The sequence below is a fragment of the Arthrobacter sp. STN4 genome, from assembly GCF_024539665.1.
GTDB lineage: Bacteria > Actinomycetota > Actinomycetes > Actinomycetales > Micrococcaceae > Specibacter.
This window is the reverse complement of the sequence record NZ_JAKZGX010000012.1, coordinates 1-110,471: the sequence shown is the minus strand read 5'-3', so window position 1 is coordinate 110,471 and position 110,471 is coordinate 1. Positions and strand designations below refer to the sequence as shown.

Below are 110,471 nucleotides of genomic sequence, written 5' to 3'. Positions count from 1 at the left end.
CGCCTATCGACTCCCGGTGACAACACCCCCCGGATCATTGATGACTGGGGGCTTCAATCATGCCGGGACCGACAGGCCAACAACCCCAATTCTTACTCGTTTAAGGGGCTACTAAAAAGGTAACGGGGATCGTCCGGGTCAGGATGTCTTCGCGCAAACGGCTGTACACGGATTACTTCAACACGGCTGTGAACCACCACCGGCCATGCGGGTATCGACAGACCTGGATAGTCCAAACATGACGATCTCTCCGACTTTTTGTTGAGGGACGCATTGCACCCGTATGTGCCTGGTGCCGAACCAACGATCCAGCAGCGAATATCTGTATACAGGTGTATTTTATCCTGTGTGCACGCTTTTGGCCGCCCGGTGAACTGACACAGGTTGGGGCAGAGTGCCGGTCCTTCGATCTTCCGGGGCACGGTGCTGACGGGACCCCGCGCGGAACGGTCACCGCAGCCACCTACATACGCGCCGTCGTCGAACAGCTTGAGCGGCTCCGTTCACCGGTGGTCCTGGTAGGCCACAGCATGGCGGGATATCCGATATCGATGGCCGCGCAGCAGCGCCCGGAGCAGGTCCGGCATCTGGTCTACTTCAGCGCCCAGGCCCGTCCCGCGGGACAGACCTGGGCGCAAACGTTGGACCCGGAGACCCGCTCGACTTATGAAGCCCTCGCCGCCGCCAGCGGCGACGGCAGCTCCACAGTGCCAGAGGGGATAGTGAACTCCCGATGGCTGTCATCCCTGCATCCGGAAAGCAGGCTGGCACAATCGATTCGCTCCCGGCTGACGCCCCAGCCCCTCGCTCCCCTCTTTGAGCCGGCTGCGCCTTCCGGAGACCTCTCGCATATCCCCACCACTTACGTGTGGCCCACCGGGGACAGACAAAACACGGAACTGCGTATGCGCTCGTCATTGTCCAACCTGCCCCAGGGAACAAGGCTGGTGAAGATCAGCGGGGACCATTGCGCCATGCTCACAAATCCGAAAGAGTCCGCGCTGGCTCTTCAGGAAATCATGGACCAATGACGGCCCCTGCCAGACCATTGTCAGCAGGACTTCCATTCGGGGGCGTGCCTCAGGCGATGGCTCCGGCCCTTCTGCCGAAGACAGCACCCGCCGCCAGCCCGCTTCCCCCGGGGTAATTGCCGCTGAACAGGCCGCCGAGGGCCTCGCCGCAGGCAAAAAGCCCAGGCAACGGGGCCCCGTCTTCACCAAGGACACGGCCATGGGTATCGGTCTTCAATCCGCCGAACGTAAAGGTCACGCCACAGGTGACGGGGAACGCGTAATACGGTCCCGACTCGATGGCGAGGGCCCAGTTGCTCTTCGGCGGAGTGACATCCGAAAGCCGCTGGTCCTTAATGTTCGGGTCAAAAACCTTCGATTCATCGATTGCCGCATTGAATTCCTTGACGGTTTTCTCCAACGCCTCCGGCTCAATTCCGGTCTGGATGGCCAGCTCGGAAATGGTGTCCGCGGACACCACCGAAACGCCCGGCATGTCGTATTCCTCGCTCCGCAGCATGGGACGGGTTGAGGAGTCAAAGATCTGGAACGCCACGGATCCCGGCTGTTGCAGGATGTCCCGGCCGTACCGCGCATAGGTGTAGTTACGGAAGTCGGCACCCTCATCGACGAAGCGCTCGCCCAACCGGTTGACGACGATTCCCAACGGATACCCGCCACGGGTCAGCTGATTCGTCAGCTCAAAGTTGCTTTCATTTTCCGGATGGCCGGCGTCCCAGGCAACGCTGTGGCATGTCGCCCAGTCTCCACCCTTGGTTGCACCGGTTTCCAGCGCGGACACGATCATTTCTCCTGTATTGCCCTGGGTTCCCCGCACCTTCGCGTTCTGCCACCCTTCCCCGAGATGCCGACGGCGCATCTCGGCGTTGGCTTCAAAGCCTCCCGAGGCGATAATGACCGATTCGGCGCGCATGGTTCCAGATTGGCCGTCGGCGGTCTCGAAGCTTACGCCCTCGATGCGGTCTGCGTTGGTGACAAGGCCTGTTACCGCATGGCCATACAGTACCGTCACGCCGGCCCGTTCGGCTGCCGCCCGATGGTCGGCCATCAGTCCCTTGCCGCCTCCAACGTTTCCGACATGCAGCCCGCCCCAGAAGAGGTAGGAACCGTCAGGCTGGGTGTACGCCTGGCGTTCATACATGAGCCGGTACTTCAGGCCATGCCCGTGAAGCCATCGCAGCGCAGCCTGGCTCTCTTCCACCAGGACCTGTGACAGTTCAGCGTCGTTTCGGCCTTCTGAGACCTTTTCCAGGTCTGAGAGGTAATCGCCGGGCGCGTACGGAGGAACGACGGTGACCGCGTGCCGCTCATCGGGTTCGATAACATCCAGGAGGTCATCCAGGCCATCGTGGGGAATCCGGGTGGCCCCCGCAGTGTAATAGCTGTTGCCCCCCGAAAGGTCTTCCTCGGCCTTCTCAAGCAGCACCACCGACCTGCCCCGCTCCGCGGCGGCCAGGGCGGCCGCGAAACCGGCATTCCCTCCTCCAACAACAACAACTTGCGCAACGTCCTGCATTTTTGGCTCCATTCATCATGGCGGATTCTGCTATATACAACTGTATACAATCGTCGACAGACTTGTCCATAGAGTTGCGACGCGTTTCACTCGCGCCGGGCCGGCGCCCCATTCAGGGACCGCCGGCCGTAACCGCCCTTCCCAGGCCAGCGCGGTCGGATGCCGGGAGCTCCTGTTGGAGGCTCCGGCCTTTACGGCCCGGGAACCCGGCAAATCCGGCGCGGCAGCGGGAGGCTAATCGGTCTTGACGATGTAGACATCGCAGGGAGAGTTGTGCGCAACGTTGTTGGCAACGCTGCCCAGGACGCGGGCCAGCCCCTGCATCCGACGGTTGCCGACCACAATCATGGCCGCGCCGAGGCGTTCAGCTTCGTTGAGCAGGACCTCGTGCGGCTTACCCAGTGCAGCCGTGTATGTGGCCCGCACCCCCTTGGCACTTAACTGCCCGGCCACCCGCTGCGCCACTTTCTTCGCTTCCGCAGCGTTGGAGATGGTCCATTCCTCCCCCGCAATTTCAACGATCTCGCTTTTGTCGTTCCCGTAGGCTGTCACAACGGTCAGCGTTGCCCCTGTACCCGCGGCCAAGTCCGCGGCAGTGCGCGCGGCCTTTAACGCCGTCTCGCTTCCGTCCACTCCGACGATGATAATCCCGGACATGTGCACTCTCCTTTTGGTGTTTGATCCTGCAATGGTGCCCTGGCTGCTGCCGGCAGCCCCATGCCACGGCATGGTGGCTCTACGGCATTGTCTTCAGGGATGGTTGGCTGGCTGCAGCCCAGCCAGCGGGGCGGCCACGTGGCGTAGTCGGTGGTCCCAGTGACCACCATTCAAACCGCCCCGCCGCTGGCGTCGTTCACACCCCTGCCGTCGGCAGGGGTGTGAAATGCTCTTCGCGCGTCTTGGCGAAGCATTAGGACGGAGCTATCTCCTGGGCATCGATGTACATCTCGATGCGAATGTTTTTCGCCTCTTCCATGTGGACACTGGCGATCTTTCCTGCACTCTCTGCGTCGCGGTCCCGGATCGCGGAAACAAGTTCCTCATGTTCCTTCAGGACCTGGCTCCACCGCTCCGGCGTCGAGAGGGTGGTTCCCGGATAGCGGATGAAGTGCACCAGAATCCGGTCCAGGAGGTCCACAAGTGCCGCACTGTGGCTGGCGGCCCATACCCGCTCATGGAATGTCCGGTTGGCGGCGGCCATCTGCGCCGCACTCGCTTCCTCAAACTTGATATCCAGCATGCTCTGGTGGGCACGTTCAATAAGCATCAGATCCATGTCGGTATGGCGCAATGCCGCCGTTTTCGCAGCCGCCTCCTCCAGGAAGGATCGCACTTCATACAGATCCAGCATTTCTTCGGGCCTGTACTCGCGAACCTGCATACGGGAACCGTAGCGTTCCACCAGCCCCTCCGTCTCCAGTCGGCGCAGGGCCTCACGGATCGGGGTGCGGGACACATTGTATTTTTTAGCCAAGGCATTCTCCACCAGTTGCGCACGGGGCGGAAACTCCTGGGCAATGATCGCATTACGGATCATCAGATACGGGCTCATCAACGCCGGTGACGACACGGAGTCCTCCAAATAAGGGTCTACGACAGGCAGCGGACAACGATGGCGGCGACAGCCGCCGCCATACCTTCTGCCTACATTCTACCACCTGTATACATTTTGGGGCTACTGTCTGCAATCGGCAATCCGGCCGGAACAGCGCGGGAGGAACCGTCCCGTCCGATGTCCGGCTCCCCCAAATCCGCCACTTTGGATAGTGATTGTTGTCACGGCAGTGATTTCGGTATACATTTTATCCAGATCACATACAACAACTCCCAGTCTGCACTTTTTTGAAGTACTTGATCGACTAGAAAGACTGGGCGGTACGCCAACCGATTGAATGGCATATAGGAGAATCAACGGTGCTTCACGCAGGACTCGACCCCGACCCGGATGTCCATCGGATGCCGCACTCCATATCGGCTGTCCCGGCCACGCTGGTCCGCGGAGGTACCAGCAAGTGCTGGATCTTCCGTGAAAGCGACCTCCCCCAGGACACCGGGGAAGTGGAACGGCTGCTCATCCGCATGTTCGGTTCGCCGGATGTCAGGCAGATTGACGGCGTGGGAGGTGCATCGTCCACCACGAGCAAGGCGATCGTCGTCGACGACCGTGGCATGAACGTCGGGGCGGTTAAATACCGGTTCGCCCAAGTTGCCATTGACCGGCCGGCGGTCGAATGGGACAGCAACTGCGGGAACTGCGCCACGGGGTTGGGCCTGTACGCCTTGCACGCCGGACTTGTTGAGCCCGGCGAAGGCACAACACGGATTCCCATTACGAACACCATTACCGGGCTCAACCTCACGTGTGAGGTTCCTACGCCTGGTGGGCTCGTGCCCGCCTATGGTGACCGCCGGCTGGACGGCCAATATTATCCCGGCGTCCCGGTGGACATCATTTTCGAACAGGGCAGCTGGTCGACCTTCGGTGTTGAATTCCCGACCGGGAACCCGGTTGATGAGATCACCGTGGGCGGCGCCACCTACCGCGTGACGCTGATAGATGCGGGGGCCCCCGCCGCACTTTTCGATGCCGCTGACTTCGGTGTTTCCGGACAGGAAGGCGCCGGCCAGCTACAGGGCCTGGTTGAACTCGCGCCTGAGCTTCGAGCGGCGGCGGCGAAACTGATGAGTATCCCCAATGACCTCACCTCGATCCCCAAGGTCGGTATCGTCGGCTCACCGCCACCTGGTGAAGAAGGCGTGTCGGCCAGGATGATCTCCATGGGCGCCTTGCACCCGGCCATCGGCCTGACCAGTGCCGTGGCAGTGGCCGTGGCCGCCGGCAGGGAAGGCACGGTCGTCAACCGTTACACCGTAAAATCTGCGGAGACGGCGGCCGGAACGCCAATGACGATCCATATGCTTAAGGGCGCCACCGGATTCTCGCTCGACGCCTCCATGCCGACGCAGATCACTTTTCAAAGGTCAGCCCGTGTTATCAGCGAAGGGACCGTCCTTGTCCCGGGGGACTGAATGGACCGGTCGTCTCAATCCTAAGGAACTGTTATGAAAATAAGCATCCAGAATCTTCAACTAAAGTATGGCGATTTCACTGCCATAGAAAATCTCAACCTCGACGTCGGGGATGGTGAAGCACTGGTGCTGCTCGGCCAGTCCGGCTGCGGCAAGACGAGCACCATGCGCTGCCTGGCAGGGCTGGAAGAGCCGAGCGCGGGACGAATCATTATCGACGACGTGGTGGTATTCGACTCCGAAAAGGGCATCAACCTGCCGCCCAACAAGCGCAATGTGGGAATGGTGTTCCAGTCCTATGCGGTGTGGCCCCACATGACCGTCTTCCAAAACGTTGCATATTCGCTCCGGATGCAAAAGATCTCGAAAAAGGAGATTCAGGACCGGGTCATGGAAGTGCTGACGATGGTCGGGCTGGAGAAATTTGCACCCCGCGGTGCAAGCCTGCTCAGCGGCGGGCAGATGCAGCGCGTTGCCCTGGCCCGCAGCCTGGTCATGCGCCCCAGTGTCTTGATGCTCGATGAGCCGTTGTCCAACCTTGATGCCCGCCTCCGCGATCGTCTCCGGGTGGAACTGCGCGAAATCCAGCTCCGGCTCGGCCTCACCTGTGTCTACGTCACCCATGACCAGCACGAGGCCTTCGCTCTCGCGGACCGCATTGCCCTCCTCCAGAGCGGGCGAATCGTGCAGATCGGCGCGCCCCGGGAGATGTATGAAACCCCGGCCAGCGCATCCATCGCCCACTTTCTCGGAGTATCGAACGTGATGGACTGCGACAAGGTGGAGGTGGAAGACAGCTTGGCTGCAGCGAACATCGCAGGGCACAACGTCAAGGTCCGGTCCTCCCAGTCTGTGCCGTCCAACGTGGCTGACATGAGGCTGTGCATCCGCGCCGAAGATCTCCAGGTCACGGCCCGCCCCCAGGAATCATTGAATTCATGGAAGGGAACGGTTCGCGTTGCCGGCTTCCAGGGAAACGACATCCGCTACGCCGTGGAACTGGAGGGCGGCCTGGAACTGGATGCCCTCGGCACCATCAAGCGCGGCGAACAGCACGACGTCGGAGACACAGTCTGGGTGACTGTCGATCCCAACGAGGTTCAGCTCCTCCCGGCTGAGGTGTACGCATGAGCCTCAAAGCCCCCTCCCCCGTTGACACCGGCTTCACCAGGGACCTGCGTGTTCCGGTGAGGAAGCCGTTCCCTCGCCGGATCCGTACGCTGGCAAGCTTCAGGAAGAGTTGGCCCACAACGCTGATCATTGTCATCCTGGCGATACTGGTGGTGCTCCCGTTGGCCCTTGTCCTGCTGGCCGCCTTCTCCAGCTCGGTGCCCCGGCCCGGGAATATCTCCCTGGGCAACCTCACCTTGGACAACCTGGCATTCCTTGGCAGTCCCGAGGCCCTCGGTGCACTTGGCAACTCGCTCATCGTGGGCGCCGGCTCGGCGGTTATCGCCCTGGTCATCGGGGCGTTCCTTGCCTTCATCTGCGCCCGCTCCGATGCCCCCATGCGCCGGTTCATCTTCTTTATCGGCATGGCTCCAATGTTCATCCCGGCACTCGTCGGCGCGCTGGCCTGGTCCCTCCTGTCGTCCCCAAGCGCCGGATATATAAACATCCTGCTCAGGGATTTGGGCCTGGATTTCGTCATCAATATCTACAGCCTGCCGGGACTCATTTTTGTGCTGGGAATCTTTTACGCGCCCTACGCCTTCCTGCTCATGCACAGTTCGCTATCCATGATGAACGCCGACCTTGAAGAAGCAGCAACCGTCCACGGCGCACCGATGCGGACCATGCTCCGCACCGTCACGCTGCCGCTGGCGCTCCCGGCGCTGCTGGGATCCGCAGTCCTGGTGTTCGCCCTGACCATGGAAAACTTCCCCGTGGCACAGGTCATTGGAAACCCCGGCGGCGTCGACACGCTTCCGACGTATATTTACCGGCTGATGAGCGCCACCCCCGCCAAGAGCAACCAGGCCGCCAGCATCGCCGTCGTCCTCACCGTCGCCCTGCTGGTGATCACCGTGGTACAGCAACGAATCATCAACAAGCGCAAATTCACGACCGTGACGGGCAAGGGAAACCGGCCCCGGCAGGTACCTTTGCGGAGCCTGCGCTGGCCCTTTACGATTCTCGCGCTGGCCTACTTCGCCGTCTCCGTGGTCTTGCCGATGCTGGCACTGCTGGCAGCGTCAATGCAGTCAAGTCCCTTCGTCGCATCGATCTCACAGCTCTTCGATTCAGGAGCCCTGACCTTTTCGAAGCTTGGGGAAGTCTTTACGTCCCACGATTTCCAGCTTGCGCTGCGCAACAGCGTCCTCGTGGCCCTCATCGCAGCTGCAGCCGGCACAACGTTGAGCTTCGTTGCTTCCTACATTCGGTACCGCACCAAGGCCAAGGGCGGGGCGGCCATTGAAATGATTGCGATGACCCCGCTTGCGGTCCCAGCCATCGTGATGGGCATCGGCCTGCTGTGGACGTGGCTGTTGCTGCCCCTTCCCGTCTATGGCACCCTGGCCATTTTGGCCATCGCCTGTGTGGCGGTCTTCCTGCCGCAGGGCTACCGCGGCATCTCGGCATCGATGCTTCAGATGGACCAGGATCTGGAGGACAGCGCCGTGATGTTGGGGGCGCGTCGTGCACGGGCCATTGTCTCGGTCACCCTGCCCCTGATGAGGGTCGGCATCACGTCGTCATTCCTGCTTTTCCTCATGCTCTCGATGCGCGAATTGAGTGCCTCCATCTTTTTGTTCACGTCCAATACGCGCATCCTGTCAATCCTTGTCTTCGATGACTTTGACAACGGGCAGAGCCAGGCTGCTGCGGCAGTCAGCGTGCTCTACTGCATCGTTATCGCCGTACTAGCCATCGCCGCCCAGCTCGTTGGCGCGGAACGCAAATCCAAAAAACGCTCACTCAAATCCGAAGTCCACACCAAGAATTGAAGGGATCAAAACCATGAAGCTATCCTCCAAAATCCCCGTAATCGGAACCGGTCTACTACTGGTCATGGGCATGGCCGCCTGCGGCAGTGCCGACGCCAGTTCCAGCGTCGTGACAGGCGCAGCATCCGTCAACACGACCAATGGGCTGGTCATTAACGGTGAAACCATCGCGGACAAGGCCACCTACGACAAGGCCAAGACCGAGACGCTTTCCCTCTACTCCGGTTATACGGAGTCGTCGGAGGCTGCCCTGGTTGCCGCGTTCACCAAGGACACCGGCATCAAGGTCAATGTCGTGCGCCTCACCCCGAACAAACTCAGTGAGCGCGTGCTGTCCGAAAAGGGGGCCGGCAAACTCGGCGCCGACGTCATTCGCACCTCCGATTACCGGATCGCGAAGTCCATGGAAGACGCCGGGGTATGGCAGAACTACGACGTCCCTGGGGCGTCAAAGTTCAAGGACGTCTCCATTGACGGTGGAAAGTTCACCCGCATGTTCGACTCCGTCTACACGCTTGGTTACAACACCCAGCTTGTTAAGGAAGCGGATGCCCCCACGTCCTGGGCTGATGCCGTCAGCGGCAAATGGCAGGGAAAGATCGGCATCGTCCAAGGCGGCTCCGGCGGCAGCACGGCTGCCCTGAACAGGTTCATGGATTCGAAACTCGGACCGGACTATTTCAAGTCCTATGCCGCACAGAAGCCGACCATCTACGACTCGCTGGGCGCAGAGGCAACAGCTCTGGCCCGCGGTGAAGTCGCCGTCGGAACCGTCACCATCAGCGGAACGAACCTCTCTGCGGTGCAAGACAAGGCGCCCGTCAAATTTATCGTTCCCAAGGAGGGCCTGGTCGCCTATGACTATTTCCTGGGCATGACCAGTTCAGCGAAAAACACTGACGCAGCCAAGGTGTTCATGAACTACAACCTCTCCAAGCAGGGACAGAAAGTCTTTGGGCAGCTTGGCGAATACCCCGTCCGCACCGATGTGGCGCCTCCCACCATCATGGGTGTTCAGCTCCCTGCCATTGACTCGGGCAAGGTCTACCGGATGACCAACGCGGATGCCATCAACTTTGGCAAAAGCGATCTTGCCAAGTGGAACCAGGTCTTCGGCTACACCAAATAATTAGACCCCTATCAGCGTTACCGTTGGCCTTCGGCAACCTCCCCGCGAGGCCGAAGGCCAACGGACGTTTAATGGGCCCCATCAGAACCCGGAAGCGGCCGACCGGGGCTGCCTACATGGCCACTTCCCTGACGCCGGCACAAGGGGTTCCGGAGTTCACAAGGTCCCTGCTTCGCGTCCATCGGGGCCTGGGGAACGGCCTGCATTGGCGTTGGGGGCCTGTCCTCGCGGGAGGAATGTCCCCAGCTACGACTGCGCCACGCGTGAGGGCCTCCTCGGCAACATGGCCAAGGCTACGCGCGGCGCACGCGGCGCCCTCAATACAGCCGGTCCCGCTACCCGCTGAACAACTTTGTAGACGGCATGGTGCGTTCCACAGCGAGCGCGGACGACGTCCTTTAGGCCTACAGACAGGACGGCCGCCCGTCCATTGGTCAGTCCAAAAGCTCCCGTCCCGGCCACCTTGCCACCGCTCGGGCCTGTGCAGTGAACTCCTCAAAGGAAAGCCCCGCGACGGCCCCGGCCCACATCTTTTGGGCCAGCACCCCGAAGGCCGGCTTCACCAGGTCGTGGACGGCGCGCTCGTTGTAGGCGAGCAGGACCAGGTCGTTCCAGACGGCCGAGGCCGCGCCCAGCAGCTGTGGGTGCCGCGGTTCCAGGTCCAGGCCGTCGCCAAAGACGTGCGGCTCCCAACTGTCAAACAATGCCCGGGCGTCCAGCCCGTGGCCGTGGTAGTAGTCCGCAAACGGCACAATGTACAGGAGCGCGTCGTCGGTGTTGATGACGCGGTAGCCGTCCGCCACGGCCGCCCGGCCGCTGTACCAGTCCTTGTTCCAGGCGCACACCACCACGTCGCGGCTGTAGCCGTCCGGGCCCGGTGCGCCGGCGCCACCGGACATCACGGTCAGGCTGCCCCACGCCATCGGGTCCTTCCCGAGTGCCCGGACATGGGCGCTGATGGCGTTGAAAAACGTCCGGTATTCCTCCGAGTGTCCGCGGGCGTATTCGTCGGCCCCGAAGTGGACGGCGGGGCCGCGGAACCACGGCACAAACTCGCTGAACACGTCCTTGACCAGCTCGGTGGCCGCCGGCCTGCCCAGGTCCAGCATGTCCGAGTCGCCGCCGTCGAGCCCCATCTCCGGACGCCACCGGGTGAAACTCCTTGCATGCGCCGGCACGTCGATCTCCGGCACCAGCCGCACCTGCCGCAGCGCCGCCTCGTCCTCGAAGGAGTCCCAGTCGGCGCGGCTGTAGGAGCCGTCCTCCGCGGCAAGTCCCGCCAGCCACGGCGAATCCGAGGCCAGCCGGAACGCCTGCTGCGCCGCGGTCCACGGCCGTTGGGTGTTCAAGGTGATCTCATTGTCATTGAGGTGGACCAGGAAAGTGTTCAGCTTGTACCAGCTCATGAACCGGAGCCAGTCCCGCAGCGCCGCCGGATCGGCAAAGCGGCGGCCCACGTCCAGCATGAAGCCGCGCACCGGGTAGTTCGGCCAGTCGACGGCGGTCCCGCCCGGCAGAGTGGTGGAGGCCGAGAGCATCTGCAACAGGCTGCGCGTGCCCCAGTAGACGCCGGCCGCCGTCCGGGCACTGACGCGCACGCCGCCGTCGACCTCCAGCACATACCCTTCGGCAGCTGCAGTGGCATTGTCCGCGGGGAACTCCAGCGCGGGGTCCAGCGCCAGCACGATGGTGCCGGCGCCCGCACCGTCCCCGGCGCTGCCGGAGAGCCCGGCCAGCTCCGCCATGTCCGCCAGCAGTGTGGCGGCCACCTCCGCCAGCTCGGGCGGATGCACGACGACGAATCCCTCCCCGAGGCGGGCGGTCCCCTCCCCCGGGGTCCAATGCTGGAGGGAGGGGATGACCGTCGGGGCAGCGGCCAGGTGGGCGTCGGCACCGGGCACGGGGAGGTGCATGGGGGAACCTTTCCAGGATGGCTGCGGTTGAAGTGAGACTACCGGCTTCGCCGCCGGCGACTACCCATGGGCTTTCCCGTCGTCAAATTCCAGGTGGGCCTGCAGGCAGCCGTTGCCGTCGACCCACCCCTTTGACGTGGCGTAGTCAACCATGGAAGCCAGTTCCGCCTCCCACGCCGGCGTCGCCGCGTCCCCTGCCAGCCCACGCAGGCCGGCCGGCCGAAGGAAGGCGTGGCCGCCGTCGACAGTGCCAAGCTGGGCAGCCTGCAGGGCTTGCGCGAGCTGTCCCCCGTCCAGTCCGCCGGTAACCTCAACATGGAGGCGCTTGGTGTCATCCGGGTTGAGCAGCCTGACTCCGGCCGGCGTCACTTCAACAATCATTTCTTCCTTCTTTCAGGGCTGCAGGGCGGGCGCGGAAATTTCCGGGGACACGCCCAGCAATTCCGTGCTGGTGACCACGGTACACAGGGGCGCCAGCAGTTGCAGCAGCGCCAGCGTCTGGGCCTGCGCCTCATCGCTGACCGCCGCGCAGGCGTCGGAGACCACCGTAACGAACCGTCCGGCGTCGACGGCGCCCAGGGCCGTTGAGAGGATGCAGCAGTCCGTGGCCACACCTGTCAGGATCATTTCCGAACCTACGGGGATGAGCTCTTCAAGCTCGGGTCCCCACTTGGAAAATGTCCCCTTCGAAACAATGGCGGCGCCGGCCGGCGGGGCCATTGTGATGTCCCAGAGGCTGTGCGCGCCGGGCAGGCGCATCTCATGCCAGCGGTCGTAGTAGCTGCTCCAGGCGCCGGGCTCCCGGGGGTCGGCCACGAACATCGTGAAAACCGCCGGCCCCTCCAGACATTTGTCCAGCGCCTCGATGACCGGCACGATCTCGTCATACCGCGGCACGTACCACTGGCTGCCTTTGTCACGGAAGCAGTGCTGCATGTCGACCGCGACGAGCGTCCTGCGGCGGACAGGGACCCCGGCGCTCACCGCCCCGCCCGCTGGGCCGCAGGAGCTGGCTGCGCGGCCATGACATCGGCAACTGGATGCCGGAGCCCGGACAGGGGGCGCAGCCTGTAGGTGGCAAAGTACACGACCGCCGCAACGGCCGCGGCCACGAACATGCTCAGGTCCCCCGCATCGGGGATGGCTGCGGCCACCGGCCCCGTGAACAGGGAGGAGACCCAGAAGGGAACCGAGCCAAGCACGCCGGCGGCCCAGGCCACGAAGCCCCACTCAAACTTGCGCGACTTGTCGAACAGCTCGGCCATGCCCTGCTTCGACTGGCGGCCGCCGAGGTAGTAGTCGCAGATCAGGACGGTTGCGAACGGTGCAATGAAGTAGGCCGTCAGGTTGAGGAAGACGGAGAAGCCCTCGTAGATTCCGTTTTGGCCCCACAGGGCAACCAGGTAGGAGGCCACGCAGATGAACACGACGCCGGTGGTCCGTTTGACTGGCACCCCCATGGTCTGGATTGATATGGCGCCGCCGTAGACGTTAAGGAAGTTCTGCGAGAAGGAGGAAAGTGCAATGGCCAGCAGTCCCGGAACAGCCCAAGGTCCCATGAGCTGGTTCAGCGCCGTGATCGGGTCGGTGGTGGTTGCGGTGCCGGCCAGCACGACGCCGACGATCCCCATCCAGGCGATGGTCACGAAGTTCCCGAGCATGGTGAAGATGCCGGTGCCGCGGCGCACGGACCCCGTGTCCGGCAGGTAGCGGGAGTAGTCCGAGGCGAATGGCAGCCAGGCCACCAGGAATGCCAGGAAGTAGCCAAAGAAGGTGACCCAGCTGCCGGCGCCGATGAATCCTTCAGCGTGCGGGTTGCCTGTCAAGGTGACGCCGCCGCGGGAAACCGTGACGATGGTGATCAGCAGGAAGCCGAAGAACAGCACGATCGCCAGGATCCGCTGCAGGAAGTGGATGAGGTTGTAGCCGATGACGGCAACGAGGAGCTGCAGCAGCATCAGGCCCAAGGCGGCGAGCCAGAACGGCAAATGCGTCAGCTCGTGCAGCGCCTTGCCGCCGAGAATGACGGTGACCGCCGCCCAGCCGACGCCGGCAAAGACGTTGACGTAGGCCACGGGGAACAGGTTGCCGATGAAGCCAAGAGGTCCGCGGGCCTGCATCTGCTGGGGAACGCCGAGCCGGACGCCCATGCGGGACATCAGGCCCATGATGGTGGAACCAATAAGGGCGCCGGCGAGGATTGCCACGACCGCTTGCGCCATGGACAGGCCAAAGTAGGCCGCACTGAAGCCCAGGACGATGATGGGGAAGTTCATGCCGGCGGCAAACCAGATGAAGAACTGGGAGCTGGGCTTGCCGTGCCGTTCCACGTCGGGGATGTGTTCCACGCCGTAGGGTTCAATCTTGGTCAGGCTGTCCCGGTAACCCCGGTCAGCGGCAACACTTGACTCACTGTTTTGCGACATGTCTGCCGTCCTATCGGTCAATTCTTGCGAAAGTGGGTGCGGTCCAGCGCCACGGCACCCGCATTGGTGCCGCGTTCTGAAATCGCTCGGTTGTGGGGTGGGGTGGGCCTCGCTGGGCCGGCCCTGGGCTAGCCGGCGGCTAGTTTCTGTCTTGGCGTGAAACGGAGTCCATCATGACTTCGCGGGAGGAGGCCCACACGTGGTCCTTCATGGCCAGCTCCGCGCCGACGCTGTCCTTGGCGGTGATTAGTTCCAGGACCTGGCGGTGTTCCGCCGTGGACCTGGAAAGCCGCCCGGGATGCTGAACGGAGGTGAGGACCAGGTGGTGGTATGCAAGCTGGTTCATGAGCGTTCGGTAGTGTTGGGCAAGTTTGAGGTTGTCTGACCCGGTGATGAGGGTTTCGTGAAATTCGTGCACCAGGTTGGCGTAAGCGGCGCTGTCATTGCGCAGCACCGCCAGTTCGGAAGCCTCCACATTTGTCCGGAGGGTGTCCAGCTCGGGAATCTGCCCGCGCCGGGCCATCAGGCGTGCTGCGAGGCCCTCCAGCGTTTCCTTCACTTCAAACATTTCAAGAATCTCGCGTCGGGTGATTTCCCGAACAAAGGTGCCCACCTTGGGTCGGATTTCCACGAGTCCCTCGATTTGCAGCTGCTTGAGGGCTTCACGCACGGGCGTCCGGCTGACTGCATAGTACTCAGCCAGCCGCACCTCCGAGAGTGCGGTTCCAGGCTTGTAGTCCCCGCCCAGAATGAGCTCACGAATCCTGTCAAGCAACGTGGTCTCGCCCAGCGAATCATCCACTGCTGTGTCCTGGCTCACAATACCTTCTTGCATGGTAGAAATCCTATTTTGAAGCTTGCATGCATGTCAATAGATGTTCACCAATTCGGCGAACTCACTTCCATGGAGGGAAAACGTGGCAAATCAGGCCGTCTTGGCTTTTTGCCGAGCCATGACGGGCAGCCTATCTACCATGCAACATTACCCGGAACTGGCGTCCAGTTCCGTGAGGGTGACGTCGCCCGTGGCCCAGTGGTCCCGGGGCACCTCGCGAACGATGACGCGGATGTGCTCCGGACGCGCGGCGGTGGTGCGTTCCACCGCCGCATGGACCTCGTGGATCATGGACCGCACCTGAGCGGCTGTCCGGCCGGCCGACAGGGTCACTTCAATGAGCGGCATGGTCAGCCTCTCATGATAAACGGGTCGTCCACGGGAGCGTCGTTGGTGTTGATCCACACACTCTTGAGGCGGGTGTACTCGCGGATGGTCTCCGTGCCGTGCTCCACACCCACACCGCTGCTCTTGAACCCCTGCCGGGGCGACATGGGAGACATGGCACGGTAGGTGTTGACCCAGATGGTGCCCGCGTCCAGCCGTCCGGCCAGGCGGTGGGCACGGGAGAGGTTCTGCGTCCACAGCCCGGCCGCCAGGCCGTACTGGGTGTCATTGGCCAGGCGGACCACCTCGTCCTCCGTTTCGAAGGGCATGATCGCGGCCACCGGGCCAAAAATCTCCTCGCGGACAACGCGCATGCTGTTGTCCACCCCCGTCAGGACCGTGGGCTCGAAGAAGTAGCCGCCCAGACCCCCGTCGATGGACCGCCCGCCGGTGAGGACCTTGGCACCCTCGCTGACGCCCAGGTCCACGTAGCCGGCCACCTTGTCTCGTTGCGTGGCAAAGGCCAGGGGGCCCAGCTCTGTCGCGTCCTCCAGCGGATCGCCGATCACGATCGACGCCGCCCGCGCGGACACCCGTTCCAGAAGTTCGTCGTAGACGGACTTGTGGGCAAAAACGCGGCTTCCGGCAATGCAGGTTTGCCCGGCGGCCGCGAAGATGCCGGCCACCACGCCCATTGCGGCGTTGGCGACGTTGGCGTCTTCGAAGACGATGTTGGGCGACTTGCCGCCAAGTTCCAGGGTGGCACCGATGAACCGCGACGCGGCACTTGAGGCGATCCGCGAGCCTGTCTGCGTACTGCCGGTAAAGGAGATCTTGGCCAGCTTCGGATGGTCCACCAGTGAGGCCCCGGCCTCGCCACCAAACCCCGTCACCACATTGACCACACCCGGCGGGAATCCGGCTTCGATGACCAGCTCGGCCAGACGCAACACTGTGGCCGAGGTATATTCGCTGGGTTTGACCACCATGGTGTTTCCAGCTGCCAGGGCCGGCGCCAGCTTGCTGGTAGTCAGGGTCAGCGGCGAGTTCCAGGGCGTGATGGCACCCACCACGCCCACCGGTTCCCGCATGGTGTAGTTCAGCACCGTCTTGTCCGAGGTCGGGATGACGTCGCCCTGGATCTTGTCCGCCAGACCGGCGTAGTAATAGTAGTACTCGGGCAGGGAGGCCATCTGCCCGCGCATTTCACGCAGCAATTTGCCATTGTCCAGGGTTTCCATCCGGGCGAGTTCCTCGGCATGTTCGCCAATGACGTCCCCCAGCCGGCGCAGCAGGTGCCCACGGCGGGTCTGGCTCAAGTCCCTCCAGCGCGGGTCCTCAAAGGCACGCTGTGCCGAGTCAACGGCCTTCGAGATGTCTTCCGAATTGCCGCGGGCAGCAGAATACAAGACCTCCAGCGTGGCCGGATTGGTGCTTTCGAAATATTCGCCACTGGCAGGCGCCACCCACTCGCCGCCGATGAAGTGGCCGTAGCTACGGATAGTTGACATTGATTTTCTCTCCAATAAACGACGTGAGGGCGGTGGCCAGGGCTTCTGGGTCTTGGACCGGCAGCATGTGCCGGGCATGGGGAACAACGACGGCGGTGCAGTCCGGCATGGCCCCCGCCAGCCGGTGCGTCATCTCCGGGGTCGAGCCGGGATCGTCCGCACCGGTGACGGCCAGGGCAGGAACAGCTATTTTGGGCAGTTCCAGGGACAGCCCTTCATCCGCGGTGGCAAAGACGCGGTAGCAGTTCAGGTACGACTGGACGTCGTTGCCCAGGAGGACCCGCCGGGTCTGCGCAACGACGGAATTTGGTGCCTCCGTCGCATCTGGGAACCAGCGCTCCAGGGATGCTTCGACACTGGCCGGAAAGTCCCCGGCTGCCAGGGCCAGCCGCGCCAGGACAGCCGAGCGCTCCTCTGGGGTGCGCCGGCACACGGAGCTGACCGAGGTCAGGCTCGCCAGCAGCCCTGGCCGGTGGCTGGCCAGATGCTGGCCCACCAGGGCGCCGAGGGAAAAGCCCACGAGGTGCGTCCCCGGTTCCAGCATCCCGGCAATGTCGTCCGCGAGATCGGACAAGGTGACGTCCGCCGGCGCGGGCGGCCGCGTCCCGTGACCCAGGAGGTCCAGGGCACGGACGTCAAATTGCGTCCCCAGCCGCCCAGCCAACTGATGCCACATGGTGTGGTCCAGGCCCACGCCGTGCAACAGGACCAGGGTTGCCTTGGCCATCGCCGGCTACTGTTCCGTGGACAGCGCGGCCAGGCGCTGCTGTGGACGGCCCTGGGATGCGGCCGCGAGTGCAACGATGATTTCATCCGCGTGCGGGGCATCGTCAATGCGCACTTCCACACTTTGGTGGTGCGAGCGGATGGTGGCGTCGGTGATGTGCTTGAGGGGAATGTCGAAAATTGTGCCGGCCGTGGCGCGCTTCTCCACCGCCGGCAGCAGCGTCGTGGCGTTGGCGGCCTTGCGGAAGTGGTCACCAAACTTCAGGGTGTGGATGAGGGCCGATCCGTGCTCCACTTCGCCGTTCAGCCCGACGATCGCAGCCTTGCCGTAGGCTTCTGCAGGTGTCCCCAGCGCCGCAAGTACGGCGGGGGCCAGCAACGCGCCAAGATCGGATGCCGTGGCGTCAATGCCGGCCGAGAGGTCTTCCACGAATCCCTGGCCGGCCCACGGGTTCTCAATCACGGCGGCCACAATTGCCACGCGCGCCGCCGGCGAGACGGCCCGGCCGCCCTCCTGCGAGATTTCTTCAATGACAGTGACTACCTTGCGAATTTTCATGCGAATACGTGCTCCAATTTCTCTGCTGTGACAACTTGGTCGGTTTTCCGGTCACCGATGCGTGCGTGCGGCCGCGGCCCGGTGGAGGCCGCCGCGATGACAACAATCTCGTCGGGGCGGGGCCCGTCGGAGACCCGGGCGGCAATGGTTTGGTAGTGGCTGCGGGTGGCCGGTGCGTGCTTGTGCCACATCGGGACAATGAGTGCCTGCCCGGCATCCGATCTGCTGTCGGCAAAGCAGATGATGGACTCGCCCTCCAGGAATTCCCGGAAGAGGTTCCCGAAGTAAGGGGTGTGGATCAACGCTCCGCCGTGCTCAATTTCGCCGGCCGTGCCGACAATGGCTGCCTTGCCGAACGCCTCAATCTCCTCCGCCCCGCCAAGGGCCGCCTTGAGGCGGTCCGAAAGGGCACGCGCCAGGTGCGGCGCAACGGCCTCGGCCTGCCCGGCCAGGACCTCGCCCGGACCAGTGCCCAGCCATGGATTGCGGATCACGGCCGCCACGGTGGCCCGAACGGCAGGGACCGCTGGAGGCGCGCCGTGTTCATCCTTGACGTCCTCCTGGTAAAGGACAATCTTGCGCAGCCAGTCTGACAACTTTGTCGCAGTGGCCGCCATCCTAGTTGCTGCCCGTGAATTGCGGCATGACGTGCTCCGAGAAGAGCTCCAGGCTTCGCATGGACTTCTTGTGGTCCAGCCCGGGGTGGGTGGTCCAGAGCATCATGTGTTCCAGGCCGACCTCCCGCTTGAGCTCGGCGATCTTCTCGGCAACGAACTCGGGTGTGCCAACCAACATGTTGCGGTCCATCAGGAAGTCAAAGTCGAGCTTGTGCGCATCCGTCAGTTCTTCGCCGTCCTCCATCATGTTGGAAAGCCCGCGCCAGTGGGTGATCCACTTGTATGTGTTCATGACGGCCTGCTCAAACTCCTCGCGGGCCTGTTCCATGGTGTCAGCCACATAGACGTCGCGCACCAGGGCAATCCCCTCGCCCAGCGGCACGTCGCGGCCCTGGGCCTTGGAAGCTTCCTCGCGGTACAGCTCAAAGCGCGGCTTGAGGGCAGAGACCGGAGGCAGCCAGAAGATGCCTTGGATGCCGTCCCGGCCGGCACTGGCAATGGAGCGCGGGGTGTCGATGACCTGCCAGAGCGGCAGCTCCTCCTGGAACGGCTTGGGAACCACCGACATCTTGGTGATGATGCCATCTTCGGTGAAGTCGCTGGTGGCCGGCGAAAGCGGGTGGCTCCATTTGACCCCGGGCTTGGGGAATTCGTAAAAACGGCCCTTGTGGCTGAAGAAGTCCTGCGTCCATGCCTTGCGCATGACTTCCAATGTTTCCGCGAACAGGGCGCGGTTTTGTTCCTGGTCGCGGGGATCCGCCAGCTCATTCAGGTTCAGGGCCTCCCGCCCATAGAGGCCGCGTCCCACGCCCACCTCCACGCGACCGTCGGAGAACTGGTCCAGCAGTGCCAGGTCCTCGGCGAGGCGCAGCGGGTGCCAGAAGGTGGCGATGGCGGCTGCCTGGCCGATGCGGATGGTGGAGGTCCGCGCCGCAATGTCAGTGCCCATCATGACGGGGTTCGGCGTCAGCTCCTGGCCCTCGTGGCCAAAGTGGTGCTCGGTGTACCAGGTAGACCAAAACCCGTAGCGTTCGGCCGCCTGCGCGTACTCTCGGGCATCTTTCATGTGCTGGTTGTAATTTTTCAAGTCACCGGGAGCACCCAGCGCATGGAAGATGGAGAAGCGCATTGGTATAGCCTTTCGCTCCGCTGCAGCGTTGCAGCGAGTTTGTCAATGGTGTGGTGCATTGTCCGTCGACTTCAACGTCAACACATCTTGCATGGTAGCGACTATATGCATCGACGTTCATTGAAGTCAACGACTTGCCTCACCGGCATAGTCATGGAGTAAAAAAATCCCATAAATAACGGTAATTTTGGTCTAAACTACGGAAATCCACATCACAAACGGCCAGCACCTTTGACTTGGCATTGTGAGCTGCATTACCGTTGGTGCCATACATCAGAACGTTTTGAGGAGGAGTTTTCACCCATGTCCAAGGAATCGGAGCTGAAGGCGCACGTCCGCCGGGTATGGCACTCAGTGTGGGACGAAGGCGACGTTGACGCGCTCGATGCGCTGCTGGCCGACGGTTTCACCCGCGTCACGGAGGGTTCGTCGTCACCCCTCGATGCGGCGGCATACAAGGGCGCGGTCAGGACAACCCGCGCCGCATTTCCTGACCTTAAGACCACTGTCGAGGACCTCGTCGAGGAGGACGGCCACCTGGCCATCTTTTGGAGCAGCACCGGCACCCACAGCAACGAACTGTTTGGGGTTCCGGCCACGGGCAGGACAGTACAAACGTTCGGGGTGAACTTCTGCACCTTCACCGACGGCAGGCTCTTCCACGAGCGCGTGACCTGGGATCCGCGCCAACTGCTCAACGCCCTTGGCATTACTTCACTAGGAGAAGATTGATGACTGAAACCGTGGTCCCCGGCATCGCAGACCGGGACGTGGATGAACCCGATCCGCTCATGGTCCGGGGATTCAACAAGCAATTCATTACGGGCGTCACGGTTGTCACCACGCGCGAGGGCGACAAGCCACGCGGCCTGGCGGTGAACGCCTACGCTTCCATCTCCTTCGATCCCCCGCTGATCATGGTGTGCATCCAGCGCACCTCCTCGACGTATCCGGCGCTTCACGCAGCCACCCACCTGGGCGTCAACATCCTCAGCAACCGCCAACGCGAGGTGGTGAATGTATTTTCGTCCAAGTCCGACGACAAGTTCGCTGAATTTGACTGGCACGGCGGGCCCCACTGTTCACCGCTGATCGACGGTTCCGCGGCCATGCTCGAGGCGGAAATCCGGGAGCGCTTCCAGGCGAAAACCCATACGGTATTCATCTGCCGCGTCCGCCATGCCGAAGTCAACGACGTGGCACCAATGGCGTACAAGGCCGGCAAGATTCTCGACGGCGGCGGGCTGACCGAGATTCCAGAGCGCTAGTGGCCCGGTGCCCGCTCCGGCATGGACGGGCCGCACCGCCTGTAACCTTACCCGCCGAGGTCGTGCATGACGCGCTGGGTGCGATGAAATAGCGCTGCCAGCGGCGCATATGCTGTAGAGGAACCTTCCGCGCACACCAAGGAGCTTCCATGACCGAGACCCTCACCTACCGCCACCTGTTCGGGCCGGGACCGAGCAATTGCTACCCGGAGGCAGTCTCGGCCATCGCGGCCCCGATCCTGGGCCACCTGGACCCCCTCTTCATCGAAATGCTCGACGACACCTGCGAGGGCCTGCGCGAGGTCTGGGGCACCACGAACGCCCGAACCCTTCCGCTCAGCGGCACGGGCTCGCTCGGCATGGAGGCCGCGTTCGTCAACACCATCGAAAAGGGCGACGTGGCCGTCGTCGCGGTCAACGGCCTCTTCGGCGAGCGCATGTGCGAGGTGGCCCGCCGCGCCGGCGCCGAGGTGGTGCGCGTGGACCACGAGTGGGGGCGGCCGATCGACCCCGAGCGCGTCGCCTCCGCCCACCCCGCCCCCAAGGTGATCGCCGCCGTCCACGCCGAAACCTCCACCGGCGTCCGCTCCGACATCGCCGCGCTGGGCAAGCTGAAGGGTGATGCGCTGCTCATCACCGATGCCGTCACCTCCATTGGCGGCCTGGAGCTGAAGGCCGACGACTGGGGCATCGACGTCGGCTATGCCGGCACGCAGAAATGCCTCGGCGTCTCCCCCGGCCTGGCCCCCTTCACCATTTCCGACGCCGCCTTCGAGCGCCGCGTCAAGGACCCGCGGTCCTGGTACCTGGACATCGGCCTGCTCGGCGGGTACGTCGGAGCGGCCAGCGGCAGCAAGCGCACGTACCACCACACGGCCCCGGTGGCCATGATTGCCAGCCTGCAGGCAGGCCTCGGCCGCATCCGCAATGAAGGGCTCGACGCGGTCCAGGCACGCCACGCCGCCGCCGGCCTTGCCCTCCAGGACGGCCTGCAGGACATGGGCCTGGAACTGTTTGCCGACGAAGGGTCCCGCCTGCCCAGCCTGACCACCGTCCGCGTGCCCGACGGCGTCCATTCCGCCGTGGTGCGGTCCTACCTGCTGGAGAACTTCAGCCTGGAAATCGGGGCCGGCGCCGGCAAGTTCGCGGACACCGTGTGGCGGATCGGCATGATGGGGCCCAACGCGAACCCGGCCTCCGTGGTGCTGGTGCTCGGCGCGCTGAAGGAAGCACTCGCGAAGGCATAGGGCAGGCCCCGGCGTCTGCCAGCGGGAAGCCGCCCGGGCATGCGCCCATCCGCCAAAAATCCAAACCTCGGCAACGTGTCCCCAACCAAGCACATCAGCTTTGCGGGAGCACGCTTGAGATCGATTCACCGGAGCGGATGCGCGCCAAGATCGCAGGCTCAGCCAGGTCCGAGGCGAGTGCCCTGTCGACAATTGCGGCAGCGTCTTCAGGTCTCAGGACAAGCACTCCGTTATCGTCTGCCATGACGATGTCGCCCGGGTTTACCATCACCCCGCCGCACAGCACGGGAACGTTGACGGCACTGCCGGCGTCAGCCAGCCGCTTGGTAGTGAGCACGCTGGTGCCGCGCGCAAAAACGGGCAGGCCCGCTTCACGCAACTCAACGATGTCCGTTACGACGCCGTCCACGACGATGCCTGCGGCGCCGGCGGTCTGGGCGGCGCACCCGGTCACGGCACCTACGGGGGCGTGCCGCACATCGCCACCGGTTTCGATGACCAGGACGTCTCCGGGCTCCAACAACGCCAGGCCCTGATTTGTAGCGAATGCGTCGGCGCCGGCAACCCGAACTGTCACGGCACGCCCCACAACGTGGATATCGGCCACGAGGGCCCGGATGCCCGTATCAAGGAAGCCGTCCTCCAGAAAGTGCCCAATGGTCGGGAAGCTGACGGACTGCAGCCGCTGGATAAGGCCCTCGTTAACGGCAACACTCACGCTTCACCGCTCCCTTCCGCAACTGCAATGCACTGGATCTCAAAAGTGAAGTCCCAAATTCCGACGCATACGGATGTTGTTGCGGGAAGGTGCGGGCCAAACACCTCGGCATAAATGCGCTCATATTCCTCCCTTTGGTCAGGGCTGGTCAGGTACGTCGTGACGTTGACCACGGAATCCAAGCTGGAGCCGGCTCCTTCCAGGACCGTTTTCACGTTCGTCAGCACCTGCCGCACGCTGCCCGCAAAATCCCGGGGCCGGTGGTCCACGCTCGTTATCAGCGGGATCTGGCCGGTGGTGAAGATCAGACGGTTGGCCTGGACAGCCTGGGAGAACGGGCCAACGGAATCGGCCAGTCCCGGGAATGTGGCGAAGCGTTGGATGGCTCCGTCCTCCGGGGACGTTCCGGCCACGGCCGCAATGCACTCGATTTCCAGCGCAATGTCCCAAATGTCAACGCAACATGATGTGCGGGCGGGCAATCCGGCCCCGATGGCACCGGCGTATATCCCGTTATATTCAACCAGCTGGTCCGGGTCCGTCAGATAGCTGGTCACCTTCGCCATGTGCTCCATGCTTGAGCCCGCCGCCGTCAGCACCGTGTCCAGGTTCGCCATGACTTGGCGTACTTTTCCACCGAAGCTTTCCGGCTGGTCGGCCATGCTGGTGACCGCCGGAGTCTGCCCCGACGTGAACACCAGGCCGTTGGCAACAACAGCCTGCGAATACGGGCCCAGCAGCGGCGCCATGCCGGGCACGTTGGCAATCCGCCGGATGTCGGTTGATTCCCCGGCAACGGCGATGCACTGGATTTCAATGGAGTGGTCGCTGTCCGCGACCATGACGGTCGTTCTCGCCGGCAGGTTGGAGCCAAACGCCTCGGCGTAGATCACGTTGTACTCGGCCAGCCGGCGATCGTTGAGAAAGGTGGTCACCTTGACCACGCGGTCCATGCCGGAACCTGCATCCGACAACGTTCGGGCGAGGTTCGCCAGGGCCTGCCGCACCTCGCGCTCAAAGTCGGCTGGGCCATCAGCATGGTTTGCCGGCCCCGGCACCTGCCCGGACACGAACACGAATCCATTCGCGATCACGGCTTCCGAGGATGCCCCGGTCAGCAGTGCACCGGCGCTCCTGTCCAGTCGGCGGATCATACAGTGACCCCGCTTCCGTCGACCGGTGTGCCGGCGTTCAGTCTGGAGGACTGGTGGTCAACAGCATCAATGTTTGATCGCAGCGTCTCAGTGAGCAGGAGCAGAGCGACCAGCGATACGACGGCCGAGCCGATGAGGAACCAGGCAACCGACGATCCCTGCCCGGTGGCATTGAGCAGGGCCGTGGTGACGACGGGCGTGATGGCACTGCCCAGCAGGCCGGCGAGCATGTAGGCGACCGACAGCCCTGAATACCTGACCCTTGGGCCGAACAACTCCGCAAGGAAAGTGGCAATGGGCCCGTAGTTTGCGCAGAATGCCGTCATCATGAGGACGTATCCGAGGATGAGGCCGGCCACGGTGCGAGTATCCATGAGCCAAAACATGGGGAAAGACAAGACAATCTCGGCAACCAATCCGCCGATGATGACCGGCTTCCGGCCGAATTTGTCCGACATTTTGCCAAACACCGGGAGCATGACCAGGCCGACCACACATGCGCTCAGCACAGCCAGCAGCATCGTGTCCGTGGAGAACTTCAACTCAGTCTTGCCGTAGGTCAGGCCAAATGCCACCAGGACGTTGAAAGCCGTTCCGGTCGAGACCGTGGCCAACGCGCCGAGGATGACTTGCTTCCAGTATTTGCGCAGCAAATCGAAGAGCGGGATCTTGGCTTTTGCCCCCGCATCCTTGACGGCCTGGAAAGAAGGGGTCTCCTCAAGCGAGAGGCGGATGTAGAGCCCAATGGCAACCAACAGCACGCTGACGAGGAAGGGGATGCGCCATCCCCAGGAAAGCAGTGCCTGTTCAGGCATGATCCCGGCAACCAGCAGGAACACCAGGTTTGCGATCAGGGTCCCGCCAGGGACGCCAACTTGGACAAGCGAGCCATAAAATCCCCGCTTGGCCTTGGGCGAGTGTTCAACAACCATCAACACGGCGCCGCCCCATTCCCCGCCCAGGGCCAGACCCTGAATGATCCGCAGGGTGAGCAGCAAAATGGGCGCGGCAACTCCGATAGTCCCGTAGTCCGGCAGGAGGCCGATGGCGAAGGTTGCCGCTCCCATGGTCAGGAGGGAGGTAAGGAGCATCGACTTCCGGCCCATGCGGTCACCGAAGTGGCCGAACAGCGCGGCGCCGATGATCCGGGCAACGTAGGCCGCTGCGAAGGTACCGAAGGCCAGCATCGTCCCGACGAGGGGGTCGAAGCTCGGGAAGAAGATCTTGTTGAACACCAGGGCTGACGCCGTGGCAAAAAGGAAGAGGTCGTACCATTCGACCGTGGTGCCGATGACGCTGGCGACGGCGATCTTCCGCATCTTAAGGATCGGACCGGGCAACGCTGCACCGCCGGCATCTGAAGTATTGGGCATGGTGGTCTCCAACAAGGGGCTAGTTGATGAAATCTGCGGTGGATGCACCGCTTGACTTAAACTCTGATGTGCTGTCGGTCACAATTCAATGGCATTTCCCACCCGCTTTATCCGTCAAGAATGGGCCTTTGCCCAATCTTTCCCTTCAAGCCCAGGCAGTCTGTGGGCATACCGCTAAGTCGGCCACGCAATCGCGATACTGGCGGCATGCTCCGGAACCATCAGGTCAAATCCCGTCACATCCTTAAACCTGGCCAAACGGTTCAGGATGGTGTTCCGGTGGCAAAACAGCTCCGAGGCGGTTTTTGTGACACTTCCAGAGCGCATGAACGCGCGAATGGTCTCCTCCATCCGCTGGCGTTCCCCCTCCCGGCATTGCGCCAGCTTCAAGCCCAGCTCACGCTCCAGGTCCAGGCCGCTCTCCCTGAGCTTTTCGCGCGCGAGCCGTCGCCAGCCGGTCTCGATCGTCAACGGGCCGGCATCCTCTTCGGTCGAGATTTGCGCCAACGCCGCTGCCGTTCCGGCTGCGGCTACGAGCGACCTCAGGCCCGGAACATTCTGGACCAATCCACAGGGGATGGTCGGCGTGGTCGATGCCGGCTCTCCCCGGGCGACCCGCGAGCGGGGGCGGCTGAAGGGCTGCCAAAACATGAAGGTGACGTTACCGCTCTGGTACAGAAACGGTCCCTTGACGCGGAAAGTGGAGACTTGTTTCTGGAGTTCCCTCGCCGCCGGACCGATGGCCGCGGCTATGCCAAATTCACCCTCGGGATCAACTTCGAGGGCCGCTGCGGCCTGGCTGATCACGTCGACCGTCCGGCCCGCCGGACCGAAGAGCTTGACGATGAACTCCTGTCGGTAATTCGATTCTTCCTGGGCCATGCGGACCCGCTCCGCAAGATAGCTGATGTGCGTCTGAGTCGCGTACTCGTCGACCACGCGCCACACGTGCTCCACCCGGCCGGCGAGCATCACTGCATCGGAGGGAGCACAGTGTTCCAGCAGATCAGTCCATACAACACTGAAATCCAGCCTGATCGCCGTGATCAACGACTCCGGGGGAATCCCCTGCCTGGCCCTCTTTTCGCCCAGCGCCGCTGCATAGTGGAGCAAATCGCCACCCGCCCTACCTTCCGCCAGGCTCTCGGCCAACAGCCGCAGGGACTCCGTGGCCGTTGTCCTGACGTCGCCGACATCAACCATTTCCGTGGAATAGCTGGGGACATGGGAAACCCGGGCCAGGAACCGCTCCACCAGCTCGTCAATGCGCCCGCCCAACTCCCCGACTATCGAGCTCCATCGCTCATTGTCTCCGGCATCCATAAAGTTGTGCATCCGCCCACCATATCCGGTGGCGGCACAGTGCAGCACTTGTCAGGGCATGTGCTGCCACAAGACCGGGAAGGAGGATCAACCGCCGGCACAAAATCGACATTCTTGTGCAATCCCACAAGTATGGCCGACATTTGCGCTGTGCTCACCTAGTTCATTTGGGTGAATCTCCTGACAAAATGGGTGCAGGACGGCGGTGACCCCAATCACAGGATTCGGTCGCCGGCCCGGCTTAACCGCACGTTTAGATTCCATTGGAGCAATTGATCATGGCAACAAAGGCCAGCACGCACCAGCCTTCTGCACCACCCCCCGTCAGCGAAAGCGTCACCCGCAAGGTGGCACTCGCCGCCCTCGTGGGAACGGCCCTGGAGTGGTACGACTTCTTCCTTTTCACCACGGCCGCGGCCCTCGTGTTCAACGCACAGTTTTTCGTCTCGCACGACCCGTTCATTGCGGCCATGGGATCGTTCGCAACTCTGGCGGTCGGCTTCGTTGCCCGCCCCATCGGCGGTTTCATCTTCGGCGCCCTGGGTGACAAGGTGGGCCGCAAGAAGATCCTCATGGTGACGATCATGGGCATCGGCGTGGTCACCGGGCTGATCGGACTGCTGCCAAACTACATGACGATCGGCTTGGCAGCACCCGTGCTGCTGGTGGTCCTGCGCATTGTCCAGGGGCTGGCCGTCGGCGGGGAATGGAGCGGAGCTGTCATCATTGCCGTCGAGAACGCACCGATCGAGAAGCGCACCCGCTACGCCGCCCTGCCGCAGATCGGGTCCCCAATCGGCACCATCCTTTCCTCCGGCGGCTTCTTCGGGATGCTGTACCTGGTGGGGCAGGGGAACTTCGATGCCTGGGGCTGGCGCATTCCATTCATCGCGGCCATCCCCCTGCTTGCCATTTCCCTGTGGATCCGGGGCAAGCTCAGCGAGTCGCCCGAATTCGCCGCGCTGATGGAATCCGGGGAAACCGAGCATGCCCCCATCCGGGGAGTGCTCAAGAACAGCTGGCGCCAGATCCTGGTCGGCATGTGCTCGGCCCTGCTCGGCATTGGCGGCTTCTACCTCATCACCAGCTTCGTGGTCTTCTACGGCACCAAGGTGCTGCACCTGCCGTATGGCCTGCTGCTCATGGGCACCTTGCTGGCCGCAGTCCTTGAGATCGGCGCGCTCGTGTGGGCCGGCCGAATGGGCGAAAAGTTCGGTGCCAGCAAGGTCATCCTCTGGGGCGGCATCGCCTCGGCCCTGGTGGCGGTCCCCGTCTTCCTGGCCATCGAAAGCCGGAACCCGCTGCTCGTGGTCGCCGGCATGATGGTCGGGGTTGCGGTCCTCTCCGTACCGTACGCCGTGTCCGGAGCGGCACTGACCTCCCTGTTTGCCACCAAGGTCCGCTACACCGGCGTCGCCATCACCTCAAACACCGCCGGCGTCATTTCAGGCTTCGTGCCGCTGATCGCCACCGCATTGGTCGCCGCCAGCAGCTCGTTCTGGCCCGGCGCCGCCATCCTCGTCGTCATCTCCGTCCTCACAGCTCTGTCCGGCATCTTCCTGCCCGCGCTGAGCATCAAGCAAGAAGGAATGAAGCTTTGAGCACAACAACCGCAGGCCACCTGATCGTCGACCAGTTGGAACGCGCCGGGATCAAGCGCGTCTACGGCGTTCCGGGCGAAAGCTACCTGGACGTCCTGGACGGCCTCCACGACTCCGCCATTGAAACCGTCGTAACCCGCCAGGAGGGCGGCGCGGGATTCATGGCCCTGGCCGAAGGCCGGCTCACCGCGCTGCCGGGCGTCGCCATGGTGACCCGCGGGCCGGGAGCCGCCAACGCCTTCATCGCCGTCCATACCGCGTATCAGGACGCCACGCCCCTGGTGCTGTTTGTGGGCCTGATTCCCGTGGCCGACCGTGGGCGCGAATCGTTCCAGGAATTCGACATCAACGCCTGGTTTGGCAGCACCGCCAAAAAGGTGGTCACGCTCGACGACGCGGCCTCCGCCGCGCGGGTGGTGGACGATGCCATCTTCACCGCCCTGAGCGGGCGTCCCGGCCCCGTGGTGGTGGGCCTGCCCGAAGACGTGCTGGTCCATGCCATCGAGGCCGGCACCGTGGAGCCCCGCCCGGTCTCGCGCCCGGCACCGACGGGTCCCGCACTGGACGAACTCCAGTCCCGCCTCGCCGCGGCTTCCAAGCCGTTGATTGTGGTGGGCGGCGAAGGCTGGACGCAGGAATCCAGCGACGCGCTCGCCGGCTGGGCCGCAACCCGCGGCGTGCCCATCGTGGCCGATTTCCGTGCCTACGACGCCGTTCCGCACAGCTCCGACGCCTACGCCGGGTACCTCGGCTATGGCCGCAGCGACGCCAACGCCGCCCGGCTCGACGCGGCGGACCTGATCCTGTTCATCGGCTGCGTCCGCAGCGACGTCCTCTCCGACGGCTACACCCTGGGGCTCGGTGCGGAAACCATCGTGGTCAATGCCGATGCAGACCTCCTGGGCCACTTTGGCAGCCTGGACCAGCAGGTCGTTGCAGACGTGAGCGCGTTCTCGCTGGCCCTGGCAGCCACGGAGCCTGCCGTGGAAAGTGCTGCCGGGTGGTTCTCCGGAGCCCGTGCGGACCAGCTGAAATTCTCCACGGCCCATCCCGACGGCGGGACCGGCGTCGACCTCGGCGTCGTCATGGAAATCCTCAAGCAGGAGATGGACGACGACGCCATTCTCACCTTTGGCGCCGGCAACCACACCCTCTGGCCTGCCCGCTACCTGCAGCACACCAGTGCCAATTCGCTGGCGGCACCGCGCAACGGCGCCATGGGCATGGGGATCCCGGCCGCCGTGGCCGCCTCACTCACGTACCCCGGCCGGCAGGTCATCTCGGTGGCCGGCGACGGCTGCTTCATGATGAACGGCCAGGAAATGGCCACGGCCATGGCCTACGGCGCTCCTTTCATCGCCCTCGTGGTGGACAACGGCATCTTCGCCACCATCCGTGAACACCAGGAAAACCACTACCCCGGCCGGCCGTCCGGAACCCACATGACCAACCCCGATTTCGCAGCACTGGCCCGCTCCTACGGCGGCTACGGCGAGCGCGTGGACACGGCAGACGGTTTTGCCGCTGCCTTCCGCCGGGCCAGCGATTCCGGCCTGCCCGCCGTGCTGCACCTGCCGCAGGACCCCGCCACCCGTTCCCCCAAGAGCAACTGACTGGAGCCCCTCATGATCACGCTGAGCAACATCATCAACGGCCAGGCCATGGAGGCTGCCGAAACCCTGCCGTTCTTTGACCCCGCCACGGGGGAACAGATCGGCACGGCACCGGACAGCGACGCGGCCGCCGTCGACCTCGCCTTCCAGGCCGCAGCCCGCGCCTTCACCAGTTACAGGCGCACGACGCCGGCCGGGCGACAGGCGCTTCTCCTGCGTTTCGCGGACCTCATCGAGGCCAACGTGGACCGGCTCGTGGATGCCGAGGTGGCCTGCACCGGCAAACCCCGTGCCGCCACCCGCGAACTGGAGATTTTGCGCGGCGCCGACCAGCTGCGGTTCTTCGCCGGCGCCTGCCGCGTGGTCTCCGGCACCGCCTCCACCGAGTACGTCCAGGGATTCACGTCCACCATCCGGCGCGAGCCGCTCGGTGTGGTCGCCCAGATCACGCCCTGGAACTACCCTTTCATGATGGCCATCTGGAAGATCGCACCCGCCCTGGCCGCCGGCAACACACTGGTCCTCAAGCCGGCGGACACCACGCCCTGGTCAACGCTCATCCTGGGCGAGCTGGCGCAGGAAGTGTTCCCGCCCGGCGTCGTGAACATCGTTTGTGGCGGCCGGGACACCGGCGCCGCCATGGTGGACCACGAAATTCCCGAAATGGTCTCCATCACTGGCTCCACCCGCGCCGGCGCCCAGGTCATGTCCGCCGCGTCCGCTACGCTCAAGGACGTCCACCTGGAGCTTGGCGGGAAGGCCCCGGCCATCGTCTTCGCCGACGTCGACATTGAGCGCACCGCAGCCGAGATCGCGCTGGCAGGGTTCTTCAATGCCGGCCAGGACTGCACGGCCGTCACCCGCGTGCTGGTGGCCGAGCCCATCCACGCGGAATTCGCCGCCGCCCTTGCCGCGGCCGCCGACGCCCTCACGGTGGGCGGCGACGGAGCCGACCTCGGCCCGCTCAACAGTGCAGCGCAGCTGGAACGCGTCGAAGGCTTCATGTCCCGGCTGCCGGGGAACGCGCGGGTCCTGGCCGGCGGCAAGCGCACCGGCACCGGCTACCATTTCGCCCCCACGGTGATTGACGGCGTCGTCCAAGGTGACGAGGTGGTGTCCGAGGAAATCTTCGGCCCCGTGGTCACCGTGCAGCCCTTCACCACGGAGGACGAGGCAGTGGCCCTGGCGAACGGCACCAAGTACGCGCTGGCCTCCAGCGTCTGGTCGGAGAACCACGGGGTGGTCACCCGTGTCTCCAACGAGCTCGACTTTGGCTCCGTCTGGATCAACTGCCACCAGGTGATCCCGGCCGAGGCCCCCCACGGCGGCTTCAAGCACTCCGGCACCGGCAAGGACCTCTCCGTGTTCGGGCTCGAGGACTACACCCGCATCAAATCCGTCACCACCTCACACCGCTAGGCAGTCCCGTGAAACTCGATCTCCTGTTGCGCAACGCGAACATCATCACCATGGACGGCGAACGCCCCTTCGCCGGCTCCCTCGGCATCTGGCAGGGCATGGTCGTGGGCCTGGACGAGGACGTTGCCGGCATGGACGCCGCCACGGTCCTGGACCTGGAGGGCGCCACCGTCACCCCGGGCTTCATTGACGCCCACTGCCACACCATGTGGTTCGGCCTGGGGCTGGCCGAGCTCGATGTGTCCGGCGCCCATGGCCTTGCGGAACTGTATGCGCTGTTGGAAGGTGCCTCGTCCGGATCCACGCACTCGGATCCGGACGCCCCGGCAAACTGGCTCCTGGCCACCGGCTTTAGCCATCAGCAGCACTCCGGGGCATTTCCGGACATCCGGGAACTGGACCGCATCACAGGAGACCGGCCCTTGTTCATGCGGCACAACTCCGGCCACATGGCCGTGGTCAACACCGCCGCTCTCCGCCTGGCGGGTGCGCACGCGCCCTCGTACCGTGATCCCGACGGCGGCGTCATAGTCCGCGACGCCTCCGGCTGGCCCACGGGCCTGGTCCAGGAAACCGCCCAGACCCTGATTCAGGCACTGATCCTGCCGTACTCCATCGAGAACATGGAAGCCGCCCTTGACCGGGCGACACGCCACTACGCGTTCGAAGGCATCACCAGTTTCACGGAAGCAGGGGCGGGCGGCGGCTGGATTGGCCACAGCCCCGCCGAACTTGCGGCGTACCAGCGGGCCTCAGCCGCCGGCCGGCTGCACGCCCGCGCGCAGGTCATGCCGGTCCTCGACGTGCTCCACAGCCTGGACGGGCATCCCGACGACGGGGGGCAGTCCCTGCCGATGGGGCTCGACCTGGGCATCGCCAGCGGTTTCGGCGACAGCATGCTCTCGCTGGGCCCCGCCAAGGTATTTTTGGACGGATCGCTGATGGGCGAGACCGCCGCGGTCAGCGCGGAGTACTGCAGCCATGGTCACAGGGACAACGCGGGAAACGTCGGATATTTCCAGGCAAGTCCGGAGCAGCTGAAGGCGAAGATTGAGTCCGTGTACGCGGCGGGCTGGTCCATCGCGGCCCACGCCATTGGCGACAGGGCCGTGGACCTGGCCATTGACATCATCGGCACCTGCGATCTCAAGTACGGCCGGCACGCCATGCCGAACCGCATCGAGCATGCTTCCCTGACGCGACCCGACCAGTTGGGACGGATGGCGGCGGCCGGCATCGCGGTCACGCCCCAGGCCAGCTTCTTCCACGACGGCGGGGACGGCATGACCGACTCCCTCGGACCCGAGCGCCTGCCCTGGGCCTACCGCGCGACATCGTTCCTGGCCGCGGGCGTCACCCTCGCCGGCAGCTCGGACCGTCCTGTAGCCAACGGAAATGTCCTGCGCGGCATGCAGGCCTTCGTTGACAGGAAAACCGCCTCCGGAGCAGTATTCGGCAACCCCGACGAACGGCTGACGCCCCATCAGGCGCTGGCCGCGTATACGACGGGTGCCGCGCGGGCGACCGGCACGGAGTCCGTCAAGGGTTCCCTTTCAGCCGGGAAGCTTGCGGACTTCACGGTGCTTTCCGGTTCCCCGCTCACGGCAGGGGACATCGGGGAATTGCGCGTGCTGGCCACCGCCGTCGGCGGCCGGTTCAGCCACAACACCCTCCCGGCGCGCAGCCCCGTGCCGGCAATTGCCGCCCTCCCCTAACGTTGCCACCACCACCCCAAGGGACAATCATGACTTCACAAACAAGCTTCTCCGGCCAGGACACCGCCTTTGTCGAGGACTTCCGCACCATGAGCACTTTCGGTGCGACGGCGAATGGCGGCGTGGACCGCCAGGCCGCCAGCACTGCCGACGGCGAACAGCGCCGCTGGCTCACCGGATTGCTCCAGGAACACGGGTTCACGGTCAAATTCGACCGGGCCGGCAACCAGTGGGGGCTCCACGAGGCCGTGCCCGGCGCACCGTACGTCGTGGTGGGCTCGCACATGGACTCCCAGCCGACCGCCGGCCGCTATGACGGCGCGTATGGCGTCCTTGCCGCGGCGCACGCCGCGTTCCGCCTCAAGGCCGGGTGGAGCGATGCCGGTGCGGTGGCACCCAAGTACAACATCGCCGTCGTCAATTGGTTCAATGAGGAAGGTTCCCGCTTCAAGCCCTCCATGATGGGCTCGTCAGTCTATACGGGCAAGCTGGAGCTTGACACGGCACTTTCGACGACGGACGCCGCCGGGATTTCCGTCCGCGAGGCCCTGGACGCGATTGGCTGCCGCGGCGACTTTGCCGGCCCGGAGGCCGCCTGTTGCGCCGAGATCCACATCGAGCAGGGCCGCAGCATGGAGCGTGACGGCGTCACGATTGGGCTGGTGTCCTCCAACTGGGCCGCGAACAAATACGAGTTCGTGGTCCATGGCGAGCAGGCGCACACCGGCTCCACGGTGATCGAGGACCGCAAGGATGCACTGCTCGGGGCGTCCATGCTGGTCGTGGCGGCCCGCGAGCTGGCCAACCGCTTCCCCGGCGTGCTGCACACCTCCGTGGGACAGCTGAACGTCTACCCGAACTCGCCCGTGGTGGTGCCCTCCCGCGTGAACCTGCTGCTGGACCTGCGCAGCGCCGACGAGTCCGTCCTGGCCGAAGCCGACACGCTGCTGCACCGGCGCATTGCGGAGATCGAGTCCCTGGCGAACGTTTCCGTTGAACAACACCATGCGCATTCCTGGCCCGTGACCCCTTACCCGCGCGAAGGCGTGGAACTCGCGGCCAAGGTCGCCGCGGACTTGGGCCTGTCCAACAAGTCCGTCATGACCGTCGCCGGCCACGACTCAACGAACATGAAGGACCTGGTGCCCACCGTGATGCTCTTTGTTCCCAGCGTCGAAGGGATCTCCCACAACGAGCACGAATACACCACGGATGAAGACATCGTGGCCGGGCTGGCCATGCTCACCGAGGTCGCCAACAGCCTCTGCCAGGGCGCCCTCGAACCGGCCGGCACACGGTAAGGGGGGCCATGATGTCATCCCCGGTCGTGGGCACAGCGACATATGCCGGCGCGGCGATGGGCCACACAAGTTTCCTGGCCGACTGCGCCACCGGCACTCTGTCCACGGACGTTGCGGAAATATTTGCGGCAGCCGCCCGGCCCGGCGTGATCTCCCTTGCCGGCGGCAATCCGGATCTCACTTCCTTGCCCCTGACAGCTTTGGGGAAGTCCGCCCAAGCCATCATTGCCCAAACAGGGCAGAGCGCACTGCAATATGGTGCAGGGCAAGGGACCGAAGAACTGCGGACCCAGATCTGCGCGCTCATGGCCATGGAAGGAATCATTGATGCTTCTCCCGACAACGTCGCTGTCACCATCGGTTCCCAGTCCGCACTCGACACCATCACCAAAATTCTGTGCAACCCCGGAGACACCATCTTGACGGACGAGGCGACCTACATGGGGGCGCTCGGCACCTTTTCCGGTTACCAGACTGATGTCCAACCGGTCAGGACCGATGGCGACGGGCTGATCCCGGAGGAACTCGAACTGCGTATCCGCGCCTTGCAGGACGCCGGCAAACGCATCAAATTTCTCTACATCATTCCCAACTTCAACAACCCGACGGGCATTACCCTGGCCGCCCGACGGCGTGACCGCGTTGCGCAGATCTGCCGGGCAGCCAACATATTCGTCGTGGAAGACAACCCTTACGGCTTGCTCCGCTTTGGCGGGGAAAGGCTGCCGGCGCTCCGCGCGACGAACCGGAGGGGTGTCATCTATCTTGGTTCGTTCTCGAAGATTTTCTCTCCAGGGCTCAGAATAGGGTGGGCCCTGCTACCCCCGCCACTGGTGCAGAAGTTCCTGATCCTTGGCGGATCCAGCACCTTGTGCCCGCCCGCGCTCAACCAGATGCTGGTCTCAGCCTATCTGCGCGACTTCGACTGGCAGGCCCACCTCGCGGCCGCCGTCGCCACCTACCAGCTGCGGCGGGATGCCATGCTTGCCGCCCTGGATAGGTGCATGCCGGCGGAGGTCACCTGGACCAAGCCCGAAGGGGGCTTCTTCATCTGGCTTACCCTGCCCAAGTCAATCGACACCCATGCCCTCGTCCACCGGGCCCTCGATGACAATGTTGCCTTCTTCCACGGCGCCGCCTTCTTGCCGGTCCCCCAGCGGTCGAACCAGCTGCGCCTGGCCTTCAGCGCCATACCGGCCGAGACGATCGCGGTCGGCGTCCAAAGGCTGTCACGGGTAATTTGCGACGCCATCGGCATGGCGGGTGGGAACGCCGCGCAGCCGGCCCGGGACGCGGGGACCGATCCGGACGAGCCGTAGCACCCGCCCTGGCCGGCCCGCACCGCGAAGCAACCCGGCGGAGGCCGGGCAGGCATCAGGCCCGGTGCGGGATGCACCGGGCCTGCACACCACCGCTCGTATCAGTGTGCGGAGGTCTGGATCTGCTGCTGGCGCTGCTTGTTCACATTCTGCTGCACTTCCTGCAGGCTGTGGGCCACCTTGGTCAGCTGCGTCTTGTACGTCGGCCAGTCCGTGTGCTTGAAACGGTCAGCATCCGGACCCTGCCACTGCACGGAATTCGCCTTGCCATCCAGCGAACTGGTCAGCTGCTGGATCTGGTCCACCGCATGCCCCAGCTTGCCCGCCAGGTCCGCCATGTCCTCCGGGTTGTTACCAATCAAACCAGCCACAATGCACTTCCTCTTCTTTCAGTGTTCTTCGGTTCAGCTCCCCGTGCGTCGGTGGAGCCGTTGCTAAAAAACTATCGCGGCCCGTCCGCCGGCGTCGATGGGGCCCGCTCCCCATGCAGGACTCCCCATGCACAAGTACCCATGGCACCGCACGAACGGCGCCCGGAAACCCGAACGGAACGGACGGTGCCGAACACCGGGGCTGCACCCGGCGCCACCGGGGTTACGCCCGGCATGGCAGCCGCGTAGGGTGAATGAATCAAGGTTGCCGACGCACCTGATAACGGGCTCTGATGCGGCAGCCTCCCGTCAGGAAGGACCTGTAGTCATGGACCAGAACAGCACTTCATCGATTCCGGACCCCGAACCGTCCAGGCCAGGCGAACCCGGGCCCTGGGTGCCTCCCATGCCACCCGACCCGACGATGCCACCTGACCCGACGCAGCCCCCGGACCCCACCCGGCCGCCGGACCCCACCCGGCCACCGGACCCTGCCGAGCCCCCTCCCCCGCCGTTCCCGCCGGACCCTCTGGACCCGCCCCATCCGGATGCGCCCAGGCCTCCCCTGCCGCCGGCCCCGCCGTTCGGCACGCCGGGAAGGGTCGTTTAAGGTCCTGGCAGGGATCACGGTCACCGCGGCAACGCGCCCCACCGCTGCCACGGAGCCGCACCACGGTAATGTGGCTGACACGGCGGCGAGGCCGGTGGACTGCGGCGAAGGGAGGCGACATGCCTGCACGGAAAAAGCAGCGCAGGCATGGCCCGGCCACCGTCCCCGAAACACCCGCCAGCCGCGCACCCGTCCACCACCTGCCCGGCGCCGCCGTGGCCGAACTGCTGGCCAGTCCAACACGGACCAGGCCCGCCGTCGTCGTCAGTTTCACAGCCGGCACCGGCAGCCACCGGATCAACGCCGCCGCCCTGGCAGCACTCCTGGACGGCGAGGCTGACGTGTTCGAGTTGGAAAACGGCAGTGAAACGCGCCGGCTGCAGGACGGACTGCCCCCGGGCCTGGAGATTTACGGTTCCGGTGCACGGGCCTACCCGGCGGGGCCCGACTGGCCGGAAGCAACGCCTGAACCGCGGCTGGTCCACCGCCTCACCAACTTGTCACGGCTGATGGAGGCCCTGGCCGCGGACGTCCGTACGGGCGCCCGGCGCACCCAATCCGCGGCACCCCCGCCTCCGAAACCCGCACCAACCACGGCCACCGGCACGGTGGGCGGGTTCACCGGCGAAGACAACAGCCGCGCGCTGGTCAGGCTGGTCACCACGGGCCGGCAGGTCACCATCCGTGCCGAGGACCTGCTGCCCGGCGTGCCGTTGGACTGGCTGCTCACGCGGGGCCAGCAGGTCACCGGGTTCCTCGATGCGGAGGCCCGCACGCTGGACATCCACGCCCTGCTGCAGCGGCCGGCCTCTCCCGTCACGGTGTACCGCCCCGGCGACGTTGCCCTGGCCCGGGTCAAGGCGGCCTACGCCGGGCACGCCGTGGTGACCCTGTGGCCCGACGCCGACTTCCGGATCGGCATCGCCCGGATCTCCTCCAACGAGCTCGACGCCGCGGAGGACCTGCTCACCGAAGGGGAAGTGGTGCGCGTCCGGGTGCTCTACGAAAACGGCGCCGTGGTGCTGTCCATGCTGGACGTGGACGACGACGACCCCCACGTCCCGGCCCCATCCCTCGTTGCGGGCGGGCCGCCCTGGCTCGACCCGGACCGGCCGTACACCAGTATTTTTGCCCCTCCCGGCGCTGCCGCGGCCGCCGGAACGCATGCCGGGGCACCCGGCGGGGCCGGCGAAACGGGAGACGGGCACGCACGCCCGGCGGCCGGCGTCGGCCCTCCCGGGAAGGGGCCCGCACTTACGGCCTCGGAGCGGCGCACGGCCCTGAAATCGACACAGATGGAGCTGGAGGCCGCACGGCACACCATCGCCGAGCTCTCTGCGGATGCCACGAAGAGGGGCGCGACGGACAAGCTCGCCAGGATGTGGCAGGACCGCTATGACGACGAACGCCGCCGGGCCGACCACGAGGCCCGGCTCCGCAGCGACGTCATCCGGCAGCTCGAGTCCCTGAAAGCCGAGCTGGCCAAGACGAAGACCCAGCTGGTGGGGGCGAAGAAGTTGCGGAGGTCGGCCTCCTCCAAGTCGGAACCCGAGCCGCCGGACCTGTTCGGCGAACCCGTGGAGCAGTTCCGCTTTGACCTCTACACCGAATGGGCGCGGACGGTTCCCGCCGTGGACAAGGACCGTGAGCCGCTGGGCGCGTACTCCGTGGGACCCTACTTTTTGGAGTCGCTTGCGGCATTGCCGGCGCCGCAGCGGACCAAGGCCCTGCGGGCGGTGGTGGACCTGGTGGCCAACCGCGAGGGGCCGCTGCGCAACCGGAAGCCGCATGTCCTGCGCGAAAACGAGGGCGCCCATGCACCGGCCCGCATGCGCGGGGAGGATGTGTGCTGGCGGCTGTACGTGGAGCAGGGCACGGCCGCTGCGCTGCGGCTGCACTACTGGAAGCTGAAGTCCGGCGGCTTCGAGCTCCACGAAGTTGTGCCGCACGACGCCGTGAAGCCTTAATGCCTGTCCGTGCCTATCCGGTTTGTTGAGGGTTCGGACCGGAATCGTTGCCGGCACGGGGTGGCCGGTGGCCTCTGCGGCCACAGGGGAATTCGATGGTTCAGCAAATGCGGGTTGGCGGCCCCACAGCACGCTTTATCTGCACCGCCGAATTTTGAAATCGGTCCCGGGGGACATCGTCGCTGAAAGCAGCCGCCCCGGACCGGCGTGCAGGGTGCCCCACCCCGCCGGCAAGCCATAAGCTGGTGGGACACCGTCGGAAAGGACGCCCTGCCATGTCTCCACCCCTTGAACTGGTCCGGCTGCTGGACGACGACGGCTCCGAGATCGGCACGGCGGACAAGTCGCTGGTGCACGGCGACAACACCCCGCTGCACTTGGCCTTCTCCTGCCACCTGATGGACGGCACCGGGCGGACCCTGCTCACCCGCCGGGCGCTCTCGAAGCTGACCTGGCCCGGGGTCTGGACGAACTCGTTTTGCGGGCACCCGGCCCCTGGCGAAACGCTGGAGGACGCTGTGCGGCGGCGGGCCGGCGTCGAACTCAACCTTGAGGTCACCGACATCCGCCTGGCCCTGCCGCACTTCCGCTACCGGGCCGTGGATGCCTCGGGCATTGTGGAAAACGAGATCTGCCCCGTCTTTACCGCCGTCTACACAGGCGACGGCGGGCTCTCACCCAATCGCGATGAGGTGTGCGACTGGTCGTGGGCGGACGTCGGGGATGTGGCGGAGGCGGTGGAGGCCGTGCCGTTCGTGTTCAGCCCGTGGCTGGTGCGCCAGCTCGCGGACGGGATCTACGACGGCGTTCTGCCCGGCTGAGCTGTTGCCGCCAGCCCAGCTTCCGGGACAGCGCGGCGGTCAGCCGGCCACCATCGCAGCGCTTTGCTCCCACAGGCCCAGGGCCAGGTCCGCGCGGTAGGCCAGCGGGTTGGCCCGGGCCACCTTGCGCCGGGAGAAGAACTCGCCGGGCGTCCAGTCCTCGCCCGGGACGGAGGTGGCCAGCCAGACCAGCGTGTCCGCTCCCTGCGCGGGCGAGAGCATGAAGCGCCGGGCCAGGCTGCCATACGCCAGCTTGACCACACCGTTCGATTCCGCCGAGAATCCGCTCGCCACCACGCCTGGGTGGAAGGCCGCGGCGGAAATGCCATGGTCGCCGTAGCGGCGCTGCAGTTCACGGGTGAAGAGGATGTTGGCCAGTTTGGCGTTGCCGTAGGCGGCGTTCGCCGAGTATTTTTTCGCCGCGTCAAGGTCGTTGATGTCAAACTTCGCCATGAACCGGTTGGCCATGCTGGAGGTGTTGATGACGGTGGCCCTGCTCGCGACAAGCTGCTCGACCAGCAGCGTGGTCAGCAGGAAGGGGGCCAGGTGGTTGACCTGGAACGTCTTCTCGTGTCCGTCCTTGGTCACCTCGCGGCCGGCCATGATGCCCCCGGCGTTGTTGGCCAGCACGTCGATGCGCGGGTACTTTTCTGCCAGCCCGGCCGCCAGTTCCCGCACCTGGCCCAAATCGGTGAAGTCCGTGATGAAGCTGTCCGCCTCCAGCTCGTCGGCAATGGCCTTCGTCTTGTGCGGCGACCGGCCCACCACCACCAGCTGGTCCCCTGGATACGCCAGCATCTTCGCGGCGGCCGCACCAATGCCGTCGCTTGCCCCGGTGATTACGATTGTGCGTGCCATGGCCCGTCCTTAGAAAGTTGCTTCAGCATACCGCCGGGGAGTCAGTTGGAGCGGTTGATCATGCGGGCCACTTTTTGTTCGAGCGCCGCCAGCGTCACGTCCGGCAGCACGATGATCCCGTCCAGTTCCTTGCGGGCCCGCTTAAAGGCCGACTGCCGCTCGGCCGGGCTGGCAGCCTCATTCTCGGCAAGGTTCACGAGCTTGCGCGCCGTGCCCAGGCGTTGGCGCTCCGGCTCGCTGTACGCGGTGTCCTTGATGCGCCGGGCTTCCTTTTCCGCCACGTCGAAAGCCACATCGTAGGCGTTGACGGCGTTGCGGTAGTCGTCCCACCGGGTCTTGGCGGTGACCTCGGCCGCGGCCACGGGGCGGAGCGCATCGGCGTCGCGCTTGGCCCGCAGGAACGCCACGGTGAGGGGTTCGCGGACGTCGGTCATCATGGGGAAGTCGATCAGCTTGCCCACATCGAGCTCGTAGTCGAGCCAGCGGCGGTTGACGGCGTCGTGGGCGTCCATGACCTTGGCGACGTCGGCCTCGGTGAAGGCCTCCGGGTCCTTGGCGAGCGTGACCTGCGGAAGCGGTGGCAGCGCGGCGGCCTCGGGGTGTTTGAGCCTGTACATTTCCATGCGCCGCTCGTGGCGTCGGTCGGAAGCCTTCGACACGGCCCGGCCCCAGCCGCCCACGATGCCTGCCAGGGGGAACGCCAGCCACCAGAAGTTGCCCACGAAGTGCCAAAAATCCTGCATGCCCCCATCGTCCCACCCGCCACAGCTGCGGGCTAATCCCCCACGAGGAAATGCCAGCCCAGCCACCACACGAACAGCAGCAGCGTGATGCGCGCGGCCCGTGTCGCAAACACCCGTCCCAGCAGCTCCCCCAGGCCGGCGAGCGCCGCCGGCCGCACGCGCGAGACCACCACCAGCGTGATCCCCGCCAGCGGCACCAGCGCGTACCCCGCCACCACCAGCACGTAAATCATGGCCGCCGCCCCACCCGCACCAGCGCGCCGCACGCCACCAGCCACAGCCCGGTCATGAACCAGCGGCTGGAATCGCCGTCGAACAACGGTTGCAGCAGGTCCGTCAGGGGCGGAAACACGGCCGTGTCCGCCGGGGCAAACCGGTCGATGAAGTAGGTGCCCATTTCCCACACACACAGCAGAAGTACGACGGCGCCCCACCAGCAGGCGGCCCGCCTCACCCGGGGTGCGGGGTGCCCGGGCGCCGCGGGATTTCCAGGCGCAGCCCCGGGGGTCCGGGGCGGGTCGGGCCAGGCCACAAGAAGCATGGCGGCCCCGACGAGCCCCACAACCGCGGGTATGCCCGTGCTGTTTTCCGGGGCTAGGACCACCACGGCCAGTGACAGCGCCCCGACGGCAGCGGCCACCGCTGGCCAGAACCATCGCGGCAGCAGCCGTACTGCGGGCTCCCCCGCCGGGTGCTGCCGGCCGTGCGGGGTGTGCCGGCCGTGCCGGGTGATCCTGGAGTGCCGCATGGATGTGTCGACCGCCAGGGCAACCCCTGCGGCGAGGAAGATCGCTGCGTCGACGGGCACCCCGCGGTACAGGTGGAACGCGCCGGTGATGAACAGGATGGCCACCCAGGGCAGCGACAGCCACGGCGACGGACGGGCCGCCGTGCCGGGCACGGGTTGCGCCGCGCCGGCCGGGCCCACACCGTCCGGGCGCCCGGCACCTGCGGACCTGCCCTTGTGCACGCTTCCAGCCATGTTCCCAGTCCACCACCAGCGCGCTCCCAGCGCCAGCGAAAGGCGGGATGGTGGCGGGGCCGGGCACCCGGCGTGGTACGCCCCGGCACAGCTCCCGCTACACGCCGCGGACCGGGCGGCGGACCGTGGACGCCGCAGCCATCGCAGGCTTAGGGTGGGACCGGCAGCTTCAGTCAAGCCTCGAAGGAGTACCAACATGAGCTACAAAGTGGGAGTTTTTGTCGGCAGCCTGGCCTCGGAGTCCATAAACCGCAAGCTGGCACGTGCCCTGCTCAAGCTTGCACCGCCCGAGCTTGAACTGGTGGAGATCCCCATCGGCGACCTCCCCTTGTACAACCGCGACTACGACGCCGACTATCCCCCGGCCGGGCGAGCGTTCAAGGAAGCGGTGGCTGCCGTCGACGCCCTGATCTTTGTGACACCGGAATACAACCGCAGTGTGCCCGGCGTGCTCAAGAACGCCATCGACTGGGGTTCGCGGCCCTGGGGCACCAATTCCTTCGCGAAGAAGCCCTCCGCCGTGACCGGCACCTCGCCGGGCCTGATCAGCACGGCCGTGGCCCAGCAGCACCTGCGCAGCATCCTCTCCTTCGTCAACTCACCCGAGCTGGCCAACCCGGAGTGCTACATCCACTTCACCGAGGGGCTCATCGACAGCGACGGCAACGTCTCGGAACCGTCCACGGAGGAGTTCCTGCGCACCTGGATGCAGGAATTCCACCTGTTCATCGCCAAGGTGGTGGGTGCGCAGAACATCACGATTTAGGTGCCTGCAGGACATAGCCCTTCAGATCATCCAAGGTCTGCACCATGTGATTGTCCATGGCCACGCGGGCCGGTTCCGGCCGGCCCGCGGTAAGCGCCGCGAGGATGGCCGCGTGCATGGCAATCGCGTTTGCCTGGATCTCCGGGACCCGCGACGTTTCAGCACGGCGGTTTTCCAGGATGCGGTGCAGCGGCTCGAAAAGCACCGACACGAAGATGTTGCCCGAGGCGTGCAGGATGATGTCGTGAAAGGCCAGGTCCGATTCCACAAAGGCGGGCACGTCGTTGGCCGCGTGGGCCGTCCGCATCCGTTCCAGCTCGCCGGCCAGCCGTTTGAGGTCGTCCCCGGAGATGCGGGTGGCCGCCAGTTCACAGGCGCCCGTCTCCAGCATGCGCCGCAGTTCGATGAGCTGGATGGCCACGGCGGCGTCATCCCTGCCTTCGGAGACGGCCCGGAGCACGGCATGCAATGACCCCCAGGTGCCCAGGGGGTTGACGAACGTCCCCCGGCCCCGTTCCACCCGGAGAATGCGCTGGGCCTCGAGCGTCTTCATTGCCTCCCGCACGGTCATCCGGCTCACCTCGTGCTGCGCACCCAGTTCCAGCTCGCCCGGCACCAGCGAGCCGGGCGGGAATTCACCGGCCACAATCCGGTCCAGCAAATCATCCGCCACCACCTCGGTCAGCGACTTGCGCGCCATGCCATCCCCTTCCCCGGGTCCTTCAGGCTTTAGTTTAAGGTCCGGCACCACTGCCGCCGGGGCCCGCTTGCACATCCGCTGTGCCCCGTGCCACAATAACACTCGAATGTTAGATGTCAGACATCTTACAAAACGCAGACCACAAAGAGGTGTGAAGAAATGGTCCTTGAATCCGAGCTGCTGGGCGCGTACCCCGCCGAGGTCAGCGTCCCGGCCGGCCTGGTGGCTGCCGGGGCCGCCGCGTCCAACCGGGTGCTGATCGTGCTCGACGACGACCCCACCGGAACACAGTCCGTGGCCGGGCTGCCGGTGCTGACGCGCTGGGACGTGGCGGACTTTGACTGGGTGTTCAGGCACCTGATCGACGGCGCCGCCGCCAAAGCCGTCTACGTCCTGACCAACACCCGCAGCCTGGACCCCGCCGAGGCCCGCGAGCGGAACCGGCAGGTCGTGGTCAATGCGCTGGCCGCAGCCCGCACGGCCGGAGTGTCCGTGGGATTCACCAGCCGCAGCGATTCCACCCTTCGCGGGCACTTCCCCCTGGAACCGGACACGATTGCCGAAACCCTCGCCGCGGAAGGCGGCGGCGAGGTGGACGGGGTGGTCATTGTCCCGGCGTTCCCCGACGCCGGCCGCATCACGGTGGGGGGCGTCCACTACACCCGCGGCCAGGCGGGGACACTGGTCCCGGTGGCCGAGACCGAATTCGCCCGGGACGCCACCTTCGGCTTCACCCATTCCGCCCTGGCGGACTATGTGGAGGAGAAATCCGGCGGCCGCATCCCCGCCTCCCGCGTCACCACCGTGGACCTCACGCTGATCCGGCGCGGCACCCCGGAAGCAGGCGCCACCGCGATCGCCGATGCCCTGGACGCCGCCACCGGCGCCACACCCATCGTGGTGGACGCCGTCACCGAAAACGACCTGCGCGTCCTGGCCCTGGGCCTGGAGGAATCCGAACGCCGCGGCAAGTCGCTGGTGTACCGCGTGGGCCCGCCGTTCGTGCGCGCCCGGATCGGCCAGGAAATACGCGAACCCCTGTCCACTGCCGAGATCTTCCCTGCCGGCGGCGCCCCCGGCTCCGCACGCGGCGGGCTGATCGTGGTCGGCTCCCACGTCGGCGTCACCACCCGCCAGCTCAAGGCCCTGACGGATGCCCACCGTGCGGCATGCACCGTTGAGATCGATGTGGAAAGGCTGCTGGCCGACGGCGGCGGCACCCACGTCGCCGCCGTCGTCCGGGACGTTGTGGCCGCCCTGGCGACGGGCGACGTCATCGTGCACACCAGCCGCCTGCTCATCACGGCCGACGACCCCGCGGCGAGCCTGCAGATTGCGCGCACCGTCTCGGCCGCCGTCGTCGAGGTGGTCAACCGCACGCTGCAGGCCACGCCCCCGCGCTTCGTCATCGCCAAGGGCGGCATCACGTCCTCGGACGTGGCGGCGCACGGGCTTCAAATCCGCCATGCCATTGTGCGCGGCCCCATGCTGCCGGGCATCGTGTCCCTGTGGGAACCGGTGGACGGGCCGGCCAAGGGCATCCCGTACATAGTGTTTGCCGGCAATGTGGGCGACGACCAGTCCCTGGCCGACGTCACGCGCAAGCTCAGCGCCACGTTCTGAATCCAGTCCCTGAAGGAGACCACCATGAATGCCAACTACACCGTCGCCGTCCTGGGCCTGGGTGCCATGGGCCTGCCCATGGCCACGCGCCTGGCCTCGCGGCTGTCCGTCCACGGCTATGACATTGCCGAACCGCGGCTCAAGCTCGCCTCCGCGGCTGGGATTGCGACCTTTGGTTCCGCCCGGGCCGCCGCGCAGGGCGCTGATGCGCTCCTGCTGGCCGTGCGCAACGGCGAGCAGCTCAACGAGGTCCTCTTTGGCGATGCCGGCGTGGCGCCCGTCCTGGCCCGCGGATCGGTCGTCATCCTCACCAGCACCGTCGGCACCGAGGCCATCCCGGCCACGGTGGAGCGGCTGGCCGAAAACGGCGTGGAACTGGTGGATGCACCGCTGTCCGGCGGGCCAGTCCGCGCCGGCGACGGCGATCTGCTGATCGTGGTGGGCGCCACGCCTTCGGCCCGGGAACAGGCGGCCCCGGTCCTGGACCTGCTGGCCTCCACGCTCTCGATCGTGGGCGACAACCCCGGCGACGGACAGGCCCTGAAAACCGTCAACCAGCTGTTGTGCGGCGTCCACATTGCCGCAGCTGCCGAAGCCCTGGCCCTGGCCGACGCCCTGGGGCTCGATGCGGCCAAGACACTCTCCGCGCTCGAGGCCGGGGCGGCGGGCTCCTTCATGCTCTCCAACCGCGGCCCGCGCATCCTTCAGGCCTACGCCGACGGCGGCGCGGACGTGCTCAGCCGCCTGGACATCTTCGTCAAGGACATGGGAATTGTTGGCAAGGCGGCGCGTGCGGCCGGCCTCGCGGCGCCCGTGGCCGCCGCAGCCGAGCAGCTCTACCTGCTGGGCCAGGCCCAGGGCCTGGCCGCTGCGGACGATTCCGCCGTGATCAAGGTTGTTGCCCCGGCCCGGCGCCACGCCGGCTAACCCTGGCAACAATTCTGCGCCGGACCCGCCGCGGGTTTGGCGCATAAGCCGGGGCCGCTTTCCTTATGCGCCGGACCCGCCGCGGGTTTCGCGCCAGTGGACAAGATGCGCCAAACCCGGGCCCGGTTCCGCGCATAAAGGAATTCGGGCGACCCTATGCGCAAAACCGGTGCGCGAATTTGGCGCATAAAGGCACCGCCCGACAGCCGTGTGCCGGGCCGCCGCTTACGCTGTGTGCCGGCAAGCCGCCTCGCCGCCTACGCCGGGCCGGCCTCCGCCAGCGCCTCGTCCAGCACGCGCCCCAGGTTGGCGGCATCGTGCGCGAACCGGCCCAGGAACAGGCCCGAGACGCCGTCCAGCTGCGGCAGCAGGCCCGGCTTGGCCGATCCCCCGTAAATGATGGGCAGCTCCCCCGCACCATGCGGTTCCAGCCGCTGCCTGATGCCACGGACGACGGCGGTGACGTAGCCGGCATCTGCGGGCTCGGCCGCGCCGATGGCCCAGACCGGTTCGTAGGCCACCACAGTGGCACCCGCGTTGTCCCAGGACCCGCCGTCCGGCGGGCCGGCGAGGGCCGCCTCCAGCTGGCGGACCACAAAGTCCGCCGCCTCTGCGGGCGTGCCCCGGCGCTGCTCCCCCACGCACAGCAGCGGGGTGATCCCCGCGGACCTGGCCTGGCGCACCTTGGCCGCCACGACGGCGTCGTCCTCGCCAAAGTGGCGGCGTCGCTCGGCATGGCCCAGCTCCACCATCCCCACGCCCAGCTCCGCGAGCATGGAGGCGGAAACCTCGCCGGTCCAGGGGCCTTCGGCCGGGCTGCAGTTCTGGGCGCCCAGCACCGCCGTGGTTCCGGCCAGGATGTCCGCAGCTGCCGGCAGCACCGGGAAGGACGGGATCACAAACGGGAGCACCCGCCCGGCAGCAAGTGCCGGGCGAGCGTCCAGTTCGGCACGCACCTGCTCCAACCAGCGCAGGCTGGCCTGGTACCCCATGTACATCTTGGTGCTGACGCCGATGTATAGCTGCGGGGTGGTTCCGGTGTGTGTCATGTGGTGCAGTGTTCCGTTCAGTTGTCCAGCAGTTGGTCGGCCTTGTTCTTGAACCGGCGGGTGCCCCACATCATGAGGGCGGCAACGAACGGCAGCACGCCCAGTGCGTAGATGCCCATGGCACCGGACGCCGAGGAGAACGTTTCGTTGATGCTGGTGCGCAGGATCGGGGCGACGAATCCGCCGAGGTTTCCGAGGGAGTTGATCAGGCCGATGCCTGCGGCAGCAGCGGTGCCGGTGAGGAACGCCGTCGGGTAGGACCAGGCGATGGGGCCGATCGACAGGAAGCTGCAGACGGCCAGCGTGATGAAGATGATGCCCAGTGCCGGGAGCCCGTTGGCGCCGGCCCATGCCGAGCCGAAGATGCACAGGCCGGTGGAGACGAACAGCCACGTGCCCAGGACACGGCGGCGGATGACCGTGTGGGCGTACTTGCCGATGAAATAGCAGGCAAAGATGCCGAAGAACCACGGCACGGCGGCCAGCAGGCCCACTGCAAGGCCCACCTTCTGCCCTGTCAGCTGCGCCACCTGCTGCGGCAGGTAGAACGTGACGCCGTAGACGGCGATCTGCAGGCAGAAGTAGATGATGGTGAAGTACCAGACCTTGCCGTTGGCCATCGCCGCGAGGACGCCGGACGGGCCGGATTCCTTGCGGAGCACGTCCTCCTGGGCCATGGCCGCCGTCAGGGCGTCCTTCTCTTCCTGCGAGAGGAACTTGGCCTTGGCGGGGCCGTTGATGAGCAGGAAGAACGCAACAACGCCGGCGGCCACGGCAAGCATGCCCTCGATGAAGAACATGACCTGCCAGCCGTGCACGCCGGGAACCTTCTCACCGATGTTGAGCAGCCCGCCGGACAGCGGGGAACCGATGAGCTGGGAGAACGGCTGGGCCAGGTAGAAGATGGCGAACATCTTCACGCGGTGCTTGTTGGGGAACCATTCGGCCAGGTACATGATGATGCCGGGGAAGAGGCCGGCCTCGGTGACGCCGAGCAGGAAGCGCAGCGCGACGAAGGAGTTTTCGCCCTGGACGAAGGCAAAACAGGCGGAAACGATGCCCCAGGTGATGGCGATGCGGGCGAGCCAGATCTTGGCGCCGACCTTTTTAAGCATCAGGTTGCTGGGGATTTCAAAGATTGCGTAGCCGATGAAGAAGATGCCGGCGCCGAGCGCATAGGCGCCGGCGGAGATTCCCTTGTCGGTCTCCAGTGCCGCCTCGGCAAAGCCGACGTTGGTGCGGTCCATGAAGGCAACCACGTAGAGAATCACGAGCATGGGCATCAGGCGGAAAGTGGCCTTGCGGACGGCCGACTTGAGCGCCGGTGACTCCAACAACTCCTTGCTGGTGCTGGTCAGGTTGGTCATGCAGACTCCTCGTTGAGCGGTGGTGGTGCTTGGTCGAAGGTGGTGCTGAGGTCGGGTCTTAGCGCGGGTAGGCCATCAGGATGACGGCGCCGACGCAGGCGATGATGCCGACAAGCAGGTACAGCTTGCGGGCGGTGCTCCAGGCACCGGTGCTTTGGGGTTCCATGGTTTCCTCCTCTAGTGCATGTACAGCCCGCCATCCACGTTCAACGTCTGGCCCGAGGTGTACCCGGAGTCCTCGCCGATGAAGTAGTGGATGGCTGCGGCGATGTCGCGGGTGTTGCCAACACGGTTGACCACCAGGTCCTTGACCATGTCGTCCTTGCGTTCCTGGGTCAGCGTGCCGCCCATGATGTCGGTGTCGATGGGGCCGGGCGAGACGCAGTTGACGGTGATGTCATACGGGCCCAGTTCGCGGGCGGTGGCGCGGGTCAGGCCGATCACGCCGGCCTTCGCCACGGAATACGGCGTCTTGGAGAAGGTGCCGCCGCCGCGCTGGGCGGAGACGGAGGAGATGTTCACAATGCGCCCAAGCCGGTTCTTCACCATGGACTCGGCCACCCGGCGGGTGGCGTAGTGCACGCCGTTGAGGTTGATGCCCAGGACCCGGTTCCATTCGGCCGGTTCCAGCTCCAGGTAGTCGACGGGCGAGCTGACGCCGGCGATGTTGGCCAGCGCCACCACCTGCGGCAGTGCGGCCTCGATTTCGTCAATGGCCGAGCGGACCGAGGACTCCTCGGAGACGTTGGCACCCACCCCGTGCGCCTTGACCCCGTACGTGGCCGTCAATTCCGCGGCGACGGACTTGCAGGCGGCGTCGTCAAGGTCGATGACGCCGATGCTCCAGCCCCGCTTGGCCAGGTAGTTGGCAGTGGCGCGGCCGATGCCGCGTTCGGATACGGCCCCGGTGATGATGGCGGTGCGTTCGGCGGGGAATGCTGAAGTGGTTTCCGGCATGGATCTCTCCTGGTGGTTCGTGGGTAGGGGGAATTAGTGGATGGGTGCGGGGCCGAGGTCTTCGAGCAGCTGTTGCATGGCGACGTAGGCCTTGTTGCGGTAGGCGATCAGTTCCGGCGTCCGCTCAGCCGGGACGTTCAGGAAGCCGGCGCCCGTCTTGGTGCCCAGCTTGCCGGCGTTGACCAGGTCGCTGAGGATCTTGGGCGTGGCGAAGCGTTCCGGGAACCCGGTCTGCAGCGACTGGTAGCAGAAGTTGTAGACGTCCAGCCCGGCCATGTCCGCGATGGCGAACGGGCCGAAGAAGGGAAGCCGGAAGCCGAAGGTGGTCCGGACGAGGGTGTCGATGTCCTCCGCCGTGGCAATTTCCTGCTCCACCAGCTGGGCGGCCTCATGGAACAGGGCGTACTGGAGGCGGTTGAGGACAAAGCCGGTGACGTCCTTGACCACGGCCGTCTGCTTCCCGGAGGAGTGGACCAGCTCGCGGATGGCAGCGACGGTGCCGGCCGAGGTGCCGGCGTGCGGGATGACCTCCACCCCGGGAATGAAGGGTGACGGGTTGGAGAAGTGCACGCCCAGGAAGCGTTCCGGGTGCGCCACGGGGCCGGCCAGGTCGGCGATGGAGATGGTGGAGGTGTTGGAGCCGATCACGGCGTCCTGGCGGGCGGCGGCACTAATGCGTGCCAGGGTCTCGTGCTTGATGGCCAGGACCTCGGGCACGGCCTCCTCGATGAACTCGGCGCCGGCCACGGCCTCTTCAATGTTTTCTGCGGGCCAGAGGTTCTTGCGCAGGATCCCGGTGGAGCCGGCAGGGAACAGCCCGTCGGCCACGAACTGGTCCGATTCGGTGAGCAGGCGCTCGTAGTTCTTCTGCGCGACCTCGGCCGAGACGTCGGCCAGGGCCACCCGGGCACCGCCCAGGGCCAGGACCTGGGCGATGCCGCCGCCCATGTAGCCGGAGCCGACGACGGCGAAGTTTTTCTGGATGCCGGGCGTGGACGTTGTTTCAGTCATGGTTCAGGAGGCCTTCGTGTAGTCGGGTTCGTAGGAGCAGATCGCGTCGACCTTTTCGGCCGAGGCGGAGTTTTCATCAAAGTTGTAGCCAAGCCACTCGGTGACCAGTTTTTTGGCCAGTTCCAGGCCGATGACGCGCTGGCCCATGGTGAGCACCTGGGCGTTGTTGCTCAGTACAGAGCGTTCCACAGAGTAGCTGTCGTGGGCAGTGACGGCGCGGATGCCGGGAACCTTGTTGGCGGCAATGGCCACCCCGAGCCCGGTACCGCAGATCAGCAGCGCCCTGTCGGCGTCGCCGTCGGCCACCAGGCGGGCCCCGTCCACGGCAACGTGCGGATAGGCGCGGGAATCGTCCGGGCCCACGCCGATGTCGGTGACGGCGGCCACCCGGGAGTCGGCTTCCAGCAGGGCCTTGAGCGCGTTCTTGTATTCGACGCCGGCCGAGTCGTTGCCGACCACGATGCGAAGTCCTGCTTTGCCCTGTGTCATGCCCGTGCTCCTTGTTGGATGAGTTGTGCTTCGATGTGGCGGCCCAGCCGTTCGGCGATGAGGCCGAAGGACACCGCACCCGGGTCCGGGTGGCCCAGGCTCTTCTCGGCCAGCGGCCGTGCGCGCCCCTTCAACGGACGCAGCCCGGCCGTCGCATCCGCTGCGGCGCGGGCGGCCGCGGCTGCCACCGCGAGTGCCCGGTCCACGGGCGCCCCGCCGGCGATTTCGGCGGTGAAGGCGTCCCGGAACGGCAGCAGCGCGTCCACCATGGTCTTGTCCCCCGGCTCGGCCTTGCCCAGCCCGGTGATGGCCGAGGCGAAGGCCTCGACGGCAGCCGCCGCATCGGTGCCGGAGTAGCTCCCGCGGTTGCCCAGGGCCGCACCTGCCGCGATGACGGCCGTGCCCCACAGTGCGCCGGATGTTCCGCCGGCCTTTTCGCTCCAGGCCTCCCCCGCCGCGGCGAGGATGCGGCGCACGGAGGCGCCGGCGTCGGACGCGGCCGCGGACTGTGCCGCATCCACCGCTGCCTCGACGCCCCGGCGCATGCCGATGCCATGGTCGCCGTCGCCGGCAATGGCGTCCAGGCTGCCCAGTTCCTCGACATTTTCGACGACGACGTCCCGCACCGCGGCGAGCGCGGAGACCGCGTGCCTCCCCAGGGCGGCGGACGCCGGCGTGGGCTGCTCGCTGTCCGCCTGGCCAGCGGCGGCGCCTGCTTCCACCTCGCGGCGGGCGCGCCGGGCCACGGTGCCCTTGCGGAAGGCCGGCGTGTCCGCGGGTGCGGCCCACAGGCGCTCGAGTTCGTCGTCGAGCCACAGCAGGGTCAGCGACAGGCCGGCCATGTCGAGGCTGGTGACCAGCTCACCGCACTCGGGCTCCACGACGGTCAGGCCGGCGCCGGTGAGCAGCTTTTCCACCTTGCCGAACAGCAGGAACAGTTCGTCGTACTTGACCGTGCCCAGGCCGTTGATGATCGGCACGACGCGGGTGCCGGGGTTTTCCGGCTTGTCCGCCAGCAGCCGGGAGACGAGGAGCCCGGCCAGCTCGGACGCCGTCGGCATCGGGTGTTCGGAGATGCCGGGCTCGCCATGGATCCCCAGGCCCAGCGCCATGAGCCCGGCGGGGACGTGGAAGAGCGGTTCGGGCGCCCCGGGCAGCGTGCAGCCGTCGAAGGCCACGCCGAGGGAGCGGGTGCGGGCGTTGGCCAGAATGGCCAGGCGCTCCACCTCATCCAGGTCCAGGCCTTCCTCGGCGGCGGCGCCGGCAACCTTGAACACGGTGAGGTCCCCGGCAATGCCGCGCCGTTTTTCCGGCTGGTCGGCCGGTGCGCTGGCGATGTCGTCCGTGACGAGCACGGTGCGCGTTTCGATGCCTTCGGCGTTTAGGCGCACCTGGGCCTGGCCAAAGTGCAGGACATCCCCGGCGTAGTTGCCGTAGCTGAGCAGCACGCCGCCGCCGTTGTGGGCGGCCTTGGCCACGCGGTACACCTGCCCGGCCGCCGGGGAGGCGAACATGTTGCCGCAGGCCGAGGCCGCGGCAAGGCCCGGCCCCACCAGGCCTGCGAAGGCCGGGTAGTGGCCGGAGCCGCCGCCCACCACCACTGCCACCTGGCCGCGGGGGCTGGCCGTGGAGCGGACCACGCCGCCGTCCACGCGGGACACGTACTGCCGGTTGGCGGCCACGAAGCCGTCAAGGGCCTCGTCCGCAAAGTCGGCGGGATCGTCGAATATCTGGGTCATGGTTCCTCTTTGAATCCGCAAGGGTTTCGGGGTTGGTGCTCCGGTATTTAGACGGCGGCGACGGCGGCGGGCTGCTGGCGGCCCTGGGCCACCCGGCTGGTGCCGAGTGCGTAGCCGTCGTCCTTGGGCAGGACCTGGCTGCGCAGGTAGTCCTGGTTGCGGGCCGTGACGCTGAGGCCGTCGCCGCCATAGTGCTCGGTGCAGATGATGCCCTGGAAGCCCACCGAGATGGCGGTGCGGAAGGCGTCGCGGTAGTTGATGATGCCGCTTTCCATGGGCGCCGGCATGGCCACGTAGCTGTTGCGGGCCACGTCCTCGTCTCGGATGTAGTTCTTCACGTGCCAGTAGTTGGAGTACGGCAGGGTCTTCTCCAGCACCTCGCGCCAGTCCTCGATGGGGCGGTGCAGCCGGACCAGGTTGCCCACGTCCGGGTTGAGGCCCACATTGGCCAGCCCGATGTCCTGGACCAGCTTCACGGACGAGTCCGCCGTGCCCAGGTAGGTGTCCTCGTACATTTCCAGGGACAGCAGGATGCCGGCTTCGGCGGCGTGGCGCCCCAGCTCGCGAAGGCGTCCGACGGCGGCATTCCACGTTTCCGTGTCCCCCACCGGGTCCGTGTGGCCCTGGGCCGTCCAGAACCACAGCTGCCGTTGCTGTTCGGCGGTCAGTGCCTGGTGGAGTCCGAAGGAGACCACTTCGCAGCCGAGTTCCGCGGCGGCATCAATGGTGCGGTGGCTGTAGGCCAGGTTCCCTTCCCAGTTTGCCGCGTCGATCACGCTGCTGCGGATGGCCGAGATGACGGGGATGCCGATCCCCGCTTCCGCTGCGGACTGCTTGAATTCCGCCAGCCGTGCGGCGTCCAGGTCGCCCGGGCGGACCCAGCTGTCGGTGAGGTCCGCGTTGGTGAATCCGGCGTCCCTGACTTCCCGGAAGACCTTCAGCCAGGCGGTGGCGTCGGCGTCGTTGATGTGCTGCCCGGCGGCATTCGTGCCCGGGAATTGCAGCAGTGCTGCGCTGATGGGCCAGTTGGCGGCTGTGTAGGCCATGGGTGTTTCTCCTTTAGTGATCCTGTTTCCTATAGGATCTACTATTGAGGGAGCCTATGTCAAGAATCACATTTTGGGAACCCCCGGCCGGTTTTGCCGTCCTGCCGCTTCCGCGGGCGCGCCGGCGGAAGCGGCATGGTGCGTCACGGGCAGGCCGCTGGCACGCTCCCGGCGCCCGTGCGTCAGACGGGCGGCACCCCGAAGTTGGGCACGCCGCGGGGTCCGCGGTTGGGCACGTTTTGGGCCCGTCGCTGGGCACGCCTCAGGCGGGCGGGGCGTCCTGGATGGAGCGCTGGCGGACGCGGCCCACGTGTTCCGTCATGGCGGCTGCGGCGGCTTTCGGGTCGCCAAGCTCGATGGCCCGGAACACAGCCTGGTGTTCAGCAATGGCATGGTCCGCGTCGGTGATCCCCACGCCGCCAAACAGGCGAAAGCGCTGCACCTGGCCGCCCAGCGCCTCGTAGGCGGCCAACATGAACGGGTTCCCGGAGTTTTCGGCGATCAGCCGGTGGAAGCGTTCATCGGCGTCGAGGTAGTCGCGGAATTCGGCGAACGAAGGCCCCCGCCGCGCGTCCTTCAGGTCCGTGATGGACTGGCGCAGCTCTTCGAGCAGGGCCGGGGTCATCCGCCGGCAGGCCAGCTCCGTGGTGACGGGTTCAATCACCAGGCGCGCGTCCATGAGGTTGGCAAAGTCCTCGCGGGAGAAAACCGGTGCCACGCGGTACCCCTTCAGGGCCACCCGGACCACCAGGCCGGTGTGTTCCAGGCGGGCCAGCGCCTCGCGCACAGGCGTGGGCGAAACGTCAAGGTCGCGGGCCGTGCCGTCGATGCTGACCTGCGCGCCGGGTTCCAGGCGCCCGTCCATGAGGGACTCGAGAATTTCCTCGTAGACGTGATCGGCCAGGACCTGCCGGCTGACGGGGCGGGCGACACGGGATGGCTTCATCATTCTAAAATCCTATAGGATTTGCGAGGGGGTGGCAGACACCTTAAACGTACCCCTCCGCACCACGCTGGGACCCGACGGCAACGCGCGCGCCGGGAAACGGCGTCGCGCCTCCCTCCTGCAGCGGGGTGGCCCGGCGTGGAAGAATGAAGCTGATTCGCCATGGCAGCCACGACACCAGACCCCGACCAGCCGCCCCCCGACGGTGGCGCCGCCCACCCTGCGCACAAGTCCCTCGAACGGCACCGGCACACCCGGCAGGTTCCCAACACGCCCCGGCGCTGGCTGCTGGGCACCGTTGCGGCCGCCGCCGTCTCCACGGCCTTCAATGCCAACATCGCCGCCGACTACCAGCTGACCGAGCGCTCCCAGTTCCGCGTCACCACGCCGGACAATGACGAAAACAAGACGGCAGCGAACAGGTTTCCAGGCCGGACCTGGTACCTGCTGGGCGGCTTTGGGGTCAGCTACCGGGACACAGGCCGGAAGCTGGCGGCCCTGCAGCCGGCCATGAACGAGCGGGCGCCGGCGTCCTACATTGGCTACTCGAACGGCGGGATCGACATTGCCCAGCTGTTCATCGCCGTCCAGCGCGACACCTTTGAGCGCAAGATCGACACCGTCTATTTTTACGGGGACAGCTTTGGCGGGATGGCGGCGACGGTGCTGGCGGGGCTGCTGGAGGGGATTGGCATCCACGTCCGCGTCATCATCATGGGCTCGAGCCCCAGCAGCGTGGCGGATGTCCTGGACCCGAGCAAGGAATACATTTCACTGGCCGGGCAGGTGGTCCCCTACCTGGGGCTGGTGGGGCGCCTGGCGGCCGGCGTGTGGAGCGGGCTGGCCAACCCGAACGGGCAGGGCATGTACCAGGCCGCGCGTTCGGGCATCGGCAGCTCCCTGAACGTGTCCAGCGATTCGCTGATCCTCAAGACCACGCAGGCGACGTTCCTGCAGGCCTTCCCCGCGCAGTATGACGGCGGCATCCCCAGCAGCACCGGGATCGGCCTGCTGTATGACCCCAAGGACTTCATTGTCAACGCCCGCATGGCCATTGTGGGCTGGGAGGCGCTGTTCCCGAAGAACCCGCACGTTGAATACGACATCCCCAACACCGGCCACGCCAGCCCGGAAATCCATCCGGACATCTACCGCGTGGCACTCACGGTCATCGTAGACCAGCTCGATCCGCCGCCGCTGACCACCCGGCCCGTCCAGCCGATCTTCTGACGGGCGGTGGTTGCGACCCGCTGGTTGGGCCTGCCGGGACCGCCGCCGATTGAGCCTGCCGAAATCAAGGCCCTGACAAGCCCAACTCGCGGGGCCTGCCTAGCGGGCCTGGGTCTGGGCCAGCAGCTGCTCGAACGGCAGGGACATCATCTCGGACACCTCACGTTCGTGGCGCTTCGCCTTGTGGTCGGGGGAAAATCCGAGGCCAACAGTGTCCCCGGCGGCCGGCGTCGTGCCCGTGGACGGGGCAAGGACGGCGGCGAGCTCCCCCGCCGCCTGGCCGATCCGGTGGTCCATGGCGTCGGTGCCGGACTGCCCCCAGTCCTCGGGCGAGGCATAGATGGCCGTGGGCATGGTGTGGGCGCGCAGGTAGCTGAACAGCGGGCGGATGGCCGTATCCAGCACCAGCGAGTGCCGTGAGGATCCCCCCGTGGCGCCGATCAGCACCGGCATGCCGTCGATGAACTTGGGGTCCAGGATGTCAAAGAACGACTTGAACAGGCCGCTGTAGGAGGCGCTGAACGTGGGGGTCACGGCGATCATGGCATCGGCGCGCGAGACGCGGTGGACGACGTCGGCCAGGGCCGGACCCGCATAGCCGGTGACCATGTTGTTGGCGATGTCGGTCGCATAATCGCGCAGGTCGACGACGTCGAGCACGGCTTCCGCGCCCAGCTCGCCCAGGTGCGCCTTGACGCCCGCGGCCAGCTGGTCCGCCAGCATCCGGGTGGACGACGGGACGCCGAGGCCGGCCGAGATAACAACAACTGTGCGCTGCACTGTGACTCCTTGATCGCTGCAATGTTCATGCGTTTGCATCTAAAGGGGTCAACTGGCGGTGCCAGGAAGTTATTCCCAGGGCCGGTCCCGGCATTCGTCGGGGCGGAGGGGCTCAGTCCTCGCCGGCGATTCCCGCGGCCTGCGGGGCGTGGCTGTGGTGGGCGATCACCGGATGGGCGCCGGTGAAGCCGTCCCGGCCGGCGGCAATCTCCTTGATGCGGCCGCGGGAGGCGTACCAGCCGATCATCAGCGCCGGCACAATGACCACGATGGAGGCCACGGTCCAGGTGCCGACGGGGTTGTCGAAGGCCATGAGTACAATGACGGCCAGCAGGAACGCGAGCGTCAGGTAGCCGGTCCACGGCGCACCGATCATGCGGAACGAAGGCCGGATGGCGAGTCCCTTTTTCGACAGGCGGTACAGGGCCAGCTGGCACAGCACGATCATGCCCCACGAGGCGATGATGCCCAGTGCCGCCTCGTTCAGCACGATTTCAAACGCCGACGCCGGGACAATGGCGTTGAGGACCACGCCGAGCCCGGCGACAATGGCCGTGAGCGCGATGCCGCCGTAGGGGACGCCGCGCTTGTTCAGCTTGGCGGCGAACTTCGGTGCGGAGCCGGCCAGGGACATGGAGCGCAGGATGCGGCCGGTGGAGTACAGTCCGGCGTTCAGCGAGGACATGGCCGCCGTGAGGACCACCAGGTTCATGATCGAGTCCACGCCCTGGACCCCGATGGAGCCAAAGAAGGTCACGAACGGGCTTTCCCCGGCCTTGTACGCGGTGTAGGGCAGGAGCATGGAGAGCAGCACCAGCGAGCCCACGTAGAAGATGGCGATGCGGATGATGACGGTGTTGATGGCCTTCGGCATGACCTTTTCGGGGTTTTGCGTTTCGCCGGCCGCGGTGCCGATGAGCTCGATCGAGGCGTAGGCAAACACCACACCCTGCATGACCACCACCACGGGCAGCAGGCCGTTGGGGAAGAAGCCGCCGTGCGACGCGATGAGGCTGAACCCCACCTGCTGGCCTTCCACGGGCGTGCCGAAGATGACAAAGTACGTGCCAATGATCAGGAAGCCGACCAGGGCAACCACCTTGATCAGCGCGAACCAGAACTCCATCTCGCCGAACACCTTGACCGAAACGAGGTTCAGGCCCAGCACCAGCAACAGCGCCGCGAGCGCCCACGCCCACTGGGGCACGGCGCCGATCCACGGCACGTATTTGGCGAAGAAGTGCATGTATAGGGCGATCGCGGTGATGTCCACGATGGCAGTCATGGCCCAGTTGAGCCAGTACAGCCACCCGGAGACAAAGGCCGCCTTCTCGCCGAAGAATTCGCGGGCGTAGGAGACAAAGGAGCCCGACGACGGGCGGTGGATGACCAGTTCGCCCAGTGCACGCAGGATCAGGAAGGCGAAGAAGCCGCAGATCGCATAGCTGAACATCAGGGCGGGGCCGGCGCCGGCCAGGCGGCCGCCGGCGCCCATGAACAGGCCGGTGCCGATGGCCCCGCCAATGGCGATCATCTGTATCTGGCGGGACTTGAGGCCCTTGTGAAGCCCGGCGTCCTCGGCCGTCAGGGCCTGGTCCGGGGCGTCCTGGACCAGGTCGGAGGTGTCTGTTGTGGTGCGGTTGTGCATAAGCTTGCCTATCCGTGAATGCGGCCCGCACCTTTGCGGACCGCTCGTTTAGTCGCTGAGGTTGGCCAGGTGTTCCGGACGCAGAAGCTCGTCCAATTGTCCGGCGGTGAGGAGCTTGTGCTCCAGGACGAGTTCGGCCACGCCGCGGCCGGAGGAAAGCGCCTCGAGTGCGATCATGGTCGACGCCGCGTACCCCAGCCGCGGGTTGAGTGCGGTGACCAGTCCGATGGAGTGCTCCACCTGGGCCCGCAGCTTGTCCTCATGGGCGGTGATGCCCCGGACGCACTTGTCCGCGAGGGTCCGGCAGGCGGCTTCCAGGTGCCGCATGCTCTTTGTCAGGCTGTGCACAATGATCGGTTCAAAGGCGTTGAGCTGGAGCTGCCCGCCTTCGGCCGCCATGGTGACGGTGACGTCGTTGCCAATGACCTCGTAGGCCACCTGGTTGACCACCTCGGGGATGACCGGGTTGACCTTGCCGGGCATGATCGAGGATCCCGCCTGGACGGCCGGCAGCGTGATCTCGCCCAGCCCGGCGCGGGGGCCGGAGGAAAGCAGGCGCAGGTCGTTGCAAATCTTGGAAAGCTTGACGGCCACGCGCTTGAGGACACCCGACAGGTGGACAAACGCGCCGACGTCGCTCGTCGCCTCGATCAGGTCCACGGAGGTGGTCAGCGGCAGCCCGGAAATGTCCGCCAGGTGGCGGCAGGCCAGTTCCGCGTACCCCTTCGGCGCGTTCAGCCCGGTGCCGATGGCCGTGGCGCCGAGGTTGATCTCGTGGACCAGCAGGGTCGATTCCGCCAGCCTGGCCCGGTCCTCCCCCATCGTGACCGCGTAGCTGTTGAATTCCTGGCCGAGCGTCATGGGCACGGCGTCCTGCAGCTGCGTGCGCCCCATCTTCACCACGGTGCGGAACTCCACGGCCTTGTCGAGGAACGCCCCACCCAGGTACTCCATGGCCTCCACCAGCGATTTCGCGGCAAAGATCGTGGCCACGTTCACGGCCGTCGGGTAGACGTCGTTCGTGGACTGGCTGAGGTTGACATGGTCGTTGGGGTGCAGGAACTGGTATTCACCCTTGTTGTGCCCCAGGATTTCCAGCGCACGGTTGGCGATCACCTCGTTGGCGTTCATGTTCGACGACGTCCCCGCACCTCCCTGGATGACGTCCACCACGAACTGGTCATGGAGGTTCCCGGCGATTATTTCCCGGCAGGCCTGGATGATCGCGCCGGCGCGCCCGCCGTCGAGCAGCCCCAGCTCCTGGTTGGCCTGGGCGGCGGCCTGCTTGACCATGGCCAGCCCGTTCACCAGGTGCGAGTTGGTGGAGAGCGGCTGGCCGGTGATGGGGAAGTTTTCCACGGCGCGCAGGGTGTGCACGCCCCAGTAAACGTTGGCAGGGACGTCGCGGTCGCCGATCAGGTCGTGTTCGCTGCGCATGGCGACGGCCGCGAGGGGGTCCAGCGGCTTGGTGGACAGTTCAGTCATGATGCTCCTTGGGTAAAGGCAGTGCGACTTGCGTGGCAGGCGGGAAGGTTGGTCAGGCGGGAAGGTTGGTCAGGCAGATGGGCGGTTCTGGCGGGCGAAGGCACACGCGGGCATCCCGTTCCCCCGGAACATGAGGGAGCGCTGCGGATAAGGGCCCCATTTGGAACCGCGCGTCGGGAAAAAGGGCCCCGTTTGGAACCGGGGGTTTGGTGGGAGGGGTCAGGCGGGATGGCGGAGGCCGTGGAGGGTGCCGACGGGATGGCCGCCGCCCAGCACGGGGAGGTTGTCAAACGGTTCCAGCAGCGACGGCTCCACGCCCAGGGCGAGCAGCGCGGGAACGGCGGCGGGCATGCGGGCGCGGTCGCCGCCGTCGGAAATCTTCAGGGCCACCGCACTGCCGTCCCCCAGGGCGATGAGCTGGATGCCTTCAAAGCCGTCCTTGGCAAGCAGTCGCGGGACGGCCCGCATCAGGGCGGTGACGTCGCGGCCTTCCCCCGCAACGAGGTCCGGGTGGGCGCGCATGGCGGCGGCCACGCGATGCTCGGGGGTGCCCGGCGCGGCGGTGACGAGGCGGCTGAAGGCCCGTGCCATGCCGGTCAGGGACAGCGCGAAGACCTCGGTGCCGCAGCCGTCGGTGCTGATCTCCGTCAGTTCCTCGCCGGTGAGTTCCGCCACGACCTCGCGGATCAGCGCCGGCAGCGGATGGTCGTGGTCCAGGTAGCTGTCCAGCGGCCAGCGGTTTGCCACGCAGGTGGACAGCAGCGCTGCGTGCTTGCCGGAACAGTTTTGCGCCAGGTGGGTGGGGCCATGGCCGGCCGCGAGCCAGGCGCGGCGTTCGGCGGTGCCGTAGGGCAGGTCGGTGGAATTGCCCAGGTCGTCCTCCGTGAGCCCGGCATCGGCCAGGATCTTTGCCGCCGTGTCCTGGTGCACCGCGGCACCCGAATGGCTCGCGGCGGCCAGGGCCAGCTGGCCGTCGGTCAGGTCGGCGCCGGCGCGCAGCATCGCGACGGCCATGAGCGGCTTCAAGGCCGACCGGGGGTAGATGCGCGCGGCGGGCTCCCCGCGCTCCAGGAGGGTCCCGCCGTCGGGCCTCACCGCGGCCAGCGAACCGTAGTGGACGCTCTCCACCATGGAACCGCGGGTCTGGACGGCAAGGGGTGCGTGGGCCGGGAACTGTGGCGCTGTCATGCGGTGGTGTCTCCAATAATCAGGGTCAGTGCGTCGTCGACGGCGTGGAGGTGGACGGCCATGGCGCGGCCGGCTTCCCCGATGTCCCCCCGGGCGATGGCGTCCAGGATGGCGCGGTGTTCGCGGTCGGAGGCGAGGCGCCGGCCGGTGATGAGGTTGATGGTCTCCGACTGGTAGACCATGGCGTCGCGGATGTCATTGACCACCCGTTCGAAGACGCCGTTGCCGCTGGCGGTGGCAATGGCGGCGTGGAAGCTGCCGTCCAGGCTGACCCAGATTTCGGGATCGTCCTCCCCCACCATGGCCTCGATGATGCCGCGCATCTGGTCCAGCTGTTCTGCGGAACGGCGGGTGGCGGCGAGTTCGGCGGCCGGAACCTCGATGTGGGGGCGTGCTTCCATGAGGCTGCGGGCCGAGAACCGGCCCAGGACCAAGTCGCCGGGGGCGTGGTTGGCCACCACGAAGGTGCCCTTGCCGGTGTGCGTTTCCGTCAGGCCCAGGGCCGTGCAGGAGCGCAGGGCCTCGCGGACCACGGAGCGGCTGACGCCGTACTGGGCCGCGAGCGCCGTTTCGGAGCTCAGCTTGGACCCGACGGCCAGCTGCCCGCTCTCGATCGCGTCGCGGATGGCCGTGAACACGGCCTCCGCGGCGCTGACCCGGACAATTTGCGGCTGTCCGGCTGTCCAGCTGTCTGACAAGTTCACAGGGATTAGAATGACACAGCTCACACCCCGGTGTCAATGCCGACACCGCCCTTGCGCGAACCGGCGGGGCCGGGCAGGGCTCCCCCGGGGGTCAGCGCATGCTGAACTGGTACTTTTCCGGCACGTCCTCGCCCGGGCACACGCGCCGCCACAGCTCGGCGATCGAGTTGGCGCCCTCGCGCAGGTCCGGGACTTCAATGCCCTCCTTGAGGACCGCCGCCGCCGCGGCGCTGTCCCCGGTGTCCGCGTGCGCCCTGGCCTGCAGGAACTTCACCTGCCCCAGCGACAGCAGTGCTGCCGGGGCGCCTTCCAGCAGGTCGAACACCAGCGCCGGCCTCCCGTTGTCCACCGCGAGTGCCATGGCTTCCAGCAGGACGGCGCGGCTGCCCGGCTCAAGGTGGCAGGCGCGGCCAAGTTGAAGCAGTCCGCCGTCGATGTCCCCGGCGGCCATGAGGGCCAGGCCCAGTCCCCGGTGCGCGAGCACCCGGCTGCGCTTGCCCAGCGTGGTGCCGGTCCCGCCGGCCCCACCCCCATCACCGCCAGTGCCGCCCGTGCCGCCAGTGCCGCCCAGGGCCTTCCGGTACAGGGCGGCCACGGTTGCCATGTCATCAGCGTTGGCGGCATCGGCCCGGGCGTGGACCATGACCGCGTGGTGGAAGGCGGCCTCCGCACTGTCGTTGCGCGCCGCGGTCAGCAGGTCCTCCCAGTCCAGGCCGCGGACAAACGATTCCGCCCCGCCGAACGGCTGGCGCGGCTCCCCTGCGGACGCCGGCTCAAACGGCTTTTCCACGACGCCTTCATTGGCCCGCAGCAGTTCCAGCCAGGGAGCCTGGGCCGCCGTCAGCGTTTCCTGGCCAAACGGTGTGCCGGTCTCGTCGATCCACTCCATTTTGGCTGCGCGCCTCCGGGCCCGCTCCAGCGCGCCCCAGCCGTTGCCCGCCACCACAAATTCCGACGGCGCCAGGTCCGCCCAGCGGCCGGCGTCGGCGAGCGCCGCGTCCACAGCGCCGGCGGAAACCATTGAGTCCACCCGTTCGCCGGCATGTTCAACGGCGGCGTCCCACGCGCCGCCGGCCACCGCAGGGTCCAGGCCGGCATTGCCATACGCCTCCACCCACTGCCAGGACGCCCCGGCGGGCATCGGAACATGCTCAAACTGCGTCTGCGCCAGGCCGGACTGGATCTCCGCATAGCGCCGCGGCTCGGTGCCCGGCGGCGTCGGCGTGAGCCACTCCTGCCAGCGGCGCCCGCCGTCGCCCTCGCCCCAGACGAACAGCTTCCTGCCCCGCAGCCGGGGTGAGGAGACGAGCGCAAGCCCGTCCCCGGCGTCGTCCAGGGCGAGCTCCCAGCGGCGCCGGCCCGGTGCGAGGTCGAAGAAGAAGTCCGCGGCGTGCGGGTTCCGGGCGGGCCAGGTGGCGTCGATCCCGTGGAAGCCGGACGGGGCCACCACGTCCATGGCGCCGTCGTAGCCGGTGGCGAAGGCGCGCGTGGCCGGGGCGATGACGCGGGTGTGCGGGGTTTGCGGGATGGCCGCGTTGGACCACCAGTACATGGGGACGGGGGTGGCGTTGGGGTTGCGGATGCGCACGGCCGTGAACAGCACGCGGGAGTCGGCGGGCAGCCACGCATCGAGTTGGAACACCGCCTCGCGCAGCCGGTCGAACTCCCACATGCGCAGCACCTCCTGCCCGTCCGGCGTGTGCACCAGTGCGGTGTGGAGGGGCGAGCAGGTGGTGGGCGAATGCCCGCGCGTGCCGATGTTCCACTCGATCCCGCCGGCAAACCAGGCGTTGCGCAGGGCCAGGTTGGCGAACTGGATGCGGCCGCCGGTGTGCAGCAGCTCCTTGCCCGTGTCCTTGTCGAACAGCTGCCAGAGCCGGCCGCCCAGCTGCGGCAGGAAGGTTGCCTTCAGGTGCTGGTTTTCCAGCACGACGGCGGTCAGTTCCGTTGCGCCGGCCTCCCGCGTGTACGCGTCCTGCAGCATGTAGGGGAAGATGTTTTTCACCCCGCCCCAGCGTGCGCCCTGAACGATCTCTGCCGGGATGCCGCCTCCCGCAACATAGGGCGGCCCGGGCAGCGGCTGGACCGCGGGCAGCGGCGATTCGGGACCAAGCCCGGCCAGCTCGATGGTACGCGTGGTGACAGTCATGGAGGCCGCGTTGCTCATGGGCCGAGCCTATGGGACGGGGTGCCGGGTGCGCTGCCGGATCCAGCCGCGCAAAACCAATTCGTGGCCGCCCATCGGCAGTTTTTTCATGGCCGCTGAAGAAGCCGCGCGGTTGGCCGGACTCAACGCAAGGCTCGTCGAAGCCGTAAAAATCGGGGTTTCCCAGATCAATGGTTGCGCCTTCTGCCTCCGACTGCACACGCGAGACGCCCTGAAACTCGGAGAGTCCGCCGACCGGCCCGCGGTCCCGGCCGCCTGGTGGGAGCCACAGTACTTCTCGGAAGCGGAGCAGGCCCCGCAACGGGAATGGACCCTATTTCCCCACAACGCATGGCCAGGCTATGGCTTCCCGCATCACGGGCAGCCATCCGGAAGGCAGCGTCGGCGCAGGATCGCAAGCGTTGAGCTGCGCGCTGGCATGGTCCAAAAATTCCCTGCCCGTACGGAAGGTGTCCGGGATCCGGATCAACCATGCCCATCCCCGGGGTCTCGGGGGAATGCCCGCCTCCGCCAGGTACGCGTCGATGGACTGGTCCACGCACCGCCGGTCCTGTTCGGTGACTCTCCGCGACAACGCCCCGTCTGCGGACAGGCGGGACATCGTCCGGCCGGCCACGGAAAAAGACAGTTGTCGTAGTCTCGAACCGGACGCGGCTATTAGGTATGGCTATTTGGTATACAGGTGGATACAGCGGATGGATTGAATTACCCTTGTTGAGAATCAAACTATTAAATTATCCGTAAACCGCCACCGGCCCGCTGCCCTTCTGCGTAAGTCCGCAGAACCACGCTGTGGCCGTGCCGGAGACACCAGCCGGGAGATTCATGCCAACGCCACCAGAAGTGACCCGCCATGACGGGGATTCAATTTACCACGAGCTTCGCGGCGAAATACTGACCGGCGTCCTGAAACCGGCAACACCGCTGCGTGAGGTCGCACTCAGTGAGCGGTTCGGGGTCTCGCGCACGCCGGTTCGCGATGCGCTGCGGCGCCTCAAGCACGACAAGCTTCTCGAGCAGGGCGTCCGTGGGCTTCAGGTCCACCAGGCCACCCCGCAGGAAGTCATACAGGTCTACGACGTCCGCATCCTGCTGGAGAAGGAAGTCGCCGCACAGGCTGCCAGGGCCCACGACGTCACCGACGTCATGCGGCTCGAAGGGCTCCTGGCGCGTGACCGGGCGCTGACCGCTCCGGATGACGGGACGCGAGCAGCCACCAACATGGAATTCCATGCCGCCGTCTGGGCGGCGGCGCACAACCCCGTCCTTGAAGACCTCCTCCAGCGGCTCACAACGCACTTGATCCGCACGCCGCACTCCACGCTGTCCGTCGGCACGCGCTGGGAGGAAGCCCTGGATGAACATGGCCGACTCGTGGAAGCCATTGACGCCGGTGATGAGTCCTCCGCGCGGGACATTGCAGGGGCGCACATGGAAAGTGCCAGGAGCCTGCGCCTTGGCCTGCTGCGGGATTCCATCTCCCACCCCTAAGGTGCAGCCGGCTGCCGGACTTTGCGGCGCACGCCGACATATCCGACTTTTCTTCGTCAAGATCTTGCCGTGACGGCCATCACCGTGTCACACTGTATTTTAATGTATACAGTCGTATCCACCTAAGGGAGATAGATCATGACAGCGATCACGGAGACGGACACCGTCGTCGAGTTCAGGGGTGTCGGGAAGCGTTTTGGCCAGATGCAGGCCCTGTCCAACGTCAACCTTTCCGTGAAGCGCGGGGAGGTGGTGGTGATCCTGGGCCCGTCAGGCTCGGGCAAGTCGACGCTTTGCCGGTGCATCAACCGCCTGGAGGTCATCGACGAGGGACACATCCTCATCGATGGCAAGGAGCAGCCGCTGGAGGGCCGGGAGCTGTACAAGTTCCGCACCGAAGTGGGCATGGTTTTCCAGTCCTTCAACCTGTTTTCCCACAAGTCGATTCTCGAGAACATCACCATGGCACCGCGCAAGATTCTGGGCGTCGACAAAAAGAGCGCCGAGGCCCGCGCCCACGAACTCCTGACGCTGGTGGGGATCGGGAACAAGGCCAACAGCCGGCCCGCGCAGCTTTCCGGCGGCCAAAAGCAACGGGCCGCCATTGCCCGGGCCCTGGCCATGGGGCCGAAGGTGCTCCTTTTTGACGAGCCAACCTCCGCACTGGATCCCGAGTCCACCCGGGAGGTCCTTGCCACGATGCGCAATTTGGCCGAAAACGGCACCACCATGGTCGTGGTCACCCACGAAATGTCCTTTGCCCGCGCCTTTGCCGACCGCATCGTGTTCATGGCGGACGGGCAGATTGTCGAAATGGCCGACCCCGAGTCGTTCTTCACCGCGCCCCAGAGCGAGCGCGCCAAATCCTTCCTTTCTTCCGTCCACTAACAACCAACCCCTTCCACCACAAGCAGCGGGTGCACCGAAGCACCCCTTTGAGGAGTCACAATGAAGCGCACACACCTGCTCCCCGCCCTGGCCGTCATGGGCGCACTCATCCTCGGCACCACCGCCTGCGGGGGCAGCGGAACAGCCGCCGCGAGCCACCCCACCGAGACCTTTCCGGCCGGCAGCACCATGGCCAAGATCCAGCAACGCGGCAAGGTGATTGTCGGCGTCAAGTTTGACCAGCCGCTCTTCGGCGTCAAGAACCCCATCACCGGCCAGATGGAGGGCCTTGACATTGAAATGGCCAAGATCCTCGCCAAGGACCTGACCGGCAGCGAAAACAACGTCCAGTACGTCGAAGCCGTCACCAAGAACCGCGAAGCCTTCCTCGAGCAAAACAAGGTGGACGTCGTCATTGCCTCCTACGCCGTGACCGACCAGCGCAAGAAGGCGGTCGACTTTGCCGGCCCCTACCTGGAAAGCGACGTCGCCCTGATGGTCCGCAAGGACGACACGTCCATCAACAAGCCGACCGACCTGTCCGGCAAGTCCGTCTGCTCCACCACGGGTGCGCGCGCTTCCCAGCTCATTGCAACAGCCGTCCCCTCCGCCAAGCTGGTCTTGTTCAGCACCTACAGCGAGTGCGCGCAGGCCTTGAAGGACAAGCGCGTCGATGCCGTGACAACCACCGAAGCCATCCTGCTGGGCATTGAAAGCCAAAATCCCGGCCTCTACCGCATCGCCAGCGGCCACCTGGCCGATTCCGAGGAGTTCGCCATCGGCTCCCCCAAGAACGACCCGGCCTTCCACACATATCTTGACGGACTCCTGAAGAAGGCCGTCGCCGACGGCGACTGGCAGAAGGCGTACGAGGCCACGATCGGCAAGGTCAAGCCTGAGAAGGTCACCCCGCCGAAGATTGTCCTCTAGGAACCACCATGGAACTACTTTTCAACCACGCAGGTGACTTCGGCCAGGGGGTGCTGGTCACGCTCGGCCTCGTTGTGTACGGGGTCCTGGGCTCGATCGTCCTCGGCACCGTCCTTGCGGCGCTGAAGACCAGCCCCATCCGGGTCGCCCGCGCCATGTCATCCACCTACATCCTGATCTTCCGCAATGTCCCGCTGCCGGTGCAAATGGTGCTGTTTGTTTTCGGGCTGCCACAGTTGGACATCCAGTTCTCGCTGTATGCCTCCGCCGCCATCGCACTGGTGCTGTACACGGCACCCTTCGTCGCGGAGACCATCCGCTCCGGCCTCAACACCGTGGACCGGGGCGAATTGGAGGCCGGCAGGGCACTGGGCTTCGCGCCCATGATGTCCTTGAGGCTGCTGGTGCTCCCACAGGCCATGGCGACCGTTGTCCGCCCCTTGGGCAATGTCTACATCACCATGGTCAAAAACACCTCGGTGGCCGCCCTGGTCGGGGTTGCGGAACTGACGTTCCTCACCGACAAGCTTGCCGTGGATCAGGCCTCACCGTTCCTCATCTTCGCAGGAGCTGCCATTAGCTACTTGGTGCTGGGCCTGGCCGTCGGCCGCCTCGTTGCCGCACTGGACCGGAAGGTGGCGTTTAGCCGATGAACAACCATTCCCTCTTCGACCCGGCCGGACCCCGTACCCGGCGCCGGCACATCATCTTCGAAATTGTCACGGGAGCAGCCCTCGCCGCCCTGGCCGTCATGGTCCTGGCAACCCTGGCCAAAAAGGGCGTCTTTGGCGCCGCCGCCTGGGCGCCCTTTGCCCAACCCGGCTTGTGGAAGCTCCTGGGGCAGGGGCTGCTCAACAACATTGCGGCCGCAGCCGTCGGGATGGTCCTGTCCCTGGCCGTCGGCTGCCTCCTGGCCTTTGGCCTGGTCTCCACCCGCACCTTCCTGCGCCGCCTCAGCCGCGTCTACACCGACGTGTTCAGCAGCATCCCCCTGTTGCTGCTGCTGTACTTCACGTCCCTGGTCCTGCCCAACTACGGCCTCAAGCTTGGGGACTTTTGGTTCCTGGTCATTGCGTTGACGCTCTACAGCGGCGCTGTCATTGGAGACCTGATCCGCTCCGGCATTGCCGCCCTGCCCCCGGGACAGTCCGAGGCGGCGCTGGCACTGGGCTTTTCCCAGGTCGGAACCATGGTCCGGGTGCTCCTGCCGCAGGCCCTGCGGTCCATGAGCCCCGCGCTGGTCAGCCAGCTGATCATCCTGTTCAAGGGGACGGCCCTCGCCTACGTGCTGGGCGGGTACATGGAACTGCTGCGCTCCGCCACGGTCATTGGGCAGTACTTCACGCAGTCACTGCTGCAGGCGCAGTTTGTTGCCGCCATCGGGTTCCTCATCGTCAACATCCTGTTGGGCGCCCTGGCGGACATGCTCGAACGCCGGCAGCGCAGGCTTGAAACCCAGGCACCAAGCACCACCGGATCGGACATCCCGGTCCTTCAAGCCGCCTAGGAGCCGGGTCCTTGGCTGTGCCGGGCGTCTGCCCGGACACGGTACTGCCACAGCGCTGCGCCTGCAAGACCGCGGGGCAGTGCGCGTCAGTTGATGTCGAACTCGTTGCCTTCCGGGTCGCGCATGGCGACGGCGTAGTGGTCCAGGCCTTCCGTCTCGAACGTGTGCAGGCGCACTGCACCGAGCCCGGCAAGGCGTTCCGCCTTTGCCTCGATGAGTTTGCGCCGCTCGGCGATCGGGGAATTCCTGCCGCGGCTGGCACGGATGTCCAGGTGCAGCCGGTTCTTGTGTGTTTTACCCTCCGGCACCACCTGGAACCAGATGGTGGGCCCGCGTCCTGCGGGGTCGGAGATCCTGTCAATGCCCAGGTCCAGCTCCTCCTCGGGGACGCCGACGTCCCGCCAATAGTCGTCCCAGCTGCCGAAGCCCTGCGGCGGCGGCGTGGGTTCATAATCGAGCGCCGCAGCCCAAAATTCGGCCAGCAGCCGGGGATCGGCGCAGTCAATCACGAGCTGGAAGTCAACCGCCATGGTGCATTCCCTTGCTTGGTTGGGTGAAGCATTCCTCAGGCCGGCCCGGCCAGGTGGACCGGCACGTCCTGTCCCGCCCACGTCACGGTCAGTGCGGGCGCCCCGTGCACGACGCCGGACAGGTCCAGTCCGCGGGCGATCCGCAGCGTGAGTGCCCCGGCAGGAACAACGGTGAGCGCGTCCGACGTCGTCGGCGTCCCTGGCGCCAACGCCGGCACGGCCGCAGCCGTGCCGGTGCTGGCCAGCGTCGCCGTCGCCGGCAGGGTTTCCATCACCCCGTCGGTTTCCCGCATTTCCACGGCCTGCGGCGTGCCGGTGAGCAGCGCGGCCGCCAGCGCGCGGACATAGACGGGGTCTGCCGCGGCGTCGTAGACCCAGCGGCTGCCAAGCACGGAGTGCTCCATGGTGCCGACCAGGAAGGCCTCCGCGCCGTCCAGCGGCGCCCCGCGGTAGCTCAGCGGGACCTGGTACGCCCGGTGCCCGGCGCCGACCAGGATGGTTTCGAGGCCGACCCCGCCGTCCGGGTCGTCAAAGCGGAAGGACCCGAGCCGGACCAGGTCCCCGTCCGCCGCGTCAAACCAGGGCTGTTGCGGCAGCCATTGGGCCAAGAGTTCCATCTTCGAGGGGCGCAGCTGCGCCTTGTACACGAGGGCCATGCGGACCAGTCTAGGCGCCCGCCGCGGGTCCCGCAGCCCCGTTGGCTGCCCGTCCGCGGAAGCTCAGATGTCCAGGTGGGTGGGGGCGAACATCTTCAACAGAACGTCAACCACGACGACGTTTGGCCCGTCCGAAGCGAAACCCTCCCGCAGCGCGTCCCCGACGTCCTCCGGCTTCACCCGGCGGGCCGGGACGCCGAACGACTCGGCCAGCTTCACGAAGTCCGGCCGCGCCAATTCCGTGTGGGTTGCCTTGCCAAACGCTCCCACCATGTATTCGCGCAGGATGCCGTAGCCGCCGTCGTCCACAATCAGCCAGGTGACCGGGGCATTGTGCTGCCTGGCCGTGGCCAGCTCGGCGATGGAATACATGGAGGAACCGTCCCCGGCCACGGCCAGCACGCGCGCGGGCCTCCCCGCACCCTGCAGCCCGAGGGAGCCGCCGATGGCGGCCGGGAAGGCGAAGCCCAGGCCGCCGGCGCCCTGGGCGGAATGGAATTCGCCGTCGCGGGAGTCCCAGCAGCTCCAGCCCCAATAGGCGGAGATGGTCATGTCCCAAAACGTCTGCATGTCCGCCGGGACGGCCTCGCGGATGTCCGCCATGAACCGGCGTTCCAGGGCAAGGTCCTGGCCGTCGAGCCTGGCCGCGACCTTGGCCAGCGTTTCCTTGACCACGGCCTGCGGCGTGGCGCCGTGCCAGTCGGCGTCCGCGCTCAGCGACGCGTCCAGGGCGGTGTCGAGCGCGGCGAGCGCCTGGCCGGCGTCGGCCCGGATGCCCAGCGCGGGGCGGTTGGATTCGAGCACGCGCGGTTCGGCGTCGATCTGGATGATGCGCCCCCGCGGCTCCATGGTGAAGTAGTTGCTGGACACCTCGCCCAGCGAGGAGCCGATCACCACCAGCACGTCGGCGTCTTCCAGGACCTCGGTGACATGCCGGTCCTCGACCCATGACTGCAGCGACAGTTCGTGGTTCCACGGGAAGGCGCCGTTGCCGCCGGGCGTGCAGACGACGGGTGCGTTGAGCTTTTCCGCGATGGACAACAAGTGGGCCCCGGCCCTGCCGCGGCGCACCCCTCCCCCGGCCACGATGGCCGGCCGCACCGCATCGGTGAGCCATTTGACGGCCTCGCGGACCAGCTCCACCCGGGGCGGATTGTCGAACGGTTCGGCCAGCGCATCCTCGACGGCGGGCACAAAGACGGGGTCCAGCAGCACGTTTTGCGGCACCTCGATCCACACCGGGCCCTGCGGCGAGGACACGGCCTCGGTCCAGGCGTCCTGGATGGCTGAAGGGATGCCGGAGGCGTGCTGGATGAGCCGCTGGCTCTTCGTGACGTTCGCGGCGGAAGCCTTTTGGTCGTCGAGCTGGTGGAGCATGCCCTTGCGCCGGGCGCCCAGGCCCTCGAGCGGGATCTGGCTGGCCACCACGATCATGGGCACGCCGGTGGCATAGGCCTCCTGCAGCCCGGCCAGGGCTGTCAGGGCGCCGGGCCCGGTGGAGAGGAACAGCACGCCCACCTCGCCGGTGGCGCGCGAATAGCCGTCAGCGGCGAAGGCCGAGTTGTTCTCCACGCGGGAGGAGACGAAGTGCAGCGGCGAGCGGCTCAGGGCGTCAAAGAGGCCCAGCGCGTGCTGGCCGGGGATGCCGAAGACGGTCTTCGCACCCAGGGCCGCCAGGGTTTCGACGACGAGGTCCCCACCGTTGCGCTGGGCGTCGAGTCCCGGCTGCTCCCCGGGCCCGGCCAGCGGGGTGGGCTCGACAGGCTGGACCAGCTGGGCGTCGCTCACTGGGCACCTCCCTGGGTGCCGACCAGCGGGGCGGGCGCAAAGCCGGCCGGCCGGCGTCGTGCTTCCGCGTCCAGCGCCTGGGCGGCGTAGCCGTTGGCAGCCCCAAAACGGTCGCCGGGCACATGGTTGTCGGCCATCAGGGAGATGAGCTCGTAGCCGACGTGGCTGGCGGCGACGCCGGTGATTTCGGCGTGGTCGTAGGCCGGGGCCACCTCCACAATGTCGGCGCCGATGAGGTTCATGCCGCGGAAGCCGCGGATGATTTCCAGGAGCTCGCGGCTCGTGAGGCCGCCGGCCTCGGGCGTGCCCGTGCCGGGGGCGTGCGCGGGGTCCAGGACGTCGATGTCCACGGAGATGTAGAGCGGGCGCCTGCCGATGCGGTCGCGGATCTTCGCCACGGTCTCCAGCGCGCCCTGGTGGTAGACGTCGGCGCTGGTGACGATGCCGAAGCCGAAGCGGTGGTCGTCGTCGAGGTCCTTTTTGCCGTAGAGCGGGCCGCGGGTGCCCACGTGGGAGATGGCCTCGGTGTCCAGCAGGCCCTCCTCGACGGCGCGGCGGAACGGGGTGCCGTGCGTGTAGGCGGCGCCGAAGTAGGTGTCCCAGGTGTCCAGGTGTGCGTCAAAGTGCAGCATGGCGACGGGCCCGCCGGCACGCTCGGCGGCGGCGCGCAGCAGGGGCAGGGAGATGGTGTGGTCGCCGCCAAGGGTCAGCAGCTTCGAGCCGCCTGCGGTCAGGTCCAGTGCGTTTTGCGCGATGGTTTCGATGGCCTCGTTGATGTTGAACGGGTTGACGGCCATGTCGCCGGCGTCCGCCACCTGGCAGTTTTCAAACGGGGAAACGTCCCAGGCAGGGTTGTACGGGCGCAGCAGCCGGCTCGCCTCGCGGACGTGGTTGGCGCCAAACCGCGCACCGGGCCGGTAGGAGACGCCGCTGTCAAAGGGGACGCCGACGACGGACACATCGGCCCGCGCGACCTGGTCCAGGCGGGGCAGGCGCGCGTACGTGGCGGCACCTGCATAACGCGGAATTTGGGCGGAATCGATGGGCCCCAGGTTCCCGTTGGCCTCGATGCGGATCTCTTTCATGGACGTTCCTCGTTTCTTTGCGCAGTAGACCTGCGTCACATGCGGCCTGCGCTCACCATCGTACAGCCGAAGTTGCCTAATGTGAATCAAAAGTTTTCTCAAAGGGAATTTTGCCGGCACGATGACGCGCCCGGAACCTTGACCCCCTAAGATTTCATCGGTACCGGGCTCCACACCAGCCTGGAGTGCTACTCTCACTGAGCCGCCAAAGGGGCGGCACCGGCGACACTGCGCGAAAGGAACTTCCCGTGACCTCCCTTTCCCGCGCACCTGCGGACCCCGGATCCCCGCCCAGGCCCAGGGGCGGCGAAGCCTTCCGGCAATGGCTCATGGAAGGCCTGCCCGAAAGCTCGGGCAAGCGGCAGGGCCCCCACGGCCGGCCCGACGCCGAACACAAACCGCACGCATGGTGGCGGGTCATGTGCCTGACCGGCCTGGACTACTTTTCCACCCTCGGCTACCAGCCCGCCATCGCCGCCCTGGCCGCCGGGGTCCTGGCCCCGCTGGCCACCATAGTCCTGGTCGTGGTGACCCTCTTCGGCGCACTGCCCGTGTACAAGCGGGTGGCCCGCGAAAGCCCCCATGGCGCCGGTTCCATCGCCATGCTCGAGCGGCTGCTCCCCCGCTGGTGGGGCAAGCTGTTTGTGCTGGCTCTGCTCGGCTTCGCCGCCACCGACTTCATGATCACCATCACGCTGTCCGCCGCCGACGCCTCCGCCCACGTCATCGAAAACCCGTTTGCGCCAAGCTTCCTGCATGGCCAGAACATCATCATCACCCTGGTGCTCGTCGCAGCCCTGGCCGCGGTGTTCCTGCGCGGGTTCAAGGAGGCGATCGGGATCGCCGTCGTCCTGGTGGGCGTGTTCCTTTCACTGAACCTTGTGGTCATCGCCGTCGCCATGGTCAAGGCCCTGGGCAGCCCCCTCCTGACGGCGGACTGGTGGACGGCCCTGACCACCCAGCACGGGAACCCCGTCATGGTGGTTGCCATCGCCCTGCTGGTCTTTCCCCGCCTGGCGCTGGGCCTTTCCGGCTTTGAAACCGGCGTGGCCGTCATGCCGCAGATCACGGGCCGGCCCGACGACACGGCGGAAGGGCCCGAGGGCCGCATCGCCGGCGCGCACAAGCTGCTGACGACGGCGGCCGTCATCATGAGCACGTTCCTGATCACCTCGTCACTGGCCACCACCATCCTCATCCCGGCCGCCGATTTCCAGCCCGGCGGCCCGGCCAACGGGCGGGCCCTCGCCTACCTGGCGCACCAGTTGCTGGGCCCGGGCTTCGGCACGGTGTATGACCTGAGCACCATCGCCATCCTCTGGTTTGCCGGCGCCTCGGCCATGGCCGGCCTGTTGAACCTGGTCCCGCGCTACCTGCCCCGCTTCGGCATGGCCCCGGAATGGGCCGGTGCCGTGCGGCCCCTGGTGCTGGTGTTCGGCGTGATCGCCGTCGTCATCACGCTTGCGTTCAAGGCCAGCGTCGACGCCCAGGGAGGCGCCTACGCCACGGGCGTGCTGGTCCTGATCACCTCGGCGGCCGTCGCCGTCACACTCTCCGCGCGGCGCAAACGGCAAAAAGTGCAGACAGCCGGCTTCGGGGCCGTGTCCGTCGCGTTCATCTACACCACCGTCGCCAACTCGATCGAGCGCCCGGACGGCCTGCGGATTGCCGCCCTGTTCATCGTCGGCATCGTGGGGGTCAGCCTGCTCTCACGCCTGCGCCGCGCCTTTGAGCTGCGGGCCACGCACGTCCACATGGACGGGGCCGCCCTGCAATTCGTCTCCGACGTCGACAAGGGTGCCATCCGCTTCATTTCCCACGATCCGAAAACCCGCAGCGCCGCCGCGTACCGCCGCAAGCTCAGCCACGCCGCCACCGTCAACGAGATCGGCAATCCCAAGAAGGCACTGTTCCTGGAAGTCATTGTGGACGACTCCTCCGACTTCGAGGCCGCCCTGGAAATCCGTGGCATCGAACGCCATGGCTTCAAAATACTGGAAGTCCACGGGCCCACGGTTCCCAACACTGCGGCCGCGGTCCTGCTGCACGTGCGCGACATCACCGGGGTCATCCCGCACATTTATTTCCGTTGGAACGAGGGCAACCCCATCGCCAACATGCTCAAGTTCATCTTCCTCGGCGCAGGTGAAATCGCCCCGGTCACGCGAGAGGTGTTGCGCGAGGCCGAACCCGACCTCACCCAGCGCCCCTGGGTCCACGTGGGCTAGGAGCTGCCCTGGGGGTCCGGGCGCCTGCCGCCAACACGCCCGCTTCCCCTGGCTGCTCGCGGCGGCGGCCCTGCGGGGACACCCAGCGCAGAAGGGTCCCGGAAAACCGCCCCGCTTCCAACCGAGGGTCCAGGGGGCGTTGGATGTCCCGGTCCTGCGGGAGTGCCGGGTCAGGGGCGGATGATGCGCAGGGCCAGGAGCGGGCAGAGGTTCTCGGCGTCCATTGCCGCAGCCAGTTCGGCCCCCGTCAGGGGCACATCCGTCGCATCCCGGCCCGACCGGACCCGGCCGGGCGCGGCCACGGGGTAGCCCCACTCGTCGCGCCCCAGGGCTTCGGGCAGCAGTTCGGTGCAGAGGCCGCGGCCGTCGCACCTGGTCCAGTCGATGTGCAGCCGCGCTGCCGGTCCGCCGGCGTTCACCGCACCGCACCTCCCGCCGGTGCTGCCTCCTGGCACTGCCCGGCCAGGTGCCGGCGGACGTCGTCGGCGAAGGTTTCCAGCGCGCTGTGGACCAGCTGCACCGTGCCGTCCGGATGGTGGCACGCGCCGCGGCCGGCCACCAGGGCCAGCAGCCTCTCCACCTCGCGGACCAGCCCCGGCCCGCCGGTGCCGGCAGCCAGGCGGCCCATGACGTCGGCGAGCGCCGGCAGCCCGAACATGCACGGCCCGCATTGCCGGGCGGACTGCCCGGCCAGGTAATCCATCATCGCCGCCGTGGCTGCGAGCCCGCAGCGCCCGTGCCCCAGGACGTGGAGCACCCCGGCGCCGGGGCGGACGGCACCCCCGGCAGGCGTGCTGCCGGCAGCCGCGGCGGCGGACAGCACCACCCCGTCCGGCCGGACCCACCGCCCGTGGTAGCCGCCCACCAAAACGGCGGAAACGGCGTCGCTCCCCACGCCCGCCGAGGCGAGCACGGAGTCCAGCGGGGCGCCCCCGGGGACCTCGAGCACCACTTCGGACGGCACGTTGCCGGTGACGGAGACCAGGCGGGTGCCCGGGTCCTCCGGCGTGCCCGCCGTGCGGAACCAGCCTGCCCCGTACCGGGCCACGAGGGCGGTGTGCGCCCACGTTTCAACGTTGTGGACCAGGGTGGGGCGGCCCTTGAAACCGCTGCCGGCCAGCCGGGCCGCCAGGTCCCGGGGCAGTGCCCGGCCGGTTTCCAGGAAGTTGACCACGGCGCTGGCCTGCCCCGCCACGAAGGTGTCCGGCGCCTCGACCAGGGCAATGTGCCGCGCGTCGGCCCGTTCGGCGAGCGCCGCAGCCACGGGCGCGAGGTTGGCCGCGCCCGCGTAGATGAACACGCTTCCGGCGCTGAGTTCCGCCGCCGCAACCAGGCCGTCGATGACCAGGTGCGGGGCGTTGTGCAGCAGCGAGGCGTCCTTGAAGCTCAGCGGCTCGCCCTCCGCACCATTGGCGATGAGCACCGGTCCGCCCGTCCGCGGCACATACCTGTTGGGCCTGCGGGCGTGGTCGACGGCGGCAAACTTCCGCCACGCCCCGAACCCGGCGCCGCCCCGGCCCGTCAGCCCCGAAGCCTCCAGCTCTTCGGCCAGCGACCAGTCCCGGCCATGCCGCGGCACCTCCCCGTAGGCCGCCAGGTGGGCGGCCATCCCGGCCGCGGCGCCGGCCGCAAAGAGGCGCGGGCCGGCCGGCCCCGCGGCGGTGCCACCCTGCATGGCCGCAATTTCGGTGGCCGCGCTCATGGCCGGGTCCAGCCGTTGCGTGCGTTGCCGGCGCGCCGTGCCGCGGCCGTCTCCAGGAAGCCCGCGGAAACCCGCCAGGCCACCGCGGCCAGCACTGCCACGCCCAGGACGATGGCGGCAGCCACCACCGGCGCGCTGGTCCCGTCGGTGCCGTTCCCCATGGAATGCGCCATGGCCAGGGGCCACATCGCGTAGCTGAGCCAGTGCACGGCCTTGAAGGTCCTCGTCCCCAGCCGGCGGCGCAGCAGGGCTGTGGCCACCACGGCCGCCATCAGGTCCAGGGACACCGTCCCCAGCCCCTGCCAGAAGGCCTTGTAGCTGCCCAGGAACGGTACCACCACGTCCACGAGGTTCAGCTGCGCATAGGAATCGAACAGCAGCGGCACCACATGGAACACCAGGAACACCACGGCCAGCAGGGAGATGTTGCGGTGCAGCAGGGTCACGGAGACGCGGGGAATGGCCAGCAGGGGCCGCCCGGACCGGGCCAGGATGCCCAGGAGGACGGACCCGGTGAGCAGCACCATGTCCAGCAGCCCGCTGACCCGGGCGAAGGCCCACATCGCGTCATCCATGGGAACCCGTTCCCGCCAGTTCCGCGGCAGGCCAGCCGGCCGTCGTGATGACATGGCCGCCCTGGTCCACGAGGCGGCTGCAGACGCCGCATTCACGCAGCCAGGCCACGGCGGCACGGCCCCTGACGAGGGCGGCGGTGCTGTACGCATTCGCCTCCAGGGCGGTGGGGGCGGCCACGCTGGCACTGCGCCACACGGCATCCACCGGCAGCCCGAAACGCGGATCCAGGATGTGGTGTCGCAGCGCTCCGGTCTGCATCCAGCGCCGCTTGGACGTGCTGGACGTGGCCAGGGCATGGCCGGCCGGCAGCGAGACCTGCTGGGCGGGGTCGGCCGGGGTGTCCTGGACCAGCACCTGCCAGTGCCCTGCCACGCCGTCCGGGGCGGGACCGGCGGTCGCGATGTCGCCGCCCAGGTTCACGAGCGCCCCGCAGCCAAGTTCGACGGCGATGCGCGCCGCCGCCATGTCCGCCGCCACGGCCTTGGCACTGGAGCCAAGGTCCACGGTGACGTCCGCGGGCACCGACAGGAAGCGGCCGTCGAGCGTGATGCGCTGCCAGCCGGGTGCCCGGGGCATGCGCAGCGAGGGGGCGCCGGAGGGCGAAACGGCGGCCAGGCCGCTTTCGTTCCGTACGGGCGCCCGCAGGGAGGCGAAGTCGGCGTCGTAGCCCAGGGAGATGAGGTCGCCGCCCAGGGTGGGGTCAACGGCGCCCCCGGTCCAGCGTGCCGCGGCCAGGGCGGATTCCATGAGGGTGGCCAGCAGCGGCGAGACGGTGGTGCCGTGGACCAGTTTCTGGCGCAGCACCGCCAATTCCGAATCGGCGCGGAAGCGGCTGCAGGCGAGGTCGACGGCGTCGAGCACGTGTCGAGCCAGGGTGAGCGCGGAATCGGCACGCCGGGGATCCGTCACGACCACCGAGGCGGACAGCCCCCAGGGCTGCCAGGCCCGTTGTGCCGTGGCGTGGCCGGACGCCACCTCAGGAACCTGCCGACCGGGACAGGCTGGGCCCGCCGTTGCCCGGCAACAGCTGGGTCCCGGACGTGGACCCGGACCGCAGGCCCGGGTCCGACGACGAACCCGAGGAGCCCGGGGCCGGGGTGGTGCTGCCCTGGGTGGCGGATGCCTTCGCGGCAGCTGCGGCGGTGATGGTGCCGTACAGCGCCACACTGCCCAGTCCGGCCGCCCCCACGGCGCCCATGGCCACCATGGAGGTGACGGCCTTGGCGATCTTCCTGCCGTCAGGCGTTGGTGCCATGGCGTGCCCTCGCTCTCACAGTCGTGCCGGGTGGTTGTCGATTCAACTATCCACGCGTTCGCTATGAGTTTGCCGTGAACGGGCAGGTGGGAACTTAGGTATTCGCCTGACGCGGCACGGGCGCTACTGTCCCGATCCGGACGCCGCCGGGACCAGGATGAACAGCGCCTCCACCGGCTCGGCGGAGCGGTTTTCCCAGGAATGCGGCTCCCGGCCGGGGAACGACAGCGTATCCCCGGCCTTGAGCTCGTACGAATCCTGGGTCATGATCAGGGTCAGTTCCCCGCTGATGATGTGAAGCACGTCCACGTCGCAGTCCACCGCATACAGTTCCGATTCGCCGCGGCCGAACGGCTCGATGGTGGCGCCGAGGATCTGGACGCGCCGCTCCGAGCGGGCCGTCAGCAGCCGCTCCACGATGCCCTCGCCGCCCAGGAAGATGCGCGGCCCCTCGCCGCTGCGGGTCAGGTGGGTCTCCGGCACGGCAAACAGTTCACCGACGGAGATGGACAGGACTTGGCACAGGGTCACCAGGGACGCGACACTGGGAGAGGTCAGGTCGCGCTCCACCCGGCTCAGGAAACCCTTCGTGAGCCCGGTGGCGTCGGCAACATGTTCAATGGTGAGGCGCTGGGCCTGGCGTGCGGCGCGGATCCGGGATCCTATCGCCACCGGTGCCAGGCTTGGTTCAACGGGTAGTGCCTTCATCTTCGCTCCTTGCTTGTCAGGGCCACGTGCACCCTCCGTGACTCTATAGCTACGAGCCGGACCGATTCCCATCGACCCTTGCCCCAACCACAGCTTAGCCCAGTGAGCAACCAATGTTGCCTGTCAGGCAATGTTTACTCGTGCATCTTCCCATCACCACGGCCGCTGCGGGCGCTGGTAGTATCCGGAGCCACCAGTCGCCAATTCGGGTTTCATGTCACTGGCGTGTCACCAAACCGGATTTCATGGCACTGGCGGTGGGTCAGGTTGCGGTTGAAAGTCAGAGGCGGACTCACTGGCTACTGCCTGTTTGTGTGTCCCGTAGGGCGAACCTCGTGCGGGACAAGCTCGCGGCTGGGTGACGGCTCGCGTCAGCCGGGCCCACTGAATCCAGGAATCATTGCTCCTCGGCGCATCTCGCTGCAATCTTGAAGTCGTGGCCACCAAAACCAGGACAGTCGAGGAACTTCTGGCCGAACTCCAACGCTTGGCAAGGGTCAAGAGCAGTGCCGAGGACGACCATTCGATGAGTTTCCGCCTTCCGCTTGATCTCGTTCGTCCAGAATCAAAAATGCTGGCTGTGACTCAAGCTGTCGTCGATGCGATGAACGGGTTAGAGGAAGCACTCGAGCGGGATCCGAGCTTCGAGCACATGGACAAGTCGACCGACACGCTCCAGGATTTCATCGCCCGGGCCTGGGCTGACCCCGAGACCGATCAGGTTCAGCAGTACATCACGAAGCACTCCCGCGAACTGCTCGAGCTCGTCTGTTTCCTCCCAATCGAATATCTGGCCATCGACGCCCCCGCTATGTTGCTCGGGCTGCAACTCCTGCCCGTCACCGACTCAAGCATTCCAACCACAACCGCGCCGTGGTTCGATCTCGCGCCGCCCATCGGCTGCGTGGCCGCGATCCCCGTCACGGGCACCAACCTCGGAAAAATGGCCGAGAGAGCACAGACTCTCCTAGCGCATGCCCTCCGTGTCGCGCGCGTTGGGCTGCGTGACCACAACGGGATCAACGACCGCCAGCTCAGATTTCGACCTGCCGTCGCCTACGCCTTCAGCAACAATTTGTCCGGATGGCGATCCCGCGGCGATATCGCGTACGAACTTACACTGGGGCCGTCCAGCCTCGACAGCATAAGCAACCGGCCAGTCTGGACGATGTCAGCGACCCCCATGACAGACATCCACAAGAAGGCCGATCTGGCACTTCGCTGGATGGAACGCGCTCGGTTCGCCGACGAACCACTCATCGCGCTCCTTTACCTCATTCTTTGCCCTCGAAGCACTACTTGGCGACACGTCCGAGGGGCTCAAGGCAGACATGCTGGCCTTCCGGCAGCTCGTCCTGAGCCACGTCGTGTCCGGCGGATTCCGGGAACCGAACGCCACCTGGTTCCTGTACTCTCGTGTGCGCTCCGCCGCAGTGCACGGCGAAGAACCTCCGCCCGTAGACGATGCGATTGTCGACAGTTTCGAATGGGCCGTCCGAGACACGCTCAACGAGTACTTGACCTTCGCAAGCACCCAAAACATCGGCAGGAGGGGAAAGCTCATCAAAGCACTCACCTCGCATCCAGACGTCCCAAAGCTCGTGGATTGGATCCGCACGAACGCCGGAAACGACTGGGAGGCCTACCTCGAGAAGGCGCTACTGATCGCAGAACACCCGACTGAACAACTTCACGATTGACCGAGGCGGGCCCGCATGCCCCATTGCGTAGCTGCCGGTATGACGAACCGTCAGCGGGAACGCCTGACACGGCCGCTGCTCGATTAGCGGCCGGGCTAGGAGATCCTCCTCCGGGGGAGGCGCGCCCGTGGTGCCGGCGCGCCGCGAAGACTACGCTTCAGGGCATGAGCGGTTCAAAGTTTTCTGGGAATTACACCGACGGTGCCCGGCGGGCGGTGGTCCTTGCTCAGGAAGAGTCAAGGGCAATGATGCATGACGCGTACATCGCTCCCGAGCATCTACTATTAGGGCTTTTGCACGCATATCCGAACACGGTGCAGACGGCGCTGGGCGTCTGGCCGGATGAAGTGCGTGATGCGATAATGCGTTTCGCCTCCGCTGGTCCGCAGGACACCTCAGAATCGTTGCCGTTCACCCGCATGTCTCTGGAGGTCCTCAAGGCGGCGCAGCGCACCGCGCGGGAGCTTCATTCCGATCACGTCGGGATCAAGCACCTATTGTTCGGGGTACTGAGTGTCCATAGCGACCGCCTGGATCGTGCGTTGGTCGCTGCGGGTGTGGATCGAGACAGTGCGCAAACGCGGGTAATGGCGGCGCTTACGCGCGGGTGATCGGTTACTCCGAGTTGGGCAACAGGTAGCGATCCCCCGCCGTCCTATCCTCGCAAGCACCCGGAAGGGGTCCGTCCGGATAGGCATTTCGGACTGTCCCGTAAGCCGGTCGGGCAGCGGTGCAGGAGCGAGCGAAATGTTCTCACTTGGAAATCTTCGGACTTCCGTGGCTGGCGGATTCCCGTAGACCCCGCCCGCAAAAATGCCCGGTGAACGAGCCTTGTACGGGACAAGATTTCCGTCCACACGGCCACTCTTCTGACTGCGACAATCGCTGGGTCGAGGCGAGCGAGCCGATACCGGACGCATCCGGGTCGTTTGGTCCTCGCCCCCGGACCGGTGCGTCGCGATCTTCGACAACGGCCCAAGTCCGTGAGACGTGGGTCAGGCAGCCCGCGGCAGCCGCCAGCGATTCCAATGTTCACGCCATCGAGGCGCTGACCAAGGCCCGGTAGCCGGGTCTTGGCAGGTCCGACGCCCAAGTCTCCACGGGATCGACCACCCGCGACATGCACTAAGGCGCGGGGCGGCGTAATTTATTACGCCGCCCCGCGCCGTCATGCCTTAAACGGCTAGTGTGGTGCCAGCTTCAAGAGATGCGACACCAAGCTCCGACTGGTCGCACGCCAACCCCATGTTCACAGGGTGGCTCGGATGAGGAAGCGGCCCGCGGCCAACCGGCCACGGGCAAGAGCACTTCCAAAGGGCAATGACCATGACCATTACTTCCGTCAACCGCACCCACCGCACCTCCCGGACGCAGCCGGCCACAGGGGCCCAAGCCGCCGCCCGGCGCCGGCCCGAGGGCATCCCGGTGCTCCCCGCCGTGGACACCAACCTCGGTTCCGTCACCTTTTTCACCCCCGGCGGCCACCGCCAGTACTGGTCCGCCGAACCGGCCGAACTGCTCGATGCGCTTGCCCGGGCCGTGCGCCCGGCGCAGTGGATCCCGGAAATCGGCACCCTGGTGGTCACCGTGGCGCAGACCGGCGTGCGGTCCGGGCACCGGATCGGTTTCCGGCTCGCCGTCCAGTAGCCCCGTCACAGGTACGGGCGCGTGATGAGTTCCAGGGCATGCCCGGAAGGGTCCTTGAAATAAACACCCCGCCCGCCGTGCTCGGTGTTCGTCTCGTACGGCCGCGTCATTTGCGGGTCAGCCCAGTGCAGCACTTCCGTGGCCACCAGGCGGGCGTAGGCGCGGTCAAAATGTGCGTCGTCCACGAGGAATGCGTAGTGCTGCATCTGGATCTCCACCGGCGGTTCGGCAAATTGCAGCATCACGCCGCCGTCCAGGAGGATGTTGGTGAACGGGCCCCATGAAGGGACCGGGCGCGCTTCGAGCAGCCCGGTGTAAAAGCGCGCTGACTCCTCGCGGTCCCGCGAGGCGATGATGGTGTGGTTAAACGTGGCTGAAATGAGTGTTCTCCTTGAGGTGTCAGCAGCCCGATGGCAGGCTACCGCGGCGGGGAGGGCGCCAGGCTACTCGATGACCGCGATCACCGCCCCCTGGGCCACCTCGTCGCCTTCCTCCACCCGCAGCCGGACGGTGCCGGCTTCAGGCGCGTAGATCTCGGCGTCGACCTTGTCAATGGCCACCTCGGCGAGCAGGTGCTTTTCGGCCACCGCGTCACCGTCGGCAACGTACCAGGTGGCCAGCACGCCGGGTTCGGAGGCGTCGCCCGTCATCATGGGGAACAGGATTTCCTTCATGCAGTGACCGCCGTCCGGATTGCGGCCTCAATGCGTGCGGCCGTTGGCAACACAGCATATTCCAGTTCGCGGGCGTAGGGAATGGGCACGTCCGGCACGCAGACCCGGCTGAAGTGCCTGAGCAGCGTGGGGTCGTGTTCGGTGATCGTGGCCGCAATTTCCCCGGACAGGCCAAACGATTCATAGTCCTCGTCCACGACGACCACGCGGCCGGTCTTGGCTGCGGTGGCGATGACTGCCTCACGGTCCAGCGGCACCAGCGAGCGCAGGTCCAGCACTTCGACGCTGATGCCCTCCCCCGCCAGCTTCTCCGCCACATCCAGGCTGTGGTGGACGGACAGGGACAGCGTCACGATGCTCACGTCCGTGCCTTCGCGGACCACCTTGGCCCTGCCGATCGGCACCACGTAGTCCTCCTCCGGCACGGCACCGATGGAGCGCTTGTTCTTCGCCATCCAGGCCAGCCCCATGACGCCCTTGTGGAACATGTACACCACGGGGTCGTCGGAGTGGATGGCCGCCGTCATGAGCCCCTTGGCGTCGTACGGGTTGGAGGGGACCACCAGCTTCATGCCCGGCAGGTGCGCGAACGTCCCCCACAGCGTCTGCGAGTGCTGCGCGCCGTCGGAATAGCCGCCGCCCACCGCGGCCATGAGCACCATCGGCACCCTGACATTGCCTCCGGATTCGAAGTGGATCTTGGCCATGTGGTTGTAGATCTGGTCCATGCACACGCCGAAGAAGTCCACGAACATGAGCTCCACAATGGGCCGCATGCCTTCCACTGCCGCCCCGATCCCGAGGCCGATGAACGCGGACTCGGAAATCGGCGTGTCAATGACCCGGTCCGGGCCAAATTTCTCCAGCAGCCCCGTGGTGGAGGAGAAGATGCCGCCGTAGGCTGCCACGTCCTCGCCCATCACAAACACGGAATCGTCCTGCTCCATTTGCGAGCCGATGGCCTCCTGCAGGGCCTTGGCCGTGTTCAGCCGGCGCGTCCCGGCGTCCGGTTCCACCGGCAGGGACGTTTGGGCCGCCGTCGCATTTGATGTTGCACCCATGGCTATTCTCCTTCCACAAAGACGTACTTGAGTGCCTCGGCCGGGTTGGGCGTTGGCGAGGCCTTGGCATTTTCGACGGCGTCCTCCACCCGGGTGCGCGCCTCGCCTTCCATGGCGGCGGCGTCCGCGTCGCTGAGGAGCCCGGCGTCGCCCAGCTGCTGCCGGTAGGCCGGGATGGGGTCCTTGTCCGGGACGCCGGCAAGCTCGGGCCGGTACCCCTGGGCGTCACCTTCAAAGTGGCCCCAGAGGCGCAGGGTGTGCACTTCGATCAGGCTGGGCCCGCCGCCGGCGCGGGCACGCGCCACGGCCTCGCCGGCCGCGGCGTGGACCGCTTCGACGTCGTTCCCCTCCACCCGGATGCCCGGCATGCCGTAGCCGGCGGCACGGACGGCGTTGGACGGCACCGCAGTGGAGGCGTCCCGGGCCACGGAGATGCCCCAGTCGTTGTCCTCGATGACGAAGATGACCGGCAGCTTCCACAGCGCCGCCAGGTTCAGCGACTCGTGGAACGGGCCGGCGTTGGCAGCCCCTTCGCCCGCCACCGCGGCGGCAACGCTGTTGGTGCCCGCCCGCTGGAACGCGAACGCCTGCCCTAGTGCCGCCGGGAATCCCTCGGCCACAATGCCCGAGCAGGAAAAGTGGATGGACGGGTCAAAAAGGTGCATGTGGCCGCCGCGGCCGTGGCCCAGCCCCGATTCGCGGCCAAAGATTTCCCCGGCCAGCGACCGCAGGTCCATGCCCTTGGCAATGGCCAGGTGGTGCGGGCGGTGTGTTGCCGTCAGCGCGTCACCGGTTTCCAGGTGCGCGCACAGCCCGGCAGCCACCGGTTCCTGCCCTGCCGAGAGGTGCATTTCACCGGGGACCAGGCCCTTTCCAATGTCAAAGCCCGGACTCTTGTCTGCGTGGTATTCGCGCAGTATTGCTTCCTCAAAGGTCCTGATCAGGATCATTTGGCGCAACAGGCCCAGCCGTTGTTCGGTGCGCAGCCCCGTTACGGCCTCAGTTGTTTCCATCCTCATCACCACTTCCTTGTGTCCGCGGGGCACTGGGGCACCAGCCGCTGGACGCGGCTGCGTGCCCCGGTTTCAGGCGTCGCCTGCCCTTGTCACTTGAGCGTAGGCACAACTGCCCGACGGCGGCACGGTGCGATATTTCAGCCGATGAAATTATTGCCCTTGACCGTGTTCGGGATTGACGCCGAGCACCACGGCAAGCTGCGTGGCAGCATCCTGAAGCACCTTCGCGTAGTCCTGGTGCACGGTTCCCCGGGCACCTGACGCCGGGAAGGAAACGGCCAGCGCACCCAGCCAGGAAGAGGTCGCCACGGGCACGGCCAGGCAGGTGAACCCCAGTGCGTACTCCTGGAGGTCCACGGTGACGGCGGGGCGGGGCTCAAGCCGGCGCAGGAACTCCCGTGGCGAACAGATGGTGTACGGGGTGAGTTCTTCCAGGGGGTGGCGCGTGATGTAGTCAAGCCGCGACTGGGGGTCCAGCTGCGCCAGGATCTGCTTGCCGAAGGCGGTGGCGTGGGCGCCGTCCTGCAGCCCCACCCACAAATCGACCCGGGGCGAAAGCGGCCCGTCCACAATGTCCACCATTTCAATTTCGCCGTCCACGTAGCGGCTCAGGTACGTGGCAACGCGCAGTTCGTCGCGGATGCCGTTGAGCACGGCGCGGCCCTGGGCCAGCGCCACGGCCCCGCTGTCCGCGGCCAGGGCGGGGTGGGCCGGGCCGAGGACAAAGCCGTCGGAGTCCTGCACAACATAGTTGGAGTGCGCCAGCGTGCGCAGCACGTTGTAGGTGGTGCCCAGGCTCAACGCCGTTGCCCGCGCGATGAACTTCGCCGGCAGCGGGCGGGAGGCGGAACCGACGCAGTCAAGCACGGCCAGCGCACGGCTGACGGACGTTATCAACGTGGGCGTTCGTTCGTCACGGGCGAATGTGGGCTGCATCACCACTCCTTATGGTGCCAGATTACCGCAGTCCCGGCCCCCGGCGCAGTCCCGGGCGCCGGAGCAGGGGCACAGGCCCGGCACAGGGTGCCGGTTGAGGTTCCCCGAAACCTTTTTTCGAGGACCACCGGCCAGTTTCCCGCCGGCAAAAGGGCTAAAGTAATGGCTGACTTGAGGAGTTCCACACCATGCCCGAGCGCATTCCCACCCCTGCAGAAATCAAGCGGTGGCAGCAATATTTGGCCGACGAGCGGGCCGAGGCGGCGGTTTACCGCGACCTCGCCAAGCGCCGGGAAGGCGAAGAGAAGGCCATCCTGCTCGCCCTTGCCGAAGCCGAGGGCCGCCATGAGCAGCACTGGCTGGCGATGCTGGGCAGCCACGCCGGGCCGCCCGCCCGGGCCTCCGCCCGCAACCGCCTGCTCGGCCTGCTGGCCCGGCGCTTCGGCTCGGTCTTTGTGCTGGCCCTCGCCCAGCGTTCCGAATCCCGGTCCCCCTATGCCACGGATGTGGATGCCACGGACGCCATGGCCGCAGACGAATCCATCCATGAAGAGGTGGTCCGGGGGCTGGCCACGCGCGGGCGCAACCGGCTGGCCGGTTCCTTCCGCGCAGCCGTGTTTGGCGCAAACGACGGCCTGGTGTCCAACCTGTCGCTGGTCATGGGCATGGCCGCGACCGGGGTGGGCAGCCAGGTGGTGCTGTTCAGCGGCGTTGCCGGCCTGCTGGCAGGTGCGCTGTCCATGGGGGCCGGCGAATTTGTTTCCGTCCGCTCCCAGCGCGAACTGCTGGACGCCTCCACCCCCACCCAGGTCACCTTAACCGCGGCACCGTCGCTGGACCTGAAAAACAATGAGCTGGTCCTGGTCTACCTGGCCCGCGGCATGTCGCGCGAAGCGGCCGAGCACCGGGCCGCCGAACGCCTGGGCCAATACAGCTGCGACTGCGACCCCAGCCTGTCGCTGCGGCCGGACACCTTCGAAAAGGCCGACGAGCATGAGACGCTGGGCACCGCCTGGGGCGCGGCGACGTCGAGCTTCTGCTTCTTTGCTTCCGGCGCCATTGTGCCGATCATCCCGTTCCTGTTCGGGATGACCGGCATCGGCGCGCTGGTGCTGGCCTGCGTCCTGGTGGGCCTGGTCCTGTTGGGGACCGGCGGCATCGTCGGCCTGCTCTCCGGGGGGTCGCCGCTGTGGCGCGGCCTGCGGCAGCTTGCCATCGGCATGGGCGCCGCGGCAGCGACCTACCTGCTGGGCCTGGCGTTCGGGAGCATCGTCGGCTGACGCCCGCCGCGCCGCGGGTGCCGGTCCGGCTTGACCGCCACCACGGGACAGTCTGCGTTGAGCAGCACCTCCTGCGCGGTGCTCCCGAACAGGATCTTGCCCACGGGCGAGCGGCGGCGCAGGCCGATCACGATCAGCGAGGCCTCGTCCTCGGCGGCAATGCGAAGCAGCTCATCGGCCGGGGAACCGGCCCGCTGGGGCTGGCGGATCTCATGCCCGATCCCGGCGTTTTCCAGCTGGCCCGCCACGCGGGCCACGGCCGCGGCCGTGGCAATGGCCGGGTCCCCCTCGGCCGCGTCGCCCGCGGACGCGTTCACGATGACCAGCCGCTCCCCCCGCAGGCTGGCCTCGTGGATTCCGCGTTCCAGTGCCGCCTCGCCAACGGGGGTGGGCACGTAGCCGACAATGACCGGCATTACGGCCTCCTGCAGTTTCGTGCCCCGCCCGGACGGGCCGGTGCGGCGGCTGCGGTGCGGCTGGTCATCACAGTGCTCCCTGGTTGCAGTTGCCGGGCATGGCGGGCCGCCGCGCTTAGTCGTTGACCAGCTCGGCGGGCGCATCCGGCAGCGCAGTGCCAGGCAGCGTGCCGTTTTCCACGGTGTCAACGGCCAGGACCTGTGGCGCCAGCGCCTGCACGCCCTCGGAAACAGGCACCGCTCCGGCCGGCTGGTCCGCCGCGGCCACACCCTGCACGGCGTCGGTGGCGTAGCGGGCGTGGACCCGCGGGCCAAGGATCGCATAGACGGCCGCGGCCACCACGCCGCCGGCCAGCCAGGAGAGGTCGATCCCGCCCATGGCCGTGGCGATGGGTCCCTGCATGATCGGCTCTACGCCGTACATGAACAGCCAGGTGGAGAAGATGCCGACCAGCAGGGCCGTGATGCCGGCCCAGTTGATGACGGGAAGGCGCTTGGTGCCGATCGGATCGAAGAGCCTGTCAACCCCGACAGGCTTCCGCTTGTCCACCCAGAAGTAGTGGACCAGCATGATGCCGCCCCAGGCGGCCACCCAGGCCACAAGTGCACCGAGCCAGGTGCTCAGCGTGTTGGCGAAGGATTCCTGCATCACGAAGAACACGACGCCGACCAGGGCCAGGACCCCGACGAACACGTTGAGGGCACGGCGCTTGATCTTGATGTCCATGGCCTGCGCGGCCACGGAGAACGTGTAGATGTTCAGGATGTTGGTGGCGATGGGTCCGTGGAGCACCAGGAACAGGACCGGGATGGCCAGCAGCCCAAAGTTGTCCACAATCAACTTGCCGGGATCGGCCGTGCCGCTCTTGGTGGCGAGGCTGGCGCCGAGGATTCCGAGCCAGACCACGGGCAGGAACTGGCCGAAGACGGAAGCCATGTACACCTTGCGGCGCGGCACGCTGCGGCTGACGAAGCGCGAGTAGTCGGCGGCGTAGGTGAACCAGGTGATGCCCCAGCCGATCCCGATGACGGTCATGACGCCGGTCATCGCGGCAATCCGGGGGGCGCCGTGCAGGATGTGCCCGGCAGGTCCTGCGTAGGACCAGTCGATGTGCATGCCGAACCACGCCACGGCGGACATGGCAATCAGCACCAGCAGGGTGGGCGGGACGGTCCAGCGTTCAAAGGCGGCGATGGCCTTGTAGCCAAACCAGGCGATGGTGACCTGGATGCCCATGATGAGGGCCGCGACCACCACCTTCGGCCCCACGTTGGCCGCAGCCGGGTCCACCAGGCCAAGCTTGCCCATCAGGGCCATGACCAGGTCCAGGATGATCCAGGTGTTGACGGCGCACCAGCCGATGACCAGGACGGCCTGGATGGCGCTGGGAAGGTAGTTGCCGCGGCGGCCGAACACTGCGCGGGCCAGGACCATGCCCGTGGTGCCGGTGCGCTGGCCGAGCAGCACAAACAGCCCGAAGAGGGCCATGCCGATCAGGTTGCCGACGACCAGCACGGTGACGGTGTCGGCAAAGCTGAGGCCCAATTGGATGCCCAGGGCCCCCAGAACCCAGTTGATCGGTGCGAGGTTCGCGCCGGCCCAAATCCAAAATTGTCCGGAGACGCTCCGGGTGCGCGACGATTCAGGGATCGCCTGCAGGTTTTGTTCGACGTCGCCAACAGGTGACGGATGATTCCCGTGGGCGACGCTGCCCGTCGGGGAAGAACTGGTTTCTCGCATGGAAAACCTCCATTGTTGAGGGGACGTCCCAAGCGTATGTGCCATAAATCACAGTAAACAAGATACATTGTGTCACTGGAATTGGACAAAAAATCGACTATAAGTCACTGGTGGGCGGTGGCCACAGTGCCGTCCCGTTCCTCCCTCCAGGGTCACGCGCGACGCCGGAACGGGCCTTAAACGGCCAAGGGCGGCCATCCGCACGGCACCTGCAGGTGCCGTGCGGATGGCCGCCCTCACAAGGTCAGCGCAGGACGATGGTCCGGTTGCCCTGGACGATCACGCGCCCTTCACAGTGCCAGCGCACCGCGTTGCTGAGCGCCTTGCATTCGGTGTCCCGGCCGGCGGCGACGAGGTCCTCCGGGCCGTAGGCGTGGTCCACCTCAATCACCTGCTGGGAAATGATGGGCCCTTCGTCCAGCTCGCTGTTGACGTAGTGTGCCGTGGCACCGACGGTCTTCACGCCGCGCGCGTAGGCCTGGTGGTACGGCTTGGCACCCTTGAACGACGGCAGGAAGGAGTGGTGGATGTTGATGGCCCGCCCCTCCAGCTGGCGCGTGAGTCCGTCGCTGAGCACCTGCATGTAGCGGGCCAGGACCACCAGTTCGACGTCGTACGCGTCCACGAGCTCCATCAGCTTCGCCTCGGCCTCGGGCTTGGTCCCGGCCGTGACTGGGATGTGGTGGAAGGGGATGCCGTGCCATTCGGCCAGCCGCTGGTGGTCCGGGTGGTTGGACACCACCGCCGCGACCTCCACCGGCAGCTCCCCCTTCCGCGTCCGGAACAGCAGGTCGTTCAGGCAGTGCTCGAACTTCGAGACCATGATCAGCACACGGCGCTTGGCGCCGTGCGGGCGCAGGTCCCACCGCATGTTGTGCCGCAGCGCCACGGGCTCCAGGTCCGCCCGCAGCACCGCGGTCGTTTCCGCGCCTGCCGGGGCGGCAAAGTGCAGCCGCATGAAGAAGTGCCCGTCCGGCTCGGGCATGTCCGGCACCACGCGCAGGTGCTGGCGGTCGCTGAACTGCCGCAGGTCGATGATGTCCGCGCCCTGCTTCAGCAGGACCGAGGAGATCTCGTTGACAATTCCGGGGCTGTCCGCGCAGTCCAGGGTCAGCACGTACTGGGCCGTTTCGGGCCGCGTTGCAATTTCGCTCATGTCAGCACTCAATCACATTCACGGCCAGGCCCCCACGCGATGTTTCCTTGTATTTACTTTTCATGTCCGCCCCCGTCTCGCGCATGGTCTTGATCGCCTTGTCCAAGGACACCTTCTGGCTGCCGTCCCCGTGCAGGGCCAGCCGCGCCGCGTTGATCGCCTTGACGCTGGCGATCGCGTTGCGCTCGATGCACGGGATCTGCACCAGCCCGCCCACGGGGTCGCAGGTCAGGCCCAGGTTGTGTTCGATCCCGATCTCGGCCGCGTTCTCGGCCTGGACGGGCGTCCCGCCCAGCACCTCGCACAGCGCGCCGGCGGCCATGGAACACGCCGAGCCGACCTCCCCCTGGCAGCCCACCTCGGCTCCGGAGATGGAGGCGTTGAGCTTGAAGAGGATGCCGATGGCCGCCGCCGTCAGCAGGAACCGCACCACGCCGTCGTCGTCCGCGCCCGGCACAAACTTCGTGTAGTAGTGCAGCACGGCCGGGATGATGCCGGCCGCCCCGTTGGTGGGTGCGGTGACGATCCGGCCTCCCGCGGCATTTTCCTCGTTCACGGCCAGGGCAAAGAGATTCACCCATTCCATGGCCCGCAGGGGGTCCGCCGCATCCTCCCCGCGCTGCAGCTCGGCCAGCAGCCGTGGCGCGCGCCGGGTGACCTTCAACCCGCCGGGCAGGATCCCCTCGGCGGAGCACCCGTTGTCCACGCAGGTGCGCATGACGGACCAGATGTCCAGCAGCTTGGCCCGCAGTTCCTCCTCCGTGTGCCAGACCATCTCGTTGGCCAGCATGACCCCGGAGATGGACAGGCCCTCCCGCGCGCAGGTGGCCAGCAGTTCGTCGGCGGTGGTGAACGGGTACGGCAGCACGGTGTCGTCCAGGACCACCCGGTCGGCACCCACGGCCTGCTCGTCCACCACGAAGCCGCCGCCCACGGAGTAGTAGCTGCGCTCGCGCACCACGTCCCCGAGGTGGTCGAACGCGCGGAACGTCATGCCGTTGGGGTGGGCCGGCAGCGACTTGCGGCGGTGCAGCAGCACGTCCTCCTCGAAATTGAACTCCACCCGGCGCGTGCCGGCCAGCATCAGCTCGGCATCCAGGGCGGCCGCGGCCACGAGGTCGTCCGCCTTGGACGTGTCCACGGTTTCGGGCTCATGGCCGGCCAGCCCCAGCACCACGGCCTTGTCGGAGCCGTGGCCCCGGCCGGTGGCGCCCAGCGAGCCGAAGAGCTCGGCCTGGACGCGCACGACGCCGGACAGCCCGCCGTCGTGCGCCAGGCCGTCGGCAAAGCGCTTGGCCGCCCGCATCGGGCCCACCGTGTGGGAGGAGGAGGGCCCGATGCCGATGGAGAACAGGTCAAGGACGCTTAGTGCCATGCCGGGTTGCCCGCAGCGGCGAATTCCCGCATGCCGTCCAGGAGCCAGCGGCCCAGGTAGTCCGCGAACGACGCCCGCGGGAACAGCCGGAACGTGTCCGGGCCGCTCTTCCACAGCAGCACCGGGATCTTGCCGACCTCGGTGGTGATGGCCGTGCCGGCGGCGAAGGCGCGCGGGTGGAGGTCCGCCGCGCAGCTCTTCTCCAGCACCTCACGGGCGCTGGGCCCGGACAGTTCAAAGGTGGTGCGGTTGCTGGAGAGGTCCACGACCTGCCCGGCATCCGCGCCCAGCGCGGCGGTGAGGGCCTCCACCAGGTCCGCGCGGCCGCCGTCGTCCGGGGCCACGGCCAGGAACTCGTCCGGGGACAGCCACAACACGGAGACCCCGTCCGGACCGGCGGCGACCTCGCCGCAGCGCACCGGCAGGCCGCCGGTGACGGCAGCGATCCGCACGCCGGCCTCGGACAGGGGGTCCACGCGGATGCCGACCATTGTCTGGAACGGGACCTCATGGAGGGCCACGCCGTGGCTGCCCTCCACCGAACCGCGGGTGAAGTCCTCCCACAGGTGTGCGGCGGGGCTCCGGCGCAGTGCCCGGACCTGGGTGTTTTCTGCTGTGTTAACCATCTCGGCGCTTCCCTTCTGCATCAAAAAGTACTGTTTCCCCAACAACGACGTCCACCAGCTCGGAGCCGACGGCGGCCACCATGCGTTCACCGATCCGGTTGCGCCCGTCCTTGATCAGGGCCAGGCCGAAGGACCTGCCCAGGGCGGCGCTGTGGTAGCTGGAGGTGACGAAGCCCTGCATCGGCACGGGCCCGTAGGCGGGGTTCACGGTGACGCCGGCCTCCACCAGCTGGGTGCCCTCCGGCAGGCGGACCGAGTGGTCCACCGGCAGCACGCTGACGAGGTGCTTGCGGCCGTCGCGGACGGCGTCGGCGCGCCGGTAGGAGCGCTTGCCGATGAAGTCCTTGGCCTTGGAGACCACCCAGTCCATGCCCGCGTCCTGCGGGGTGACCGTGCCGTCCGTGTCCTGGCCGACGATCGGGTAGCCTTTTTCGGCGCGGAGAACGTGCATGGTCTCGGTGCCGTAGGGGGTGATGTTGAATTCGGCTCCCGCCTCGGTGACGGCCTCCCACGTGGCCAGGCCGTACCAGGCCGGGACGTTGATCTCGTAGGCGAGCTCGCCGGAGAAGGAGATGCGGCACACCCGGGCCTCCACGCCGGAGGCAAGCACCGTCTCCCGGAACGCCATGAACTTAAAGGCCTCGTTGTCCAGGTCCAGCTCCGGGGCCACCTTGGCCAGCACGGCGCGGGACTTGGGGCCGACGACGGCGACGGTGGTCCACTGCTCCGTCACCGAGGTGAAGGTTGCGTCCAGTTCGGGCCATTCGGTCTGCTGCCATTCCTCCAGCCAGTCCAGCACCTTGGCGGCGCCGCCGGTGGTGGTGGTCATGAAATAGCGGTCCTCGTCCAGGCGCAGCGTCACGCCGTCGTCGAAGATCATGCCGTCAGGGGTGCACATGACCCCGTAGCGGGCGGAGCCGGGGGCGAGCTTCTTGAACGCGTTGGTGTAGATGCGGTTCAGGAACTCCCCCGCATCCTTGCCGCGGATCTCGATCTTGCCGAGCGTGGTGGCGTCCATGTAGCCCACGGAGTCGCGGACGGCGGCGCATTCGCGCAGCACGGCGGCGTCCATGTCCTCGCCCGGCTGCGGGTAGTACCAGGGGCGCTTCCACTGTCCCACGTCCTCGAACAGGGCGCCGTGGGCCTCGTGCCAGGTGTGGATGGAGGTGCGGCGGGCTGCGTCGAACAGTTCCCCGCGCTGGCGTCCTGCCAGGGCCACGAACGGCACGGGGGTGAACGGAGCCCGGTAGGTGGTGGTGCCGATGGCGCCGATGTCCGGGTCCACGGCAGTGCCCTGCTGGCGGAACGCGGCGGCGATCACGCCGATGGCGTTGACGCCGGAGGTCTTGCCCTGGTCGTTGGCGGTGCTGATGGAGGTGTAGCGCTTGATGTGCTCCACGCTGCGCATGCCGGCCCCGGTGGACCGCCACACGTCCGCCACGCTCTGGTCGCGCTGGAAGTCCACGAAGTGGTGGTGCCAGTCCGACGCCGTCCCTTCCGTGCCGCCGACCAGCCACAGCGGGCGGGTGGGTCCGGCGGGCTGCGCCGGGCGGGCGGGGCGGGCTGCGGCCGCGGTGGCGGCGGCAACGGCGGAGGCCGTGGCGAAGCCGGCGTTGACGGCGGCCGTCGCACCGGCCGTGGCGCCTTCGGCAACACAGTCGGCCAGGACGTAGCTGCCGCGGCCGGCGCCGACGACCTGCTGGTTTTTGACCACGGTGGACGGCACAAAGCCGGCCAGCTCCAGGTCCCAGCGGACCTTGCCCTGCGCTTGGCTGTGCAGGTGCACCACCGGGCTCCAGCCGCCGGAGACGGCCAGCAGGTCGGTCTTGATGCCTTCGGCGGGGCCGGCGGGCGCGCCGTCGTCGTCGATCGCGGCGACCTGGACGGATGCCACGCGCCCGTCACCGTCCGCCGCGGTGTTGACCACGGCGCTGCCGGTCAAGATGCGCAGGTCCCCGTCCATGGCGGCGGCAACGTCGGACAGCTGCGTGCGGGCGTCCACGACCGCGGCCACCTCGATGCCGGCGGCCAGGAGGTCGGCGGCGAGCTGGTAGGCGCTGTCGTTGGTGGTGCCGATGACCACGCGGGAGCCGGCCGCCACGCCGTAGCGGTTGAGGTAGCTGCGGGCGGCGGAGGCGAGCATGATGCCCGGGCGGTCGTTGTTTTCAAACACGATCGGGCGTTCGTGGGCGCCCGTGGCCAGGACCACCTGCTTGGCGCGGATGTGCCAGATGCGCTGGCGGGAGACGCCGTCGCCGGGCTCCTGCAGCAGGTGGTCGGTGCGGTTCTGCACGGCGATCAGGAAGTTGCTGTCGTAGGAGCCGAACACGGTGGTGCGGTGCAGCACGGTGCATTCCTCGCCGGTCAGCAGCTCCGCCTCGACGTCGGCCGCCCAGTCGAGGGCAGGCCTGCCGTCGATGAGCTCGTCGCGGCCGGAAAGCAGGGCGCCGCCGAGCTCGGGCTGGTCGTTGATGAGGATCACGCGGGCGCCGGTGCGGGCCGCTTCACGTGCGGCGGCGAGGCCGGCGGGGCCGCCGCCCACCACCAGGACGTCCGTGTGGACGTACTTTTTGTCGTAGACGGCCTGGTCGTCGGCCGGGTCCAGCCTGCCCAGGCCGGAGAGGAATTCGGCGTCGAGCCCGTCCACGAGGGGCACGGCCGTGGCAGGGAGCATGGACTCGGCGGCGTGGCCGGGGAACCGGCCGGCCAACTTGATGAGGGCGTTGGATTCCTCGACACCGGCCGAGAGGATGCCGCGGGGGCGTCCCTCATACAACGAGTTGCCGGCAGCCAGGCGGCCGTTGGCGATCAGCGCGGAGGCCACGGTGTCGCCCGGGTGGCCGGTGTAGCTGGCGCCGTCGACGGTGAAGTTCCAGGTGATGCTGCGGTCAATCCGGCCGCCGCTGGCGAGCCTGGCGGGCTGGTTGGTGGGTGCGGTCATGGCTTTGCTCCTTCCGGTGCGTTGTGGTTGGTGGCTGCCTGCGTGGCGGCTGCCGCGGCCAGTCCCACCGGCGGCGCTTCGCCCATCCGATAGACGGCCTTGATGTCATAGCTGACGGTGTCGCGGACCATGTTGAACCACTTGCGGCAGCCCGCGCTGTGCACCCAGCGCTCGGCGAAGAGGCCCTTGGGGTTCTCGCGGTAGAAGAGGTACTCGGCCCACTCGCGGTCGGAGAGTTCCTCCGGGTGTTCGGGGTAGGCCACGTGTGCCTGCCCGCCGTAGTGGAATTCGGTTTCGTTGCGCGGCCCGCAGTTGGGGCATGAAAACAACAACATTGTGTGCTCCTTGTCTAAGGCCGGGGCCGGGTCAGTGGGCCACGGCGGCGGCGCCGTGTTCGTCGATGAGGGCCCCGGTTTCAAAGCGCTCCAGCGAGAACGGCTTGTTCAGCTCGTGCGGGGCGCCCGTGGCGATGGTGTGCGCGAAGGTCAGCCCGGCCGCGGGCGTGCCCTTGAAGCCGCCGGTGCCCCAGCCGCAGTTCACGAACATGTTCTCCACCGGCGTGGTGCCGACGATGGGCGAAGCGTCCATGGTGGTGTCCACGATCCCGCCCCAGGTGCGCAGCACGTGGGCCCGGGCGAAGATCGGGAACAGTTCGACGGCGGCCGCCATCTGTTCCTCGATCACGTGGAAGGAGCCGCGCTGGCCGTAGCCGTTGTAGGAGTCGACGCCGGCGCCCATGACCAGTTCGCCCTTGTGGGCCTGGGAGACGTAGACGTGGACGTGGTTGGACATGACCACCGTGGGGTGGACGGGTTCGTGCAGCTCCGAGACGAGGGCCTGCAGGGGGTGCGACTGGATGGGCAGGCGGAAGCCGGCCAGCTCCGCCAGGACCGAGCTGTGCCCGGCCGCGGCCAGGCCCACCTTTTCGGTGTTGATGGTGCCGCGGCTGGTCTGCACGCCTGTGACCCTGTTGCCGTCCTTGATGAAGCCGGTGACCTCGCAGTTCTGGATGATGTCCACGCCGAGCTCGTCGCACTTGCGGGCGAAGGCCCAGGCCACGTGGTCGTGCTTGGCGATGCCGGCCCGCGGCTGGTAGGTGGCGCCCATGACGGGGTAGCGGATGTTGTCGCTGATGTTCAGGATGGGGCACAGTTCCTTGACCTGCTTGGGGTCCAGCCATTCGGCGTCGACCCCATTGAGCTGGTTGGCGCCCACCCGGCGCACGCTCTCGCGCACGTCGCCGAGGGTGTGTGCCAGGTTCATGACGCCGCGCTGGCTGAACAGGAAGTCGTACTCGAGTTCCTCGGGCAGGATCTCCCACAGCTTGAGCGCGTGTTCGTAGATGGCGGCGCTTTCATCCCACAGGTAGTTGGAGCGGATGATGGTGGTGTTGCGGGCCATGTTGCCCCCGGCCAGCCAGCCCTTTTCCAGGATGGCGATGTTCGTCATCCCGTGGTTCTTGGCCAGGAAGTAGGCGGTGGCCAGGCCGTGCCCGCCGCCGCCGACGATCACGGCGTCGTAGGACTTTTTGGGGTCCGGGTTGCGCCACAGGAAGTCGGGGTGCTCCGGCAGGTGTTCGGTGGTCACTGTGCGTCTCCGTTCGGGGTCGTTCCGGTGCGTGGCGTGCCGGAGAGGTTGGGGTAAAGGGGGAATTTTTCGGCCAGGACGGTGACCCGGTCGCGGAGCAGCACGGCCGCTTCCTCGCTGAGTTCGCCCTTGATGGCCTCGGCGATGATGTCCGCCACCTCGGTGAACTCGGCCGGGCCGAATCCGCGGGTGGCCAGGGCCGGGGTGCCGATCCGCAGCCCGGAGGACACCATCGGCGGCCGGGGGTCGAACGGGACGGCGTTGCGGTTGACGGTGATGCCGATCCGGTGCAGGCGGTCCTCGCCCTGCTGCCCGTCCAGTTCGGAGTTGCGCAGGTCCACCAGGACCAGGTGGACGTCGGTGCCGCCGCCCACCACGGAGATCCCGTATTCGGCAACGTCCGGCGCCAGCAGGCGTTCGGCCAGGATCCTGGCCCCTTCCAGCGTGCGCTGCTGGCGGTCCCTGAAGTCCTGGGACGCGGCGATCTTGAAGGAGACGGCCTTGGCGGCGATCACGTGTTCCAGCGGCCCGCCCTGCTGGCCGGGGAAAACGGCGGAGTTGATCTTGCGGGCCAGCGATTCGCGGCTGAGGATGACGCCGCCGCGCGGGCCGCCCAGCGTCTTGTGCGTGGTGGTGGTGACGACGTCGGCATAAGGCACGGGGCTGGGGTGCAGCCCCGCGGCCACCAGGCCGGCAAAGTGGGCCATGTCCACCATGAGGTAGGCGCCCACCAGGTCCGCGATGCGCCGGAATTCGGCAAAGTCGAGCTGGCGGGTGTAGGCGGACCAGCCGGCGACGATCAGCTTCGGCCGGTGCTCCAGCGCCAGCGCCTCCACCTCGGCCATGTCCACCGTCATGTCGGATTCGCGCACGTGGTACGGGACCACGTTGTACAGCTTGCCGGAGTAGTTGATCCGCATGCCGTGGGTCAGGTGGCCGCCGTGGGCCAGGTCCAGGCCCATGATGGTGTCCCCCGGCTCCAGCAGCGCAAACATGGCTGCCGCGTTGGCCTGTGCGCCGGAGTGCGGCTGGACGTTGGCGGCCTCGGCCCCGAACAGGGCCTTGATCCGATCGATCGCCAGCTGCTCGATCACGTCAACGTGCTCACAGCCGCCGTAGTAGCGCTTCCCGGGGTAGCCCTCGGCGTACTTGTTGGTCAGTACGGAGCCCTGGGCGGCCATGACCGCGGCCGGGGCAAAGTTTTCAGAGGCGATCATTTCCAGCGTGGTCTGCTGGCGGCCAAGTTCGGCGGCGATGGCCGCATCCACCTCGGCGTCAACACCGGCCAGGGTGCTGGTGAGCACGTTTACCATGGGAAAGCTCCTTTGCAATCTCGATCTAATGCACAACTGCTAGTGGACTAATACATAACTGATATATTAGATTGAGTGCAACAATATGGTGTAGCTCACGTGGAGTCAAGCGCCACGGGAATATGACCGGCGCAGGCCTCCGGGCCGGTGCGGCCAAACGGGAAGGAACGGGGACATGATGAGTCTTGCAGTGGAGAACGAGGTGGCGGCAGGGGACGCCGGCCTGCCGCTTTCCGAGCAGGCCTACCGGCACCTGCGGGACCAATTGATCATGCTGGAGATCCGTCCGGGCGAGGCCATCAACGATTCGGCACTGGCCGGCCAGCTGGGCATTGGGCGCACGCCGGTGCGCGAGGCCCTCAAGCGGCTTGAAAGCGACCACCTGGTGGTTTCCTACCCGCGGCGCGGCACCTTTGCCACCCGGGTTGACATCACGGAACTGGCGGACATTTCCGAGATCCGTGAACTGCTGGAGCCGCTGGCGGCCCAGCGCGCGGCACGGAGCGCCACCGCGGACCTGCGGGCCCGCCTGCGGCAGTTGGCAGCGGACATTGCGGCCTCCGACCCCGCCGGAGCGGACCAGCTGGCCCTCATGCGCTTTGACATCACGGTGCACCGGCAGATCTATGCGGCCGCCGCCAATCCGCACCTGGAGGACGTGCTCATCCGGTATGACAACCTGGCCACCCGCATCTGGTGCCTGGTGCTGGACAAGATTCCGTCCGTGGCCGGGCACATCGCCGAGCACGTGGCGCTGCTCGAGGCCATTGCCGACGGCGACGCCGGGCTCGCCGGCAGCCTGGCGCTGGAGCATGTGACCAGCTTCGAGAAGACAGTCCGCAGCGTCCTTTAGGCCGGACCGCCCGCGGCACGCCCGCCCGGGACGCCGTTGGCTGCAGCCTTGGCGGCAATGTGGATGTCGAACAACCTGCCGGAGGTGCGGGGGTCCCCGCCCAGCAGCTCGGCGATCTTGTTCAGGCGCTTGTGCATGGTCTGGCGCTCAATGTTCAGCGTGGCGGCCGAGCCGGTGGTGTTGCAGCCCGAATCCAGCCAGCACACAAGTGTCTTGAGCAGTTCCGTGCCGTGCTTCCGGTCCCAGGCGAGCAGCTCCCCCATGCTGGAGCGCACATAAGGGTCCATGAAGGCCTGCCCGTGCACCGCGCCCAGGATGCGCCGGCCCAAAAACTCCATGGCGTCGAGCACCTGCCCGCCGGCCGGCGCGCCGAGCCGCAGCACCTCCCGCGCCTCCACGTAGGACTCGTGGGCGCGGAACCCGGCGGCCACGCCGGGCCCGAAAGCCGCGCAGACGTCCGCGCCGCGCACCGCCTCCCGCGCCGCGGCGATCAGCGCCTCCCGCGCCGCCCGGGCGGTATTTGGCGCCAGGGCGAACAAGACGGCCAGCTCGCCGTCGCGCAGGTGGGACTTGGCGTTCACTCCCCCGGCGCGCAGGGCACGTTCGACGGCGGTAAAGTTCGCCTCCCTGCCGGAGGTGCGAAAAACGGCCATGACCGCGGCCTGTTCCGGCCGCAGCCCGGCCTGCTGCCACAGCAGGCGCACGCTGCCGCCGTCCCCGCCCTCCATGACCGATTCCAACAGGCGCGCCTCGGCCACCTGCGCCGGCGTGGGCCGAAACGACTGCGCCAGGGCGAGGGCAAAAATGCCCGACAGCCTGTCCGCGGCCAGCTCCAATACAAGTGAATCCTCCGACGGCGACCGGAGCGTCAGCTGGGCCGCCAGCTGCCCGCCGACCACAATGCCGGCCACCGCCGTCGACCCTTCGCCGCCCTCCACACTGCCAGCCTGGCCAAGGGGCAGCCCGTCGGCTGCCGCCAGCGACACCTCCACCCCCAGCGCCGAGGCCACCATCCCCAGGATGGTCGGCAGGTGCGGCCCCCGGTCGGTGATGTGGCGCGCGATCCGGCGGGAGACGTCGTCGACCACCAGGTGCGCGTCCGCCTGCTCGTTGACCACACGGCGGTTCACCGATTCGGCGATGTCAACGAACGGCGCGACGGCATGCAGCTCGATCAACGGCAGCCCGCTCTCGTTGGCGGCGGCAATCAGCCCGTCGGGCAGGGGCGCGTCGCGGCCGGCCGTCTGCAGGGCCAGGGCGGCGATGTTCCGCCCCGCCAGGCTGCGGACATAGTCCCGCTGTTGGTCGGCGGGCAGGGCCAGCAGCCCCTCCCCGCCGGAGAGCAGCAGCTCCCCGCCGCGCAGGAGCGGGGCAATCTCCAGCACCTCACTCGAATGCACCCACCGGACAACTCGTTGGAGCGTGCCGGGGATATTGCTGCACAGCTCCGGCCCGGCGGCCGACATGGACTGGGAGGCAAGGACTTCGGCAAGAGTGATCATGGGATTCCCGACGTTGAAATGAGACTTTTAGTCACTTGTTTTCCACTTAGTGTAATCACAATGTCCCTAGGCTGTGTGCCAGCTCACCCATAGGCTGGAACAAGTTTGAAGCCCACACCACCCTGCAGCGAATCGAGACCCGCATGAACCGCACCCAGCAACGGCCGCCAGAGTCGGCGACCGTCGAGGTTGAAGACATGCTGCAGCCCATCCCCGAAACGGCACGGACCACCAAGCTGTCCGGCCAGTTTTGGATTTGGGCCGGCGCCAACGTCGCCCCGATCAACTGGATCCTCGGGGCCCTCGGCATCCAGCTGGGACTGGGCCTGCGCGACACCCTGATTGTGCTGATCGCCGGCAACCTGATCGGCATGGCCGGCTTTGGCTTCTTCGTCATCCTCGGCCAGCGCACCGGTGCCACCGGCATGCTGCTGGCACGCGGCGCCTTCGGCAGGCGCGGCGCCTACCTCCCGGCAGCCATCCAGGCGACCATCGCCATCGGCTGGTCCGCGGTCAACACCTGGGTCATCCTGGACCTGGTCATGGCACTGTTCGGCATGATCGGATGGGTTGATCCCCACCAGCGCAACATCCTGGTGCGCATCGCCGTGGCCGCCGTCATCATGGGCGTGCAGGTGGCCATCTGCTACCGCGGCTACCGCGCCATCGCGAAGTTCGAACGCCTCACCATGCCTCCCACGATCATCGTGCTGGTGGCGATGTCCATCATCGCCTGGACGCACCTGAACATCAACTGGGGGTATGCAGGCCCGGCCGGCCACGTCCTGTCAGGCATGCCCCGCATTGCGGCCATGTCCGCGATCATGACCGTCATCGGCATCGGCTGGGGCATCGGCTGGTTCACGTACGCCCCCGACTACTCCCGCTTCGTCAGCCGCACCGTCAAGCCGGCCAAGCTGTTTCTGGTCAGCGTCCTGGGGCAGTTCCTGCCCGTCGTCTGGCTGGGCATCCTCGGCGCCAGCCTCGCGACAAAGAACGGCTCGGCCGATCCCGGGGAACTGATTGTCTCCAGTTTCGGCACCATGGCCATCCCGGTCATCCTGCTGGTGATCCACGGCCCCATCGCCACCAACATCATCAACCTGTACACCTTCGGCGTCGCCTTCCAGGCCCTTGATGTGAAGATCTCCCGCCGCAAGCTCTCGATCCTGGTCGGCATCCTGTCCATGGGCGCCGTGATCGCCTTCATGTTTGCCCAGGACTTTGCGGCGATCCTGGACACCTGGCTCGGCACGATTGTCGCCTGGGTCGCGACCTGGGGCGGCATCATGGCCGTCCACTACTTCATCTTTGAACGGCACCACAAGGACTATTCGTACTTGTTCCTGGACGCGAAGTCCACGTCCCTCAAGTCCGTCAATCCCATCGCCTTCATCGCCTTCTTCGCAGGCATCCTCATGACCTGGCTGTTCATGTACGGCGGGATGCCCATCCTTCAGGGTCCGGTCGCCACGGCCATGGGCGGGATCGACCTGTCCTGGCTGGCCGGTTCCGTGACCGCCGCCGGCGTGTACTTCGCCCTCGGCTACCCACGCTTCCGCAGGCGCATCAAGGCCGGCGTTCCGCTGGGCATCCGCGCAGGGCTGCACGAAGATGCCGTGCTGGCCGAGCACGGCGACGCCTGCGAGGACAGGCACGCGGAACCATCGCAGCTCATCTAGCCCCCAAAATTTCCCTTCCATCTACAAATCACGATCAATGCAAAGGAACACCCCGATGACCATCACCACCTCCCCGGCCGCGACGTCCGTCACCGAGCTCGAGCGCCTCAAGACCCTGCACAACGGCACCAAGGCGCCCCTGACCTTCACCGACGCCGAATTCGAACGCCGCCTGACCGGACTGCGCACCATCATGGCCGAAAAAAACCTCGACGCCGTCGTCCTGACCAGCTACCACAACATCAAGTACTACTCCGACTACCTCTTCACCTACTTCGGCCGCTCCTACGCCCTCGTCGTCACCCCCAACGACTCGGTCTCCATCACCGCCAACATCGACGCCGGCATGCCCTGGCGCACCAGCTACGGCGACAACATCGTCTACACCGACTGGCGCCGCGACAACTTCTACTTCGGCATCCAGGAAGCCCTCAACCGCCGCGGCATCAAGGCCACCCGCCTCGGCGTCGAAGACGACACCCTCCCCGTCCTGCTCCGCGACAAACTCCAGGCCGCCTTCCCCAACGCCACCCTCACCGACGTCTCCCAGGCCGCCATGCGCCAACGCATGATCAAGTCCGCCGAAGAAATCGAAGTCATCAAACACGGCGCCCGCATCGGCGACCTCGGCGGCGAAGCCATCAAGGCCGCCATCCGCGAAGGCATCAGCGAATACGAAGTCGCCCTCATCGGCACCGAAACCATGGTCCACGAAATCGCCCGCACCTTCCCCGACCAGGAAGTCCGCGACACCTGGGTCTGGTTCCAATCCGGCATCAACACCGACGGCGCCCACAACTGGGCCACCACCCGCAAACTCCAACAAGGAGACATCCTCTCCCTGAACTGCTTCCCCATGACCAGCGGCTACTACACCGCCCTGGAACGCACCCTCTTCCTCGGCGAACCCGACGCCCGCTCCCTGGAACTGTGGAACATCAACGTCGAAGTCCACGAACGCGGCCTCGAACTCATCAAGCCCGGCGCCGTCTGCAAGGACATCGCCGCCGAACTCAACGAAATCTACATCAGCCACAACCTCCTCCCCAACCGCACCTTCGGCTACGGACACTCCTTCGGCGTCCTCTCCCACTACTACGGCCGCGAAGCAGGCCTGGAACTGCGCGAAGACATCGACACCGTCCTCGAACCCGGCATGGTCGTCTCCATGGAACCCATGATCACCGTCCCCGACGGCCAACCCGGAGCCGGCGGCTACCGCGAACACGACATCCTCGTCGTCGGCGACACCACCGCCGAAAACATCACCAAATTCGGCTACGGCCCCAACAACAACATCATCAACCCCTAACACCCACCAGCTGCGGCGGCCACCCGCCGCCGCAGCGGTGGCCCGCACCAACCTGCCGGCCGCACGCGCGCCGTGCGGCAGGCAGGTGTACAGCACGCACAGCACGCAGAATTCAACGAGGAGCCACCCCCGATGGACAAGTCAGTATTCCTGGAAGACATGGACGCCTTCGCCTACCGCGAAGCCCTCGCGTCGGGGAAGGCCACCGTCCTCATCCCGGTCGGGTCGCTGGAGCAGCACGGACCACACCTGCCGCTCGGCACGGACACCGTCCTGTCCAAGCACTTCGCCGAGGGCATCGCCAGGCGGCTGGGGGCCCTCGTCGCACAGCCGATCGCCTACGGGTACAAGTCCCAGCAGAAGTCCGGCGGCGGAAACCACCTCCCGGGCACCACCAGCCTGGATGGCGCGGCCCTCATCGGCATGACGCGCAACCTGGTCAAGTCCTTCCTCAACCAGGGCATCCGGAACGTGGTGTTTGTCAACGGGCATTTCGAGAACTACCAGTTCCTGTACGAGGGCATTGACCTGGCACTGGAGGAGCTGGGGATCGGGCCGGGGGCCGAACAGAGCGTCCTGCTGCTTTCCTACTGGGACTTTGTCAGCCAGGAAACGCTCTCACAGGTCTACCCCGGCGGCTTCCCGGGCTGGGACATCGAGCACGGCGGGGTCCTGGAGACCTCGCTGATGCTTCACCTGGAGCCGGCCCGCGTTGCCATGGACCGACTGGTCGACGGCCCGGCCGCGGTGCTGCCGCGCTTCGACCGGCTCCCCGTGGTGCCGGAACGGACGCCGGCCACCGGATGCCTGTCCTCCGCCGCCGGCTCCAGCGCGGCCAAGGGCGAACTGCTCTACGGGCAGGTCGTGGCCGAGCTGGCCCTGGACCTGGCGGACGAACTGGCCCTGCAGCCCGAGGGGGTGCCCGCCTAGCCGGGAAGCATTGGAGCCAACTCGATTGCACACCTTGCAACAACGGCGCCGCACCGGGTAAATTCCCGGTGCGGCACGCAGTTCCCTGCCGCCGGCAGTTCCGATGTTCACCAAACCCTTGACAGTGATTCCGCCCACACATAATCTAGTGCAACAGCGTTGCACTCATTGCAACCCAAACTTTTTTGGTGGAACCCATGACAAATCACAAAAACCCCGGCACGGGCCGGACGGCAACGGTGCCGGCCGCCGACGGGCAATTGAGCATGAGCGGGCAGCTGCGCCCGGGCGGCGGCAACGGACTTGACGCCGGCACGCGGCGGCGCGTCATCACCGCCAGCTTCATCGGCAACTTTGTTGAATGGTTTGACTACGCCGTCTACGGCTACCTGGCAGCCACAATCGCCCACGCGTTCTTTCCCACGGCCGACAAGCAGACCGGGCTGCTGCTGACGTTTGGCGTCTTCGCCATCTCCTTCTTTGTCCGCCCGCTCGGCGGCTTCATCTGGGGCCAGATCGGTGACAAGGTGGGGCGCAAGAACGCACTGTCGCTCTCCATCCTGATCATGTCCGGCGCCACGTTCGCCATCGCCCTGATCCCCGGCTACAACACTGTGGGCCTGGCCGCACCCATCCTGCTGTTGGTGGTGCGTGTGGTCCAGGGCTTCTCCGCCGCCGGCGAGTACGCCGGGGCCTCGGCATTCCTGGTCGAGTACGCCCCGCCGAACCGGCGCGGCATTTACGCGGCCGTGGTGCCCGCCAGCACGGCCGCCGGCCTGCTGCTCGGCTCCCTCATCGCAGCCCTGCTGTCCATCACATTGACCACGGGACAGATGAACGACTGGGGCTGGCGCCTGCCGTTCCTGCTCGCCGCCCCCATGGGCCTGATCGGCAGGTACATCCGCACGAAGCTCGAAGACACCCCCGCCTTCCGCGCCATGGCGGAGAAGGACAACGCCGTCAAGGCCCCCGTCGCGGCGCTGTTCAAAAACCACTGGCAGGGCCTGCTGCTGGCGGTGGGCGCGGTGCTGCTCAACGCCGTCGGCTTTTACGTCATCCTCAGCTACATGCCCACATACCTGAGCGAGGAACTGGGCTTTGGCGCCGCGGAATCGTTCCTGGCCACCACCATTGCCCTGCTCACCTACATCGGCTTCATCTTCCTCACCGGCCTGGCGTCGGACAGGTTTGGGCGCAAGCGCGTGCTGATCACCGCTTCCGTGCTGTTCATCCTGCTGACGGTGCCAGCCTTCATGCTGCTGGACACCCGGAACTTCCTGGTGATCCTGCTGGTGCAGATCCTGCTCGGCGGCATGCTGACACTCAACGACGGCACCCTGCCCAGCTTCCTGGCCGAGCTGTTCCCCACACGCGTCCGCTACAGCGGCTTCGCCGTCAGCTTCAACCTGTCCAACGCCCTGTTCGGCGGCACCGCACCGTTCGTGGCAACGCTGCTCATCGCCACGTCCGGCTCGAAGCTTGCGCCCGGCTGGTACCTGGTGGCCGCGGCCCTGATCTCCCTGGTGGCCGTGCTGTGCGCCAAGGAAACGTCCAAGGAACCGCTGCAGGCCTGACGCGCCCGCCCAAATCCTTCCCTTCAATCAACACATCAAAAAAATAAGCAAAGGAACACCCCGATGACCATCACCACCTCCCCGGCCGCGACGTCCGTCACCGAGCTCGAGCGCCTCAAGACCCTGCACAACGGCACCAAGGCGCCCCTGACCTTCACCGACGCCGAATTCGAACGCCGCCTGACCGGACTGCGCACCATCATGGCCGAAAAAAACCTCGACGCCGTCGTCCTGACCAGCTACCACAACATCAAGTACTACTCCGACTACCTCTTCACCTACTTCGGCCGCTCCTACGCCCTCGTCGTCACCCCCAACGACTCGGTCTCCATCACCGCCAACATCGACGCCGGCATGCCCTGGCGCACCAGCTACGGCGACAACATCGTCTACACCGACTGGCGCCGCGACAACTTCTACTTCGGCATCCAGGAAGCCCTCAACCGCCGCGGCATCAAGGCCACCCGCCTCGGCGTCGAAGACGACACCCTCCCCGTCCTGCTCCGCGACAAACTCCAGGCCGCCTTCCCCAACGCCACCCTCACCGACGTCTCCCAGGCCGCCATGCGCCAACGCATGATCAAGTCCGCCGAAGAAATCGAAGTCATCAAACACGGCGCCCGCATCGGCGACCTCGGCGGCGAAGCCATCAAGGCCGCCATCCGCGAAGGCATCAGCGAATACGAAGTCGCCCTCATCGGCACCGAAACCATGGTCCACGAAATCGCCCGCACCTTCCCCGACCAGGAAGTCCGCGACACCTGGGTCTGGTTCCAATCCGGCATCAACACCGACGGCGCCCACAACTGGGCCACCACCCGCAAACTCCAACAAGGAGACATCCTCTCCCTGAACTGCTTCCCCATGACCAGCGGCTACTACACCGCCCTGGAACGCACCCTCTTCCTCGGCGAACCCGACGCCCGCTCCCTGGAACTGTGGAACATCAACGTCGAAGTCCACGAACGCGGCCTCGAACTCATCAAGCCCGGCGCCGTCTGCAAGGACATCGCCGCCGAACTCAACGAAATCTACATCAGCCACAACCTCCTCCCCAACCGCACCTTCGGCTACGGACACTCCTTCGGCGTCCTCTCCCACTACTACGGCCGCGAAGCAGGCCTGGAACTGCGCGAAGACATCGACACCGTCCTCGAACCCGGCATGGTCGTCTCCATGGAACCCATGATCACCGTCCCCGACGGCCAACCCGGAGCCGGCGGCTACCGCGAACACGACATCCTCGTCGTCGGCGACACCACCGCCGAAAACATCACCAAATTCGGCTACGGCCCCAACAACAACATCATCAACCCCTAACACCCACCAGCTGCGGCGGCCACCCGCCGCCGCAGCTGCACTTATTTAACCGACAGGTAGGGAAAGATGGTGTCCATGACTCCTCCGGCAACCACGGCAAATTCCGGCTCTTCCGACACGCGGGGAACCTCCGTCATTGTCAACGCCATCGCCGTCATGCGCTGCTTTTCCGCCCAGGAGCCGCTGCTGGGCGTGACGGAAATTGCCCAGCGGGTGGGCATGCACAAAAGCACCGTCTCCCGGATCCTGGCCACGCTGGAGCAGGAGGAGCTGGTGGAGCGGGACCCGGACTCCCGCCGTTTCAAGCTGGGCCTGGGCATCATCGCGGTGGCAGGCCCGCTGCTGGCCGAGCTGGAGGAACGGCGCGTGGCCTATCCGCTGCTGCGCCGGCTCACCGAACAGACGGGTGAAACGAGCGCCCTGATGGTGTGGAACGGGCGCGAATCCATGTGCGTGGAGCAGATCGCCAGCCCCCAGCAGGTCAAGCACACCACACCGCTCGGTGCCCGCTACCACGATGCCATGAGCGCATCTGTGCAGGTCTTCCTGTCCCTGGAACCGGAGGACCGGGTGCGCAGCCTGTTGCGCGACGGCACCCTCGCCTATGCCGGCCTGGACGACGCCGGGCTGGAGGCCTACCTCCTGCGGCTCGCGGACGTCGGCCGGCGCGGCTACGCGACCAACTACGGCGAGTCGGCGCTGGACGAGGTGGGCGTCGCCGCCCCGGTGTATGACCACCGCGGCAACCCCGTGGCCGCCGTCCTGATCCCGGCGCCGAAGTTCCGGGTCTCGCACGAGCGGCTGCTGACCCTCGGCGAGGCGTGTGCGGCCACCGCACGCCTGGTCACGAGCCGGCTCGGCGGCTGAGGCGGCACTCAGGCCAGCAGCGCGCAGGCTTCCTCCACGGTGTCCACCACGTGCACCTGCTCCGCCATCGCACGCCCGTTGGCCAGTGCCGAAAGCAGCGCCCGCACGGGCAGCTCCTCTTCCCAGTGCCGCCGGCCCACCAGGATCATCGGGGCCACCGCCTCCGCCGCCGCGTAGTAGTTCTCGCAGGCGTCCTGGAAGATTTCCTGCACCGTGCCGGCCGCGCCGGGCAGGAAGATGATGCCGCCGCCGGAGCGGGAAAGCAGCACGGCCTCCCGGATGGAATTGGTGAAATACTTGGCAATCCGGGTGGCGAAGGGGTTCGGCGGCTCATGGCCGTAAAACCAGGTGGGGACGCCCAGGCTGTCGGCCCCGCCCGGGAAATCGGCCAGCACCCGCCCCGCGGCGCGCACCCAGGCGGTGATGGACGGCCGGAAGCCGGGGACGGCGGACAAGGTGCGCAGGGCACGGTCCAGGGCGCCGTCGTCGTACACGGAAAGGTAGGCGCCCAGATTGGCGGCCTCCATGGTGCCGGGGCCGCCACCGGTCGCCACCAGCGCACCCCGGGCGGCCAGCATCCGGCCCAGCTGCGCCGCCCGGGCGTACCCGGCGCTGCCGCGGGCCTCGGCGTGCCCGCCCATGACGCCCACCACCGGTTTCCCGTCGGCGGCGCAGGCGTCCAGGAACTCGTCCAGGGCGCCGGAGATGGCGTGGTCGTGCATGGCGGTGGCGAGCGTGGCATCCAGTGCCCGCCCGTGGCCATCCTGCAACGTCCACTGGTAGATTTGCGCGTCCGGGACGGCCTCATATTCAGCCCCCGAAACCCCCGCATACAGTTCCCCGCCCGTATAAAGGTGCCCGCGGTAGGCGTTGAACGGAATGTTCGGCAGCGGGGGGAAAATCAGCGCGCCGCGTGCCCGCAGCTGACCCTCGACGCCTTTCGCAAACCGGCAGCCCATGAAGATTGCGCCTGAGGCGCCCAGCCGGGCCAGCTCAGCAGACCTCTGCTGCAGGTCCACCGACTGGAAGTGCCAGCCGTGCATCGAGGATGCGCCGCCAGCCATCAGCGCGTCGAAGCCGGCCAGGTCTTCGACGTCGACGGCCTTGTTGCGCGGGGCGCGGGATGGGGTCACGAACCCAGCTTAGCCATGACGACGCATTCGGTGCCGGAGCCGGATGCCGGTACGGTGTAAATGGCGGTTTTCCGCCGTCCCCGACCCAGAGGAGCACCCATGAAGGAAATCACCACCGCGGACGTCCTGGCTGCCGGCCCCGATGTGCAGCTCATCGACGTCCGGGAGGCCGACGAGACAGCCACCGGCATGATTGCCGGGGCCATTCACCTGCCCTCCGGCTCGGTCGTTGACCGTGCCGGCGAGCTGGACAAGTCCCGCCGTGTCATCGCCGTCTGCCACGGCGGCGGGCGCAGCGGCCGGATCGCCGCAGTCCTCACCGGGATGGGTTTCGACGCGGACACGCTGGTGGGCGGCATGAGCAATTGGGAGGCCGAGGGCCTGCCGATGGTCGCCCCGGAGTAGCCTTCCATCCCGGCGCGCTGCCGCCGGCTACCGGGGCAGCTGGCCGGTGGTTTCAGCCACTTCGGCCTCGAGTTCCTGGGCGAGTTCGCCGTGGCCGCCCATGGCTTCGAGTTCGTGGGCGAGCTCGGCCAGTTCGGCACCGCCGGCCATTTGGGCCG

General features: G+C 66.7%; 104 protein-coding genes, 1 pseudogene and 1 riboswitch. Of the genes and pseudogenes, 39 read left to right on the top strand and 66 right to left on the bottom strand.

Translation table 11 applies throughout. From position 1 onward, the window contains the following. Positions 1-332 precede the first annotated feature (332 nt). The gene (locus MMF96_RS10865) at positions 333-1,031 is read left to right on the top strand and encodes an alpha/beta fold hydrolase (protein WP_256883559.1); all 699 of its coding nucleotides are present in this window, start codon (positions 333-335) and stop codon (positions 1,029-1,031) included. 49 nt (positions 1,032-1,080) lie between these two features. Here MMF96_RS10865 and tcuA read toward each other — a convergent pair whose 3' ends face one another. From tcuA to MMF96_RS10850, 3 genes are all read right to left on the bottom strand, one after another. Next, complete coding sequence (tcuA, locus tag MMF96_RS10860) at positions 1,081-2,547, bottom strand: FAD-dependent tricarballylate dehydrogenase TcuA (RefSeq protein WP_256883558.1); 1,467 nt, start codon at positions 2,545-2,547, stop codon at positions 1,081-1,083. A 234-nt stretch (positions 2,548-2,781) separates the two neighbouring features. Then, positions 2,782-3,204 carry a universal stress protein gene (locus MMF96_RS10855; RefSeq protein ID WP_256883557.1) on the bottom strand — a complete coding sequence of 141 codons (423 nt, stop codon included), beginning with the start codon at positions 3,202-3,204 and terminating at the stop codon, positions 2,782-2,784. Between the two features lie 253 nt (positions 3,205-3,457). Continuing rightward, positions 3,458-4,117, bottom strand: a complete 660-nt coding sequence (locus MMF96_RS10850) for a GntR family transcriptional regulator (protein ID WP_256883556.1) — start codon at positions 4,115-4,117, stop codon at positions 3,458-3,460. A gap of 386 nt (positions 4,118-4,503) precedes the next feature. Between MMF96_RS10850 and MMF96_RS10845 the strand changes: the two genes are divergently transcribed. From MMF96_RS10845 to MMF96_RS10830, 4 genes are read left to right on the top strand one after another with little or no spacing between them, the layout of a single operon-like run. Continuing rightward, a complete protein-coding gene (locus MMF96_RS10845; protein ID WP_176616233.1) occupies positions 4,504-5,577 on the top strand; it encodes a PrpF domain-containing protein in 1,074 nt (357 codons plus the stop codon). A 33-nt stretch (positions 5,578-5,610) separates the two neighbouring features. Beyond that, positions 5,611-6,708, top strand: coding sequence for an ABC transporter ATP-binding protein (locus MMF96_RS10840; RefSeq protein ID WP_176616176.1), 1,098 nt, complete (start codon positions 5,611-5,613; stop codon positions 6,706-6,708). Next, entirely contained in the window at positions 6,705-8,525 is a 1,821-nt protein-coding gene (locus MMF96_RS10835) for an iron ABC transporter permease (protein ID WP_256883555.1), read from the top strand. The genes MMF96_RS10840 and MMF96_RS10835 overlap by 4 nt, the downstream gene beginning before the upstream one ends. 13 nt (positions 8,526-8,538) lie before the next feature. Continuing rightward, positions 8,539-9,654, top strand: a complete 1,116-nt coding sequence (locus MMF96_RS10830; protein WP_256883554.1) for an ABC transporter substrate-binding protein — start codon at positions 8,539-8,541, stop codon at positions 9,652-9,654. A gap of 434 nt (positions 9,655-10,088) precedes the next feature. On the opposite strand, the gene MMF96_RS10825 is transcribed toward MMF96_RS10830, so the two are convergent. From MMF96_RS10825 to MMF96_RS10775, 11 genes are all read right to left on the bottom strand, one after another. Further along, on the bottom strand, positions 10,089-11,567 hold the full coding sequence (locus tag MMF96_RS10825) for a family 20 glycosylhydrolase (RefSeq protein ID WP_256883553.1): 1,479 nt from the start codon (positions 11,565-11,567) through the stop codon (positions 10,089-10,091). Positions 11,568-11,627: 60 nt separating this feature from the next. Further along, the gene (locus MMF96_RS10820; RefSeq protein WP_176616180.1) at positions 11,628-11,948 is read right to left on the bottom strand and encodes a hypothetical protein; all 321 of its coding nucleotides are present in this window, start codon (positions 11,946-11,948) and stop codon (positions 11,628-11,630) included. 12 nt (positions 11,949-11,960) lie between these two features. Further along, positions 11,961-12,551 (bottom strand): cysteine hydrolase family protein, encoded by a 591-nt coding sequence (locus tag MMF96_RS10815; RefSeq protein ID WP_256883552.1) that lies wholly within the window; start codon positions 12,549-12,551, stop codon positions 11,961-11,963. After that, positions 12,548-13,993: a cytosine permease gene (locus MMF96_RS10810; RefSeq protein WP_256883551.1), complete on the bottom strand. Its 1,446-nt coding sequence runs from the start codon at positions 13,991-13,993 to the stop codon at positions 12,548-12,550. Before MMF96_RS10810 ends, MMF96_RS10815 begins: the two co-directional genes overlap by 4 nt. Positions 13,994-14,132: 139 nt before the next feature. Continuing rightward, a complete protein-coding gene (locus tag MMF96_RS10805; RefSeq protein ID WP_256883550.1) occupies positions 14,133-14,813 on the bottom strand; it encodes a GntR family transcriptional regulator in 681 nt (226 codons plus the stop codon). A 162-nt stretch (positions 14,814-14,975) separates the two neighbouring features. Then, entirely contained in the window at positions 14,976-15,176 is a 201-nt protein-coding gene (locus tag MMF96_RS10800) for a tautomerase family protein (protein ID WP_256883549.1), read from the bottom strand. Positions 15,177-15,178: 2 nt separating this feature from the next. Then, the gene (locus tag MMF96_RS10795; RefSeq protein WP_176616184.1) at positions 15,179-16,666 is read right to left on the bottom strand and encodes an aldehyde dehydrogenase; all 1,488 of its coding nucleotides are present in this window, start codon (positions 16,664-16,666) and stop codon (positions 15,179-15,181) included. After that, positions 16,650-17,393, bottom strand: coding sequence for an alpha/beta fold hydrolase (locus MMF96_RS10790; RefSeq protein ID WP_256883548.1), 744 nt, complete (start codon positions 17,391-17,393; stop codon positions 16,650-16,652). The genes MMF96_RS10795 and MMF96_RS10790 overlap by 17 nt, the downstream gene beginning before the upstream one ends. Before the next feature lie 6 nt (positions 17,394-17,399). Next, positions 17,400-17,951, bottom strand: coding sequence for an amino acid synthesis family protein (locus MMF96_RS10785; protein ID WP_176616186.1), 552 nt, complete (start codon positions 17,949-17,951; stop codon positions 17,400-17,402). Beyond that, complete coding sequence (locus MMF96_RS10780) at positions 17,948-18,568, bottom strand: amino acid synthesis family protein (RefSeq protein ID WP_176616187.1); 621 nt, start codon at positions 18,566-18,568, stop codon at positions 17,948-17,950. The genes MMF96_RS10785 and MMF96_RS10780 overlap by 4 nt, the downstream gene beginning before the upstream one ends. A gap of 1 nt (position 18,569) precedes the next feature. After that, positions 18,570-19,697: an LLM class flavin-dependent oxidoreductase gene (locus tag MMF96_RS10775; RefSeq protein ID WP_176616188.1), complete on the bottom strand. Its 1,128-nt coding sequence runs from the start codon at positions 19,695-19,697 to the stop codon at positions 18,570-18,572. 303 nt (positions 19,698-20,000) lie between these two features. On the opposite strand from MMF96_RS10775, the gene MMF96_RS10770 reads away from it, so the two are divergent. From MMF96_RS10770 to MMF96_RS10760, 3 genes are all read left to right on the top strand, one after another. Next, on the top strand, positions 20,001-20,429 hold the full coding sequence (locus tag MMF96_RS10770) for an ester cyclase (protein WP_176616189.1): 429 nt from the start codon (positions 20,001-20,003) through the stop codon (positions 20,427-20,429). Beyond that, a complete protein-coding gene (locus tag MMF96_RS10765) occupies positions 20,429-20,965 on the top strand; it encodes a flavin reductase family protein (protein WP_256883547.1) in 537 nt (178 codons plus the stop codon). Before MMF96_RS10770 ends, MMF96_RS10765 begins: the two co-directional genes overlap by 1 nt. A 149-nt stretch (positions 20,966-21,114) precedes the next feature. Then, a complete protein-coding gene (locus MMF96_RS10760; RefSeq protein ID WP_256883546.1) occupies positions 21,115-22,212 on the top strand; it encodes an alanine--glyoxylate aminotransferase family protein in 1,098 nt (365 codons plus the stop codon). 94 nt (positions 22,213-22,306) lie between these two features. On the opposite strand, the gene MMF96_RS10755 is transcribed toward MMF96_RS10760, so the two are convergent. From MMF96_RS10755 to MMF96_RS10740, 4 genes are all read right to left on the bottom strand, one after another. Further along, the gene (locus MMF96_RS10755) at positions 22,307-22,930 is read right to left on the bottom strand and encodes an RraA family protein (RefSeq protein ID WP_256883545.1); all 624 of its coding nucleotides are present in this window, start codon (positions 22,928-22,930) and stop codon (positions 22,307-22,309) included. Continuing rightward, a complete protein-coding gene (locus tag MMF96_RS10750; RefSeq protein ID WP_256883544.1) occupies positions 22,927-24,084 on the bottom strand; it encodes a RidA family protein in 1,158 nt (385 codons plus the stop codon). The genes MMF96_RS10755 and MMF96_RS10750 overlap by 4 nt, the downstream gene beginning before the upstream one ends. After that, positions 24,081-25,457, bottom strand: a complete 1,377-nt coding sequence (locus MMF96_RS10745) for an MFS transporter (RefSeq protein ID WP_256883543.1) — start codon at positions 25,455-25,457, stop codon at positions 24,081-24,083. Before MMF96_RS10745 ends, MMF96_RS10750 begins: the two co-directional genes overlap by 4 nt. Before the next feature lie 174 nt (positions 25,458-25,631). Next, positions 25,632-26,792 carry a helix-turn-helix domain-containing protein gene (locus MMF96_RS10740; protein WP_256883542.1) on the bottom strand — a complete coding sequence of 387 codons (1,161 nt, stop codon included), beginning with the start codon at positions 26,790-26,792 and terminating at the stop codon, positions 25,632-25,634. A 266-nt stretch (positions 26,793-27,058) separates the two neighbouring features. On the opposite strand from MMF96_RS10740, the gene MMF96_RS10735 reads away from it, so the two are divergent. The 6 genes from MMF96_RS10735 to MMF96_RS10710 all read left to right on the top strand — a co-directional run bounded on the left by MMF96_RS10735 (position 27,059) and on the right by MMF96_RS10710 (position 35,748). Further along, positions 27,059-28,381 carry an MFS transporter gene (locus MMF96_RS10735; protein WP_256883541.1) on the top strand — a complete coding sequence of 441 codons (1,323 nt, stop codon included), beginning with the start codon at positions 27,059-27,061 and terminating at the stop codon, positions 28,379-28,381. Further along, the gene (locus tag MMF96_RS10730) at positions 28,378-29,994 is read left to right on the top strand and encodes a thiamine pyrophosphate-dependent enzyme (RefSeq protein WP_256883540.1); all 1,617 of its coding nucleotides are present in this window, start codon (positions 28,378-28,380) and stop codon (positions 29,992-29,994) included. The genes MMF96_RS10735 and MMF96_RS10730 overlap by 4 nt, the downstream gene beginning before the upstream one ends. Positions 29,995-30,006: 12 nt before the next feature. Beyond that, a complete protein-coding gene (locus MMF96_RS10725; protein WP_256883539.1) occupies positions 30,007-31,413 on the top strand; it encodes a gamma-aminobutyraldehyde dehydrogenase in 1,407 nt (468 codons plus the stop codon). Between the two features lie 8 nt (positions 31,414-31,421). After that, positions 31,422-33,128 carry an amidohydrolase gene (locus tag MMF96_RS10720; protein ID WP_256883538.1) on the top strand — a complete coding sequence of 569 codons (1,707 nt, stop codon included), beginning with the start codon at positions 31,422-31,424 and terminating at the stop codon, positions 33,126-33,128. Between the two features lie 29 nt (positions 33,129-33,157). After that, positions 33,158-34,429 carry a M20 family metallo-hydrolase gene (locus MMF96_RS10715; protein ID WP_256883537.1) on the top strand — a complete coding sequence of 424 codons (1,272 nt, stop codon included), beginning with the start codon at positions 33,158-33,160 and terminating at the stop codon, positions 34,427-34,429. Positions 34,430-34,575: 146 nt separating this feature from the next. Next, a complete protein-coding gene (locus MMF96_RS10710) occupies positions 34,576-35,748 on the top strand; it encodes a PLP-dependent aminotransferase family protein (protein ID WP_256883536.1) in 1,173 nt (390 codons plus the stop codon). Between the two features lie 101 nt (positions 35,749-35,849). On the opposite strand, the gene MMF96_RS10705 is transcribed toward MMF96_RS10710, so the two are convergent. Further along, positions 35,850-36,119: a WXG100 family type VII secretion target gene (locus tag MMF96_RS10705; protein WP_176615571.1), complete on the bottom strand. Its 270-nt coding sequence runs from the start codon at positions 36,117-36,119 to the stop codon at positions 35,850-35,852. Between the two features lie 729 nt (positions 36,120-36,848). On the opposite strand from MMF96_RS10705, the gene MMF96_RS10700 reads away from it, so the two are divergent. Both MMF96_RS10700 and idi read left to right on the top strand, forming a co-directional pair. Beyond that, a complete protein-coding gene (locus MMF96_RS10700) occupies positions 36,849-38,696 on the top strand; it encodes a hypothetical protein (protein WP_256883535.1) in 1,848 nt (615 codons plus the stop codon). Positions 38,697-38,971: 275 nt separating this feature from the next. Further along, positions 38,972-39,517, top strand: a complete 546-nt coding sequence (gene idi / locus MMF96_RS10695) for an isopentenyl-diphosphate Delta-isomerase (protein WP_256883534.1) — start codon at positions 38,972-38,974, stop codon at positions 39,515-39,517. Positions 39,518-39,556: 39 nt separating this feature from the next. On the opposite strand, the gene MMF96_RS10690 is transcribed toward idi, so the two are convergent. Genes MMF96_RS10690 through MMF96_RS10675 form a run of 4 tightly spaced genes read right to left on the bottom strand, consistent with a single transcriptional unit; the run spans position 39,557 to position 42,100 of the window. Then, positions 39,557-40,375, bottom strand: a complete 819-nt coding sequence (locus MMF96_RS10690) for an SDR family NAD(P)-dependent oxidoreductase (RefSeq protein ID WP_256883533.1) — start codon at positions 40,373-40,375, stop codon at positions 39,557-39,559. A 41-nt stretch (positions 40,376-40,416) separates the two neighbouring features. Continuing rightward, positions 40,417-41,118: a hypothetical protein gene (locus tag MMF96_RS10685; RefSeq protein WP_176616195.1), complete on the bottom strand. Its 702-nt coding sequence runs from the start codon at positions 41,116-41,118 to the stop codon at positions 40,417-40,419. Positions 41,119-41,150: 32 nt separating this feature from the next. Then, positions 41,151-41,351, bottom strand: coding sequence for a DUF6186 family protein (locus MMF96_RS10680; protein WP_176616196.1), 201 nt, complete (start codon positions 41,349-41,351; stop codon positions 41,151-41,153). Continuing rightward, positions 41,348-42,100: a hypothetical protein gene (locus MMF96_RS10675; protein ID WP_256883532.1), complete on the bottom strand. Its 753-nt coding sequence runs from the start codon at positions 42,098-42,100 to the stop codon at positions 41,348-41,350. Before MMF96_RS10675 ends, MMF96_RS10680 begins: the two co-directional genes overlap by 4 nt. Positions 42,101-42,296: 196 nt before the next feature. Here MMF96_RS10675 and MMF96_RS10670 point away from each other — a divergent pair, with 196 nt between their 5' ends. Continuing rightward, positions 42,297-42,866 carry an NADPH-dependent FMN reductase gene (locus MMF96_RS10670; RefSeq protein WP_176616198.1) on the top strand — a complete coding sequence of 190 codons (570 nt, stop codon included), beginning with the start codon at positions 42,297-42,299 and terminating at the stop codon, positions 42,864-42,866. Here MMF96_RS10670 and MMF96_RS10665 read toward each other — a convergent pair. Further along, a complete protein-coding gene (locus tag MMF96_RS10665; RefSeq protein ID WP_176616199.1) occupies positions 42,856-43,566 on the bottom strand; it encodes a FadR/GntR family transcriptional regulator in 711 nt (236 codons plus the stop codon). The genes MMF96_RS10670 and MMF96_RS10665 overlap by 11 nt on opposite strands. A 159-nt stretch (positions 43,567-43,725) precedes the next feature. Here MMF96_RS10665 and MMF96_RS10660 point away from each other — a divergent pair, with 159 nt between their 5' ends. Together MMF96_RS10660 and MMF96_RS10655 are read left to right on the top strand one after the other, a co-directional pair. Continuing rightward, positions 43,726-45,189: a four-carbon acid sugar kinase family protein gene (locus MMF96_RS10660; protein ID WP_256883531.1), complete on the top strand. Its 1,464-nt coding sequence runs from the start codon at positions 43,726-43,728 to the stop codon at positions 45,187-45,189. A 24-nt stretch (positions 45,190-45,213) separates the two neighbouring features. Next, positions 45,214-46,116 (top strand): NAD(P)-dependent oxidoreductase, encoded by a 903-nt coding sequence (locus MMF96_RS10655; protein ID WP_256883530.1) that lies wholly within the window; start codon positions 45,214-45,216, stop codon positions 46,114-46,116. A 257-nt stretch (positions 46,117-46,373) separates the two neighbouring features. Here MMF96_RS10655 and MMF96_RS10650 read toward each other — a convergent pair whose 3' ends face one another. From MMF96_RS10650 to MMF96_RS10615, 8 genes are all read right to left on the bottom strand, one after another. Beyond that, complete coding sequence (locus MMF96_RS10650) at positions 46,374-47,165, bottom strand: triose-phosphate isomerase family protein (protein WP_256883529.1); 792 nt, start codon at positions 47,163-47,165, stop codon at positions 46,374-46,376. Between the two features lie 17 nt (positions 47,166-47,182). Beyond that, positions 47,183-48,532: an MFS transporter gene (locus MMF96_RS10645; protein WP_256883528.1), complete on the bottom strand. Its 1,350-nt coding sequence runs from the start codon at positions 48,530-48,532 to the stop codon at positions 47,183-47,185. A gap of 177 nt (positions 48,533-48,709) precedes the next feature. Beyond that, positions 48,710-49,489, bottom strand: a complete 780-nt coding sequence (locus MMF96_RS10640) for an SDR family NAD(P)-dependent oxidoreductase (RefSeq protein WP_176616204.1) — start codon at positions 49,487-49,489, stop codon at positions 48,710-48,712. Between the two features lie 33 nt (positions 49,490-49,522). Next, positions 49,523-50,500 (bottom strand): 3-hydroxyacyl-CoA dehydrogenase family protein, encoded by a 978-nt coding sequence (locus MMF96_RS10635; RefSeq protein ID WP_176616205.1) that lies wholly within the window; start codon positions 50,498-50,500, stop codon positions 49,523-49,525. A gap of 3 nt (positions 50,501-50,503) precedes the next feature. Continuing rightward, positions 50,504-50,989, bottom strand: a complete 486-nt coding sequence (locus tag MMF96_RS10630) for a ribose-5-phosphate isomerase (protein ID WP_176616206.1) — start codon at positions 50,987-50,989, stop codon at positions 50,504-50,506. After that, on the bottom strand, positions 50,986-52,728 hold the full coding sequence (locus tag MMF96_RS10625) for a dihydroxyacetone kinase family protein (RefSeq protein ID WP_256883527.1): 1,743 nt from the start codon (positions 52,726-52,728) through the stop codon (positions 50,986-50,988). Before MMF96_RS10625 ends, MMF96_RS10630 begins: the two co-directional genes overlap by 4 nt. A gap of 47 nt (positions 52,729-52,775) precedes the next feature. Further along, a complete protein-coding gene (locus MMF96_RS10620; RefSeq protein WP_176616208.1) occupies positions 52,776-53,774 on the bottom strand; it encodes a sugar phosphate isomerase/epimerase in 999 nt (332 codons plus the stop codon). A 262-nt stretch (positions 53,775-54,036) separates the two neighbouring features. Then, positions 54,037-54,723, bottom strand: coding sequence for a GntR family transcriptional regulator (locus tag MMF96_RS10615; protein WP_176616209.1), 687 nt, complete (start codon positions 54,721-54,723; stop codon positions 54,037-54,039). A 159-nt stretch (positions 54,724-54,882) separates the two neighbouring features. Here MMF96_RS10615 and MMF96_RS10610 point away from each other — a divergent pair, with 159 nt between their 5' ends. Beyond that, positions 54,883-55,950 (top strand): hypothetical protein, encoded by a 1,068-nt coding sequence (locus MMF96_RS10610; RefSeq protein ID WP_256883526.1) that lies wholly within the window; start codon positions 54,883-54,885, stop codon positions 55,948-55,950. A 99-nt stretch (positions 55,951-56,049) separates the two neighbouring features. Here MMF96_RS10610 and MMF96_RS10605 read toward each other — a convergent pair whose 3' ends face one another. From MMF96_RS10605 to MMF96_RS19885, 7 genes are all read right to left on the bottom strand, one after another. Further along, entirely contained in the window at positions 56,050-56,769 is a 720-nt protein-coding gene (locus tag MMF96_RS10605; RefSeq protein WP_306295840.1) for an FMN reductase, read from the bottom strand. A gap of 73 nt (positions 56,770-56,842) precedes the next feature. After that, positions 56,843-58,378, bottom strand: a complete 1,536-nt coding sequence (locus tag MMF96_RS10600; RefSeq protein WP_176616212.1) for an amino acid permease — start codon at positions 58,376-58,378, stop codon at positions 56,843-56,845. A 48-nt stretch (positions 58,379-58,426) separates the two neighbouring features. Further along, positions 58,427-59,863, bottom strand: coding sequence for an aspartate ammonia-lyase (gene aspA / locus MMF96_RS10595; protein ID WP_176616213.1), 1,437 nt, complete (start codon positions 59,861-59,863; stop codon positions 58,427-58,429). A 219-nt stretch (positions 59,864-60,082) separates the two neighbouring features. After that, a complete protein-coding gene (locus tag MMF96_RS10590; protein ID WP_256883524.1) occupies positions 60,083-61,051 on the bottom strand; it encodes an asparaginase in 969 nt (322 codons plus the stop codon). Continuing rightward, on the bottom strand, positions 61,048-61,755 hold the full coding sequence (locus MMF96_RS10585; RefSeq protein WP_176616215.1) for a FadR/GntR family transcriptional regulator: 708 nt from the start codon (positions 61,753-61,755) through the stop codon (positions 61,048-61,050). The genes MMF96_RS10590 and MMF96_RS10585 overlap by 4 nt, the downstream gene beginning before the upstream one ends. Positions 61,756-61,846: 91 nt before the next feature. Then, a complete protein-coding gene (locus MMF96_RS10580; protein WP_256883523.1) occupies positions 61,847-63,922 on the bottom strand; it encodes a DUF5107 domain-containing protein in 2,076 nt (691 codons plus the stop codon). A gap of 9 nt (positions 63,923-63,931) precedes the next feature. After that, positions 63,932-64,093, bottom strand: coding sequence for a hypothetical protein (locus MMF96_RS19885; RefSeq protein ID WP_375141427.1), 162 nt, complete (start codon positions 64,091-64,093; stop codon positions 63,932-63,934). Here MMF96_RS19885 and MMF96_RS19800 point away from each other — a divergent pair. Then, a pseudogene (locus tag MMF96_RS19800) lies at positions 64,035-64,154 on the top strand (carboxymuconolactone decarboxylase family protein); the annotation flags it as partial. The gene MMF96_RS19885 and the pseudogene MMF96_RS19800 overlap by 59 nt on opposite strands. Positions 64,155-64,235: 81 nt before the next feature. On the opposite strand, the gene MMF96_RS10570 reads toward MMF96_RS19800, so the two are convergent. Next, the gene (locus MMF96_RS10570; RefSeq protein WP_256883563.1) at positions 64,236-64,523 is read right to left on the bottom strand and encodes a DUF5956 family protein; all 288 of its coding nucleotides are present in this window, start codon (positions 64,521-64,523) and stop codon (positions 64,236-64,238) included. A gap of 224 nt (positions 64,524-64,747) precedes the next feature. Between MMF96_RS10570 and MMF96_RS10565 the strand changes: the two genes are divergently transcribed. From MMF96_RS10565 to MMF96_RS10545, 5 genes are all read left to right on the top strand, one after another. Continuing rightward, positions 64,748-65,413 (top strand): GntR family transcriptional regulator, encoded by a 666-nt coding sequence (locus MMF96_RS10565; RefSeq protein WP_256883522.1) that lies wholly within the window; start codon positions 64,748-64,750, stop codon positions 65,411-65,413. Between the two features lie 138 nt (positions 65,414-65,551). Next, positions 65,552-66,301: an amino acid ABC transporter ATP-binding protein gene (locus MMF96_RS10560; RefSeq protein WP_176616217.1), complete on the top strand. Its 750-nt coding sequence runs from the start codon at positions 65,552-65,554 to the stop codon at positions 66,299-66,301. 60 nt (positions 66,302-66,361) lie between these two features. Continuing rightward, positions 66,362-67,231 (top strand): glutamate ABC transporter substrate-binding protein, encoded by an 870-nt coding sequence (locus MMF96_RS10555; RefSeq protein ID WP_256883521.1) that lies wholly within the window; start codon positions 66,362-66,364, stop codon positions 67,229-67,231. A gap of 8 nt (positions 67,232-67,239) precedes the next feature. Beyond that, the gene (locus MMF96_RS10550) at positions 67,240-67,884 is read left to right on the top strand and encodes an amino acid ABC transporter permease (protein WP_256883520.1); all 645 of its coding nucleotides are present in this window, start codon (positions 67,240-67,242) and stop codon (positions 67,882-67,884) included. Then, positions 67,881-68,738 (top strand): amino acid ABC transporter permease, encoded by an 858-nt coding sequence (locus tag MMF96_RS10545; protein WP_256883519.1) that lies wholly within the window; start codon positions 67,881-67,883, stop codon positions 68,736-68,738. Before MMF96_RS10550 ends, MMF96_RS10545 begins: the two co-directional genes overlap by 4 nt. Positions 68,739-68,824: 86 nt before the next feature. Here MMF96_RS10545 and MMF96_RS10540 read toward each other — a convergent pair whose 3' ends face one another. The 4 genes from MMF96_RS10540 to speB form a co-directional block, all read right to left on the bottom strand. Further along, positions 68,825-69,268: a VOC family protein gene (locus MMF96_RS10540; RefSeq protein WP_176616221.1), complete on the bottom strand. Its 444-nt coding sequence runs from the start codon at positions 69,266-69,268 to the stop codon at positions 68,825-68,827. Between the two features lie 35 nt (positions 69,269-69,303). Continuing rightward, positions 69,304-69,924 carry a hypothetical protein gene (locus MMF96_RS10535; RefSeq protein ID WP_256883518.1) on the bottom strand — a complete coding sequence of 207 codons (621 nt, stop codon included), beginning with the start codon at positions 69,922-69,924 and terminating at the stop codon, positions 69,304-69,306. Between the two features lie 63 nt (positions 69,925-69,987). After that, on the bottom strand, positions 69,988-71,670 hold the full coding sequence (locus MMF96_RS10530) for a thiamine pyrophosphate-binding protein (protein ID WP_256883562.1): 1,683 nt from the start codon (positions 71,668-71,670) through the stop codon (positions 69,988-69,990). A 38-nt stretch (positions 71,671-71,708) separates the two neighbouring features. Then, positions 71,709-72,797 carry an agmatinase gene (gene speB / locus MMF96_RS10525; RefSeq protein WP_256883517.1) on the bottom strand — a complete coding sequence of 363 codons (1,089 nt, stop codon included), beginning with the start codon at positions 72,795-72,797 and terminating at the stop codon, positions 71,709-71,711. A 248-nt stretch (positions 72,798-73,045) separates the two neighbouring features. Here speB and MMF96_RS10520 point away from each other — a divergent pair, with 248 nt between their 5' ends. Then, positions 73,046-75,025: an amino acid transporter gene (locus tag MMF96_RS10520; protein WP_256883516.1), complete on the top strand. Its 1,980-nt coding sequence runs from the start codon at positions 73,046-73,048 to the stop codon at positions 75,023-75,025. Positions 75,026-75,195: 170 nt separating this feature from the next. On the opposite strand, the gene MMF96_RS10515 is transcribed toward MMF96_RS10520, so the two are convergent. The 6 genes from MMF96_RS10515 to MMF96_RS10490 form a co-directional block, all read right to left on the bottom strand. Continuing rightward, positions 75,196-75,444 (bottom strand): ferredoxin, encoded by a 249-nt coding sequence (locus MMF96_RS10515; protein ID WP_176616225.1) that lies wholly within the window; start codon positions 75,442-75,444, stop codon positions 75,196-75,198. Beyond that, positions 75,441-76,727 (bottom strand): NADH-ubiquinone oxidoreductase-F iron-sulfur binding region domain-containing protein, encoded by a 1,287-nt coding sequence (locus MMF96_RS10510; RefSeq protein WP_256883515.1) that lies wholly within the window; start codon positions 76,725-76,727, stop codon positions 75,441-75,443. Before MMF96_RS10510 ends, MMF96_RS10515 begins: the two co-directional genes overlap by 4 nt. Further along, positions 76,724-77,302, bottom strand: a complete 579-nt coding sequence (locus MMF96_RS10505) for a ferric reductase-like transmembrane domain-containing protein (protein ID WP_256127780.1) — start codon at positions 77,300-77,302, stop codon at positions 76,724-76,726. Before MMF96_RS10505 ends, MMF96_RS10510 begins: the two co-directional genes overlap by 4 nt. After that, positions 77,295-78,278 carry an FAD:protein FMN transferase gene (locus tag MMF96_RS10500; protein ID WP_256883514.1) on the bottom strand — a complete coding sequence of 328 codons (984 nt, stop codon included), beginning with the start codon at positions 78,276-78,278 and terminating at the stop codon, positions 77,295-77,297. The genes MMF96_RS10505 and MMF96_RS10500 overlap by 8 nt, the downstream gene beginning before the upstream one ends. Position 78,279: 1 nt before the next feature. Then, entirely contained in the window at positions 78,280-78,558 is a 279-nt protein-coding gene (locus MMF96_RS10495) for a hypothetical protein (protein WP_256883513.1), read from the bottom strand. Positions 78,559-78,681: 123 nt separating this feature from the next. After that, complete coding sequence (locus tag MMF96_RS10490; RefSeq protein ID WP_176616228.1) at positions 78,682-79,266, bottom strand: cupin domain-containing protein; 585 nt, start codon at positions 79,264-79,266, stop codon at positions 78,682-78,684. A 1,331-nt stretch (positions 79,267-80,597) separates the two neighbouring features. Between MMF96_RS10490 and MMF96_RS10485 the strand changes: the two genes are divergently transcribed. From MMF96_RS10485 to MMF96_RS10475, 3 genes are all read left to right on the top strand, one after another. Beyond that, positions 80,598-80,966: a hypothetical protein gene (locus tag MMF96_RS10485; RefSeq protein ID WP_256883512.1), complete on the top strand. Its 369-nt coding sequence runs from the start codon at positions 80,598-80,600 to the stop codon at positions 80,964-80,966. Positions 80,967-81,130: 164 nt separating this feature from the next. Next, positions 81,131-81,577, top strand: coding sequence for a Clp protease N-terminal domain-containing protein (locus MMF96_RS10480; protein ID WP_256883511.1), 447 nt, complete (start codon positions 81,131-81,133; stop codon positions 81,575-81,577). Between the two features lie 587 nt (positions 81,578-82,164). Further along, positions 82,165-82,277, top strand: a riboswitch (SAM riboswitch). Positions 82,278-82,292: 15 nt separating this feature from the next. Beyond that, entirely contained in the window at positions 82,293-82,613 is a 321-nt protein-coding gene (locus MMF96_RS10475; protein WP_176618402.1) for a hypothetical protein, read from the top strand. Positions 82,614-82,618: 5 nt separating this feature from the next. Here the strand turns inward: MMF96_RS10475 and MMF96_RS10470 are convergent, their stop codons facing one another. From MMF96_RS10470 to MMF96_RS10450, 5 genes are all read right to left on the bottom strand, one after another. Continuing rightward, complete coding sequence (locus MMF96_RS10470) at positions 82,619-82,969, bottom strand: VOC family protein (protein ID WP_309145229.1); 351 nt, start codon at positions 82,967-82,969, stop codon at positions 82,619-82,621. 87 nt (positions 82,970-83,056) lie between these two features. After that, positions 83,057-83,287, bottom strand: a complete 231-nt coding sequence (locus tag MMF96_RS10465) for a biotin/lipoyl-containing protein (protein ID WP_176618403.1) — start codon at positions 83,285-83,287, stop codon at positions 83,057-83,059. Beyond that, positions 83,284-84,348, bottom strand: coding sequence for an alpha-ketoacid dehydrogenase subunit beta (locus tag MMF96_RS10460; RefSeq protein ID WP_256883510.1), 1,065 nt, complete (start codon positions 84,346-84,348; stop codon positions 83,284-83,286). Before MMF96_RS10460 ends, MMF96_RS10465 begins: the two co-directional genes overlap by 4 nt. 2 nt (positions 84,349-84,350) lie before the next feature. Then, positions 84,351-85,361 carry a thiamine pyrophosphate-dependent dehydrogenase E1 component subunit alpha gene (locus tag MMF96_RS10455; protein ID WP_256883509.1) on the bottom strand — a complete coding sequence of 337 codons (1,011 nt, stop codon included), beginning with the start codon at positions 85,359-85,361 and terminating at the stop codon, positions 84,351-84,353. A 153-nt stretch (positions 85,362-85,514) separates the two neighbouring features. After that, entirely contained in the window at positions 85,515-86,300 is a 786-nt protein-coding gene (locus MMF96_RS10450; protein ID WP_256883508.1) for an IclR family transcriptional regulator, read from the bottom strand. A 188-nt stretch (positions 86,301-86,488) separates the two neighbouring features. Between MMF96_RS10450 and MMF96_RS10445 the strand changes: the two genes are divergently transcribed. After that, positions 86,489-87,580: a VIT1/CCC1 transporter family protein gene (locus MMF96_RS10445; protein ID WP_176618407.1), complete on the top strand. Its 1,092-nt coding sequence runs from the start codon at positions 86,489-86,491 to the stop codon at positions 87,578-87,580. On the opposite strand, the gene MMF96_RS10440 is transcribed toward MMF96_RS10445, so the two are convergent. The 9 genes from MMF96_RS10440 to glyA form a co-directional block, all read right to left on the bottom strand. Continuing rightward, positions 87,541-87,996 (bottom strand): universal stress protein, encoded by a 456-nt coding sequence (locus MMF96_RS10440; RefSeq protein WP_256883507.1) that lies wholly within the window; start codon positions 87,994-87,996, stop codon positions 87,541-87,543. The genes MMF96_RS10445 and MMF96_RS10440 overlap by 40 nt on opposite strands. A 115-nt stretch (positions 87,997-88,111) precedes the next feature. Then, positions 88,112-89,737, bottom strand: a complete 1,626-nt coding sequence (locus tag MMF96_RS10435; protein WP_176618409.1) for a cytosine permease — start codon at positions 89,735-89,737, stop codon at positions 88,112-88,114. A 244-nt stretch (positions 89,738-89,981) separates the two neighbouring features. Beyond that, the gene (gene purU / locus MMF96_RS10430) at positions 89,982-90,893 is read right to left on the bottom strand and encodes a formyltetrahydrofolate deformylase (protein ID WP_176618410.1); all 912 of its coding nucleotides are present in this window, start codon (positions 90,891-90,893) and stop codon (positions 89,982-89,984) included. 1 nt (position 90,894) lies between these two features. After that, positions 90,895-92,268, bottom strand: a complete 1,374-nt coding sequence (locus MMF96_RS10425; protein ID WP_256883506.1) for an L-serine ammonia-lyase — start codon at positions 92,266-92,268, stop codon at positions 90,895-90,897. After that, positions 92,259-92,894 (bottom strand): sarcosine oxidase subunit gamma, encoded by a 636-nt coding sequence (locus MMF96_RS10420; RefSeq protein ID WP_256883505.1) that lies wholly within the window; start codon positions 92,892-92,894, stop codon positions 92,259-92,261. The genes MMF96_RS10425 and MMF96_RS10420 overlap by 10 nt, the downstream gene beginning before the upstream one ends. Further along, positions 92,887-95,835 (bottom strand): 2Fe-2S iron-sulfur cluster-binding protein, encoded by a 2,949-nt coding sequence (locus MMF96_RS10415; RefSeq protein WP_256883504.1) that lies wholly within the window; start codon positions 95,833-95,835, stop codon positions 92,887-92,889. The genes MMF96_RS10420 and MMF96_RS10415 overlap by 8 nt, the downstream gene beginning before the upstream one ends. Then, positions 95,832-96,170, bottom strand: coding sequence for a sarcosine oxidase subunit delta (locus MMF96_RS10410; RefSeq protein ID WP_256883503.1), 339 nt, complete (start codon positions 96,168-96,170; stop codon positions 95,832-95,834). Before MMF96_RS10410 ends, MMF96_RS10415 begins: the two co-directional genes overlap by 4 nt. A gap of 31 nt (positions 96,171-96,201) precedes the next feature. Further along, on the bottom strand, positions 96,202-97,422 hold the full coding sequence (locus MMF96_RS10405; protein WP_176618415.1) for a sarcosine oxidase subunit beta family protein: 1,221 nt from the start codon (positions 97,420-97,422) through the stop codon (positions 96,202-96,204). After that, complete coding sequence (glyA, locus tag MMF96_RS10400) at positions 97,419-98,735, bottom strand: serine hydroxymethyltransferase (RefSeq protein ID WP_176618416.1); 1,317 nt, start codon at positions 98,733-98,735, stop codon at positions 97,419-97,421. The genes MMF96_RS10405 and glyA overlap by 4 nt, the downstream gene beginning before the upstream one ends. Positions 98,736-98,913: 178 nt before the next feature. Here glyA and MMF96_RS10395 point away from each other — a divergent pair, with 178 nt between their 5' ends. Then, a complete protein-coding gene (locus MMF96_RS10395; protein ID WP_176618419.1) occupies positions 98,914-99,588 on the top strand; it encodes a GntR family transcriptional regulator in 675 nt (224 codons plus the stop codon). On the opposite strand, the gene MMF96_RS10390 is transcribed toward MMF96_RS10395, so the two are convergent. After that, on the bottom strand, positions 99,585-101,090 hold the full coding sequence (locus MMF96_RS10390; RefSeq protein WP_256883502.1) for a PucR family transcriptional regulator ligand-binding domain-containing protein: 1,506 nt from the start codon (positions 101,088-101,090) through the stop codon (positions 99,585-99,587). The genes MMF96_RS10395 and MMF96_RS10390 overlap by 4 nt on opposite strands. A gap of 143 nt (positions 101,091-101,233) precedes the next feature. Here MMF96_RS10390 and MMF96_RS10385 point away from each other — a divergent pair, with 143 nt between their 5' ends. From MMF96_RS10385 to MMF96_RS10360, 6 genes are all read left to right on the top strand, one after another. Continuing rightward, positions 101,234-102,772 (top strand): cytosine permease, encoded by a 1,539-nt coding sequence (locus tag MMF96_RS10385; RefSeq protein WP_218063325.1) that lies wholly within the window; start codon positions 101,234-101,236, stop codon positions 102,770-102,772. 55 nt (positions 102,773-102,827) lie between these two features. After that, on the top strand, positions 102,828-104,084 hold the full coding sequence (locus MMF96_RS10380; RefSeq protein WP_176618760.1) for a M24 family metallopeptidase: 1,257 nt from the start codon (positions 102,828-102,830) through the stop codon (positions 104,082-104,084). A gap of 132 nt (positions 104,085-104,216) precedes the next feature. Continuing rightward, complete coding sequence (locus MMF96_RS10375; RefSeq protein WP_176618776.1) at positions 104,217-105,014, top strand: creatininase; 798 nt, start codon at positions 104,217-104,219, stop codon at positions 105,012-105,014. Between the two features lie 266 nt (positions 105,015-105,280). After that, complete coding sequence (locus MMF96_RS10370) at positions 105,281-106,588, top strand: MFS transporter (RefSeq protein ID WP_256883560.1); 1,308 nt, start codon at positions 105,281-105,283, stop codon at positions 106,586-106,588. A gap of 63 nt (positions 106,589-106,651) precedes the next feature. After that, entirely contained in the window at positions 106,652-107,908 is a 1,257-nt protein-coding gene (locus tag MMF96_RS10365; protein WP_176618760.1) for a M24 family metallopeptidase, read from the top strand. Between the two features lie 66 nt (positions 107,909-107,974). Next, a complete protein-coding gene (locus MMF96_RS10360; protein WP_256883501.1) occupies positions 107,975-108,775 on the top strand; it encodes an IclR family transcriptional regulator in 801 nt (266 codons plus the stop codon). A gap of 8 nt (positions 108,776-108,783) precedes the next feature. Here the strand turns inward: MMF96_RS10360 and MMF96_RS10355 are convergent, their stop codons facing one another. Beyond that, positions 108,784-109,908 carry an LOG family protein gene (locus MMF96_RS10355; RefSeq protein ID WP_256883500.1) on the bottom strand — a complete coding sequence of 375 codons (1,125 nt, stop codon included), beginning with the start codon at positions 109,906-109,908 and terminating at the stop codon, positions 108,784-108,786. 99 nt (positions 109,909-110,007) lie between these two features. Here MMF96_RS10355 and MMF96_RS10350 point away from each other — a divergent pair, with 99 nt between their 5' ends. Next, positions 110,008-110,313, top strand: coding sequence for a rhodanese-like domain-containing protein (locus MMF96_RS10350; protein ID WP_176618737.1), 306 nt, complete (start codon positions 110,008-110,010; stop codon positions 110,311-110,313). Positions 110,314-110,471 lie beyond the last annotated feature (158 nt).

What these genes read in the sequence shown, in the direction of transcription:
- MMF96_RS10650 (WP_256883529.1), bottom strand. Translation starts at nt 47,165, where the DNA reads ATGACACACACCGGAACCACCCCGCAGCTATACATCGGCGTCAGCACC.
- MMF96_RS10675 (WP_256883532.1), bottom strand. Translation starts at nt 42,100, where the DNA reads ATGGCTGGAAGCGTGCACAAGGGCAGGTCCGCAGGTGCCGGGCGCCCG.
- MMF96_RS10680 (WP_176616196.1), bottom strand. Translation starts at nt 41,351, where the DNA reads ATGATTTACGTGCTGGTGGTGGCGGGGTACGCGCTGGTGCCGCTGGCG.
- MMF96_RS10450 (WP_256883508.1), bottom strand. Translation starts at nt 86,300, where the DNA reads ATGCAGCCCACATTCGCCCGTGACGAACGAACGCCCACGTTGATAACG.
- MMF96_RS10600 (WP_176616212.1), bottom strand. Translation starts at nt 58,378, where the DNA reads ATGCACAACCGCACCACAACAGACACCTCCGACCTGGTCCAGGACGCC.
- idi (WP_256883534.1), top strand. Translation starts at nt 38,972, where the DNA reads ATGTCTCCACCCCTTGAACTGGTCCGGCTGCTGGACGACGACGGCTCC.
- MMF96_RS10670 (WP_176616198.1), top strand. Translation starts at nt 42,297, where the DNA reads ATGAGCTACAAAGTGGGAGTTTTTGTCGGCAGCCTGGCCTCGGAGTCC.
- tcuA (WP_256883558.1), bottom strand. Translation starts at nt 2,547, where the DNA reads ATGCAGGACGTTGCGCAAGTTGTTGTTGTTGGAGGAGGGAATGCCGGT.
- MMF96_RS10435 (WP_176618409.1), bottom strand. Translation starts at nt 89,737, where the DNA reads ATGCGAGAAACCAGTTCTTCCCCGACGGGCAGCGTCGCCCACGGGAAT.
- MMF96_RS10455 (WP_256883509.1), bottom strand. Translation starts at nt 85,361, where the DNA reads ATGGAAACAACTGAGGCCGTAACGGGGCTGCGCACCGAACAACGGCTG.
- MMF96_RS10605 (WP_306295840.1), bottom strand. Translation starts at nt 56,769, where the DNA reads ATGCAAACGCATGAACATTGCAGCGATCAAGGAGTCACAGTGCAGCGC.
- MMF96_RS10465 (WP_176618403.1), bottom strand. Translation starts at nt 83,287, where the DNA reads ATGAAGGAAATCCTGTTCCCCATGATGACGGGCGACGCCTCCGAACCC.
- MMF96_RS10610 (WP_256883526.1), top strand. Translation starts at nt 54,883, where the DNA reads ATGGCAGCCACGACACCAGACCCCGACCAGCCGCCCCCCGACGGTGGC.
- glyA (WP_176618416.1), bottom strand. Translation starts at nt 98,735, where the DNA reads ATGGTAAACGTGCTCACCAGCACCCTGGCCGGTGTTGACGCCGAGGTG.
- MMF96_RS10545 (WP_256883519.1), top strand. Translation starts at nt 67,881, where the DNA reads ATGAACAACCATTCCCTCTTCGACCCGGCCGGACCCCGTACCCGGCGC.
- MMF96_RS10510 (WP_256883515.1), bottom strand. Translation starts at nt 76,727, where the DNA reads ATGAGCGCGGCCACCGAAATTGCGGCCATGCAGGGTGGCACCGCCGCG.
- MMF96_RS10505 (WP_256127780.1), bottom strand. Translation starts at nt 77,302, where the DNA reads ATGGATGACGCGATGTGGGCCTTCGCCCGGGTCAGCGGGCTGCTGGAC.
- MMF96_RS10665 (WP_176616199.1), bottom strand. Translation starts at nt 43,566, where the DNA reads ATGGCGCGCAAGTCGCTGACCGAGGTGGTGGCGGATGATTTGCTGGAC.
- MMF96_RS10375 (WP_176618776.1), top strand. Translation starts at nt 104,217, where the DNA reads ATGGACAAGTCAGTATTCCTGGAAGACATGGACGCCTTCGCCTACCGC.
- MMF96_RS10760 (WP_256883546.1), top strand. Translation starts at nt 21,115, where the DNA reads ATGACCGAGACCCTCACCTACCGCCACCTGTTCGGGCCGGGACCGAGC.
- MMF96_RS10540 (WP_176616221.1), bottom strand. Translation starts at nt 69,268, where the DNA reads ATGGCGGTTGACTTCCAGCTCGTGATTGACTGCGCCGATCCCCGGCTG.
- MMF96_RS10590 (WP_256883524.1), bottom strand. Translation starts at nt 61,051, where the DNA reads ATGACAGCGCCACAGTTCCCGGCCCACGCACCCCTTGCCGTCCAGACC.
- MMF96_RS10795 (WP_176616184.1), bottom strand. Translation starts at nt 16,666, where the DNA reads ATGTCAACTATCCGTAGCTACGGCCACTTCATCGGCGGCGAGTGGGTG.
- MMF96_RS10410 (WP_256883503.1), bottom strand. Translation starts at nt 96,170, where the DNA reads ATGTTGTTGTTTTCATGCCCCAACTGCGGGCCGCGCAACGAAACCGAA.
- MMF96_RS10615 (WP_176616209.1), bottom strand. Translation starts at nt 54,723, where the DNA reads ATGATGAAGCCATCCCGTGTCGCCCGCCCCGTCAGCCGGCAGGTCCTG.
- MMF96_RS10810 (WP_256883551.1), bottom strand. Translation starts at nt 13,993, where the DNA reads ATGTCGCAAAACAGTGAGTCAAGTGTTGCCGCTGACCGGGGTTACCGG.
- MMF96_RS10565 (WP_256883522.1), top strand. Translation starts at nt 64,748, where the DNA reads ATGCCAACGCCACCAGAAGTGACCCGCCATGACGGGGATTCAATTTAC.
- MMF96_RS10655 (WP_256883530.1), top strand. Translation starts at nt 45,214, where the DNA reads ATGAATGCCAACTACACCGTCGCCGTCCTGGGCCTGGGTGCCATGGGC.
- MMF96_RS10830 (WP_256883554.1), top strand. Translation starts at nt 8,539, where the DNA reads ATGAAGCTATCCTCCAAAATCCCCGTAATCGGAACCGGTCTACTACTG.
- MMF96_RS10645 (WP_256883528.1), bottom strand. Translation starts at nt 48,532, where the DNA reads ATGACCAACCTGACCAGCACCAGCAAGGAGTTGTTGGAGTCACCGGCG.
- MMF96_RS10790 (WP_256883548.1), bottom strand. Translation starts at nt 17,393, where the DNA reads ATGGCCAAGGCAACCCTGGTCCTGTTGCACGGCGTGGGCCTGGACCAC.
- MMF96_RS10840 (WP_176616176.1), top strand. Translation starts at nt 5,611, where the DNA reads ATGAAAATAAGCATCCAGAATCTTCAACTAAAGTATGGCGATTTCACT.
- MMF96_RS10740 (WP_256883542.1), bottom strand. Translation starts at nt 26,792, where the DNA reads ATGCACAACTTTATGGATGCCGGAGACAATGAGCGATGGAGCTCGATA.
- MMF96_RS10495 (WP_256883513.1), bottom strand. Translation starts at nt 78,558, where the DNA reads ATGGCACCAACGCCTGACGGCAGGAAGATCGCCAAGGCCGTCACCTCC.
- purU (WP_176618410.1), bottom strand. Translation starts at nt 90,893, where the DNA reads ATGAGCGAAATTGCAACGCGGCCCGAAACGGCCCAGTACGTGCTGACC.
- MMF96_RS10800 (WP_256883549.1), bottom strand. Translation starts at nt 15,176, where the DNA reads ATGCCGCTCATTGAAGTGACCCTGTCGGCCGGCCGGACAGCCGCTCAG.
- speB (WP_256883517.1), bottom strand. Translation starts at nt 72,797, where the DNA reads ATGAAAGAGATCCGCATCGAGGCCAACGGGAACCTGGGGCCCATCGAT.
- MMF96_RS10685 (WP_176616195.1), bottom strand. Translation starts at nt 41,118, where the DNA reads ATGCAGGATTTTTGGCACTTCGTGGGCAACTTCTGGTGGCTGGCGTTC.
- MMF96_RS10365 (WP_176618760.1), top strand. Translation starts at nt 106,652, where the DNA reads ATGACCATCACCACCTCCCCGGCCGCGACGTCCGTCACCGAGCTCGAG.
- MMF96_RS10460 (WP_256883510.1), bottom strand. Translation starts at nt 84,348, where the DNA reads ATGGGTGCAACATCAAATGCGACGGCGGCCCAAACGTCCCTGCCGGTG.
- MMF96_RS10420 (WP_256883505.1), bottom strand. Translation starts at nt 92,894, where the DNA reads ATGGTTAACACAGCAGAAAACACCCAGGTCCGGGCACTGCGCCGGAGC.
- MMF96_RS10535 (WP_256883518.1), bottom strand. Translation starts at nt 69,924, where the DNA reads ATGGCCCTCGTGTACAAGGCGCAGCTGCGCCCCTCGAAGATGGAACTC.
- MMF96_RS10620 (WP_176616208.1), bottom strand. Translation starts at nt 53,774, where the DNA reads ATGGCCTACACAGCCGCCAACTGGCCCATCAGCGCAGCACTGCTGCAA.
- MMF96_RS10480 (WP_256883511.1), top strand. Translation starts at nt 81,131, where the DNA reads ATGAGCGGTTCAAAGTTTTCTGGGAATTACACCGACGGTGCCCGGCGG.
- MMF96_RS10350 (WP_176618737.1), top strand. Translation starts at nt 110,008, where the DNA reads ATGAAGGAAATCACCACCGCGGACGTCCTGGCTGCCGGCCCCGATGTG.
- MMF96_RS10630 (WP_176616206.1), bottom strand. Translation starts at nt 50,989, where the DNA reads ATGACACAGGGCAAAGCAGGACTTCGCATCGTGGTCGGCAACGACTCG.
- MMF96_RS10745 (WP_256883543.1), bottom strand. Translation starts at nt 25,457, where the DNA reads ATGCCCAATACTTCAGATGCCGGCGGTGCAGCGTTGCCCGGTCCGATC.
- MMF96_RS10485 (WP_256883512.1), top strand. Translation starts at nt 80,598, where the DNA reads ATGCTGGCCTTCCGGCAGCTCGTCCTGAGCCACGTCGTGTCCGGCGGA.
- MMF96_RS10440 (WP_256883507.1), bottom strand. Translation starts at nt 87,996, where the DNA reads ATGCCGGTCATTGTCGGCTACGTGCCCACCCCCGTTGGCGAGGCGGCA.
- MMF96_RS10770 (WP_176616189.1), top strand. Translation starts at nt 20,001, where the DNA reads ATGTCCAAGGAATCGGAGCTGAAGGCGCACGTCCGCCGGGTATGGCAC.
- MMF96_RS10555 (WP_256883521.1), top strand. Translation starts at nt 66,362, where the DNA reads ATGAAGCGCACACACCTGCTCCCCGCCCTGGCCGTCATGGGCGCACTC.
- MMF96_RS10845 (WP_176616233.1), top strand. Translation starts at nt 4,504, where the DNA reads ATGCCGCACTCCATATCGGCTGTCCCGGCCACGCTGGTCCGCGGAGGT.
- MMF96_RS10580 (WP_256883523.1), bottom strand. Translation starts at nt 63,922, where the DNA reads ATGAGCAACGCGGCCTCCATGACTGTCACCACGCGTACCATCGAGCTG.
- aspA (WP_176616213.1), bottom strand. Translation starts at nt 59,863, where the DNA reads ATGACTGAACTGTCCACCAAGCCGCTGGACCCCCTCGCGGCCGTCGCC.
- MMF96_RS10825 (WP_256883553.1), bottom strand. Translation starts at nt 11,567, where the DNA reads ATGCACCTCCCCGTGCCCGGTGCCGACGCCCACCTGGCCGCTGCCCCG.
- MMF96_RS10360 (WP_256883501.1), top strand. Translation starts at nt 107,975, where the DNA reads ATGGTGTCCATGACTCCTCCGGCAACCACGGCAAATTCCGGCTCTTCC.
- MMF96_RS10855 (WP_256883557.1), bottom strand. Translation starts at nt 3,204, where the DNA reads ATGTCCGGGATTATCATCGTCGGAGTGGACGGAAGCGAGACGGCGTTA.
- MMF96_RS10660 (WP_256883531.1), top strand. Translation starts at nt 43,726, where the DNA reads ATGGTCCTTGAATCCGAGCTGCTGGGCGCGTACCCCGCCGAGGTCAGC.
- MMF96_RS10725 (WP_256883539.1), top strand. Translation starts at nt 30,007, where the DNA reads ATGATCACGCTGAGCAACATCATCAACGGCCAGGCCATGGAGGCTGCC.
- MMF96_RS10385 (WP_218063325.1), top strand. Translation starts at nt 101,234, where the DNA reads ATGAACCGCACCCAGCAACGGCCGCCAGAGTCGGCGACCGTCGAGGTT.
- MMF96_RS10785 (WP_176616186.1), bottom strand. Translation starts at nt 17,951, where the DNA reads ATGAAAATTCGCAAGGTAGTCACTGTCATTGAAGAAATCTCGCAGGAG.
- MMF96_RS10395 (WP_176618419.1), top strand. Translation starts at nt 98,914, where the DNA reads ATGAGTCTTGCAGTGGAGAACGAGGTGGCGGCAGGGGACGCCGGCCTG.
- MMF96_RS10775 (WP_176616188.1), bottom strand. Translation starts at nt 19,697, where the DNA reads ATGCGCTTCTCCATCTTCCATGCGCTGGGTGCTCCCGGTGACTTGAAA.
- MMF96_RS10390 (WP_256883502.1), bottom strand. Translation starts at nt 101,090, where the DNA reads ATGATCACTCTTGCCGAAGTCCTTGCCTCCCAGTCCATGTCGGCCGCC.
- MMF96_RS10380 (WP_176618760.1), top strand. Translation starts at nt 102,828, where the DNA reads ATGACCATCACCACCTCCCCGGCCGCGACGTCCGTCACCGAGCTCGAG.
- MMF96_RS10700 (WP_256883535.1), top strand. Translation starts at nt 36,849, where the DNA reads ATGCCTGCACGGAAAAAGCAGCGCAGGCATGGCCCGGCCACCGTCCCC.
- MMF96_RS10625 (WP_256883527.1), bottom strand. Translation starts at nt 52,728, where the DNA reads ATGACCCAGATATTCGACGATCCCGCCGACTTTGCGGACGAGGCCCTT.
- MMF96_RS10750 (WP_256883544.1), bottom strand. Translation starts at nt 24,084, where the DNA reads ATGATCCGCCGACTGGACAGGAGCGCCGGTGCACTGCTGACCGGGGCA.
- MMF96_RS10475 (WP_176618402.1), top strand. Translation starts at nt 82,293, where the DNA reads ATGACCATTACTTCCGTCAACCGCACCCACCGCACCTCCCGGACGCAG.
- MMF96_RS10490 (WP_176616228.1), bottom strand. Translation starts at nt 79,266, where the DNA reads ATGAAGGCACTACCCGTTGAACCAAGCCTGGCACCGGTGGCGATAGGA.
- MMF96_RS10415 (WP_256883504.1), bottom strand. Translation starts at nt 95,835, where the DNA reads ATGACCGCACCCACCAACCAGCCCGCCAGGCTCGCCAGCGGCGGCCGG.
- MMF96_RS10425 (WP_256883506.1), bottom strand. Translation starts at nt 92,268, where the DNA reads ATGGCACTAAGCGTCCTTGACCTGTTCTCCATCGGCATCGGGCCCTCC.
- MMF96_RS10690 (WP_256883533.1), bottom strand. Translation starts at nt 40,375, where the DNA reads ATGGCACGCACAATCGTAATCACCGGGGCAAGCGACGGCATTGGTGCG.
- MMF96_RS10835 (WP_256883555.1), top strand. Translation starts at nt 6,705, where the DNA reads ATGAGCCTCAAAGCCCCCTCCCCCGTTGACACCGGCTTCACCAGGGAC.
- MMF96_RS10445 (WP_176618407.1), top strand. Translation starts at nt 86,489, where the DNA reads ATGCCCGAGCGCATTCCCACCCCTGCAGAAATCAAGCGGTGGCAGCAA.
- MMF96_RS10735 (WP_256883541.1), top strand. Translation starts at nt 27,059, where the DNA reads ATGGCAACAAAGGCCAGCACGCACCAGCCTTCTGCACCACCCCCCGTC.
- MMF96_RS10765 (WP_256883547.1), top strand. Translation starts at nt 20,429, where the DNA reads ATGACTGAAACCGTGGTCCCCGGCATCGCAGACCGGGACGTGGATGAA.
- MMF96_RS10635 (WP_176616205.1), bottom strand. Translation starts at nt 50,500, where the DNA reads ATGACTGAAACAACGTCCACGCCCGGCATCCAGAAAAACTTCGCCGTC.
- MMF96_RS10550 (WP_256883520.1), top strand. Translation starts at nt 67,240, where the DNA reads ATGGAACTACTTTTCAACCACGCAGGTGACTTCGGCCAGGGGGTGCTG.
- MMF96_RS10560 (WP_176616217.1), top strand. Translation starts at nt 65,552, where the DNA reads ATGACAGCGATCACGGAGACGGACACCGTCGTCGAGTTCAGGGGTGTC.
- MMF96_RS10820 (WP_176616180.1), bottom strand. Translation starts at nt 11,948, where the DNA reads ATGATTGTTGAAGTGACGCCGGCCGGAGTCAGGCTGCTCAACCCGGAT.
- MMF96_RS10370 (WP_256883560.1), top strand. Translation starts at nt 105,281, where the DNA reads ATGAGCGGGCAGCTGCGCCCGGGCGGCGGCAACGGACTTGACGCCGGC.
- MMF96_RS10570 (WP_256883563.1), bottom strand. Translation starts at nt 64,523, where the DNA reads ATGTCCCGCCTGTCCGCAGACGGGGCGTTGTCGCGGAGAGTCACCGAA.
- MMF96_RS10640 (WP_176616204.1), bottom strand. Translation starts at nt 49,489, where the DNA reads ATGCCGGAAACCACTTCAGCATTCCCCGCCGAACGCACCGCCATCATC.
- MMF96_RS10780 (WP_176616187.1), bottom strand. Translation starts at nt 18,568, where the DNA reads ATGGCGGCCACTGCGACAAAGTTGTCAGACTGGCTGCGCAAGATTGTC.
- MMF96_RS10715 (WP_256883537.1), top strand. Translation starts at nt 33,158, where the DNA reads ATGACTTCACAAACAAGCTTCTCCGGCCAGGACACCGCCTTTGTCGAG.